The following is a 107095-nucleotide window of genomic DNA, read 5'->3' as shown; positions in this document are numbered from 1 at the left end:
TGTGGGAGTCTTTCGCAGCCCACACCGCGGCTCCTTCCTGTGAGCGGGCTGGGCAGCGGCGCGCCCGACTGGGATTCGGCTGGGCGAGACCGGGACCGGAACCGGAACCGTGACGGGCAGGGCGGCGGGGAGAGCGGTACGGAGAGCAGCGGGGAGAGCGGCGGGGAGAGCGGCGGGGAGGTGCTCGTCTGGTACGTGGCGTACGGCTCGAACCTGCACGCCGCCCGCCTCGCCCGCTACCTGCGCGGCGGCCGCCCCGACGGCGGGGCGCAGACCCACCCCGGAAGCCGCGACCCGCGCCCGCCGCGCCGGGTGGTGGCCACCGTACTGCCGGGCGTGCTCTACTTCGCCGACCACTCGCTCACCTGGGGCGGCGGCTCGGCCTTCTACGACCCGGCCCTTCCCGGCGAAGTCCCCTGCCGGGCCTATCTAGTGACGGTCGGTCAGTTCAGCGACATCGCCGCCCAGGAGATGCGCCGCTCCCCCGGCACCGACCTCGACCTCGCCCCGGTGCTCGCCGCCGGGCGCGCCGAACTGGGCCCGGGCCGCTACGAAACCCTGCTGCACGTCGGCGAGTCGGACGGCCACCCGCTGCTGACCTTCACCGCCGCCCGGGGCGTGGCCGGCGCCGAGCTCAACGCCCCCACCCCGCCCTACCTGCGCACCCTGGCGGCGGGCCTGGCCGAGTCCCACGGCTGGGGCCCCTGGCGCACGGCCGGCTACCTCGCCACCCGCCCGGGCGCGGCCGGGCACTGGACACCGGCGGAGGTGGCGGCGCTGCTGCTGTAGGCGCGGCCGTGGCCCGCGCCCCGGACCCGGCCCGGCCGCTGTCGGCGGGCGCCGCTACCGTGCCGCCATGACCTACCACCCCACCGCGCCCGCGGATGCCGACTGGGACCGCCAACTCGCCGACGCCTTCGCCGCCTTGCTCGGCCGTCCCCTCGCGGAGTACGACCCCGACGCGGTCTACGCCGCCTGCGTCACCGGCAACCTGCTGTACGAGACCGGCTTCCGGCGCGAGCACGCCTGGGTGCGCCCGGCGGCGCTGCGCGGCGAGGAGTCGTTCGCCTCCCGGCTCCACCTGTTCGACGAGGCCGAGGGGACGCCGGTCTTCGACCCGAGCCGCTCGGTCTTCGAGTTCCGGCCGTCCGACGCCGGGGCGCATCTCCCCGAGGGCTTCGCCGCCGCCGTCGAGGCCGCCTGCTTCAGCCCCGGACTGCTGCGGGGCGCCGACCTCGCCCCGCTGCTGGAACGGTACGGCGTCGACCTCACCGACCCGGCCCTGGCCGGTACCTGGGAGGTCTACGCTCCCCTGCTCGTCTCCGACGGCACCCTCCTGGACGCCCTGTGCACGGCCTTCGCCACCGGCCGCACCCCCGGGGAGCTGATGCCCTTCACGGCGGAGCCCGAGGAGGAGTGGGAGGAGGAGCTTTCCGTGATCGGGAACCCCGAACTGCGCACCCACCTCGGCTACTTCTGCACCGACGGGGAGACGGGCCTGATGCCCGTGTCCGCCGACACCACGGCCTTCGGCCTGGACGACGAGGGCTGCGAACCGGTCGCGGGGTGGGAGGACGGGCACGGCCAGGTCGAGATCACCGTCATCCGGCTGAGCGACCACGTCGCCGGGCCGCGCCGCTGACCCCGGCCGCCCCGCACGACGGCCCGAACGCGGCGGGGCCGCCCGGTGAACTGCCGGGCGGCCCAGCCGTGTTCGGGCGTTTGGCTGTGCGGGTGTCAGGCGTGCGGCGCCCAGAATGCGGTGAGCCGGCCGACGCCGTGCTCGACGCCCTTCCAACTGCCCTGGAACTCCAGGACCGCGATGGCCGAGGTCGGGAAGCCGGAGCGGTTCATCCGCGCCAGCAGGTCCCCCTCGGCCTCGCCCGCCAGGGCGTCGGCCAGCGCGTGGACGCCGGGGTTGTGGCCGACCAGGACCAGGTCCCGCACCTCGTCGGACTGCTCGTTGAGGAGCGCGATCAGCTCCCCGAGGCTCGCCTCGTACACGCGCTCCTCGGCGACGGTCTTCGGCACCACCGGGAGCTCGGCGGCCGCGAGCCTCCAGGTCTCACGGGTCCGCACGGCGGTGGAGACCAGCGCGAGGTCGGGGGTGATGCCGGCGCCGGCGATCCAGCGTCCGGCCGCCGGCGCGTCCTCCCGGCCCCGCTCGGCGAGCGGGCGCTCGTGGTCGTCCACGTCGGGGTGCTCGGCCTTGGAGTGGCGCAGCACGACGATCCGGCGCGTCGATTCCTCGGACATGGACGTCTCCCTCGGTTCCCGGAACGGGCGGTTCACCCGGACCAAGATCGTAACAGTCCGTACTGACGGTCCGTCGGGTGGAACGCGACGGGTGCGCCGCCCCGGGCGGGCGGCGCACCGCCCGGGCCCCGGCCTCCCCACCGGCCGTACCCGGCAGGCCGGTTGGGGAAGGAGCGGGGCCCGGAGCCGCGCCGGTCAGTGGTGGTACATGCCGACCTCGTAGCCGCCGCCGGGCTGGCGGATCATCACGTTGGCCCGGTTGAAGGCGTTGATCAGCGCGATCGCGCAGACCAGCGCCGCGAGCTGCTCCTCGTCGTAGTGCTTGGCGGCGTTCGCCCACGCCTCGTCGCTCACCCCGCCGGCCGCGTCGGCGAGCCGGGTGCCCTGCTCGGCGAGTTCCAGCGCGGCGCGCTCGGCCTCGGTGAAGACGGTGGCCTCGCGCCAGGCGGCGACCAGGTTGAGGCGCACCGGGTCCTCGCCGGCGTGCACGGCCTCCTTGAAGTGCATGTCGATGCAGGCGCCGCAACCGTTGATCTGGCTGGCGCGCAGCCGCACCAACTCCTGGACGGTGTACGGCAGGGCCGACTCGGCGATGGGCTTGTTGGCCGCGATGAGGTGCTTGAGGACCTTGCCGATGACGGGGCTGGCGAAGGGGTTGAGGCGGGGTTCCATGGCGTGCTCCTCGGTCGCTGTTCCGTTTGCTGCCCCTTGAGACAGGACGGCCCGCCGTTCTGTGACATCCCCCGGCCGCCCGGGCTCCGTGACCTGCGCCACACCACCCGCCGGTGGGCCCCGGCGGGCCTCGGATAGCCTGCTGGCCACGGTCGCGGGGCAGGCGGGGGGTCCACATGACGGGTACGGCAGGTGCGGAAGGTGCGGCCAGATACCGTCCGCTGCTGTTCTCCATCGCGTACGGGATGACGGGTTCGGTCGGCGACGCCGAGGACCTCGTCCAGGACGCCTTCCTCGGCTTCACCCGCGCCGACCGGGCCGGCACCGCGGTCGCCGACCCCAAGGCGTACCTGACCACGGCCGTCACCCGCCTGGGCATCAACCACCTCACCTCCGCCCGGGTGCGCCGCGAGGCCTACGTCGGCGAGTGGCTGCCCGAGCCCGTCGTCACCACCGCCGAGCGGCCCGGCCCGGCCGAGCACGCCGAGCTGGCGGACACCCTGTCGATGGCGTTCCTGGTGCTGATGGAGGCCCTCTCGCCGGTCGAGCGCGCGGTGTTCACGCTGCGCGAGGCCTTCGGGTACGGCTACCCGGAAGTCGCGGAGATGGTGGGGAAGAGCGAGGCGAACTGCCGCCAGATCCTCGCCCGCGCCAGGAAGCGCCTGGCGCCCGCGGCGCACGAGGACGAGGCCGTTACCCCGGCCCCGGCCCGCCGCGCGGAGGGCGAGGAGCTGGCCCGCCGCTTCTTCGAGGTCGCCGAGGGCGGCGACCTGGACGCCCTGCTCGGCATGCTCGCCCCCGACGTGGTGTTCCAGGGCGACGGCGGCGGCAAGGCCCGCGCGCTGGCCCACTCCCTCACCGACCCGCGCCGCGTCGCCCAGCTGCTCGTCGGCGGCCTGCGCCGGGTCCGCCGCCTGGGCGCGCGCCTCGTCCCGGCCCGGGTCAACGGCCGCCCGGGCGCGGTGGTGTACGACGCGGAGCAGCGCGTGGCCGGCGTCATCGAGCTGGACATCGACGCCGACGGCGCGGTGCGGTCCGTCCACGCCGTGTCCAACCCCGACAAGCTCGCCCACCTCGGGCCGGTCTCGGGCCTGGGGCTGCTGCCGGCGCCGAAGTAGCCGGGCGACGCAACGGCCCGGGCCCTGGCAACCACCGCCCGGGCCCGGGCCGTTCGTCGTACGGGTGCGGCCGGAGGGCCGGCCGGAAGGTCAGAGCGCGGTGCAGACGGCGGTCGCGCGGATGGACTCGGTCCCGGTGCCGGTGTTGGTGCCGCGCACGACCCAGGAGTTGTCGGTCGCGTAGGAGTCGGTGACGAAGATCCGGAAGGCGCTGGTCTGGCCGCCACCGCCGGTGGGCACCTCCCCGGACGGACAGCTGACGATGGCGACCCCGTTGTCCCCGGGGGCCACGTCGATCCAGTCGCCGACGACCTGGTCGTGCGCGGCCATCAGCGCGGGGCTGACGGCGGCCGGGCCGTGCGGGACGACGACGGTCGGCTTGACGTTGGGCTTGCCCACGGGCTTGCCCGCCGGCTCGCCGACGGGCTCTCCGACGGGCTTGTGGCTGGGCTTGCCGTCGGCGACGGCGGCCACGGTGCCCGTGGCCAGGACACCGGTGACGGCGACGGCGAGGGCGGTCAGGACGAGGGGCTTCATACGGGCCACGGAGGCTCCTGAGGGTTGCGGATCGGGGTGCGTCGACGCGGGGCCGTTCCCCGCGTCGAGGCCGATCCGTACCCGAACCCCCGACTCCGGCGCGGAGGCCCGCCGTACCGGCTACCCGGGCGGAGGAACACCGCTGCCCGACCGGGCTAGCCGGGGCCGGAATCCCCCGGTTCGATCAAGGAAGCCGTTCACGGGGGAAACACGGACAACCGTCACCTCGGCACGTTCCGGCACTTCATCGCCGCGGCCCGCGTCATCGGCCGGCGCGACGCCCCGCGCCGCCTCGCGCTCGGCGCCGGGGTCCGCCTGGTCGCCGCCTGCTCCGACTCCCCCGCCGCCCCCGCCGGCTCCCCTGCGCCCGACACCGGGAAGCCCACCGTCGCCGAGCGGGAGAGCACGCTGGAACTCATCCCGAGCGAGCCGTCGGACAAGGAGCCGCTCCGGGCCCGGATGCTCAAGGGCTGCGAGATCTACACCAGCGGCCAGCCGTGCCCGATGTGCATGAGCGCCATCTACTGGTCCCGGTTCGACGCCGTCTTTCAGCCGGAACCTGGCGGAGACCGCGGAGATCGGGTTCAGCGACGAGTACCAGTACGACGACTTCAAGAAGCCCATCGAGGAGCGGAGCATCCGCATGGTGCAGTTCTGCCCCGAACTCGGCAAGCCCGCGTACGACGCGTGGAGGGCCAGGCCCGACAAGCACCCCTACTGACCTGTCACCACCTCCGCGACGGCGCGGCGGGGGCGGGTGAACCAGCAGGCGAGCAGCAGGTTGGGCACCCAGCACAGCCAGGCGATGGCGGTGTAGGAGGTGCGGAAGTCCAGGTGCGCGGCCGTCGCGGCGACCAGCATCAGGCGCAGCATGACGGCGGCGAAGGTGAGCGCGAAGCTGCGGATCATCCAGCTGCGGTGGTCGGCCACCCGGCCGTCGAGGATCGCCCGCAGCCCGGCGTTGCCGGTCACCAGCCAGGCCACGGCCAGGCCGACGAAGCCGAGCCTCGCGACCGCTCCCCCGTACGCGACGGGCGCCAGCAGCAGCGCGCCCACCCCGCCGACCAGGCAGCCGAGCAGGTAGACGACGCCGATCCGGCGGTGCAGGCGGGGCCGGCGCTCGCGCAGACGGGCGGAGAACTGCCAGGGCCCGACCGCGAGTGCGGTGATCGCGCCGAAGATGTGGATGTAGAGCGGGACTTCGTGGCGCAGGTAGGTGGCGCGCTGCTGCTCGAAGAACCCCGCGGGGTCGAAGCTGAAGTACTTGGCGGAGACCACGGCGATGAGGGTGGCGAGCACCGTCATGACGGCCCAACCGGCCCGTGTGATGCGCATGGACCGAGTGTCCGGCCTGGCGGCCCGGGCCGACATCCGGGTTGCCCCCGAGAGGAACCCCCAGAGAACCCCACCTTCCTTGCGGGGGTTGGCACTTGGCGCACGATGTCAAGATCGTTCCCTCGAAAGTGTTATTCCGGAACGGAGTTCCTTGGAATCGATCGCGGCGCGGCTAGCGTGATCGTTGATCACCACGAGAACTCCCTCCGGAACGAAGGAATCCCATGTCCGACGCCTACGTCTTCGTCAAGGGCAACACCGCCGAGATCAGCCTGCCGGCCGGCGCCAAGGTCGCCGTCAAGGCCAAGACCAACTCGTCCAACGCCCAGAAGGTGCAGCTCACCAGCAAGGACGGCAACGTGGCCCTGTCGTTCAGCGGTTCCGGCGACCGCAACGCCGTCATCGGCCAGGAGACCATCACCGGGCAGGCCGGCCTCACCGCCGTCTTCGAGTTCGCCTCGGCCGAGGGAGACTTCAGGCCGAGCAAGCTCAACTCCGGTGGCCCGTACGAGATCGGCGCCTACAACCTGGCGGTGGTCGTCGCCGAGAACGGCGACGACTCCGACTACAACGACACCGTCCTCGAGTTCAGCTGGTACACCCCGAAGTAGCCGCAGGGGCAGCAGGCACGCCTCCAGCCCGGCGCGGACTCCCGCGCCGGGCCGGAGGCGTGTCCGGTTCCGGGAGCGGCTACCGCGCGTCCTCCTCCGTGTAGTGCGCCTCGAGGAAGTCGGCGAAGCTGCCGACGACCACGGACGACACGAGGGCCCTGGCGAGCAACTCCTTGTTCACCTCCTCCGCGTCCTTGCCGCCGTTGATCTCGGGCAGGCCGAAGTGGTGGCGCAGGGCGAGCTGCTCGTCGACGATGACGGCGGCGGGCAGCTTCCAGTCCTCGCCGAGGCCGGCGAGGAAGTCGGGGATGTCCGCGGCTTCGGCGGGGCCGACGAAGGAGGTGACGGCGATCCAGCCCGCGTTCGTGCCGTCGTACTCGAAGTGCAGCTTCTGGCTGCGCTTCTTCTCGGTGCCGTCCTTGAGCTTGAGGGTCTGTTCGAAGGTGGCGGTCGCCGTGTTGGCCTGCTTCCCCGTTCCCTTCTTGACGTTGTCGGAGCCGAGGGCCTCGGTGAGGAGGGAGATGAAGTCGTTCCACGTCGCCATGGGTGCCCGTCCTGTTCTCTGCGTCGCGATGGTGTGACGCGTACTCAACGGGCGTGCCCGACAGCGGGTCACGGGCCAGGCGGTCCGGGGACGGCCGTCGGCGGTCAGGCGGGCTGCCAGAGCTCGATGCGGTTGCCCTCGGGGTCGGTGACCCAGCCGAACCGGCCGACGCCGTCCATCTCCTGGGTCTCCTCGGCGACGTCGGCCCCCTTGGCGCGCAGCTGGGCGAGCATCGCCTCCAGGTCGCGGACGCGGAAGTTGAGCATGGTCTGCTGGTCGCGGGGCCCGAAGTAGTCGGTCCCGGACTCGAACGTCGCGAACACCGTCGGCCCGGCTTCCTGCTGCCACAGGCCGTGCTCATCGGCGTCCAGCCCCAGGCAGTCGCGGTACCAGGCGCCCAGCGCCGCCGGGTCAGCGGCCCGCAGGAAGTATCCGCCGATGCCGAGCACTCGTTCCATGCCGTCGGCCGCCACCCCGATCACCCCCAAGGAGGCGCCCACAACCGGGTGAAGCGGCGGCGAGCGTGAACCGTCCCGGGGTGGGCTCGTCGGCCCACCCCCGGTCGGCCGGCCGCTTCATCCTCGATCGAAGTCCCTCCACACTAGCCGGACCCTGCTCCAGCCCGAGTACGGAAGTTGATCTTCTGACAGGACATCACCGGCTTCCCGCCGGATGCTTGCCCGGTGAGCGTGGCGAGGACGCGCTGGCGGTGGGGAGCGAGCGCGTCCGTGGAAAGCGCGGGACGCCACACCCGGACGATCGAGCCCGATCGCGCGAGCCCTCGGTAGGAAGACTCCTGCGGGACCGTTCGTCGCGGGCATCGGCCCGGAGGAATCACCGGCTTCCGGGCCGGCTTCACCTGCCTGTCCGGGCCGTCTCCGCTTCGGCGAGCTCGGCGAGTACCCGGTCCGCCGCCTCCCGAAGCCCCTCCACGCGCTCGCGCGCGGCCGGCTCCCGCTCCTCCAGGAGACCCGCCAACGGCTTCTTACGCCTGGGACAGTGGAACGCTGGCTCTCCGATGCGGCGCTGGTGCCGCATCAGCGGAACCGTACCGATGTCTGCGCGGCTTTAGGGGTTGATGAACGAGTGATCTGGCCAAACAGCGTCCGGGCGAACGTCAAGACCGGGCACGACCGGGAGGTGTTCGCCGTCTATCCGCACCGGTCGGCCTGCCCTCAGTCGGTCTGGGCGCAGCTGATCGCCGAGGCGCGGTCCGAGGTCTTCCTCGCCGGGTACACCAACTACTTCGTCTGGCTGGAGCAGCCCGCCCTCCTCCAGACCCTGCGGCGCAAGGCCGAGAGCGGCTGCCGCATCCGCTTCCTCCTCGGCGATCCCGAGTCCGGGACGACGCGCCGGCGCGAGCAGATCGAGGACGTGGCCCTCACCGTGTCCACCCGGATCCGGGTCACGCTGGAGCACCTGGCCAAGCTCTCCGGCACCCCGGGCGTCGAGGCCCGCTTCAGCTCCCCGGAGGACGGCCCGAACCACATCGGCCTGTCCGTCTTCCGCTTCGACGAACACGCCCTGGTCACCCCGCACCTGGCCCGCACCGTCGGCCACGACTCCCCGCTGATGCACCTGCGGCGCAGCGAGGAGAACGGCATGTTCGACCGCTTCGCCGAGCACATCGAGGAACTCTGGTCCCGGGGCAACACCATCCCCACCGACCCGGCCCGCGCCTAGGAAGTCGGCCCCGCCGACTTCCTGCTCCATCCGCACCGGCGAATCGGCGCCAGCCGGCAGTGCTCGTTCACGACGAAATCCTCGGTCGGTACGGCGCATCGCCCACCGAACTGCCGGACGGCCGTGCCCGATCGGCTTCCCTCGCGCCGCCGTCCCGGCCTGCGCATAGGAAGTCGGCCCCGCCGACTTCCTGCTCCACCGCTCAACCAGGAGGGCACCATCATGAACAGCGGCGGCCGGAACGGCTGCGGGGACGGCGCCGCCGATCCCTCCCCCGCAGCGCTCCACTCCGTGTCCGTCGCGGGAGTGGTCGTCCGCGAGGACGGGCGCGTGCTGGCGATCCGGCGGGCCGACAACGGCGCCTGGGAGCCGCCGGGCGGCGTCCTCGAACTCGCCGAGACCGTCGAGGACGGCCTGTGCCGCGAGATCCGCGAAGAGACCGGCATCGAGGTCGCCGTCGACCAACTCACGGGCATCTACAAGAACATGGCCCGTGGCGTCGTCGCCCTGGTCTTCCGCTGCCACCCCACCGGCGGCGCCGAACGGCTCTCCTCCGAGTCCACCGCCATCGCCTGGCTGGCCCCCGACGAGGTCGCCGACCGCATGGCCGAGGTCTACGCCGTCCGCGTCCTCGATGCCCTGCACCCCGGCCCCGCCCGCGTCCGCTCCCACGACGGCCGGCGCCTCACCGCCGCCCCCGAACGCCTCGCGTGAGAAGTCGGCCCCGCCGACTTCCCGCTCCGCCGTCCATGGCCAGAGCCCGCGCGCCCTTACGGGCCCCTCTCGGCAGGCCGGTCGCCGACGGCGTCCCCGGCCTCATGTCCGTGCGCGACTCCAAGGACCCCTCCGGCCGGGCCCTCCCCCGCTCCTGTCCGGGGCCGGGCCCCGGTTCGATTCGCGGGAGGCGGGTCTTCTCCCCCACGGGCTCCAACTGCGGGCGGTCCGCCCGCAGTCGCGGCGTGACAGCCGGGGGCAGCGGGCGGCAACGGCCGTCCGCGCCCAGGTGCGGCTCGGCTCCAGAGCCACCTCCGCCAGGCGGGCGAGAAAGCCAGCCGGAAGACGTGGTGGCTGAGGGAGAGGTGGTTGCCGGTGAGCGTCTGTACGAAGGTCTCGGTGAAGTCGACGGCCGAGTCGTCGAATCCGAGCTTGCCGACGACAACGGTGAGCACGCCCCCGTCGGACAGCCGCTGGCTGTCGACGTTGCTCAGGTCCCGAAGCTTCGCCTCGATGGCCTGTCGTCCCTGGACCTGCTGGCCATCGAAGGTGAGCAGCGCGTCCTCCGCGTAGAACCCCCGCCACGCCTGCGCGGGACTCGCCGCCCTCGTCGAAGTGGGCGTAGTAGCCCTCATGGCGGGTGAGCTCACAGGGAGGTCGTCGTCAGAGTGCGGTTTCGGCTGTTCCGGCACTGTTTGCTGGCTCTCGGAGGTCGGACCGCCCCGGGAGCGTCCGAGCCGTTCGTCGGGGTGATGCTGCCGGGGGTCGCGGCGCCCGGCCGGCGCGCCGGGCACCGCGACCGCACACGTCACGCCGGCGAGGTGGCCGTCCGGGCGAGGTGCCGGGTGAGGAAGCGGGCCGCGCTGTCGGCCTCGGACCTGGGGAAGTCGAAGTGCTTGCCCGCGTTGGCGTGCAGTGTCTTCTCCGTCGAGGCGAAGGCGTCGAACAGTGCGAGGGCGGCCTCGCGCGGGATGCGCTCGTCGTCCCACTGCATGGCGAACTCGATCGGGACGGTGATCCGCCGCGCCTGCTCGACCAGGGCGTCGGGCCACATCAGTCCGAAGACCGCGGCCGTGATCCTGGGCTCGGCCGCCACCAGCGGCACGCCGAGCGCGGTGCCCATGGCGATGCCGAAGTAGCCCACCGGCCCGTCGGCGCCGATCTCCGGCAGCTCCTGGAGGGCGTCCAGGGCCGCCTGCCACTCGGGTACGGCGAGCTCGGCCAAGCGGGCGTTGTAGCGGACGACGACCGGGCCCTCCGGCTCGCCTGCCGCCTGCGCCGCGCGCAGTTCGGCGATGTCCGCCTCGTCCTGCGCGCTGCGCGGCCGGTCGCCGTGACCGGGTGCGTCGAGGACGGCGACGTGGAAGCCGCGGCCGGCCGCCAGGAGCCGCGCCCGGCCCGCCATGGAGGGGTGCTTCTTGTGGGCGCCGCCGCCGTGGCCCATCAGGACCAGGGGCGCGTGACCGGTGCCGGAGGCCGGGGAGGCGGGGGACCAGAGCACGCCGGGGACGCCGCCCACGGTGAAGTCGCGTTCGGTCATGCCCTCCGCCGTGGACTCTGCGGTGAAGTGAAGGGGCTGGGAAGAGTGCATCGGTGTGGCCTTTCGGGAGTTGCCTGCTCATCGCGGCGCTCCCGGCGACACCCTGCGTCAGTCGCCGGCCGTGAACCCCAAGGGGAGCACCCATATCGGTACTGCGGTCATGGGTCTCACCTCCTCGGGCGGTGTCACGGTCGACTGCAAGCTACAAGCCCGGGCCTCGTCCCGTCCAACCCTTTTTCCCGGCCACGTGACCACGACTCCACGCGCCCCGGTGCCAAGCGGCCGTACGCATTCCTACAAGACCCCCGCTTCCGCGCCCGGACAGGATGGGCTTCCGAAGGACCCCTACAAGGAGGTTTCATGCTGAAACGCCTGAAAGCGGGAACCATGAAGAAGCGTCTGCTCGCGGTGCCCTTCGCCGTCGCGGCCGCCCTGGCGGTGTGCGTCGCCCCGGCCGCGTCCGCCGCCACCGGCGCGGGTGGCTCGGGCGCCGGCCAGGCCGGCTTCTCGGCGCAGGCCCGGGACCTGGGGCTGAGCGGTGCCCAGGCCAGGAGCCTGCAGGACCGGGTCGACGACTACCTCGCCAAGACCCCCGGGGCGAGCCAGGTGGCCGTCAACAAGATCGCCCTGCCCGGCGGCGAGCTGCTGCTCCCGCTGCCCGGGGAGGAGCGGGCCCGCGACCTCGCCGCCAAGGGTGACTCCCCCGCCCTGTCCTCGGGCTGCCCGTACACCTACGTGTGCGCGTACAGCGGCACGAACTTCACGGGCGAGGAACTGCGCCTGTTCACCTGCAACTACCCGGTCCGCATCTACTGGACCGGGACCGGATCGTGGATCAACAACCAGCGGTCCACGCTGTACGCCAGGTTCTACGGCGCCGACGGCAACGTCGGCTGGACCTCGCCCGGCGGCTACAGCGAGGACCGCGCGGCCCCCTGGGGCTGGGTCTACTGGCTCAGCCCCTGCTAGAACGGCCGCGCCGGAGTGGGAAGTCGGCCACGCCGACTTCCCACTCGCTACCACACAGGCGACCGGAGCACGACAAGAACGGTCCACTGCGGGTGCTCGGCACGATCGCGTTGCTACGTTCCGGCCCATGGACTTCACCAGCATCGCGAACTCGTTCACCCAGCACTACTACACGACCTTCGACGGCGGCAGCGCCACCCGCAACAACCTGGCGAGCCTCTACCGCCCCGAGTCGATGCTCACCTGGGAGGGCAAGCAGGTCCAGGGGCAGTCGGGCATCATCGAGACGATCAACAAGCCCGAACTCGCCATCGTCAAGCACCAGATCGCCTCCTCCGACGCCCAGCCCGCCCCGGGCGGCGGCGTCCTGGTCCTGGTGACCGGCAACCTCGCCGTCGACAACGCCTTCGACAAGCCGATGCAGTTCACCGAGACCTTCAACCTGCAGCCGATCCCCGGCCAGCCGGGCGGCTTCTTCATCTACAACCAGGTCTTCCGCCTCGTCTTCGCCTGATACGGCGGCCCGCTCCGGTGCTGCGGCTGCGTGAACTGGCCGACGGCGACGCCGAGTCGGTTCGCCGCATCCACGCCGACGGGTCCGCCACGGATGTGTGGTTCGGCGCGATGACCGGCGTCCAGGCCCTCGCCTACGTCCGCGAGGCCGCCACGGACCCCGGGCTCCTCGTTCGCGGCATCGAGGTGGGCGGGGACCTGCTCGGCGTCGTCCGGCTCCGGCTCGACCCCGGCCGCGGCACCGGCCGGCTCAGCTACGTCGTGCGCGAGGACGCCCGGGGCAGCGGCCACGCCACCGCCGCCGTACGGCAGTTCCTCACCGGCGACGGCCTGCCCGCCCGGGTGCTCGCCGTCCACCGGGAGGCCAACCCCGCCTCCGGCCGGGTCCTCGCCAAGGCCGGATTCACCCCCACCTGCACGGGCGCCGGCCTCGTCCACCACGAACGCGCGCGCCGCTGAACGGCGCTCTGGAGTAGGACGTCGGCCGGGTCGACTTCCTGCGCCTCCCGTGGCGTGGTGACGGCACGTCACTCCGGGCGGGACGGCAGTAGCGTGCCCCGCTCGTTGTTCCGAGCACGGGGCGGGGTGTTCCGTCGGACACCGGTGGGCAGCAGGCAGCCTCGCCGCGGGCCCGGAGTGGGATGACGGACCCTCGCGCTCATCGACACGAGGGTCCGTTCGGGCCCGGGGCCTACATCAGAAGAGGCCCGCGCGCACGTACTGGGTGAGGTTCTCCAGGATCTCCCGCAGCCACGGGCTGCGGACGGCAGGCAGCCGGGCCAGGGTGTGCCGGAACACGCCCTCGTCGGCCCGGAAGGGGTAACGGGCGCGCGGAGCGGGCGGGTCGTCGCGCAGGACGCCGTCGGGCATGCCGCCCGACGCGGGGACGGGCAGGTGCGGCTCGGGGAAGGCCAGCCACCGCCACACCCCGACCGGCAGCGGCACCGGGTACGCGTGGGAGGCCTGAGCGGGCGGGGCCCAGGCTTCTCCCGTCCGGGGGTGGGTCGGGACGAGGAGGATGTCGGCCCCGCTGTCGGGGGCGGGCATTCCCGGTCCGGCCAGGACGGCGCGGCGCGGCGACGGGCCCGCGGGCAGCAGGGCGTCGAGGGCCCGTTGGAACACGTCCGCGGCCGGGCCGTGCGGGACGGTCACCGGACGGCGTTCCGAGGCCGCCAGCAGGTGGGCGAGGGCCCGGCCGGCCGCGGCCTCCCACTGCGGGCTCCACGACCAGAAGTGGCCCGACCCCAGCCGCGGGCCGCCCCACGTGGCGATCGGCTCGAACGGGGGCGTGCCCTTCCCCTCCGCCACCGCCTCCGTCCAGGACAGCGGCGCGACGGGCTCTCCGTCGACGGGGAGGCGACGCACGGCGTCCGGCGCGAGCCACACCGCCTGCCAGAGCGAGCAGTCGTCGACCCGGCTCGCCACCGGCCGACCGCAGGCCGCACAGGCCGTGTTGGGGCCGTCGGCACCGTCGAGGCCGCAGCAGGAGCCGCCGCGCCCCTCCGGGATCAGCAGGGTGTTGCGCGCGTCCCCCGGGGCGATGACGACCGCGCCGGGCGGGCCGTCGGACAGGGCGGGGACCGGCGCGTGGATGCCGCGGGCGGCCGCCTCGTCGGGACGGACCTCCTCCCACCGCCGCCAAAGCGGCCCCCAGGGCTCCGGGTCCACGGCGAACGTGCCGGGTTCCATCAGCACGGGGAGTTGGAGCCCGTTTCCGTACTTCTGGTGGGCGTGGACGGGCAGGGCGACCTGGAACAGTGCGGTGGTCAGCTCGGCCCCGCACCCCGCGCACACAAAAACGAACAACTGTCCTCCGTCTGGGAAACGGAGGCATCCTCGCAGCTCAGGGGCGGCCGGCCAAGCGGGTTTCCGGAGCGGCCCCGTTCGGCACCGGGAGCGGCCCGGCCGCTCCGGGTGCCGAACGGCCCGGGCTGTCCGGGCCGTTCGGCATCGAGCCACGGGGCACCGTCCTTCGCGCGCCTGCGCCGGGTGGGCGGCGCAGCGGTGCGATCGGCGGTGCCCGGGGGCCGGGTCAGGCCTTCCAGGCGCCCCAGTAGACGTCGGCGTTGTTGCCGGAGCCGCTGTCGCGGGTCGTGCGGAACATGCCCTGGGTGGTGCCGTTGTCGTCGTAGCCGTTGGAGCCGGTGTAGGGGTTGTTCCAGTGCAGCCTGACGGTTGCGCCGTTGCGCCAGCCCTCCTCGCAGTTGGACGCCTGGAACGTCACCGAGCCCTCGGTGCCGGTCATGAAGCCGTTGCTCTCCGACTGGAAGACGGCGTCCCCGGTGTTGCCCAGCCACTGCGGCGGCTCCTGGCCCTGGGTCCAGATGCCGTGGGACAGCGAGTAGTCGGTGCGGTTGAGCGTGCAGCCGGTGCCGTTGTGCAGGTGGACCGTGGTGCTGCGGGCGGCCGAGAGGGCGGCCTGGGCGGGGGCCGGGGCGGCCTGGGCGGTGCCGGTGGCGATGGTGCCGAGCCCGATGGCGGTCACCGCGGCCAGCGCGGCGGTACGTGCGGAGATACGCATGGTCTCCCTCGATTCCGTGGGTCGTGGGTGGGTTGCGCGGGCTGTGTTCCGCGCCGTGGTGAACGATCCGGCCGGCCGGTCAACGAACGGTGGACGGCGCGGTGAACGCCGTGACATGTGCGGTTCATCGTTTGTCGACGCGCATGGTGTTCGCGCACCCGGGAGGCCGCGCGCCCGCTTGGCCGCAGCACGCGGGGCGGCCCGGCCCGGCCCGGCCCGGTAGTTGACGACGGCGCTCGCGTGCGGCCAGGAACTCGCAGCGGTCGTCGGCTCAGGAGGGCACGGCGTCGTCGGGCAGGGCGTCGACGACCGCCGCGACGGCCGCCTCCGCGCCGTCGACGTCCTGCAGCCGCCCGTCGTCGAACCGCACCCGGTAGCGGCCGTCGCCGAGTGGCGCGACCCTCGGCAGGTCGTAGGAGATCGGCGGCGCCGCCCGGCGGCTGAAGGTGAGCCAGTACATGCTCCGGCCCGGCGACAGGGCCCGCAGGCGTGGCTGCGCGTGGGCCGCCTCGACGAGTTCCCGCAGGCCGGTTTCGTGCCGGCGCTCGTGCGTGGCGGACTCGCGCAGTCGGCGCCATCGGACCGGCACGGCGTCGCCCCGTTCGTGGGCCTCGGCCAGTTCCCAGGTCCGTAGGAAGGGCCACCGCGCGAGGAGTTCGGCGAGGCGGGCCCCCGCCTGCCAGGTGGCCACCGCCCCGGCGGCCTCGGCGAGGTCGCCGGTGCTGCCGGTGGCCAGGTGGACTCCGCCCGCCCAGCAGCCGACGTCGAAGCTGCGCTCCCTCGCCGTCATCCCGACCCGTGTCGACCGGTCCCCGGTGGTCACCCGCGCCGCCGTCCGGCGCCGGCCCGGCTCGACGGCCGGCTCGCCCCCGAGCCGGAGCCCCGCCCGATCGGCTTGTGCCCGAAGGGCGTTCAGCAGCGACCCGGCCCGCGCCACGTCGGGGTAGTGGGCCGCGTAGGGGCGCAGGGCGTCGTCCTCGTCCGCTGCCGGGACGGGGGTCTGTTCGGGCATGCGGTCGAGTCTGCCAGGCCTCGGCGCCGCTTTCCGGTGATCACGAACGAGTGAACGGACAGCCGCAGGTGGTCGTGCGGTTCGGCGGCAGCGTGTACATCGCCTGACCGTACCGCCCCAAAGGCCCCACTCACGCGGGGTCTGAAATGCCCTCGCCGCGGTCGCCCGGCAGGCCGAACAGCGGCAGGCAGGGCGCCAGTCCGTCGACGGTGACGGGGACCTCGCGCCGCGCCTGCCAGCGCTCCCGGGTGAGCCTCAGCCGCCGCTCCGTCACGCCGCGCCCGCGGACCAGGTGGCGGTCGACGCCGTCGGGTTCGTAGCCGTGCTTGCGCGACACGGCGTACGAGGAGGGGTTGTCCTCGAAGGCGCCCGACACCGCCTCCGTCGCGCCCAGGCCCGCGAAGGCCAGGTGCAGGACGGCGGCGCGCATCTCGGTGCCGATGCCCTGCCGCTGGTGCCGCGCGCCGAGCCAGGAGCCGGTGGAGGCCTGCCGCAGGACGGCGAAGTCGCGGGCGGCGACGGTCTGCAGGCCGACGACCCGGCCGTTCTCGAAGACGGCCAGATTCAGCGCCCAGTCGTCCGGGGACCAGTTGCCCAGGCGCAGCCAGTGGTACTGGACCACGGAGCGGGCGCGCTGGGCCGGGGGGAGGTCGGTCCACGGGACGATGAAGGGCATCCGGTCCGGTTCGTGGACGCCTTGGGCGGCGAGGTCGGCCAGGGCGGCGAGTTCGTCGTCGGCGGGCAGGCGCAGTTCGAGGCGGGGGGGTGCGCAGGCGCAGGCCCAGCAGCGGCCAGTGGTCGGTCAGCATGCGCCATTGTCGGGGGCGGTGGCGGCCGCGGTCATCCGGATTTCCGCGTTCCGGCCTCCGGGCTTTCCCGGCCCTGCTCCGGCGCGCCGCGCGGAGTGGGAAGTCGGCCGGGCCGACTTCCCACTCCCGACCGCTCCCCGCCCGCTCGTCCGCCCTACTCGACGACCTCGGCCTTCACCAGGACCACGTCCTCCTTGGGGACGTCCTGGTGGCCGGCCCTGGAGCACGTGGCGACGGCCCTGATGGCGTCCACGACCTCCTGGCCCTCGACCACCTCGCCGAAGACGGCGTAGCCCCAGCCCTGGGGGTTCTTGCCGCTGTGGTTGAGGAAGTCGTTGTCGGCGACGTTGATGAAGAACTGGGCGGTGGCCGAGTGCGGGTCCCCCGTGCGGGCCATCGCCACCGAGTACTTGACGTTCTTCAGGCCGTTGTCGGCCTCGTTCTCGATGGGCGCGCGGGTCTCCTTCCGCTTCAGTCCGGGCTCCATCCCGCCGCCCTGGACCATGAAGTTGTCGATGACCCGGTGGAAGACCGTCCCGTCGTAGAAGCCGTCCGTGACGTACCGGAGGAAGTTCTCCACCGTCGCCGGGGCCTTCTCCGCGTCGAGGCGCAGGACGATGTCGCCGTGGTTGGTACTCAGTTTGACCTTCGACATGATGACCTCACTGTCTGCATGGTGGCGGCTACGAGAACGCTCACCGCGCATTGTGGCAGGAGGGGCGGCCGGGGCTGCTGAGGTTCCCGTCGTGGCGCCGGGACGCGGGAAGTCGGCCGGGCCGACTTCCCACTCCGGGGGCTTGCGGGAGAACGGCCCCCGCCCGCACTGTGAGTGGGCGATCGACTACGTCCCGTCAGGAAGTGCGCGATGTCCCCTCTCTCCCTTGTCCGCGGCCGCGTGACGGCCGTGGTGTGCGTGCCGCTCCTCGCCCTCGCGGCCCTGATCGCACTCTGCGCCCCGGCACAGGCAGCCCCGGCACAGGCGACCCCGACGCGGGCGACCCCGACGCAGGCGACCCCCGCGCAGGCGAGCGCGAACCGGGCGGCGCCCGGGCCGGTGGCGGCGGAGGGCCACCGGGCCCTGGTCAACTTCGGCACCGTGAAGTGGTTCAACGCCGAGAAGGGGTTCGGCTTCATCACGCCGGACATCCCCGGCCCGGACCTCTTCGTCCACTACTCGAGCATCATCGGGGGCGGGTTCCGGAGCCTGACGGAGGGCGAGCGGGTGGAGTACCAGGTGGAGCAGGGGCCCAAGGGGCCACAGGCCGTGAACGTCATCCCGCTCTGAGCAGGAAACCCGCCACACCGCCCGCCCGGGGCCTCAGTTGGCGAGGCTGAAGTCGCCGCCCACCGGTGCGGCGATCTTGTCGATGCCGGTGAGCGCGGTGAGGGTGGGCACCGGGGTGCTGCTGTCGGTGGTGGTGCCGTCGCCGAGCTGGCCGGAGCCGTTGCTGCCCCAGGAGTGCACGGTGCTGGTGCCCGACAGCGCCACGGTGTGCTCCCGGCCGGCGGCCACCAGGCGGACGTCCGTCAGGCCGGGGACGGTGACGGGCAGGACGCGGAAGACGGTGGTGCCGTCGCCGAGTTGGCCCGCGGTGTTCTGGCCCCAGGCCTTGAGGCGGCTGTCGTCGTCGACCACGGCCATGCTGTGATTGCAGCCGGCCGCGATCTGCGAGACGCCGCCCGACCAGGTCGGCCGGGTGGCGACCGGGGTGAAGCGGTTGATGGTGGTGTTGTCGCCGAGCTGGCCGGTGGCGTTGTAGCCCCAGGCCTTCACCGAGGCGCCGGCGCCCGGCTTGCCGACCAGGACGAGGTTGTGGCCGGCCCCGGCGGCGATCCGGCTCACGCCGGTCAGGCCGCTGACCGGCGCCGGGAGGCCGCGACTCGACGAAGTCCCGTCGCCCAGCTGGCCGTTGCCGTTGTATCCCCAGGCCCACACGGTGCCGTCCTCGCGCAGCGCCAGGCTGTGGTGGAGGCCGGCGGCGATGGCGACGACCTTGTGCAGGCCCTCGACCCGGACCGGGACGCCGCTGTCGGAGTTCGTCCCGTTGCCGAGCTGGCCGTGGGTGTTCTGTCCCCAGGCCACCACGGTGCCGTCGGCGAGCAGGGCGAGGCTGTGCGCGCCGCCGGCCGCGATGTCGGTGGCGTCGGAGACGTCGACCACCTGGCCGGGGGCGTTGTGGCTGAACACGGTGCCGTCGCCGAGCTGGCCCGAGCCGTTGACGCCCCAGGACTGCACCGTACGGTCCGTCAGCAGGGCCAGCCCGTACCCGAGGCTCGCACCGGCGCCGCCGGCGGCGATCTTCACCACCTCGGTGCTGGTGAGCCCGAGGACGGTGGTGGCCGTGGTGCGGAGGTCGGCCCAGGTGCCGTCCCCGAGCTGGCCGGAGCGGTTGTTGCCCCAGGACTTCAGGCGCTTCTCTGCCATGCGACGATGCCTCTTAACTGATGTGACAATAAGTCAAATCGTCGACACGTCAGGACGGTTGACGAGTCCGCGATCATGGCCCGACGCTACCCACGCGCCCGCCGCCCGCACCGGAAGCCGCCACGCGGCCACCCGAACGGGTGATGGACCCCCGCAGCCCGGCACCGGCCGCGACCCCGCACGCATTCCACACACCCCTGCCGTTGTGTATACGGCCCGTCACCCCTAGTGTCGGCGGTCTCCGCGCGCGGGGCAGCGCGCGGAGACCGTCACGCCTTGAGGAGGGCAAGCCCGTGGCCGACACCTTCGTGCCCATGGAGCCGACCGCGTACGTCACGCGACGGAACCTGGCCGGCGCCAAGGAACTCCCCGACGCCCCGGCCGACTTCGAGAACGCCCAACGCGGCCTGCTCGCCACCCCGCCCTACCGGGCCCTGCCGTCCCTGGACGGCGAGGAGGCGGTCTGGCACTTCCACGCCTTCGACTTCCACACCTCCGACACCCCCGCCGACGCCGACTCCCCGGTGGCGGCGCCGCTGCGCCGCCAGGGCCTACTCGCCCTCCCCTCGGGCCTGTTCCGGGTCGCCGACGGCCTCTACCAGGTGCGCGGCTTCGACCTCGCCAACCTGACCGTCGTCACCGGCCCCCGCGCCCTGCTGGTGATCGACCCGCTCGGCTCGTACGAGACGGCCCGCGCCGCCCTGGCCCTGTACCGCTCCACCACCGGGGACACCCGCCCGGTGCGGGCCGTGGTCCACACCCAGAGCGGGGTGGACCACTTCGGCGGCGTGCGCGGGCTGTTCACCGGATCCCGCACCGGCCCGCCCGCCGGACCGCCCGCCGACCTCGCGGTGTACGCGCCCGACGGGTTCCTCGCCGACGCGGTGCTGCGCCAGGTCACCGAGGGCGCCCGGCAGGCCCGCCTGGTCGACTACGCCTACGGCACCCGGCTCGGCATCGGCCCGCTCGCCCTGGCCGGCTCCGACCTCGGCCGCACCGTCTCCACCGGCCGGCCGGACTTCCTCGCCCCCACCGACACCGTCGGCGGCCCGCTGTCCGCCCCGACGCCCCGGGCCCACTGGCCCGCCTGGACCGGGATCCCCTGGCAGGAGGGCCTGTACGCGGTCGAGGCCGCCGGGGTGCGGATGGTCCTGCGGCCCGCGGGCGGGCACGCCTCCCCCGCCGAACTGAACCTCTACCTGCCCGCGCAGCGCGCCGTGTACCTGGCCGGCGCCGGACTGCTCGGCGCCCCCGGCCCGGCCCGCGCCGAACTGCTGGACGCCACCGCCGCCGCCTTCGGCACCCCGGCCGAGGTCGGACTCGGCGCCTACGGGCACCCGGTGTGGGGCGCCCCGTACGTGTCCGCGTGGCTGGCCGCCCACCGCGCCGCCGCCGGCGCCCTGCCCGACGCCGGCGCCGTCGCCCCGCTGCTCGCCGCCCCCGGCCACCTGGACACCCCCTCCCGCACCGTGCGCGAGGTGTGGGCGCGCCTGACCGGCACCGCCCTGGGCGCCGCCCGGCCGGCCGTCACCGCCCGGGCGCAGCTCGCGGCCGCGGACGGCGCGCACCGGGACGGCACGGAACGGTACGGCTCCGAACAGGACGGCGCGCGGCGGGCGGTGGACGCGGCGCAGCGCGCGTACGACGGCGGGGGCGGTGGTGGCGGGGGCGCGGTGCCGGACTACGCGCGGGCGGTGCTGCTGCTGGACCCGGTGGTCGGCGCCTGCGCGATCCCGTCGGCCGTCCCGGCGCCGGTGGAGCGGCGGGCGCGGGCGCTGCAGTCGGCGGCGCTCACCCAGCTCGGCTACCTCGCCGCGCACGGGCGGCTGCGCAACGCGCTGCTGACGGCGGCCCGTGACGTCCTCGGCCCCGGCGCGGTGGCACCCCGCTTCGCGGCGACGGTCCACGACCTGGCGGTGTGCGCGGACCCGCTCGCGATCTGAGGCACGCGCACGGGGTCGGACGCGTCCGTCTCCGGGTCGTTCAGGAGCCGGACGCCACCTGGGCGTTGACGTCCTTGAGGAACTCGGCGACGGGACGCCCGAGCAGCTCCGCGCTGTCGACGGAGACGCCGTAACGGTTCTCCACGTCGGCGAGGACGCCCAGCACGCCGAGCGAGTCGACGCCGAGGTCGAGGAACATGCGGCCCGGTTCGGCGAGTTCCTCGGCGGTGACCTGGACGCCGGCGCGGGTCCTGACCAGGGTGGCGAGTTCCTCGTAGGTGATCTCGGCGGCCATCGGGCCCTCCTCGGGGTGCGTGGGGCGGCAGGGCCGGAGGGTGGCGGATCGCTCAACGGGAGGCCCTGTGGGCGCAGTTGTACGTGGTCGAAAGGCGTCCGGTCCAGCTCGTTCACTCGTACGCGTGAGGCCTTCACGGGGATGGTCGGAACGGCCCGCCCCGGCCCGCCCCCGCGGCCCCGACCGCGCCGCCGGGCACCTCCTCGCCCCGCTGACCGGGCCGCTGGAGCACCGGCCGGACGCGGACGTGCGGGAGATCGCCGCCGAGGCGGTGGACGTCTTCCCGCACGCCCACGGCACCTGAGCCCCGGGGCCGGGGAATCCGGGGCCGGGGCACCCGGACGGCGGGCGGGCTCCCGTGGGGCGGCGGGTGCGTCCGCCCGTACCGCGCCGCCTGGACGACGGGGCGCCGCGCGGCCGGGCGTGGTTCGCTGGAGGGGCGGGCGCCGAGCGCGCGCCCGCCCCCGCTGCGAAGCACCCCGTTCTCCGAAGGGCCGTGGTCATGATCTCCTCCTCCCTCGCGGGCAGGGTCGCGCTGGTGACCGGCGCGACGAGCGGCATCGGCGCGGCCACCGCGACCGCGCTGGCCGAGCAGGGCGCGCACGTGCTGGTCGCGGGCCGGGACGCGGCACGCGGCGAGGCGGTGGTGGCCGCGATCCGGGCGGGCGGCGGCAGGGCCGACTTCGTCGCCGCCGAGCTGCGCGACGTCGCCGCGGTGCGGCGCCTCGCCCGGACGGCCACCGCGCTGGGCGGCGGCCGGGTGGACATCCTGGTCAACAACGCCGGCGTCTACCCGTTCGGGCCGACCGAGGGGACGACCGAGGAGGAGTTCGACGCCGTCTACGCGCTCAACGTGCGGGCGCCCTACTTCCTGGTGGCCGAGCTGGCCCCGGCGATGGCCGCGCGCGGCGCCGGGGCGATCGTCAACATCAGCACCCAGGCCGCCTCGCACGGCGCGCCGGGCATGTCCCTGTACGGCTCCAGCAAGGCGGCGGTCAACCTGCTGACCCGCACCTGGGCCGCCGAGTACGGGCCGCGCGGCGTGCGGGTCAACGCCGTCGGCGCGGGGCCCACCCGTACCGAGGGCACGGCGGTCATGGGCGAGGGCCTCAGCGACATGGCGGCCGAGGCGCCGGCGGGCCGGCCCGCCGAGGCCGAGGAGATCGCCGCCGCGGTCGTCTTCCTGGCCGGCGACGCGGCGGGCTTCGTCCACGGCGCCCTCCTGCCGGTGGACGGCGGGCGCACCGCGGTCTGAACACCCCCCGGGCCTCAGGCCCCGGGCCCGGGCCCGTCAGGCGATGCGGTGGGCCAGGCCCGGGTACTCGGCGACCAGGCCGTCCGCGTCCAGCAGCAGGTCCGCCCGGTAGTCGCCGGAGGCGTAGCGGACGGTGGCGCGGCCGTCCTCGTGGCGGCGCAGGTGGGTGTAGGTCTGGCGGGAGGGCACGACGACCAGCTCGGGCACGCGGATCCAGGCCATCAGGAAGTGGTGCTCGCCGGGGCCCAGGTGGAGGCCGTGGCGCAGCACGGGCGGGGTGTTGGTGAGCGGGGACAGGCCGAGGTCGCAGTCGAGGGCGCCGTCGAGATCGGGTCGGGGGGTGCCGTCGACGGTCCAGTGGCCGGTGGTCTCGTCGCGGCGCAGGTCGAGGGTGCGGGTGGTGTCGGGGGTGCGGGCGGTGACGTGCATGCGGCGGGTGGTGAAGCCGTCGCCGGTGTCGAGCCGGTAGTCGAGCCAGTACGGGGCGGGCTCGGCGGCGGCGGCGCGGCCGTGGGCGGTCAGGGAGGTGGGGCCGAGGTCGATCCAGGAGGTCTCCAGGCCGGCGGTCTCGGTGACCCGCCAGGTGGGTGCGGCGGTGCGGGTGGCGGCGTGTTCGGCGGGGCGGTTCGGGTCGGGGGCGGTGCTGCTGTTCATTCGTGCACGGTACTGCCGGGTGCCGACAGCGGGCCCGACGGGCCGTCAACACGGGGGGCTCCTTCGTTCGGGTGAGGGCGGGGGCGGGGCGTGCCTCGTGCGGGGCGGGGCGGGGCGTGCGGTGGCGGCGAGCGCCGTCCCGGGCTCTCCATAATCGCGTGGGTGATCACATCCTGTGACGAAGCGGTGGCCCGGCTGCGGGCCCTGCCCGGACTGTCGTGCTGTGCCCGTCCCCTGAACGTGCTGCCGCTGCTGCGCACCGGCTGCCTGTCCGCGGTGGTGAGCGTGGAGGGCCCGGACACGGGCTGGGCGGGCGAGTTCGGGGCCTCCTTCCACGCGCTGGAACCGGAGCGGGGGGTGCGCGACCACACCCCGGCGGGGGCCGGGGTCCACACGGTGCTCCGCGCGCTCGCCAGCACCCTGGACGAGGCCGGGGGCGCGGGCGCGGCGGGTGGCGGCTGGCGGGGCCGGGAACTGGCGCTGCTGCCCTACTCGGCGATGAAACCCGAGTGGCGCACGGCACTCGGCGTGCTCGGCACCCGCCTGCTGGAGCCGCCCTCGCACGTGGCCCTGCCGATGCTGAGCGACAAGCGGGCGCAGCGCGCGTGGCTGCGGTCGGTGGGGGCCGCGACCCCGGCGGACGCGGTGGTCCCGGCGCTCGACCACCGGGAGCTGCGCCGCCGCTTCGGCTCCCCCTACGTGGTGCAGACGCCGGTGGGCTCCAGCGGCAAGGGCACCCACCTGGTCGTCGACGAGGCGGACCTGCAGCCGATCCGCCAAGTCGGCGGCGGGCCCTGGCTGGTGAGCGGCTACGTCGAGGGCGTCGCGCTCAACGTGCACGTGCTGGTGTCGGCGGACAGCACGGTGCGGGTGCTGCGCCCGTCCGTCCAGCTGACCCGTATCGAGGGTGTCGGCGCGCCCTTCGGCGCCTACTCCGGCTGCGACTTCGCGGCCCCCGCCCTGCTGGCGCCGCTCGCCCTGGCCCGGGCCGCCGCCGCGGCGCGGCGCGTCGGCGAGGCGCTGGCCGCGCTCGGCTACCGGGGCCTGTTCGGTGCCGACTTCGTCCTGGACGGCGAGCGTCCGCTGCTGCTGGAGCTCAACTGCCGTATGCAGGGCTCGACCTGGCTGCTGGGCGAGCTGGAGTTGGCCGAGCGCGCGCTGCCGTCCGCACTGCGGCACGTGCTGGAGCTCTACGGCCACGCCACCGGCGGCGAGCCGCGTACGGACGCGGCGGGCGCCGTGCAGCTGGTGGTGCGGCACACCGGCGCCCCGGTGCGGGTGGCGGCGGCGCCCGCCGGCGGCCTGCACCGGCTCAAGGACGGGCGGCTGCGGTACTGCGGTGCCGGGTTCGGCCTGCTGGAGTGCGGGCCCGACGACTGCGTGCTGCTGCAACTCCCCTCCCCCGGCATGGTGTTGCACCCGGGTGTGCCGCTCGCCCGGATCGTCGCCCGGCATCCGCTGACCACCCCCGACGGCACCGCGCTCACCGCGCCAGGACGCAAGCTGCTGGACGCGCTGCGCGCGGGCTTCGTCCTCGAACCCCTCGAACCGTACGGCCTGCCCGGGCCTTCCGGCCCCGCCGCCGTCCCCTCCGCCTCCGCGGGTCCCTCCGCCGCCGCCCCCTGCGCGCCGTGGTGAACCCGCGCCCCGACCCGCGGTCCGACCCGCGGTCCGACCCGCTGTACGTCCGCACCGCGGTGCCCGCCGACCTGCCCCGGCTGGCCGCCCTGCGCGCGGAGGCCGCCGCGTGGATCGCCCTGGAGCACGGCTCGGCCCAGTGGTCGGACCCGTACGACGCCCAGCGCGGCCTGGCGCTGATCGCCCTCGGCCTGACCGTGGTCGCCGCGCTGTCGCCGCACGGCGAGGCCGTCGCCACCCTCACGCTGCGCCCCACCGGCAGCCCCCGGCTGTGGACCGGCGAGGAACTCGCCCTCCCGGCCCGCTACGTGAGCTCCTTCACGGTGGACCGCCGGTACGCCGGGCACGGCATCGGCACCCGCCTGGGCGACTGGGCCTCCTGGCGGGCCGCGCGGGCGGGCGCCGCCCTGCTGCGGGCGAACGTGTGGAGCGACAACGCCGCCCTGCACGCCTACTACCGCGCACGGGGCTGGCGTTGGGTGCGCACCGCGGCCGGCAGCCGCAGCGGCGCCCTGTTCGAGCGCGCCGCGGACGCGGTGGCGCCGCCGCTGGTCCACGAGGCGGGCCGCCTGCGGGCGTGACCCCCCGGCGTCCGGACGGCGCGGGCCGGTCGGTCGGTCAGCACGGTGTCAGCGCGCCCGGACAGCATGGCCGGTGAGCCGGCGAGAGCGCACGGCCGGGACAGGACGACGGGACAGGAAGAGGAGACGAGGCATGAGCATCAGCCGCAGGTCCGTGCTGCGGACCGCCGCGGCCGCCGTTCCCGCCCTCGCGTGGGGCGCGGCGGCGCCCACCGGGGCGGCGGCGGCCACCGCCCGGGAGCGGTCGGCACCGCGGGAACAGGCGACGCCGCAGTGGCAGGTGACGCCGTTCCCGCTGCGGAACGACTTCGGCGTCAGCGGCCTGGCGATGACCGGCGCCGCGGCCGGCTTCGCCGTCGGGTACCAGGTCGCCTTCTGGGGGCCGGTCCCGTACGACGTGCCCGCGGTGTGGAGCTGGGACGGAGCCCGGTGGACGGAGGTCGAGGGCGCGGTCACCGGGGCCAGCGGCCGGCTGTACGCCGCCACCGCGGCCGGCCCGGCCGACGTGTGGGCCGTGGGCGACAGCGGGCTGGCCGTCCACTGGGACGGGCAGGGCTGGAGCCGGAGCACGGTGCCCGGCACCGCCGGCGGCGCGTTCTCCGGCTTCGCCGTGGCCGGGGCCGGGAGCGCCGTCTGGGCGGTGGGCCGGGCCGGCTCGTCCGCTGCCGCCGCGCGGTGGAACGGCTCGTCCTGGGAGGGCGCCGCCCTCCCGCTGCCGCCCGGCACCTCCCAGCTCACCGCGGTGCGGGTCGCCGGGCCCGGCGACGTCTGGGCGGCCGGCGACTACCAGGCGTCCTCCGGCGCGCTGTACCGGCCGTTCGTCGTGCACTGGGACGGCAGCGCCTGGTCCCAGGTGGCCGCGCCGTCGTACCCGAACCTCGACGTGCGGGTGCTCGACCTGCTGGTCGCGGGCCCCTCCGAGGTGTGGCTGGCCGGCGGCACCGGCCGGTACAGCCAGTCCGGCCTCCGGAACGCCTTCGCCACCCGCTGGGACGGCACCGCCTGGAACGGCACCCGCACGCCGCCGGCCACCGACCCGCACTACTTCCTCGGGCTGTCCCTGCGCGGCACGGAGGTCTGGGGCGTGGGCTACGGCGGAGACTCCCCCGTCCAGCGGTGGACCGGGTCCTCCTGGGCGGTGGCCCCCGCCCCGTTCGCCTTCACCCAACCGGGCGTGTTCACCACCGGCCCGGACGGCACCACCTGGCTCTTCGGCTACGGCGCCCCGGACGCCAGGACCGGGGCGGACCCCTTCACCGCGCGGCTGCCCGCGAGCTGACGCCCCGCCCGCCGCCACCGGGCCGCGCCCCCGCCCGCGCCCGCCCGGGTGGCGCAGCGGGGCGGGCCGGGGGCGGGCGGGCGTGCTAGCAATGGCCGAGGGGGTCGGGGGGTGTCCCCGCGCAGCCCGCCCGACCTCGGAGGCCGTCTTGTCGCACCACCTCAGCGGACCGAACCTGCGCTCACCCGAGGGTGACGCGCGCCTGGACCTGACCGACCTGTTCGCCTTCGCCGCGCCGGAGCCGGGCCGGACGGTGCTGATCATGAACGTCAACCCGGTCGCGCCGTCCGGCGGGCAGGCCTTCCACCCGCAGGCGGTGTACCGGATCGACATCGACACCGACGGGGACCGGCGGGCCGACCTCGCGTACAGCTTCACCTTCTCCGAGCCGCGGGACGGGGCGCAGACCATGACGGTGCGGCGGGCCGCCGGCGAGGGGGCGCGCGGGCTGGAGGCGGTCGGCGAGGTGCTGGTGGCGGACGCGCCGGTGAGCTTCACGGGCACGCCCGCGGTGGTGGAGGCGGGGGCGCACCGGGTCAGCGCGGGGCTGCGCAGCGACCCGTTCTTCGCGGACCTGGACGGGATCGTGAAGGACTTCCAGTGGACGGGGGTGGACTGGGGCGCGGACAAGAACGTGTTCGGGATCGTGCTGGAGGCGCCGGACGCGCGGTTCGGGCCGGCGCCGGAGATCGGGGTGTGGGCGCGGGTGAGCGTGCGCAAGGACGGGCACCTGGTGTCGGTGGACCGCGGTGCGCACCCGTCGCTGACGGCGTACTTCAACGAGGAGGACGCCAAGGAGGCGTACAACGCCGGGGATCCGGTGGACGACTGGGAGAACTACCGGGAGCCGTGGACGGCGAAGCTGCAGCACTTCGGCGGGTACACCACGGACGCGGCCGAGGCCCAGCTGCGGATCGTCCTGCCGGACATCCTGCGCTACGACCGCGCCCGCCCGGCCGGCTACCCGAACGGTCGCACGCTGAGCGACGACGTCACCTCGGCGCGGCTGACGATGCTCACCGACGGCAAGGTGCCCGGCGACCACATCGGCCCGCACACCGACCTGCTGCCCGCCTTCCCGTACCTGGGCCACCCGCACTGAGCCCGCCGGGCCCCCGGCGCCCCGGCTGCGGACGCGCCCGCCGCCCCGCCGCGGGCGCCCCGTAGGGTGGCGGCATGTCCCTTCCCGTGGAGCTGGTGGTCTTCGACTGCGACGGTGTGCTGCTCGACAGTGAGCGGCTGGCCGTGCGGGTGGACGAGCGGGTGCTCGCGGAGGTGGGGTGGCCGCTGTCGCAGGAGGAGATCGTCGAGCGGTTCCTGGGCCGTTCGCACGCGTTCATGACCGCCGAGATCGAGGCGCACGCGAGCGTGCCGCTGGAGCCGGGCTGGGACAAGCGCTTCCAGCACCTGTACGACGAGGTGTTCGCCGCCGAACTCGCCCCCGTGGAGGGGGTGGTGGAGGCGCTGGCGGCCCTGGAGCGGGCCGGGGTGGCGGACTGCGTGGCGTCCTCCAGCAGCCATGCGCGGCTGCGCTCCACGCTCGGGCGGACCGGGCTGCTGCCGCGTTTCGCCGGGCGGGTCTTCAGCTCCGAGGACGTGGAGCGCGGCAAGCCCGCCCCGGACCTGTTCCTGCACGCGGCCGCCACGATGGGCGTCGAGCCGGCGGCGTGCCTGGTGGTCGAGGACAGCAAGTACGGGGTGGCCGCGGCGCGGGCGGCGGGGATGCGGTCGCTCGGCTTCCACGGCGGCCTGACGCCCGAGGCGTGGCTGGCGGGGCCCGGCACCCGGACCTTCGCGGACATGCGGGAGCTGCCGGCGCTGGTCGCCGGGGCGGCCTCGCTCCCGCTGCCGTAGCTCCGTGGCGGGCCCCGGTTCCGACTGCGGCTCCGAATCCGACGGCGGGGGCAAGGAGGCGCGCCCCTGTCAGATGTCAGGGACCGCCGCGGGCACCGGATTCCTAGGCTGACGGGCACCGGACGCAACGGTCGTCCGTCCTCGTACCAGCCAAGGGAGAACCACCCATGCGCAGGATCACCCGTACCGTCGCCGCCCTGGCCCTGGCCGCCGCCGCCCTGACCACCGTGGAGGCCGGCGGCGCCGGCGCCGCGGACGGGGCGTGGGCGGGCTGCCCGTCGGGCGCGGTCTGCGTCTACCCGCAGGACCAGGACCCGGCGGTCAGCCCCAGCGACGTCTACTGGAGCTACGGCGCGCACAACCTGAGCGGCCAGTACGGCCACCACTGGGTGCTCAACAACCAGACCGGCGGCGCGCACGCCCGCCTGTGCCGCGGTTCGGGCGGCGCCGACTGCGTCTACGACCTCTCCTCGCCGAAGGGCGTCTACTACGACCTGGGGCCGATCAACTCGATCACCCTCGACCGCCCCTGACGGTCATTCAGTTTCCATCGGGCAGTGCCCGCCGCGCGAGGGGAGCGGCGGGCACTGCCGCTGTCGCGCGTCGTGCCCCCTGAGGCGTGTTCACGAACATAACGAGTAGTGGTGGATTCCCGGCAGTCTGGTTTTACTTATTGACGTCATGTACGCGCCCAGGTTTAACTCCCCCCACCCCGCCGCGAAGCCGCGGCGACCCCCAGGGAGAGGTATCCGATGAACGCCGCACTGCGCCGCGCCCTCGTCTCCGCCGTGGGCCTCGTCCTGACCCTGTCCATGACCGCCGCCTGCGGCAAGGCCGCCGGCGCCAAGAGCGACTCCTCCTCCGCCGCCGGCGACCCGAACGCCATCGGCCTGCTGCTGCCCGAGAACGCCTCCTCCGTGCGCTACGAGTCCTTCGACCGCCCGTACATCGAGGCCAAGGTCAAGGCCCTGTGCGCGCAGTGCAAGGTGCTGTACAACAACGCCGAGGGCAGCGCCGCCAAGCAGAAGCAGCAGTTCGACACCCTGCTCGCCCAGGGCGTCAAGGTGATCGTCCTGGACCCGTACAACGCCAAGTCCACCCAGGACTGGGTCCAGGAGGCCGCCGCCAAGGGCGTCAAGGTCATCGCCTACGACCGCCTGGCCGCCGGCCCGATCGCCGCGTACACCTCCTTCGACAACGAGAAGGTCGGCGAACTCCAGGGCCGGGCCCTGCTGGACGCGCTCGGCGCGCAGGCCGCCGACGCCGACATCGTCATGATCGACGGCGACGAGGCCGACCCGAACGCCGCGGACTTCAAGACCGGCGCGCACAAGGTCCTCGACGGCAAGGTCAAGAAGGTCGTCTACGAGCAGTCCGGGCAGTGGGACCCCGTCGTCGCCGGACAGAAGATCTCCGCCGCCGTCACCGAGTTCGGCAAGAACGGCTTCCAGGCCGTCTACTCCGCCAACGACGGCATGGCCGCCGCCATCATCACCCAGCTCAAGGGCGCCGGCATCAAGGTCCCCGTCGGCGGCCAGGACGCCTCCCTGGACGCCATCCAGCGCATCGTGGCCGGCGACCAGGCGTACACCATCTACAAGGCCTACCGCCCGCAGGCCGAGGCCGCCGCCGAACTGGCCGTCGCCCTGCTGCAGGGCAAGGACGTGAAGACCATCGCCACCGCGAGCGTCGACAGCGCCACCGCCAAGAACATCCCGACCAAACTGCTGGACGCCAAGATCGTCACCAAGGACACCATCGCCTCCACCGTCCTGGCCGACGGCACCTACAAGGCCTCCGACATCTGCACCGCCGACTACGCCGCCGCGTGCGTCGCCGCCGGGCTCAAGTAGCCCAGCCCGCACCAGAACCCTTCGACCAGGTCTTCAAGTAGCCCCTCCCCCAAGGTGGTTCCCGTGACAGGCGCACCCGTCCTGCAGCTGCGCTCGGTCTCCAAGCGCTTCGGTGCCGTCCAGGCCCTCACCGACGTCGACCTCGACGTCCACGCCGGCGAGGTGCTCGCCCTCGTCGGCGACAACGGCGCCGGCAAGTCCACCCTCGTCAAGACCATCGCCGGCGTCCACCCCGTGGACGAGGGCACCCTCACCTGGCAGGGCGAGCCGGTCCGCCTGGCCCGCCCCCAGGACGCCGCCGCCCTCGGCATCGCGACCGTCTACCAGGACCTCGCGCTGTGCGACAACCTCGACGTCATCGCCAACCTCTTCCTCGGCCGCGAGAAGCGCCGCCGCGCCCTGCTCGGCCCCGCCCTGCTCGACGAGGTCGCCATGGAGCAGCACGCCCGCCGCCTCCTGGACACCCTCGCCATCCGCATCCCCGACGTGCGCGCCCCGGTGGCCGCGCTGTCCGGCGGGCAGCGCCAGGTGGTGGCCATCGCCCGCGCCCTGGTCGGCGAGCCGGCCCTGGTGGTGCTGGACGAGCCCACCGCGGCCCTCGGCGTCGAACAGACCGCCCAGGTCCTCGACCTGGTGGAGCGGCTGCGCGAGCGCGGCCTGGCGGTCGTGCTGGTCAGCCACAACATGGCCGACGTACGGGCGGTGGCCGACACCGTCGCCGTGCTGCGCCTGGGCCGCAACAACGGGGTCTTCCCGGTGGCCGGCACCACCCAGGAGCAGATCGTCGCCGCGATCACCGGCGCCACCGACAACGCCCACGCCCGCCGCCGGGCCCGCCGCACCGAGCAGGCCGAGGAGGCCGAGGCCGTATGAGCACCCCCGACGCACCCGCCACCCCCTCGCCCGCCGATCCGCGGCTCCATCCGCCCGCGCAGGGCTGGGCGGGACTCGCTCAGGCCGCCCGGCGCCGCCTGGGCTCCGGCGAGCTCGGCTCGCTGCCGGTCGTCGTCGGCCTGGTCGTCATCGCGATCGTCTTCCAGTCCGTCACCCACCACTTCCTGCAGGCCGACAACCTCACCAACATCACCCGCTTCATCGCCGGCCCCGGCCTGATCGCGGTCGGCGTCGTGTTCGTGCTGATCCTCGGCGAGATCGACCTCTCCCTCGGCTCGGTGGCCGGCGCGAGCGCCGCGATCGCGGCGGTGCTCGCCGTGCGCCAGGGCTGGAACGAGTGGCTCGCCATCGCCGCCGCCCTCGGCGCGGCCTGCGTCATGGGGCTCCTACACGGCCTGTTCTTCGCCCGCGTCGGGGTACCCGCCTTCGTGGTCACCCTCGCCGGGATGCTCGCCTGGAGCGGCCTGCAGGAGTACGTGCTCGGCGACGCCGGCACCGTCAACAACCGCCACGACGGCGTCGTCGCGAGCCTGGACACCACCTTCCTCGGCGACGGCGACATCGCCTACGCCTGGGGCCTGGCACTCCTCGCCCCCGTCCTCTACCTGGCCGCCCGCCTGCACACCGCCCGCCGCCGCCGCGCCGCCGGCCTCACCGCCGCGCCGGCCTCCGACAGCGCGATCCGGGCCGGCGCCCTGGCCGTCCTCACCCTGGCCACCGCCTACGCCCTCAACCAGGACCGCGGCCTGCCGCTGTCCCTTGTCGTGCTGCTCGGCGCCGTCCTCGCCACCGACTTCGTGCTGCGCCGCACCCGCTACGGGCGGCAGGTCTTCGCGGTCGGCGGCGGCGTCGAGGCGGCCCGGCGCGCGGGCGTCAACGTCGCCCGGGTCCGGATCTCCGTGTTCGTCCTCTCCGCGTTCCTGGCCGGCCTCGGCGGCCTCTTCTACGCCTCCCAGCAGGGCTCCGCCGACAAGCAACTCGGCGGCGGCAACGTCCTGATGAGCGCGATCGCGGCGGCCGTCATCGGCGGCACCAGCCTGTTCGGCGGCCGCGGCAAGACCTGGTCGGCGCTGCTGGGCATCCTGGTCATCCAGTCCATCACCACCGGGCTGGACATGGTCCACGCCGCCCAGGCCATCCAGTACATGATCACCGGCGCCGTGCTGCTGGCCGCCGTCGTCCTCGACTCCCTCACCCGCCGCACCCGCAGCAGCGGCCGGGGGTAGCGCGGGGCGTCCGGCGTCCCCTCGGCCCGGCACCCCGCCGCAGCGCGGGGTGCCGGGCCGTCGTGGTGCGCGGAGGGGAGGACATCGGCCAGGCCGGGGTGACCGGATATCCCTCCGGCCCCGGGCGCCTGCGCACCGGCGGGGACGGCCGCCGCCACGGCCGGAGACCCCGCGCTCGGCGACACCTGTACGGCCGCGGACCTCGGCAAGCGCTACCCGTTCATCAAGTCCCTCCAGGTCGTCCCGACGATCACCCACTTCAAGGGCTGGTACGTCACCGACGGCGCGACGGGCTCCCAGACGGTGACGGCCACCACCCAGTCGGTGGTGACGGTCTCGGTCGGCCTCGACGCCTCCATCACGGGCAACTTCGAGATCGCGACCCTCGCCAAGGTCGAGGCGAGCGCGAAGCTGAGCGTCAAACTGGAGTCCTCCACGACCAGCACCGAGTCGAAGTCGATCACCTGGAACTTCCAGAAGCCCGGCTACTACGCCCTGTACGAGGGAACGCGGAAGGTCACCGGCCAGTACGGCAGCCTGAACTGCAACCGCGTCGACACGGGCAACGGCACGTACGCCACCAAGTGGGTCGAGGGCCCGGGCGGGGGCAGCTACACCACCTTCACCACCCTGGAAGAGGGCGCGGTGCGCTGCGAGGACGCCGTACCGGCGAACAGCATCATGCGCCGGGCGCAGGACATCCTGGGCTGCACCGCCCCGCTCCGCACCGACGCGGCCGCTCCGGCCGCTCCGGCCAAGGCTTCGGGAGTCAAGCAGGACTGGCCCGGATTCCCCGGCACCACCGCGCCGCCCGGCTTCACCTGCGACGCGGCCAACTACAAGCTCGCCACACCCGACCGCGCGCTGTTCTGGTCCGCACCCGGCTTCCTGGACTGGGGCAGCAACAACATCCAGCTGCGGCCCGCCGCCCAGGGCTGGCCGCAGGGCCAGGACCAGTGGCAGCTGTGCAGCGGCCCGACGGCGAACGGCATCGCGGAGCAGATCCTGATCAACCGCTCGACCAACAAGTGCCTGGCCGTCCCGGAGGCGACCGCCGCCACCGAGGGCACCATCCTGCAGCAGGCCGACTGCAAGGTCGACGACCTGCAGCGGTTCTACTTCTACCGCGACGTCCCGGGCAGCGACAAGATCGGCGTCCAGAACAAGTACACCGGCCACATGGTCGGCCACGACCGCAACGCCGACGGCCAGCCCCTGCGCCAGTACAGCATGGGCAAGGCCGACGGCACCGGCACCTACGTCCTCGTCAAGGCCTGATCAGGGCCCGCACCACCATCCCCGCGGGTGCCGCCGACCACGGCGGCACCCGCCTTCAGCCTGTCCTCGCGCCCTCGTGTCCTCTGCCGACTCCGCCCGGAGCTACCCTTCGCCCTGCTCGCAGGCCTGCGGCAGCGGACGCGCTCGGCCGATCCGGCTGCTCTGCGCGGGAGTCAGGCGCGGGTGGCTTGGGTGCGGCAGTGCGCGAGGGCGTACTTGACGCGGATCTCGGAGTGGGCGGTGGTGGTGAGGAGTTCGCCGGCGGCGACGAGGGTGGACCAGTAGCGGACGGGATCGCCGGTGCGAGGCATGGGCCGGGCGGCGGCGAGCGAGAGGTACGCGGTGGTCAGGTTGCCGGTGGTGAACCAGCGGGTGAGGCCGTGCTGGTGGCCGGCGCGGATGCCGCCCATGGCGTCGACAGCGGCCAGGAACAGGTCGACGACGGCGAGTTCGGTGTCGGTGAGCGACTTGGGGACGTCGAAGACCCCGAGGGCCTCGAGGAGTTCGCCGGTGTCCTTCTCGGAGTCCGGCCGGGGGTCCGAGAGCAGGGCGTCGTAGCACTCGTCCAGGCGGCGGCCGGTCTCCGCGAGCGGGATGTCGAGGGCGAGGCACACGGCGCGGGCGGAGGAGAGCGGCTTGCCGGTACGGCGGGCGAGGAGCGCGTACGTCTCGGCGGGCGTGCGGCCACGGGAGAGGGCGTGCCGCGCCAGGGTCGTGAGGTTCATCAGCAGTCGGACTCTCAGGCGTTGACGAGGACGGGCGAGGGGATCGGGGCGACGAGAACCCACACGAACTTGCCGATCCCACCCGGCCGGGAGGAGCAACCCCAGCGCTCCGCAAGCTCGTTGACGAGGAACATCCCACGCCCGTGCTCGTCAGACGGCGTAACGACACGGAGGGACGGACGGCCACTACCGGCGTCGTGAACCTCCAGCCGCAGCCGGGAACCGGCGAGGGCGAAGCGAACCTCGATGTGGCAGTCGTCCGGCCCGTCGGAGTGCTGGACGGCATTGGCGAACAGCTCCCCGAGGAGCAGCTCGGCCGTGTCGGCGTAGCGGTCGCCGGAGGGCAGCCCGGAGAGGTAGGCCCGGAGCAAGTACCGCGCCAGAGGCGTGGATTCGATGCGGGAGTCGAGGCACGCGACGAACGCGCGGGGCCGGCGGGCTTTGAGCATGGTGGACCTCGAAGGGAGCGGGGAGGGGACATGCGAGAAGGGGCGCGACATCACGCTGTGTACACCTAATGCAGCGCCACCCAGTAGCCTGGCGTTACAGCTTGATCGCAGGTAGTGAGAGATCGCCGCCCCGATCGGGCGAGGCCATCGCCCGGTTCCGGCAGGAAGAGACCCATCGCACGAGGTCATGGTTCGACCAACCAGCAGCAAATGAGTCCGGACATGCATGACGCCGCACAGACGCACAGGAATCACCACGCAAGGAAATGTCTCCCATGACTGTCGCCGCAGCATCACAAGGTGGCCCGCACGCAGCCGCGTGCGGGCGCCGGATGAGAGAACGGATGATCGGTCAGGCCGGGAACCCCGAACAGGTGCCGTACGACTTGGTCGATCTGATCGTCAAGGAGATCGAGGCGCACTGTGGGCACCGTCGCCTCAAGGCCTTCCGACTGGCAGTGGGCTGGACTGTCACTGAGGCGGTCCAGGAAGCTCACGACCTGGTCGACCGGGAACGCCTACGCAAGATCGGACTCACCGAACGGTCCTGGAAGGACTGGGAGGCCGGCAAGGCGCCGAGTCCTGAGTACCAGGACCTGCTCTGCCGCCTCTTCCAGACCAGTCCCGTCCAGCTGGGCTTGGCCGCCGACTACACACCCGTGGCATTCCGAGCCGACGGCCCGGAAGGTGCGACACTCCCAGAAGGAACCACCTCCACGCATGCGGGGGCGGAACTGGAGGAGGTGGCGGCCACGAAGCGTCGAACCGCGCTCATGCTGACGGGTCTTACGATCGCGGCCCCGACCTCAGCCGCCCAGGTTCTCGACCAGGCTGCTGCCGAAGCCATGGAGTTCACGCGTCAGGCTGAGGCCAGCTCACTGGGCGTCGGGTCACTCGACCACCTGGAGCTAGCGGTCACCGACTTCAACGACGCCTACTCCGTGATGCCGCCGCAACAGGTGTTCGCTGAAACGCTCGACTACCGCCGCAAGGTGGACGCCCTGTTGAAGGCGAAGCACACCCACGAGCAGGGCCGCGAACTCCTCGCCTACGCAGGATGGCTCTCCGAACTCCTTGCCTGGCTGGCCCATGACCTCGGTAGCCCTCGAGCAGGCCTCGCCTTCGCCAACGACGCCTTCGTACACGGCAGGCAGGCCGGCCACGGTGAGCTGTGCGGATGGGCCATGGACGCCGCCGCCTCCATCAACCTCTACGAGCACCGCCCTGATCGGGCACTGGCTGCCGCTCGTCAGGGCCTGACCCAGGCACCCGCCACGCACCCCCTCGCCGTCCGTCTCCACGCCCAGGCCGCCCGCGCCTCGGCCGCAGACGGCGATCCCGAGGGCTTCGTGTCCTCCCTGCGCGCCGCCCAGGACGCCCACCAGTTCCTGCCCGCCCGGATCCCCCGCCGTTTCGGCCTCGACCCACTGCCACTCGCCGACTATGCCCTCACGTCCTACCCGGCCACCGCCTGCATCCTGCTCGGCAAGGCCGAGGATGCCCGTCGCCATGCAGAACACGCGCTCTCCGTGTACGAGTCCGCCCCGGCGGCTTCCCGTTCGCCCAGCCGCGAGGCCATCGCCCGCATTGATCTGGCCCTCGCCCACGCCCAGCTCGGCGACCCCGACAACGCTGTAGCCCTCGGCAACCAGGCGCTGGATTCCGAGCGCGTCGTCGACTCCGTACGCGCCCGCGCCACCGACCTCACCGGCTACCTCGCCCGCCGATACCCCCGTCATGGTGCCGTCGGCGAACTGCATGAGCGCCTCGCCGTCTTTCCCCTCCCTTCCACGGCATAGAAGCGGAACACCATCCCATGCCCGACCAGGAACGCGTCATCCGGATCCGCCGCCCCTACCTCGACCTGATCGCCGCCGGCACCAAGACCATCGAGGTGCGCGTCGGCTACCCCGGCATGCGCAGGATCCGTCCGGGACAGACCCTCGTCTTCGAATCCGGCGACACCCACTGCCGCACCCTCGTCACCGGCGTCACGGAGTACCCGAGCTTCGACGCTATGCTCAACACCGAGGACCCGGAGGCGATCGGCTCCGAGGGGATGAGCCGGACCGAACTCCTCACCGCCTGCCGCGAGATCTACCCACCTGAGAAGGAGCAGCTCGGCGTCCTCGCGATCCACCTCCGACTCACCCCGTAACCAGGGGACGGCCAGCCTCACCCGCGCAGGAAGTCGACCGAGCCGACTTCCTGCGCGGGAGCCAGGAGCGAGTTCGGCGACGTCTGAACCGAGGGCTTCCCCGGACAGCAGTACTTCCGGAGCATGCCGTAGCACCTGGTCGGCCGGCCAGCTGCTCGACTGGGTCCTCCCAGCCGAGCATCCGATGTGACGGCGGATCGGCAGACTGCCCGGCGCTCGGGAGTGCGGCCGTGGGTTTGGTACCGCCCGGCCGCCCTATCCGTCCAGGTGGAAGCGGTCGGACATGTGGCGCAGCTTCTCGCGGGTGGCCGAGCGCTCGGCGTAGACGATCTTGCGCAGGGTGGCACGGGCGATCGGGTGGTTGCGCACGAGTTGCGGGGCGGTCTTCTCCGCCGCCTCCAGGGCCTGGAGCGCCTTGTCGCGGTTGCCGTCCCACAGCCAGGCGCGGGCCAGGTCCATGTGGTGGTGGCCCCGCCGGGAGGCCGGGAGGGCGGCGACCTTCGCCGGGTCGGCACGCTCGTTGAGGATCAGGGCCCTGGCGTGGTCGCCCATCTCCAACTGGACCGACACCGCGTGGACTTGGACGTTGCCACTGGAGAAGGTCAGCGAGTGCCGGTCGAAGGGGGGCTCGGCCCGGCTTCCGTCCATCAACTCGGCTGCCGCGTACGCGTGCCGGATGCGGTCCTCTGCCTCCGTCCGCCGGCCGGCGCGGGCGGCGGACACGGCGGCGCGCAGGTGCATGGCGCCCCAAGCCCTTACGGCCAGGGGGTCGTTGGCGCGGTAGCGGTCCTCGACGAGGCGAAGCGCCTTGTCGGACAGTGCCAGGGCGTCGTCCCAGTCCGCCGTGGCCCACATGTCCCACACCCGCATCCAGTCCGCGACCGCCTCCATCACCGGGTCGCCGGACAGCCGGGCCGACCAGGCGGCCCGCTCGCAGGCCATGGCGATCAGCTCGGGGTGGCCGAGCGTGTGCGCGGCGGTGTGCGCGAACTTGCACTCGATCGCGTGGACCGCGAACGCCTCCTCGCGTTCGCGGCCGGTGGACACCTCGGCCAGCGCACGCGCTTCGCGCAGCATGTCCGGGAGCACCTTCAGGATGGCCACGTTGGCGGCCGCGTCCCGGAGCCGGTGCAGGCGCTCCGTCTCGCGCCAGAGTTCCGCCGACGGTCGGGGCGCGCCGTCGAAGACCGGCGTGAGGTCGTAGCGGCGAAGCTCCCTCAGGATGGCGGCGGCCGACACCTGCCATTGGTTCTCCGACGGCTTGGCCGCGACGAAGGGCCTCTCGATGAGGTCGTTGGGGTGGCAGTGCAGCGCCGCCGCGATCTGGTTGATGGTGCCGGCTCGGTCGAGCTCGATCGTGCCCTTCTCGACCTTCGACACCCAGTCCTGGGTTCTGCCGGTAGCGGCGGCCAGGTCGGCTTGGGTCATGCCCAACCTCAGCCGCGCCCGCCGCACCCGCTTGCCGATCGACTCCCGTTCCTCCAGCACAGCAGCCCTCCCGCGCTCGCGTCCGCCTGCCCGGTCCGTGAGGCCGCGGTACCACCGGGAAGCTACCTCGTTCCGGGGGCCGCGGGCCCCGAAGCCCGGCGGGATCCGCTGGACGGCTACGCCGACGTGCGCGGCCCGCCGCCATCTGGCTGTTGCTCTTCGCGAGATGCTGGCCCTGCCCTCCTAGGGACGCCGGGCGAGCACCTGGAGCAGGCCGGTGACCGCGACGCCTGCGACGATCTCCCGCCGGTCGATCATGCCCTGGATCCGGGAGATCGGGATCCACTCGATCCGGTCGGCCTCGTGGGTGTCCACCGGCGGTGCGACGTAGGTGGCACCGTGGGCGAGGAACACGTGGTGCTCGGCGTTGCTCATACCGCCGATGGGCTGGACGTAGGCAAGTTCCTCGACCTCGTCCACCTGCCAGCCGGTCTCCTCGAACACCTCGCGGACCGCTGCGGCCTCGAGGGATTCCCCGTCCTCGACGATGCCGCTGGGAATCTCCCAGCTCCAGGTGCCCGTCGCGAAGCGGTGCCGCCACATCATCAGCACCTCGTCCCGGTCGTTGACCACGACGACGGCCGCGACCGGTGCGAAGCGCACCAGGTGGTGCTCGTACCGGGCCCTTCCGCGCGGCTCGACGTCGACCAGGTCGAGCCGCACCCACGCGCTGGTGTAGACGGGACGGCTGCCGTGGACGGTCCACTCACTGCTCACTCGCACCTCATGGTCTCGGTGGGGCGGCTCAGCTCGCCGCAGCATTGAACTTGGCTATCAGGTCCGGGAGTTCCGCCAGCGAGTCGATCCGGAACGTCGACTGCCCGGCGGCCGGGTCGTGCTGCTGGATCCAGCCCCACGGGCCGCGCCGGATCAACGCCGTCCGCATCCCGGCCGCCCGGGCGGGGAGCACGTCGTTGTCGAGCCGGTCACCGACGTACAGGATCTCGTGCGACTCGGCGGGCACCGCCTCGGCGACGCGCTCGAAGAAGGCGGGGTCCGGCTTGCTCGCGCCCCAGTCGTCGGAGGTGCCGATCAGGTCGACGTCGTCCGTGAACAGCCGGCGGAGGATCGCCCCGGCCCGCACGGTCTGGTTTCCGGCGATCGCCAACCACAGCCCGTCCGAGCGGAGTTGAGCGAACGCGCCCCGGACGTCCGGGTAGAGGTCCTCCTCACCGAAGGTCTCCGCCCGGCCGACGGCCGCCCGCTTCTCGCGCTCCTCATAAAGGTCGAAGCCGGGGGCGAAGACCTGGAACGTCTCCCGGTAGTCCCGGCCCTGCGCGATCACCGCGCCGAGCTGGGCCACGAACGTGTGCCTCGGCACGCCCAACCAGTCGGCCCAGGTACCGTACTCCCGGGTCTCGTCGACCAGGCACTCCCCGACGTCGAACACCACAGCCTTGATCGTCACAACCGCAGCCTAATGCGACCAGAACACCCCCTGAACGGCCTCGGGATCGGTGACGACGACCTGACGACGGAGCTGTACACGGACGCGGTGGCCGCGGCTCGCACCTGACGGGTCGAGGACTGTGGGAGAAAGGGCATGACATGCGGACGGCCCCGACGGCGGAGGTGGCAGGCCATGCCCAGGCGTGACTACGAGGACGACCCGAACGCCCCCGAGGCGAACTCGCTGGTCCCGGCCGCGTCCGTCGTCGTGGTCGACGACGCCGGACGCGTCCTCCTCCAGCGCCGCACCGACAACGGGATGTGGGCGCTGCCCGGCGGCCGGATGGACATCGGTGAGTCGATCGCCGGGTGCGGCATCCGTGAGACGCGCGAGGAGACCGGCATCGACGTCGAGATCACCGGGATCGTCGGCACCTACACCGACCCGGGCCACGTCCTCGCCTACGACGACGGCGAAGTCCGCCAGGAGTTCTCCGTCTGCCTCCTCGGACGCCCGGTCGGCGGGGAGCTGCGGGTGTCCGACGAGTCCCACGAGGTCGCGTGGTTCACCCCGGCCGAGACGGACGGGCTGGCGATGGTGCCGAGCGTCCGCAAGCGGCTGACGGACTGGCGCTCCGGGGCGATCCCCGTGGTGCGCTGACCGCCCGCCCCCTCCTCCCCCGGCATAGAAGCGGAGTACCTGCCCCCATGTCAGACCAGGAACGCGTCATCCGGATCCGCCGCCCCTACCTCGACCTGATCGCCGCCGGCACCAAGACCATCGAGGTGCGCGTCGGCTACCCCAGCATGCGCAGGATCCGTCCGGGACAGACCCTCGTCTTCGAATCCGGCGACGCCCACTGCCGCACCCTCGTCACCGGCGTCGCGGAGTACCCGAGCTTCGACGCGATGCTCGACACGGAGGACCCGGAGGCGATCGGCTCCGAGGGGATGAGCCGGGCCGAACTCCTCACCGCCTGCCGCGAGATCTACCCACCCGAGAAGGAGCAGCTCGGCGTCCTCGCGATCCACCTGCGACTCACCCCGTAACCAGGGGACGGCCAGCCTCGCCGCGCAGGAAGTCGACCCCGCCGACTTCCTGCGCGGGAGCCAGGGGCGAGCGGTGTGGGGCGGCCCGATCCGACAGCACGACGATCAGCTCCGGACGGAGTCTCTGTCCAAGGTGGCTTCGCTCGACGTGATCCGCGCTGCACCGACGCCAGCTGGCACAAGTCCGGGTACGGCAACAACGGGGCACCTGCGTCGAGGTGGCGCCCGGATTCCCCGACGTGAGGCCCGTTCGCGATTCCAAGGACCCGAACGGACCGGCCCTGATCTTTGCCGCCAAGGCCTGGGAACCGTTCGTCACCACTCTCCGCAGTGACGAGTTCGGCGAGGTCTGAAGCAAGGATCTCCCCGGTCGGCCAGATGCTCGGCTGGGTCCTCCCCGCCGAGCATCTGACGTGGTGGAGAGCACCTACTTCCCGATCAAGGCGACCATGCTCGGCGGCCGGGGCCGGCCACGGAGCGGATCAGCTGCACCGTTCTGCTGCACGCCGCCGCCGGTGGACGCAACGGCGTTGAAGTCCTAGTTGTATTCGAACCAGGTCAGGATGGCCTTCACCCGGCGGTTGTCCTCGCCGGAGGGCATGCCGAGTTTCAGGAAGACGTTCCCCACGTGTTTGGCCACGGCTGCGCCCGAGAGGAACAGTTCTGCCTCGATCTCCGCGTTGGAGCGGCCTTCGGCCATGAGGGCGAGCACCTCCTGCTCGCGGGCCGTGAGCCGGGCGAGCGGGCCCCGCGGCGGGTCGGCGCGGGTGACGTGGCGGACCACCTCGGGGTCGATCACCACTCCGCCGCCGGCGACCGTCTCGACGGCCCGCAGGAAGTCCGCCACTCTGCCCACCTTCTCCTTGAGCAGGTAGCCGACCGCCCCGTCGGCGCCCGGGCCGTTCAGGAGTTCGCGCACGTACGGTCCCGTGACGTAGGCGGAGAGGACCAGGACCGGCAGGTCCTTGTGCCGCGACCGAATGTCGATCGCGGCCCGGAGTCCGTCGTCGGTGTTCCCGGGCGGCATGCGGACATCCGTGATCACCAGGTCGGGGGCGGCTCCGGCGGCGGCGAGGCCGTCGACAGCGGCGACCAGTTCGTCGGCGTCCTCGCATTCGCGGATCACGTCGTGGGCACTGGAAACCAGGATCTCCCGGATTCCGGCGCGTATCAGCAGACTGTCGTCCGCCAGGATGATTCTCACAATCGGTTTCCCATCGCTTTCCCTGTCGAATTCCGTCACCACGGGGGTTGGGCCGGGGCGGATGCCACGACCTCCGTTCCGCCGCCCGGCGGGCTGGTGATCTCGAGGTTCCCACCGACGCTCCGCATCCGCTCACGCAGCCCGGAGAGCCCGGATCCGGTGCTGATCCGCGCGCCGCCGGCGCCGTCGTCGCCCACCCGGACGCGGACGCCGCCCTCGGTGCACCGCATGTCGATCCGGGCGCTCCCGACGCCCGCGTGCTTGGCGATGTTCGTCAGGGCCTCGGAGACCGTGAAGTACACGGCCGCGGCGATCGGCGAGGAGAGCCAGGCGTCCGTACCGGTGCTGGTCAGTTCGACCCGCAACGGTGATCTGGCCACCAGTTCCCGGACGGCGGCGACGAGGCCGAGATCGCTCAGTTCGCTGGGGTGGATGTCGCGCACCGTCTCCCTCAGCCGTTCGAGCGCGCGCTCCGCCTGGGCCTGGGCCTGGCGGGCCAGTTGGACGATCCGTTCCTGCTCGGTGGCCGTCGCCGCGGCTTCCAGGATTCCCAGGCGCATGACGAGGGCGACGAGCTCCTGCTGGGCGCCGTCGTGCAGGTCACGCTCGATGCGCCGGCGCTCGTTCTCGAAGGCCGCCGTCAGCGAGGCCCGGCTGGTGCGGAGTTCCTCCAGTTTCGCGAGCAGGTCGGGGTTCCGGCTCCCCGAGAAGGCCCGCAGGAGCAGGTCGCGGAGCAGGGAGACGCCGGTCAGCGCGCCCACGGTGACCGCGCCGAGGGCGATTCCCGCGGGCACCGCCACGAGGGTTTCCCACAGAGCGGCCGGGGTGAACGGGCCGACTTCCGCGGCGATGCCGAAACCCCAGAGGACGGGGGAGAACACCAGCGCCAGGGCGCCGAGGAATCCGAAGAAGCCCACCAGCAGCGAGAGCGCGGACAGGAGCGCGGCGGTGACGAACACGGGCAGGTCGGTCCTCCACACCGACCGTGTCCGCAGCCGGCCGGCCACCCACCGCGGCCAGCTGCGGTCGGCGGGCCGCAGCGGCATCGTCCGGACTCCGCACCACTGCGCCCTGGAGCGGTCCAGTTCGGCCACCACCGGAACCGATACCGGTGCGGCGAGAACGGAAATCAGGAGAATCGGAAAGGCGGCCGCTGCGACGAATTCGGTCAGCAGCCTCCGGGCAACACGAATCTGCGCCATGATCGACATTTTCGCACGGTTCGGACCGGTCGGGCGGTAGATCCAAGTCTACCTCCGATAGCAGTGCAGGCTCCCGTGCACTCCACTGCCCGGCCCTGTTTTCCTTGATTCATGCCATTTCCCACTGCCGCTCCCGTACCGTGCATTCGTTTGCGCGGCCTTCGGACGGAATTCCCCATTCCCGGCCGCCGGGGCGAGACGACGCGCGTCCTGCACGACATCGACCTGGAGATTCCCGAAGGCCGGCTGACCGCCGTCGTCGGCCCCTCCGGTTCGGGCAAGTCGACGCTCCTGCTCTGCACGGCCGGGCTGGAACGAGCGACCGCGGGGTCCGTCGAGATCCTCGGGACGGACGTCCGCTCGCTCAGCCCCCGCAAGCAGGCCGCGTTCCGCAGCGAGAACATCGGCTTCGTCTTCCAGGAGTACAACCTCGTCAGCTCGCTGACGGTCGAGGACAACATCGCCCTGCCGGCGCGGCTCGCCGGCCGCCGGGTGCCCAGGGCGCGGGTCGAGGACGCCATGGCGCGGCTCGGCATCGCCAAGCACGCGCGGCGACGCCCCGACCGCCTCTCCGGTGGCGAGCGCCAGCGCGTCGCGGTGGCCCGGGTGGTGGCGAACCAGCCGCGGATCGTCTTCGCCGACGAGCCGACGGGTGCGCTCGACCTCAAGTCGGGTCATGTGGTGCTCGACTGGCTGCAGGCGCTTCCCGCGCAGGGGAGCACGGTGCTCATGGTCACCCACGACCCCCACGCCGCCGCGCGGGCCGATCAGGTCGTGGTGATGGGGTCCGGGCGGGTACACGCCGTCATCCCCGGTGGCGACTCCCGCGCGGTGGGCGACGCCGTCCTCGCGGCGCAGTCGGCGGACGAGGCGGGCGGGGAGGAGTCGTGATCCGGCTCGTGCTGTCGGACATCCGCCTGCAGGCGTCGATGTGGTGGTGGACGCTCCTGTGCGCCACGGTCGGCGCGGCGTGCTCGGCGGGCTCGGCCATCGCGATGTTCACCGCCGTCTCGGCGGCGCGGGCGGCGGGTGACGCACGGATGGTCTCCGCGTCGATCGCCCTCGGCGGCAACATCGTCTTCTTCACCGTGCTCGCCGCCGTGGGCGTCGTCGCCTCCGCGGTCGGCCTGACGCTGACGACCCAGCGGCGCGAGCACGCCCTGTGGGTGATCCTCGGGATTCCGCGCCACCGGGTCAGGTTCGTCCTGCGGACGCAGACGGTGGTGCTGGGCGCGGTGGCCGGCGCGCTGGCCGCACCGCTCGCCCTGCTGGTCGCGGGTGTCGCCCTCGCTCAGTGGAAGGGGACGGGTCTCGAACTGCACGGGGCCTCGGCCGGGTTCCGGTTCTGGTACGTCGGCGTGAGCGTGCTGTTCGGACTGGTTCCGTGCCTGCTCGGCGGCTGGGGCGTCACCCGGCGGGCCGCCAGGACGCCGGAGATGCGCGCCTTCCGGGACTTCTCCGACCCCCCGGCACGGCCGGGCGTCGCCCGCGCTGCCCTCGCCCTGTGCCTGCTCGCCGGCGTGGTCGGGATGTGGATCCCCGGCCTGGGCCTCGAACTCGAGGGCGGGCTCGCCCAGCGGACGGCCTTCGCGTTCGCCGGGAACCTCTTCCTCCTCTGCCTGCTGCTGCTGATGGGGCCGTGGGTGCTCACCCCGCTGATGAGGCTCTGGACGGCGCTGGTCCCCTCGCGCGGCGTCGCCTGGCACCTGGCCGTGCAGTCGTGCCGGGCCCGCGCGACGAGGAGCGTCACCACGGTGCTGCCCTTCGCGCTCTCCCTGTCGTTCGTCGGCCTCTTCCTGGTGATGGGGAAGGTCATGCCCGGGGGCAACGCCGGGCTGGACAACATCCTGGTCGTGCTGGGCTGGGTCTTCGTCGTCTCCTGGGTCGGGGGCCTCGCCGTGATCGCCCTCGTCGGGCGGGAACGCGCCCGCGACTGCGCCGTCGTGACGGTGGCCGGTGCGCGGCCGGGCGTGGTCACCCGGTCGATGGTCTACGAGGGGGCGATCTACGCGGGGACGGCGATCGTCTTCGGCGCGCTGTTCGTCGCCGTGTCGAGCCTCACCACCGCCCTCGGAGCCCGGACCGACGCCGTCCGGGTCCTGGCGGGCCTCCCCTGGGCCACGCTCGGGGCGCTCGCCGCCGCGACGCTGGTCACCACCTGCCTCGCGCTGGTCCTGCAGGCGGCCCGGGTGTCGCGCACGGTCGCGGTCCGGGCGCTGCGCTCGTGAACCGGGCGCTGCGCTCGTGAACCGGGATCTGCGCTCGTGAACCGGGGCGCGGGAACCCGCACCACCCTGCCCGTTCATGCTCGTTGACGAAGGAAGAACCCGATGGAACCGACCACCCGCACGCTTCTCGCCCTCGGCGGAGCCGCCCTCCTCGGCCTCGCCGCCACGGCCTGCACCACGGACGGCGCCTCGGCCGACGCGACCGTGGAATCGAAGTCCTTCGACTTCGCCGGCGGCAGCCTGACCGTCGACTCCGGTTCCGCCGACCTCGCGCTGGTGGCCGCCGACATCGAGGACGTTCAGGTGGAACGACGGGTCAGCGGCAGGAAGGTCGGCGGGGAGGTGGGGTCCGGCTGGCAGCTCGAAGGGGGCACGCTCACACTCTCGCTGGACTGCACGGGGATCTCGGTGGGCTGCGGCGCGAAGTACACCGTGAAGGTGCCGCGCGCCGTCGCCGTCACCGCCGAGAGCGGCAAGGGGCGCATCGAGGCCACCGGCTTCACCGCGGACTTCTCGGCCCGGACCGCCGGCGGCGACGTCCGGCTGTCGGACCTCCACGGAGCCAAGCTGGCCCTGCAAGGCGGCGACGGAAGCATCAAGGGCGACGGGATCTCCGCCCGGTCCGTCAGCGTCACCTCGCGCAACGGCACCGTCGACCTGCGCCTGGCCGCCGTGCCCGACCTGGTCGACGTGCAGAGCAAGGACGGCGACGTCGAGCTGGGCCTGCCGGACTCGACGTACGCGGTCCGCACGGCCGCGAAGAAGGGCGACGTCACCGTGAACGTCGCGAAGGACGACGCGAGCGGCCGTTCCGTGGCCGTCCGGACCCGCAACGGCAGCATCGCCATCGGCAAGGGCGGGAAGCCCTGACCGCCGCGCGGCAACCGGGCCGGAAGCCTTCGATCGAGCGCGAAAGCCGAACAGGAAAGTCGAACAGGAAAGAACGAATGCCAAGCAACTCCCCCTCCGGAATCAGGACACCTCGGGCACGGCGGCGTACCGCCCTGGCGCTCGCCGCTTCGATGACGGCCGCCGTGGCGATGACGGCGTGCTCCCACGACTCCACGGACGACTCGGCCTCTCCCGCACCGGGTGCCGCACGGGTGAGCGCCGAGCTGCAGAAGCTCATGAGCACCGCGCCGTGGTCGTCGGGCCGGTGGGGCCTGCAGGTCGCCGATCTGCGGACCGGGAAGGTCGTCCAGTCCAAGGGCGCCGATTCCCAGTTCATGACCGGTTCGACGGCCAAGACCTTCGCGGTCGGTGCCGCGCTCGACGTCCTGGGTGACGACCATCGCTTCCGTACGCCCGTGGTGCACTCGGGTACGGTCTCCGCGGACGGGCGGCTCTCCGGCGACCTCATCCTGGTCGGGAACGGCGACCTGGCACTCGGCGGGCGGACCACCGCGTCAGGCGGCCTGGACGTCCCCGACTTCGACCACTACGACGCCAACGCCGTCCCCGGCATGGCGACCATCACCGCAGAGGACCCGCTGGCGGGCGTCAACGAACTGGCCCGACAGGTCGCGGCCAGCGGAGTCCGCCACGTCGACGGCGACGTGGTGATCGACAACCGACTCTGGGATCCGGTGTCGATCGGCGGGCTGCCGGTCACCCCGACCATCGTCAACGACAACCTCATCGACGTGCTCATCACGCCGGGCGCACCCGGCGAGCCGGCCAAGGTCGACTGGCGCCCGAAGACGGCCGCCTTCGGCGTCGACGCGCAGGTGACGACCACACCCGCCGGAACCAAACCGGCGGTGACGACCGAAAGCGTGAGCCCTGGTCACATCCGGGTCCGAGGCTCCGTGCCCGCGGACGCGAAGGCCCCCTTCGTGACGACCTACCAGGTCCCCGACCCGGCGGCGTTCGCCCGCACCGTCCTCATCGAGGCACTCGCCAGGAACGGCGTCAGCGTATCCGCCCCCTCGCTGGGAGCGAACCCCGACAGCAGGCTCCCCCCGTCGGCGGAAGTGAACTCGCTGCCCGTATCGGCGACCTACACCTCTCCGCCCTTCAAGGAGTACGCGAAGCTGATCAACAAGGTCAGCCACAACCTCGGGGCGAACCTGCTGCCGCCGCTGATGGCGGCACACAACGGGCAACGAACCTATGCGGACGGCATGAAGACCGAGAAGGAGTTCCTCGCCCGCTCAGGCGTGGACCCGAACTCGGTGAGCCTCGTCGACGCCCAGGGCCTCCCCGGCGACAAGGCGACGCCGACCGCCCAGGTGGCGCTGCTGCGGCACCTGGCACGACAGGACGACTTCGACGTCTTCTACGACTCCATGCCGAACATGGGCGTCGACGGCTCGCTCGCCGACGTCATCGACCGCACCGACCCCGCCGCAGGACACATCCGCGCGAAGACCGGCACCCTGGTCAGCCCCTACCAGGGCAAGCTGGCCCTCGGCACGAAGGCGCTCGCAGGCTACATCGATGCGAAGGACGGCCACCGCTACGCCTTCGCGATCTACGTGAACAACATCCCGGTGCCCAGCGACTCCGTGAGCGATGCCATCGACCTCGCACTCAAGGCCAACAAGCAACTGGGAGCGATGGCCGCCACCATCTACAAGTCGCCCAAGGCGTGAAGGCCATCCTGACCTGGTTCGAAGACGACCGGGACTCCAACTCCGTTGCGTCTACCGGCGGCGGCGTGCTGCAGGTCCGTCCTCCATGACCTTGCCATCGGTTGTCGATCTTCGCGAGATGCCGGACCTGTCGATCCAGGGCCACCGGGCGAGCGCCTGGGGCAGGCCGGTGACCGCGACGCCTGCAACGATCTCCCGACGGTCGGTCATGCCCTGGGTCCGGGAGGCCGGGATCCGTACGACGAGGCGACGGCCTGGTCCCGGCGAGCCCACGCGCTCGCTGCGTGACGCTACAGCTCGGGCAACCGGTCAACGGGGGCGGGGGATCGCCGCTCTTCCAGCCAGTAGAGGTAGATCCGCAGGTCAGTTGCCAGGCCACCGGCGATGTAGAGCTCAAAGTCGCGGACGGCAGCGGCTACGCCCTGGCCTGCCCGGACATCGCTCTCCTCCCATGTGCTCCGTTGATCGGAGAGGTACTGCACGACCTGGCCGCGGTCACGCCACCACTCCCGGACCGTTTGCGGTGTCCATCGCGAGTCGCCATCGCAGCCGTACCCGAGGAACGGGTCGTTGTCTGCCGCCTCGACCAGCAGGGCCGTGTCCGCAGGCGTTCTGGGCTGGCGGTAGACGTACTCGCTGAGGTATCTGCCTCCGTAGAGAACGTGAGCGGGTGCCGAAAGCCGTCCCGTCCAGCAGGTATCGGTCTCCCCTCCGTAGAAGGGCCCGGGAACGTTGAGCCACAGTCGGTCTTCCCAACGGCCTCGGAAGGCGTCACGGTCCTTGCCGAGGATGGCCATCGGGTCGAAGTAGAGCGTCATCAGCCGAGACTAGGGCATCCGTTCGAGCTCGACGACGGGAGGGCGACTTCCCGGTCCCCCGGGCTCGCCTCGGCCGCGGTCGGCGCTGTGTCGGGACGAGAGACCGGGCGCACGAAAACCGGCTGCCCTCGAACCGGCGTCTGCTCCATGATCCCGGGGCGGGAGTCCGAGCTGCCGTCTCAGCCCTTCAACGACCAGGAGCCCGTATGTCGGTCGAGCTCGACATCCCGGAATTCCCCCATGAGGAGCCTCCCGGCGAGATCACCTGCCGGCAGAAGCCCTGGAACGGTGTCCTCGTCAGGGTGGACCGGATCCCCTTCAAGGCCGGAGACAAGCTCACCTTCGACGTCACGGTCTGCAGCGACTTCCAAGGGCAGACCCCGGCCGCGGCAGTCCAGGGCGTCGTGAACATCGCCGCTGACACCGCCACGGTCGACTACGCCATCCCATGGGACGGCGTCCTCAACGCCGTCACCGAAGGTTCCATCATGGTCTTCTACACCCTCACTCCCGCCGACGGCAGCAAGCCAACGACCTCTGAGGGCGCCATAGTCCGGTACTCCCGCCGGCAGCCCGGTGGCGCCGTCTGCGGCCCGGACAGCTGAACGACCTCCAGCCGGCACGCCGGTGGGCGTTCCACAGCCAGGGCGTTGGCCTCGGCCGCGCGGGAAGTCGGCGGGGCGACTCTGCTGGCGAAGTATTTGATCTAGGTCAGGCCGCCGTTGGGATGTCGTGTTGGGTGCAGAGTGTGTGGATGCGGGTGGGGCGGCGGTCTGGCTTGGTGGTGGTGTCGAAGTGGGTGCCGAGTCGGCGGATGTTGATCGCCATGCCGGTGAGGACGTTCTGGAGGTGGGTTTTGGCGAGGCCTCGGTAGCGGGATCGTCGCAGGCCGGGGCCTCGGACCGCTTGTGAGATCGTCGCTTCGATGCCGGCGCGGGCCCGGTAGGCCTCGCGCCATCGGGGCGTGTCCTGTTCGGCCTGCATCCGCATCCTGGCGGTGTGGATGGGTTCGGGGTGGATCTCCAGGCTGCGGCCGAGGTGCGGAGCGGCGGTGGTGCACTGGGCGCGGATGGGGCAGGGGCGGCAGTCGGCGCGGGAGAAGGCGACGCGGATCAGGCCGTTCTTCTTGGGCCGCATGGAGATGCTGGTGGCTCCGGCGGGGCAGCGGGTGACGCCGCTGTGCCAGTCGACGTGGAAGTCCTTGGGGGTGAACGTGCCGTCGTGGGCGCCGCGGCCCGTCTGGACCGTGACGGGTGCGATGGGGGTGATACCGCGCTCGAGTGAGGCGCCGATGTTCGGGCCGCTGGGGTAGCCGGAGTCGGTCAGGTGCTCGCCGGGTTTCAGGTCCCGGGCGGTGAGTCTGTCCTGGACGGGGGTGACGGCCGTGACGTCGGGTTCGGTGGCGGGGGTGGTGTGGACGTCGGTGACCAGGCTTGGTAAGTCCTCGTCGCAGGACTCGGTCAGGTGGGACTTGGAACCGGTCCACTCCACACTGTCCGCTCCGGGCCGGCCTTTGGTGCTGTAGCGGGCATCGGGATCGTGGGGCGAGCGCACGCGCTGTGCGGAGGGCGGCAGTTCCTTGGTGTCCCGGTAGCGCAGTCGGCCGGTGGCGGTGGCCTCGAAGTGCTGGCCCCACAGCTCGCGCAGGATTTTGACCTGCGGGAGGCCGTTCATCCACGCGGCGTCGGGGTCGGTGTCGATGGCCGCGATCAGGCTCCGGCCGTCGGCGCCGATCTGCTCGGCGAGCCTGGTCGCGGAGGAGTTCTTGCGGCGCAGGAGCCGGCTGGTCTCGACCTTGCGGCCGTAGCGCTCGTCCCAGCCCTCTTTGAGCAGCGGCACGATGAAGCCGGGGCTGGTGCGGGCTATCTCCTCCAGGGCCATCCGCAGGGCCTCGCCCAGGCACTCGATCCGGTTCAGGGTCCGCACGCAGGCCAGGACGTGGGTGGAATCGGTGCGCTGACGCCCGCCCGAGCGCACCAGGCCGGCGCTCTTGAGGCGCTCCAGCATCACGGTCAGCAGCGCGTCCGCCCGGTCGCCCTCGACCAGGCGGGCCCGGAACTCGCACAGCACACTCGCGTCGAAGCCCGTGTACTCCAGCTCCAGTCCCAGCGCGTACTTCCAGGAGATCCGGTCCGCCACCGCCACCGCGGCGTCCCGGTCGGAGAGGTTGTGCAGGAACTGCAGGACCGTGACCATCGCCAGCAGGGCCGGCGAGATTCCGGGCCGTCCCAGGTCCGCGTACATCTCCTCGAACTCACCCGTGGTGAAGTCCTCGTCCGTGAACAACGGACCCAGCGCGTCCCGAACGCGCATCTCGTCCGTCCCCCGCGGATGAACCCGGCGAGCCAGCGCCACCGTCTCCACCGGAATCCCCGACACCCCACCAGGACGCAACACGACCCACCCCCACAGACAGCCAACCCGCCCCGACCGACAGACACTTACTGTCCCACGCCCAACCCAACCGACTTCGCCAGCAGAGTCGCGGGGCCGACTTCCCGCGCGGGGTGGGTACCGGGGGGCGGGTCATGTCGGGTGGATGAGGCGGGTTTCGTAGGCGAGGACCACGGCTTGGATGCGGTCGCGGAGTTCGAGCTTGTGGAGGATGCGGCCCAGGTGGGACTTCACGGTGGCCTCCGCGAGGTGCAGGGTGGCGGCGATCTCGGTGTTGGACAGGCCGCGGCCGACCTGGACGAGTACCTCGCGTTCGCGGGTGCTGAGCCGGTTCAGCCGCTCGTCGTGGTCGGGGTCGCGGCCGTCGGGGATGTGCGGGCGGAGGTTGTCCAGGAGGCGGCGGGTGATCCGCGGGGAGAGTACGGCGTCGCCCGCGGCGACGTTGCGGATCGCGGTGAGGAGTTCCTCGGGGCGGGCGTTCTTCAGCAGGAAGCCGGAGGCTCCGGCGTTGAGCCCGGCGAAGGCGTACTCGTCCAGGTCGAAGGTGGTGAGGATGAGCACTCTGCTCTGCGGCGAGGCCGCGATGAGCTGCCCGGTCGCCTCGATGCCGTCGGTTCCGGGCATCCGGACGTCCATGAGGACGACGTCGGGGCGCAGTTCGCGGGCGAGGCGTACGGCCTGGGCGCCGTCGGCGGCTTCGCCGACCGGTGCCATGTCGGGCTGGGCTTCCAGGACGGTGCTGAAGGCCATCCGGAGGAGTGCTTCGTCGTCGGCGATCAGGATGCGGATCGTCATGCGGGCGGCGCTCCGGCGCTGTCGAGGTGGAGGCGGGTGTGGACCCGCCAGCCGCCGTCGGGAAGCGGCCCGGCGTGCAGTGTGCCCCCGTAGGCGGCCGAGCGTTCGCGCATGCCGGGGATGCCGTGGCCGGGCGGCACGACGACGGCAGCGGTGGCGGTGGCGGGCTGGGGCGGGTGGGGGCCGGTGTCGGTGACGTCCACGGTGACGGTCGCGGCCGCGCAGTGGATGCGGACCGTCGCGCGGGCGCCGGCGGGTGCGTGCTTGAGGGTGTTGGTCAAGGCTTCCTGTACCAGGCGGTAGACGGTGAGTTGGGCGGTGGCGGGGATGTGGGCGTGGCCGCCGTGGACGTCGAGGCCGGTGGGCAGCCCGGCGGCGCCCATCTGGTCGGCGAGGGCGGCCAGTTGGGCGATGCCGGGCAGCGGGTGGCGCCGCGCGTCCGGTTCGTCGGTGCGCAGGACGCCCAGCGAGCGACGCATGTCGGTCAGGGCCTGCCGGCCGGTCTCGGAGATCTGGAGCATCGCGGTGGTGGCCTTGTCGGGCGACCGGTGCTGCGCGTAGACGGCGGCGTCGGTGAGCGCGACCATGACGGACAGGTTGTGGGTGACGATGTCGTGCATCTCCCGGGTGATGCGCGCCCGTTCCTCGGCGACGGCCAGTCGCGCCTGCTGCTCCTGTTCGTGTTCCAGGCGTGCGGCCCGCTCCTCCAGAGCGGCGAGGTAGGCGCGCGTGGTGCGCACGTTCACGCCGAGGACGGCGGCGGCGACGGCCAGCGCGGTGACCGCGACGAAGGGGGCCAGGAACGCGCCGTCCGTCGACCAGCGCAGGCAGGCCAACAGGGCCCCCGCCTCCACGACGGCACCGGCGACGAGCGTGCCGCGCCGGCCCGAGGCCGCTGCCACCGTGTAGAGGGCCACCAACAGGGCGACGTCGGCGGGCAGTTGGACACCGGCCAGCCACTGGACGAGGGCCGCGGCCGCCACGGCGGCGAACACCGTGCGCGGGGCCCGGCGCCGCCACAGCAGGGGCAGGGTGAGGGCGGCGGTGAGGGCCGCGGCCACCGGCAGCTCGTGCGGTGCGCGGGTGGTCGCGACGTTGAGGAGCAGGAGCGTCGCCAGCAGGGCGTCCCCCGCGGTGGGCGGCAGCCGGGAGCGCCAGCGCGCGGCGGCTCTCAGCGGTCGCGCGGCTCGTGCGGCTCGTGCGCAGGCGAGGTCGGCGTAGCCGGTCAGCCGTGCGGCTGTCCTCGCCCACCGGGCCCGCACGCGGACGCGCACCGGCGCCTGGTTCCGGTGGGCGTGGCCGGGTTCGGCGGCCGCCTCGGTCATCGCACGTCCCTGTCGATTCGGCGTCAAGGCGGCCCCGGGTCCGGCACGTCGGGCACGTCCGGCACGTCCGGCACGTCGGGCACGTCGGGCACGTCGGGCACGTCGGGCACGGGGACCGTACGCCTGCGCGGCCCCGGGTGCGTGCCGCCGCCCCGGCACGTACCGCGGCCCTGTCACGGTAGGCCGCCGGCCCCGCGCGGCGCATGATCCCACCGTCTGATCGCCCCGCGCCGGCATACGACCGCAGGAGGAGTCCCGCCACCTCCCGTGGTCGCAGCGCGCCCGCCGCTCCGGCCTGCCCGGCTGCTACCGCGGTCGTACCCGGACCGCCGCGGACCGCTCCCCCGGTGGCACGCGGCGGCGACCGGTGGCCGATGCGGCGGCGCGCGCCCGGCGCCGAGCATGGCCAGGTGACCGAGATCATCCCGGGACTGCCCATGTCCCCCCTGGAAATCCTCGCCCTGCTGGCCGCCCTCACGCTGGTGACGGCCCGCTGGCTGCCCCCCGCCGCCCGCCCGCGCGCCACGATCGCGGCGGGGGCGGTCCTCGTGCCGTGCGCGATCGTGCTGGGCGCGGCGGGCATCCGCTGGCAGCTGCTGCCGGTCCTGGCGGGCGCCGCCCTCGCCTCGCCGTTCGCCCTCGCTCCCCTGCTGCGACCGCTGCGCCGCCGTACCGGACGGCCGGCGTGGCGGGCCCGCTGGTGGCTGGCGCTGCCGGGGTCGGCGGCCTGCGTCGGCCTGATCGCCACGGGCCCGGTGGCCGCCTGGGCCTTTCCCGTACCGGTGTTCCCCGAGCCGTCGGGCGGCTTCGCGGTCGGCACCCGCGTGGTGCAGTGGACCGACCCGCACCGCCCCGAGACCTTCACCGCCGACCCGAACGACCTGCGCACCGTCGTGGTCCAACTCTGGTACCCCGCGGGGGAGATCCCCGCGGGCGCGCAGCGGGCCCAGTACCTCGGACGCACCGCGCAGGAGGCGCGCACCGTCTCCGGGGCCCTCGCCCGGGGCGTCGGCCTGCCGGGCTTCCTGGTCGACGGTGTCCCGCGCGCCCGCAGCCGTTCGGTCTTCGACGCCCCGGTGGCCGGCGGCGGCGAGCGGTTCCCGGTCGTGCTGTTCTCCCCCGGGTCGGGCGGGGTGCGCACCCAGAACACCGCGTGGGTGGAGGAACTGGCCAGCCACGGCTACGTGGTGGCCGCCCTCGACCACCCGTACGACTCCGCCGCCGTCGTCCTCGCCGACGGCCGGACGATCGGCACCGAGACCGCCTCCAGCGGCGACCGGGACAGGGACGACGAGCTGGCGGCCGGCTGGACGGCCGTCCGGGCCGGCGACCTCGGCTTCGTCCTCACCCAGCTGGACGCCCTGGAGCGCGGCGGGATCGCCGACCCGCTGACCGGACGCCTGGACACCGGCCGGGTCGCGGTGACCGGCCACTCCATGGGCGGCGCCGCCGCCCTGCAGGCGGCCCGGCAGGACCGCCGCTTCGCCGCCGTCGTCGACCTGGACGGCTACCCCCACGGCCCCACCACGCCCGCCCTCGACCGGCCGACGCTCGCGCTCACCCAGGCCATCACCCCGGACAGCGACCCGCGCTACCTGCCCCGCCTCACCGAGGCGCTCGACTCCAGCACCGCGCCGAGCTACCGGCTCACCGTCCCCGGCGCCGCCCACCTCACCTTCATGGACGGCCCCCTGTACCTGCCGCCGGTGCCCTCACTCGTCGGCACCCTGGGCCGCACCGGGGGCCCGCGCACCGTCGCCGCGGCCACCCTCGCCTTCCTGGACGCCGTCCTGCGGGACAAGCCCGGCGACCCCGCCGGCGCCCTGCGGACCTACGGCGACCTCAGCGTCCACCGCCCGGGCACCCCCGGCTGACGCCGGGTGACGGAGCGCCCCCGTCAGGGCAGTTGTCGCGAACGCCCGTTCTGTGCGTGACCGTTGTGGTACGTTCCGTAATCCAACCGAAAACAGGCGACCCCGGCGGTGCTGGTAACACCCCGGGGTCCGGCAACAGGAGCTGACACTCCCGATGCGCGTCCATCGTAGCGCCCCCGTGCGCGACTTCACCGTGCTGCCCAACGCCGTACTCCAGTACCGACGGCTCTCCTACACCGCCCGCGGCCTGCTCGCGGACCTCCTCTCCCGGCCCGACGGCTGGCGCGAGGACGGCCGGCACATGGCCGACACCAGCCCCCAGGGGCGCGGCGCGATCCGCAGGGCCCTGAAGGAGCTGGCCGACGCCGGGTACTACCGGGTCGAGAAGATCCGCCTGCCCGACGGCACGATCATCACCGAGACCCACGTCTACGACGTCCCTCGGGCCGCAGCACCGAGTACCACCCGCCCGGTCCCCGGTGGAGCGAGCACCGGCCGCGCTGACACCCTTTCAAAGGACCGGCACCAAGAACCCACCCTCCCCGCCGAATCGCCCGTCGAACCGCCCGACGGGCGGGCGGACGGGCGGCCGGGCGGGCAGTCCGACGAGCAGCTCCGCGAGGCGGTCGCCACGCTGTTCCGGGTGATCCGCCCCGAACCGCGCCTGCGCCTGGGCGAGGCCGAAGCCCGCGCACTCGCTCCCCTGGTCGCCCGGTGGCTGGAACGCGGCAGCACCGCCGCCGACCTCGCCCAGGCCCTGCTGCCGGGCCTGCCCGCCCCGATGCACTCGGCAGCCGCCGTCCTCCGCCACCGCCTGGAGCACAAGCTGCCGCCCGCCCCAAGCACCGTACGGACCGGGGCACTTCGGTACGCCGAGTGCGCGGCGTGCCACGACCCGGTGCCCGAACCCGGCATCTGCGGCCCCTGCGCGGGCCTCGCCCCCCGCCCCGTCGCGGTCGGCGGCGGCGAGGCGGCCACCCGCCCCGGCGCGGCCCGTGCCAGGGCGGCGCTGCGGGCCGCCCGGGCGGCCGGCCCGCACCCGGGCGGCCTTGTCACCTGCCGCTGAGCCCGGAGGCGTGTGCCGCTCGACTCCGTGCCGGAACCCCTCGGCGAACACCCTGGAGGCCATGTACCGCTCCTCACCGGGGATTTGCGCGGGCGGGGAGCCCGGTGGCGCGGTTCCGGCGGGTGTGCGGCGCATGCGGTCCCATCACGGGACGGACCGCCGAGTCCTCCGCGGAAAGCCGGTTGGTCACCCACTGGGTCCAGCGCCGCCCCGGTTCCGACACCGGGGCGGCGGCGTGCGGATCGAGGGCGGAAGCCCGGGCGGCACGGGGTGCCGCGTGGGTGCTGCCGTCCTGGTACTCGCCCTCTTCCTGATCCGTACGCGCAGCGGCTGGTATTACTGGGGTATGCAGGAAGAGACGGCACGCTCCGCGATCGACACGTTCATCTCCGCGTTCAACGCCTCGGACGACACCTATGTGACGGCCCTGCTCTCCCAGGCCCTGACCTCGGACGTGGTCTTCTGGGGGCCGTTGGGCCGCAGCGAGGGAATCGCGGCGGTCGAGCAGTTCGTGCTGGACATCCGGCGCCACCCGGCGGGAACCGGCACGATGACGCGCTGCTCGGCGGTGGACATGCCTGGCGAGTGGGCCCGCTACCAGTGGGTCTTCACCACGCCGGACGGAGGCCCCCGCCTGGCGGGAACGGACGTCGTCCACCTGCGGCGGAGCCTCATCGACCAGGTCATCGTCTTCGCCGGGGAGATCGAGCCGTCCGCCTCCTGACGGACCGCCCGGGCAGCGCCGTGGGCGGGGCGTCAGCGCGGGGAGCCGTAGCGGAGGTCCACGAGGGCGCCGGTCAGGCCGCCGAGCGTGAGGGCGGGGACGACCGCCGACCAGGGGTCTCCGGTCAGCGCTCCGGAGAGCATCACCAGGGCGATGACGGCCGCTGCGACGGCGCGGGCCGGCAGCGAGCGCGGCAGCAGCGGTACGGGCGCACCGGCGCGGTGCCGTCGGGCCAGTCTGACGGCGAGCAGGACCAGTGCGGCCAGCAGGAGCGGCGGCACCATCGCGTGCGTGGAGATCCCCATGGCCTTCGCCCTTCTGGACGGCTGGGTGCGAACATACACCCCCGACTCCCCTGCCCACCGCCCCCGGTGACAGCGAACGGCCCGGCGCCGGGCCGTTCGGCGAAGGCTCGGCCGGCCGAGTGCGGCGAGGGACCCGGCGCGGCGCCTCGCTACGGGTTGACGGGGCCGAAGATGGTGGTCGGCTTCGGCTGCTTGGGGGTCTCCAGGCCCTGCAGGCAGAGGGTGTACTTGTCGCTGCCGTGCTTGGAGGTGAAGTAGCCGTCGGCGGTGGGGTACTTGCGGCAGGCGTTCTCGCCGTCGGTGGTGTCGTCCTCGCGGCCGACGACGCGGGCCTCGGCCTTCGGGTCGGAGCAGGGGACCACGTCGATGTCGGGGTTGCTGTCGACGACGCCGGGCAGGGCGGCGGCGATCGGGTTGTTGTTGTGGATGCAGTCGCCGGCCTTGGCGAACTCGGGGTCGCGCTTGGCCATGACGACGATCAGCGGGATCAGGACCGCCGGGACGAGCAGGCCGACGATGGCGAGCCGCAGGTACACCGGCTTGCCGGGGTCCGCCGGCGGGCGGGGCGCGAAAAACTTGGATCGGGGGACCTCGGGAGCGCCCGGAACGGCCCCGCACGCGGCCCCGGCGGGGGCGGGGCCGCGCTCCGGCGGGCGTCCGGGACCCCTGCGGCGGGCGCCCGCGGGCAGGCGCTCACGCGCCCGCCTGCGCCCTCGGCAAACAGGCTCTGACCTGGCGTTATACCGAAATTCGCCTAGGCTGTGGAGCTCTGCCGGACACCTTCGGAGGGGACATCGTGAACGAGGAGAAGACCGGGTACGAGGCCGCCCGCATCCAGGTGTGGGAGGGCCTGGAAGCCGTGCGGAAACGGCCGGGGATGTACATCGGCTCGACCGGTGAGCGCGGCCTGCGCCAGCTGGTGTTCGAGGCCGCCGACCGGGCGGTGAGGGAGGTCCTGGCCGGGCGCGCCGGCCGCGTCGAGGTCACCCTCACCTCCGACGGTGGCGTGCGCGTCGCCGACGACGGCCCGGGCGTCCCCGTCCGCGGGGCGGAGGGCACCGGTGAGCCCGACCTCGACACCCTGCTGACCCGTCTGAACGCCGGAGCGGGGCCCGGTGGCGGCCGCCGCGACGTGGCGCTCGGGCACTGGGCCGCGGGCCCGGCCGCCGTCAACGCCCTGTCGAGCCGGATGACGGCCGAGGTGCGGCGCGAGGGGGTGCGCTGGGAACGGGAGTACGCGCGCGGCACGGCCGTCACCCCGCTCACCGACGCGGGCCCGGCGACCGGCAGCGGGACCGTCCTCACCTTCTGGCCGGATGCCGAGGTCTTCGGGACAGCGCTGCTCTCCTTCGACGACCTGGCGGACCGATTCCGTGAACTGGCCTTCCTGAACCGCGAGTTGGACATCTCACTGACCGACCGGCGCGGGCCCGGCGAGCCCAGGTCCGAGCGGTTCCACTCCCCCGGCGGGGCACAGGACTTCGTCGCATTCCTCGACAACCGGGACACGACCCGGGATACAGCCCGGGAGGCGGCGCCCGCCGTCACGGGCACCGTCGCCTTCGAGGGCGAGGACCCGCGGATGGCGGGGACGGTGGAGGTGGCCCTGCGCTGGCGCGCCGACGGCGAGGAGCGGGTCCGGAGCTTCGCCAACAGCCGGCCCACCCCGCGCGGCGGCACCCATGAACTCGGCTTCCGCGACGGGGTGGCGGCCGCGCTCGACGCGTACGCGCGCAAGCGGCTCCGGCCGGCCCCGGCGGAACCCGGCCTGAGCGCCGGGCAGGCCTGGGCGGGCCTGACGGCGGTCGTGTCGGTGAAGCTCGACGAGCCCGAGTTCCACGGCTCCACCCTGGACGTGCTCGGCAACACCGCCGTGCGCGCCTGCGTCGCCGAGGCCGTCCGACGCCACCTGGACGCCTGGCTGGAGGAGCACCCGCAGCAGGCCGCGGCCGTCGTCGAACGCCTCGTCCGGGGCGCCTGAGCAGCACCCGGCCCGCCTGCACGGCCCCGGCCGCCTGAGCGGCACCCGGCCCCGCCGCCTCCCTCAAGGCGGCGGGACCGGGAGGCCAAGGCCCCTGTCAGGCCGGGCGGATGCCCGGGTTGCCGGCCTCGGTGGTGAAGGAGGCGGCGGTGGACAGGGTGCCGCCGGGGCGGGTGATGTGGGAGACGACGCGGTAGTCGGCGCGGGCCCGGTGGCGGTCCAGGGTGAGCACGGTGTAGCCGCGGCGCCCGTCGTAGAACTTCATGTGCGGGTTGGCCGCCATGAGGTTGCCCCAGTTGGACGGCTTCTCCTCGCCGTCGCCGTCGCTGCTGATCGAGGTGCCGACGAACTCCACGCCCACCGTACGGGAGTTGGGGTCGTTGAAGTCGCGCTTGACGTCCAGGGCGTAGGCCACGTGGACGTCGCCGGTGAGCAGCACCAGGTTCTTGACGCCGGACTGGTCGACGGCCTTCAGGAAGCGCTCGCGGGCGGCGGGGTAGCCGTCCCAGGCGTCCATGGAGAGCTTGGAGCGCTCGGCGGTGGTGTTCTTGCGGCGGGAGAAGACGACCTGCTGGGGGATGACGTTCCAGGTGGCCTTGGAGTGGCGCAGGCCGTCGGCGAACCAGCGTTCCTGGGTGGCGCCCATGAGGGTGCGCTTGGGGTCGTCGGACTCGGGGGTGGGGTACTGCCAGCCGTCGCCGTTGGCCTGGTCGTCGCGGTACTGGCGGGTGTCGAGGATGTCGAACTGGGCCAGCTGGCCGTAGTGGACGCGCCGGTAGAGGGTCAGTTCGGTGCCGCGGGGCTGGGGCATGCGCAGCGGCTGGTTCTCCCAGTAGGCGCGGTAGGCGGCGGCGCGGCGGGCGACGAAGGGGGCCGGGTCCTGGTTCTTCTCGGGGATGCCGGCGGCGTAGTTGTTCTCGACCTCGTGGTCGTCCCAGGTGACGTACCAGGGGTGGGCGGCGTGGGCGGCCTGGAGGTCGGGGTCGTTCTTGTAGAGGGAGTAGCGCAGCCGGTAGTCCTCGAGGGTGGTGGTCTCGTGGTTGAAGTGGGCGGCGAGGGTGCGGTCGGTGTACTTGCGGTCGCCGCCGGCGGCGTCGATGCCGTACTCGTAGATGTAGTCGCCGACGTGGAAGACGGCGTCCAGGTCCTCGCCCGCGAGGTGGCGGAAGGCGGTGAAGTAGCCGTCCTCGTAGGCCTGGCAGGAGACGAAGGCGATGCGGGCGCTGTCGAGCTTGCGGCCGCGCGGCGGGGCGGTGCGGGTGCGTCCGACGGGGCTGGCCCAGGTGCCGACGGTGAAGCGGTACCAGTAGGTGCGGGCGGCGTCGAGGCCGTCGACGTCGACGTGGACGGCGTAGTTGAACTCGGCGTGGGCGCGGGCGGTGCCGCGGCGCTCGACGCGGCGGAACTTCTCGTCGCGGGCGATCTCCCAGCCGACCCGGACGGAGCCGGTGGGCGGCAGGCCGGCGCCGGGCTCCAGCGGGCGGGGGGCCAGGCGGGTCCAGAGCACGACGGCGTCGGAGGTGGCGTCGCCGGAGGCCACGCCGAGGGTAAAGGGATCGTCGCCGATGGCGCGCGGGGCGATCTCGTTGTCGGCGGCGTGCGCGGAGGGCAGGTTGACGCTGAAGGCGAGCGCGGCGGCGGCCGAGGTGACGGTCAGGAAGCGGCGCCGGTCCAGGCGGGAGGCGGCCTCGCGCAGCATCCGGTCGGGCGTGGGGTGGTCGTCGGGGCGGGTCATGGGGGTGGTGGCCTTTCGCTGCTCGGGGGGTGTGCGAAGGGAATTGGAGTGGACCGCCCCGTACGGCGGGGGTCGGGATTCCGGCAGCAGAGTGATCATCCGGTGCGAGAGCCGTGAAGGTCCGGCAGTTCCGGCGGATCCCCCCGAACAGGGGTGAAAGGGATCAGACGACTTCCAGGTTGGCCATCATCCCCATGTCCTCGTGCTCGGCGTTGTGGCAGTGGAAGAGGTAGCGGCCGCGGTAGCCGTCGAAGCGGGTGATGATCTCCGCGGACTCCCCCGGGCGCAGCGAGACGGTGTCCTTGAGGCCGGCGTCGTGGGGCAGTGGGGGTCTGCCGCCGCGGGTGAGGATGCGGAAGCCCACGAGGTGGAGGTGGACGGGGTGGTGGACGTCGGCGATCAGGCGCCAGATCTCGGTGTCGCCGAGGGGGACGGTGACGTCGGTGCGGGCGGGGTCGAAGGGGCGGCCGCCGATGAGCCAGCCGTGGCCGCCGTTCATGCGGCCGGCGCGGAAGGCGAAGTCCCGTGTGCGGACGGCGTCTTCGCGCCGCCAGTCGGGCAGGTCGGTGGCGAGGCGGGGCGGGATGCGGCTGTCGTCGGCGGGGGCGGGGCGGGCGATGCGGAAGGCCATGACGTCGCGGGTGCGGCCGGTGCCGAGGCGGTTGACGATCCGGACCAGGGAGCCGACGGGGGCGGGGGCGAAGTCGACGACGAGGTCGTAACGTTCGGCGGGGGCGACGGGCAGGCTCCGGTGGGTGACGGGGGCGGCGAGCAGGCCCTGGTCGGCGCCGATCTGGACGAGGTCGAGGCGGCGGCCGTCCTCGGTGCGGGCTTCGAGTTCGTAGTGGCGGGCGTTGGAGGCGTTGAGCAGGCGCAGGCGGTGGCGGGCGGCGTCGGTCTCGTGGACGGGCCAGGGGGCGCCGTTGACGAGGACGACGTCGCCGAGGACGCCGGCGAGGTGGGGTTCGGTGACGCCGGGGCGGTCGCGCAGGGCGGGGTCGAGGGAGGGGTAGGTCAGGGCGCCGTCGGCGGTGAAGGCGCGGTCGGTGATCATCAGGGGGATCTCGTGGGGGCCGGCGGGCAGGCCGAGGGCGTCCTCGGCGTCGTCGCGCACGATGTGCAGGCCGGCGAGGCCGCGCCAGAGGGCGGGGGCGGTGAAGTCCATGCGGTGGTCGTGGTACCAGAGCAGGGTGGGGCGCTGGTCGTTGGGGAAGGTGTAGTCGCGTCGCAGGCGGCTGGTGACGGCGCGGGGGTCGGCCATGCCCGTACCCGTGCCGCCCGCGTGGCCGTCCATGCCGGGCATGCCGGGCATGCCGGGCATGGTCTGGGGGGTCTGGGGCCAGGCGGCGGGCAGGACGAGGTCGGTGGGGTATCCGTCGGAGTCCGCGGGGGTGCGGCCGCCGTGCAGGTGGACGACGGTGGGCACCGGCAGTTCGTTGCGGTGGGTGACGGTGACGGGCCGGCCGCGGCGGGCCTCGATGGTGGGGCCGGGGAAGGAGCCGCCGTACGTCCACAGCGGGGTGCGCAGGCCGGGCAGGATCTCGGCGCTGGTCTCGCGCTGGACGATCTCGTAGCGGTCGGTGCCGCCGTCGGTGGAGACGGGCCTGGCGACGGCGGGCAGCGGCAGCGGCACCTGGTAGGGGGGCGGCAGGGCGGCGGCGGTGCGCAGTTCGGCGCCGGTGGTGGCGGGGCGGCGGGCGAGGGCGGCGGCGCCGGCCAGCGAGGCGGTGGTGAGCAGGCCGAACGCTCCGCCGATGCCGAGGATTTGACGGCGCGTCAGATTCACGTGGGATTCAGGCACGGTCGTCGTCCTCCCGGCGGAGGGGCCGGCGCGGGGGCAGCGGGGTGCGCCACAGGGCGATGGTGAGCACGGCGAGGCCGGCGATGGTCGCCACGCCCAGCGGCAGGTGCAGCCACAGGGCGCCTTCCGTTCCGGCGACGTACTGCGCGGTCTCGGCCGCGACCGCGGCGAGGGTGGCGGCCGCCGGCCAGGAGCGGCGCAGCCGGATCCACGCCACGAGGGCGGCGACCAGCTGCAGGTAGCCGAGGGCGGTGACGGCGTTGGCGCCGACGGTGTGCCAGCCTAGGGCGTCGTAGTCGCCGCTGAGGTAGACGCCGGCGAAGACGGGCTGGCCGAAGGCGGCGGCGGTGTGGACGGCGGCCACGGCGCGCAGGGTCCGTCCGGCGGGCCCGGCCCGCTCCCCCGCCCCCGGGTCGGTCCCCGCCCGCGGCCCGGTCCGCTCCCCTGTGGCGGACCGGGCCTCGGGCTCCGGTGGGGTCTGGTGGGCGGCGGTGGCCATGGCGCGGGGTCCTTCCTCGTACAGGGCGTCCGGGCCGGCGCACCGCTGCGGGCGGTGTGCGGCCCGTCCCTGACGCTATGTCCGCCCGGCTATCCTGTCTAAGATCAATAGTGCTATGGCGTTATGACCGCTGGGGCATGGGGGCTTTCGTGGACCTGAACACGCTCGCGCAGTTCCTGGCGGTGGCGCGGCTGGAGCACCTGAGCCGGGCGGCGGAGGAACTGCGCGTCGCCCAGCCGTCGTTGAGCCGCTCCATCGCCCGGCTGGAGGCCGAGCTGGGCACCCCGCTGTTCGAGCGCGGCGGGCGGCTGCGGCTGAACGCGGCCGGGCAGCTGTTCCGCGGCTACGTCGAGCGTTCGCTCGGCGAGCTGGAGGCGGGCCGGCGGGCGGTGGCGGAGGCCGCCGGGCAGGGGCTGGGCACGGTGCGGCTGGCCTCGGAGACCTTCCTGGCCTTCAGCGGGCCGCTGGCCGCGTTCAAGCGCGGCCACCCGGGGGTGGAGGTCGAACTGCACCAGCTGCCCGCGCGGGAGACGGCCCGGCGGCTGCGGGCCCAGGACGTCGACCTCGCCGTCGTCTCCCAGCCGATCACCGCCGAGGGCCTGGAGTCGGTGCTGCTGCTGGACGAGGAGGTGGGGCTGGCCGTCGCCCCCGGCCACCCGCTGGCCGGGCGCACCGCGGTCGGCGTCGACGACCTCGCCGGCCAGCCGTTCATCGCCGCCCGCCCCGGGCACTGGCAGCGCCGCCTGCTGGAGCGGCTGTTCGCCGCCCGCGGCCTGGAGCCGCGGATCGTCTGCGAGAGCGACGAGGCCGGCGCCATCGCCGAGCTGATCAGCGCGGGCCTGGGCATCGGCCTGGTGCCCGCGCTCTCCCGGCGCACCGCCACCCGTCTGCCGCTGGTGTGGGTCGGCGTCGACGACCCCGACTGCCGGCGCTCCCTGACCCTGTTCTGGGCCTCGGACACGCGCCTGCCCGCCGGCGCCCTCCGGCTGCGCGAGGCGATCGCGGGCTGGGACTGGGCGCGGAGCGGGCAGGCGCAGCGGGGCTTCTGACGACGGGCCCCCGGGCGGACGTCGCGGGCGGTGGTGCTACAGCTTGGCGGCCGAGAAGGTGTCGCACTGGGCGAAGTCGCCGCCGCGGTAGCCGGTGGTGAACCAGGCCTTGCGCTGCTCGGCGGAGCCGTGCGTCCAGGCCTCCGGGTTGATCCGGCCGGTGGCCTGCTGCTGGATGCGGTCGTCGCCGACCGCGGCGGCCGCGTCCAGGCCCTGGGCGATGTCCTGGTCGGTGAGCGAGGCGATCAGCGGACGGCCGGTGGAGGCCTGCGGGGTGGTGGTGGCGTGGTGCGCCCACACCCCGGCGTAGCAGTCGGCCTGCAGTTCCAGGCGCACCGAGCCGCTGGCGGCGCCCTGGCGGTCGTTGCCGACCTTCTGCATGGCGCCGGTGAGGGTCTGGATGTGGTGGCCGTACTCGTGGGCGACGACGTAGGACTCGGCGAACGGGCCGCCCTTGGCGCCGAAGCGGGCGGACAGCTCGTTGAAGAAGCCCAGGTCGAAGTAGGCCTTCTTGTCGCCGGGGCAGTAGAACGGGCCCACCGCCGAGGTCGCCGGCCCGCAGGCGGTGGAGACCTGGCCGGTGAACAGCACCGTCTCGGCGTTCTTGTACGGGATCTTGGCGGCGCGCGGCAGCTCGGTGCGCCAGAACTCCTGGAGGCTGTTGGTGACGGCCACGATCCGGCAGTCCTGGCGCTTGTTGGCGTCGGCGCCGGTCTTGCAGGCCTGCTGCACCTCGCCGGCGGTGCGGGTGCCGGTGGAGGAGCCGGAGGAGCCGGAGCCGGAGGACAGGCCCAGCAGCTGCGGGTCGACGCCGAGGACGACCGCGAACAGCACCGCGAGCAGGCCCACGGCCCCGCCGCCGATGGCGACCTTCCCGCCCGGGATGCCGCGCCGGTCGTCCACCTGCGAGGTGTCGAGGTCGCCCTGGTCGTCGAACTGCATGTGCCCCTGCCTGCCCGCTTCTGTCGGTCTCTGGCGATCGGTCGATCTGTCGGTCGGTCGATCTGTCGGTCGGTCGGTCGGTCGCTTTGTGCGCTCTGGTGACGGTCTGTGCCGTCACGGCCCGGCCCAGCCTACGGGCCCCGGCCCGCCTCGTCGCGCAGCGGGGCCTTCCGATGCCGGTGCGGGCGTCAGGCGGGGGCGGGGGCGCCGACGACGCGCAGCAGTTCCAGGCGGGAGGCGGAGTCGCTGCCGGGCGCGGCGGTGTGCACCAGCAGCAGCTGGTCCTCGCCGCCGGCGGCCAGCACCTCGCACTCCAGGTCCAGCGGCCCGACCACCGGGTGCAGGAGCCGTTTGCGGCCGCTGCGCCGCCGGGCGACCTCATGGCGTTCCCAGTAGGCGGTGAACTCGCCGCTGTCGGCGAGGAGTTCGTCGAGGATTTCGGCGGCGCGGCGGTCGCCGGGGCGGGCGGTGCGGGCGGCGCGCAGGGCGGCGACGTGGGCGCGGGCGAGGTCCTCGTGGTCCTCGGCGGGGAACAGCGTGCGGGTGCCGGGGTCGGTGAACCAGCGCAGCAGGAGGTTGCGGCGCTCGGGCGCCAGGGCGGTGTGGTCCCCGAACAGGGCGGCCGACATGGCGTTCTGCGCGAGGACGTCGCCGAGGTCGGAGACCACCTGGGCGGGCGTGTCGTGCAGCCGGTCGAGGATGAGCAGCAGTCCGGGGCGCACGTGGCCGAGCGGGCCGTGCCGGCGCGGGGGCTCGTGCCCGGCGAGGCGGAACAGGTGGTCGCGTTCGTCCTCGCTCAGCCGCAGGGCCCGGGCCAGGGCGGCGAGCAGCTGCGGTGAGGGCTGGGGGCCGCGGCGCTGTTCCAGGCGCGCGTAGTAGTCGACGGACAGCCCGGCGACCTGTGCCACCTCCTCCCTGCGCAGTCCGGGTGTGCGCCGCCGTGCCCCGGGTGGCAGCCCGAGGTCGGCGGGGGTGAGCCGGGCCCGGGCCCGGGTGAGGAAGTCGGCCAGCGCCGTTCGGTCGATCATGCCCCCAGCATGGCCCGCCGGGGCGTGGCGCAGCCAGGGATCGCCGGTCCCCGGCTGCCGGGATGGCGCCCGCTCCCGTGCCGCGCCTTCCGGGCCCGCGCGCGTCCCGCCGGTAGCGTGGACCGGCAGAACTTCCCCTGCGAGAACGGATGGTGACGGAATGTCGGACGAGGCGAAGCGCCGCATCTTCGCGATGCTGGACACCGACGGCGACGGCGTGATCTCCCACGACGAGTACCTCGCCCGGGTCGACCGGGCGGCCTCGGCGTTCGGGCGCGGCCCGCACGACCCGCTGGTGGCCGCGGCCCGCGCGACCCACGAGGAGGTCTTCCGGCAGATGGACGGCGACGGGGACGGCGGCGTCACCTTCGAGGAGTACCGCGCCTGGGCCGGTCACGAGGCCTTCGAGGAGACCTGTCGGCCTGCGCTCGGCTCGCTGTTCGACCTCGCCGACGGCGACGGCGACGGGCGTGTGACCCGAGGGGAGTTCGCCCGGCTGCGCGCGGCGAGCGGCAACCCGCCGGAGGGGGCCGCGGCCGCGTTCGACGCCCTCGACACGGGTGGCGAGGGCACCGTGGAGCGCGCCGTCTACCTGGTGGCGATCCACGACTTCCTCACCACCGGCTCCTCCCCCATGGCCGGCGCCTACGGTGACGGCCGCCCCGGCCCGCGGGAGCCCGCCGTCCGCTGACCTGGCACCCGGCGGCCGGTGCGGGCGTCGGCGGGTGTCGGCGGCCGGGAGCCCGCCCGGGCACCCCGTGGCCCCAGCCGGGGATCGGCGGTCCCTGGATCGGGAGGTCTCTGCCGCGCCCCTCGCGCCGCGGGCAGGGTGGTGGGCGTCGGAGGAAGCGACTCCCTGGAGGAGACGGGCGATGGCGAAGATCCTGGTGACGGGCGCGACGGGTTCGGTGGGCAGTCGGCTGGTGCCGCGGCTGGTGCGGTGGGCGGGGGCGGAGGGCTCCTCGGTGCGGGTGCTGGTGCGCGACGCGGCGAGGGCGCGGGGCCTGGACGGGGTGGAGGTGGTGGTCGGCGACCTGTGCGAACAGGGCGACCGGGCGCGGGCGTTGGACGGGGCCGACGTGGTGCTGAACGTGGCGGCGGCGCTGCGCGGGGTGCCGGACGGGACGGCGTGGGCGGTCAACCGGGACGCGGCGGTGGCGCTGGGGAGGGAGGCGGCGAAGGCCGGGGTCGCGCGGTTCGTCCACACCAGTACCAACCTGGTGTACGGGCGGGGGCTGGGCCGCCCCGCCGTGGAGGGCGACCGGACGGCGCCGGATCCGGCGTGGGGGGTGTACGCGGCGTCCAAGGCGCGGGCGGAGGAGGGGCTGCGCGCGCTCGGGGACGAACTGCCGCTGGTGGTGGCCCGGTTGGCGTTCGTGTACGGGGACGGCGATCCGCACCTGGCGCAGTCGCTGAACTGGGCGGCGTACTGGCCCGCGCACCAGCGCCTGGCGGTGGTGCACCACGCGGACGTGGCGCGGGCGCTGTGGCGCGCGGTGACGGTGCCCGGCGTCGAGGGGCGCACGTACAACGTCGGCGACGACGCGCCGCTGACGGCCTGGGACCTGTACACGCTCAACGGGCGGGTCCACCCCGGCGGTTCGCCGGACGCCCCGTTCGACCCGTGGGAGGGCCAGGTGTCGACGGCGGCGGCGCGCCGGGAGCTGGGCTGGCGTCCGCTGTACCCGTCGGCGTGGGCGGCGGCCGACGCCGGGGCGCTGTAACGGGGCCGGCCCCGCCGCGGGAAGGCGGGCCCGGCCCCGCCGCGGGGACGGCGGGGCCGGGCGGCGGGCTCAGCCGGCCGGCGTGGGCGCGGGGGCGTAGCCGGCCGGGCGGGTGGTGAAGGTGCCGCGGCCCTGGGTGCGGCCGCGCAGGCGGCCCGCGTAGCCGAACAGTTCGGCGAGCGGGACCAGCGCGCCCACCCGGGCGGTGGCGCCGGGGCCGGGGTCGGTGGAGCGGACGTGGCCGCGGCGGGCGGCGAGGTCGCCGAGGACGGTGCCCAGCGCGTCCTCGGGCACGGTGACCGTCACCTCCGCGACCGGTTCCAGCAGGTGCATCCGCGAGGCGCGCAGGGCCTCGCGCAGGCCGAGGCGGGCGGCGGTGCGGAAGGCGAGCTCGGAGGAGTCCTTGGGGTGGGTGGCCCCGTCGGTGAGGGTGACGGCGACGCCGGTGACCGGGTGTCCGCCGAGCGGTCCTTCGGCCAGGGCGTCGCGGCAGCCCGCCTCGACGGCCTGCACGTACTCGCGCGGCACCCGGCCGCCGGTGACGGTGGAGGCGAACGCGAACTCCGCTTCGGCGCCGTCGGGCAGGGGGTGGACGTCGAGGACGAGGTGGGCGAACTGGCCGGCGCCGCCGTCCTGTTTGGCGTGCCGGTGGACGAAGCCGGTGACGCCCTCGACGAGGGCCTCGCGCAGGGCGACGCGCGGGTGACCGACGACCGCCTCGATGCCGCTGTCGCGCCGGACCTTCTCCACCGCGACCTCCAGGTGCAGTTCGCCCAGGCCGGACAGGGTGCGCTGGCCGGTCTCGGGGTCGGTGGCCACGCGCAGCGAGGGGTCCTCCTCGGCGAGGCGGGCGAGGGCGGCGGCCAGCTTGTCGGTGTCGGTGGCGCGGCGGGCCTCGACGGCGACGGTGACGACCGGTTCGGCGCTCACGGGGGCCTCCAGGAGGATCGGGTGGTCGGGGTCGCACAGGGTGGCGCCGACGCGGGTGTGCTTGGGGCCGACGACGGCGACGATGTCGCCGGCGCGGGCGTGGTCGGTCTCGGTGTGGCGGTCGGCCAGGACGGTGAGGATGCGGGCGACGCGTTCGCGGCGGCCGGTGGCGGTGTCGAGCACGGTGGCTCCCTTGTGGAGGGTGCCGGCGTACAGGCGCAGGTGGGTGAGGCGCCCGGTGGGGGCGGCCGTGACCTTGAACGCCAGGGCGGTCAGGGGCTGTTCGGGGTCGGCCTCGCGCTGCTGGGTACGGTCGGCGGAGCGGGTGGGCGGGACGTCGAGCGGGGAGGGCAGGTAGGCGACGGCGGCGTCCAGGAGCGGTTCGATGCCGCGGTTGCGGTAGGCGGAGCCGCACAGCACCACGACGGCCTCGCCGGTGCGGGTGAGGTCGCGCAGGGCTGCGGTGAGGGTGGCGGCGCCGACGGTTCCGTGGGCGCAGAACTCCTCCAGCGCCCCGGGGTGCAGTTCGGCGACGGCCTCCTCCAGGGCGCGGCGGCGTTCGGCGGCCGGGCCTTCGAGGTGGGCGGGCACCGGGCCGTGCGCCATGGCGCCGTCCTCGTGCCAGGTGAGGGCGCGCAGGTGGACGAGGTCGACGACGCCGGTGAACGACTCCTCGGCGCCGATGGGCAGTTGGACGGCCAGCGGGCGCGGGTGGAGGCGTTCGCGGATGGAGTCGACGGCGGCGTCCAGGTCGGCGCCGGCCCGGTCGAGCTTGTTGACGAAGGCGATGCGCGGCACGCCGTGGCGTTCGGCCTGGCGCCACACCGACTCGCTCTGCGGCTCGACGCCGGCGACCGCGTCGAACACCGCCACCGCGCCGTCCAGGACGCGCAGGGAGCGCTCGACCTCGTCGGCGAAGTCGACGTGGCCGGGAGTGTCGATGAGGTTGATCCAGTGCCCGGCCCAGGCGCAGCTGACGGCGGCGGCGAAGATGGTGATGCCGCGGTCGCGTTCCTGGGGGTCGAAGTCGGTGACGGTGGTGCCGTCGTGGACCTCGCCGCGCTTGTGGGTGGTGCCGGTGAGGTAGAGGATCCGCTCGGTGACGGTGGTCTTGCCGGCGTCGACGTGGGCGAGGATGCCGAGGTTGCGGACGGCGGCGATGCCGGTGGCCGCGGCGGCGGTGCTGCTCGTGGTGGCGGTGCTCGCGGTGGTGGTGTGGGTGCGCATGGCCCGGGTGCCTTTCGAGGCGGTCCTGCTGGTGGGTGGGCGCGCGATTCGGCAGTGCCGACGGACCGTCGGGTTCGTTGCCACACAGTGGGCTTACGGCCTCACGGGCCGGTGTCAGACGGTGGCGGCACTGCTCCGGTGCCGGCCGCGCAGCGGGCACCGGGAGAGGCGGGACACCAGGATCACCTCGTACCGCGACGCGGGAGAGGGGGCGGCGGCACTCTGCTTCGGCATGGCCGCCCGCCCCCTCTCCCCATCTCGTACGTCACGGTCGTCGCGTTCGGGCCGCGCGTCGGGGCGCGGCCGCGTGGCGAGTGTAGGGAAGGCGGGCCGGACGGTGCGACGGGTTTTACGGTGCGCGGGTTCTATGGCGCCCGGGTTTTACGGTGCCGGGTCCCGCGGCGCGCGGAAGCGCAGGACCGGTTCGGACCAGCCGTTGTCGCGCACCCCGGCGTCCAGGGCGGCGCCGATGGCCCGTTCCTCGTAGCCGAAGTGGGAGTCCATGATGGCGGCGAGCCCGTCGAGTTCGCGTCCGATCGCCTCCAGGTCGGCGTCGGGCCGTCCGGCGGCCTGGTCGGCGAGGTGCCGTACCCGGGTGAGGATGCCGGTGATGAAGCCGTGGTCCTCGACGAGGTTGGCGATGGTCGGCGCCAGGTCGGGGCGTTCGCGCAGGAGTTGGGCGAACAGGCCGTCGTCCTCGCCCTGGTGGTGGTTGGTCAGGGAGGTGCAGAAGGCCAGGCAGTGGGTGAGGAGCCGGTCGTCGTCGCCGTCCGGGCGGGGCCGGCCGAGGTTCGCGCGCAGGTCGGCGAGGCGGCGGCGCAAGTCCTGGTGCGCGCGGGAGAGTTGCAGGCTGAGGGCGGCCGTACGGCCGGTGGAGGGGGAGGCCACGGGTGGCGGTCCCTTCGGTCGCGCACCTCCATGCCTGACGCGGTCCGTCACCGGCACGCGATGCTCGCGCCAGCAGATCACGTGATCCGCCCGGCGGGCAAGCGGCGGGGCCCCGGCCCAAGTGACGCCCCGGCCGGTGTCCCGGGGCCGCCGTCACGCTCCGCCGGCGAGGTCGCGCAGGGTCGCCCCGGCCTTCGGGGTCAGGACGAGCGGGCCCCTGCCGCTCGTCCACACGGCCCGCACGTCCAGGCTCCGCAGGCGCCAGCCGTCGGGGGTGCGCACCGCCTCGCCGGTGAACGTGCCGCCGACGTCGAAGCGGCCGCCGGGCTCCTCGCCGCGCGCCCGCTGGGTGGAGGCGAGGTGGACGTGCGCCATGACGGCGTTCCAGCGCACCGCGGCCCGGTCCCCGTCCAGGTCGATCATGTGGTTGGCGCCCACGTGCTGGGTCCGCTCGAACTTCCCGAGGGTCGCCTGCTCGGACTCGGCCAGCCCGTCGATGCCCTCGTGGTCCCCCACCGGCGTGGTGATCCGCACGTCGGGGGTGAAGTAGCGCCGCGCCCACGCCTCGTCGAACCGCCCGCCGTCGCGGGGCACCGTGTCGAGGCTGAGCAGGTAGCCGTCGATGAGGCCGGTGATCTCGGCGCGGTCGGTGAGGACCCGGACCCGCTGTTCGAGCGCGGCGAGGTTCGCGGCGATGGTGTCGGTGTCGGTGTCGGTGGCGGTGGTGTCGGTGGTCATGGCCCTGGCTCCTCGGGGTCGCCGTGCGCGGCGCGACCCGGTCCGGTCGCGCACCACGGAGGCTAGGACCTCAAGTCGACTTGAGATCAAGGTCCCGGTCCGCCGATGGGCGGGCCCGCCCGGCAGCGGACTCGGCGGCGGGACGGACAGCGGGCTCTGCGCGCGGCCGTCCGAGCAGGATGCCCACCACGACCAGCGCCAGCCCCGCGCCCTGGCGCGGCCCGAAGGCGTCGCCGTCCAGCGCCGTGCCCAGCAGCACGCCGGTGAGCGGGTTGAGCAGTCCGAGCAGGCCCACGGTGCCGGCCGGCAGGTGGCGCAGCCCGGCGAACCAGCAGGCGAAGGCGAGCGCGGTGGCGATCACGGTGGTGTAGCCGAAGGCGAGCAGGGTGGGCGCGTCCACCGGCGGGGGCGGGCCCTCGACGGCGGCGGCGAGCGGCAGCAGCACCAGGCCGCCCGCGGTCAGCTGCCAGGCGGTGGCGGCGAGCGGGTCGGCGCCCTCGCGCCAGCGGGCGGCCAGCACGTAGCCGACGGAGGAGACCAGCATCGCGGCCGCCGAGGCGGCCAGCCCGGCCCAGCCGATGCCCTCCCCCGGTCCGGCCAGGGCCAGCGCGACGCCGGCCAGGCCCACCACCGCCCCCGCCAGGTGCGCGCGGCGCGGGCGCGGGCCGGCCAGGGCCCAGGCGGTGAGCAGCATGGTCAGCGGGGAGGCGGCCATGACGGTGGCGGCGGCGCTGGTGGGCAGCAGTTGGGAGGCGAGGTAGAGCAGGACGAAGAAGACGGCGGTGTTGAGCAGGCCGAGCAGCGCGCTGCGCCACCACCAGGCGCCGTGCGGGCGGCGGCGGGCGAGGGCGAGGAGCAGCAGGCCGGCGGGCAGGGCGCGCAGGGCGGCGCCCCACAGGGGGTGGTCGGCGGGCAGGTGGGCGTGGGTGACCCAGTAGTTGGCGCCCCAGGCGACGGGGGCGAGGGCGGTGAGCAGGACCCACCGCGTATTGGCTTCCATGGAAGACAATATAGCTTCCTGGGAAGCTATCGGAGGTAGGATGGCGCCCATGGAGCACGGACAGGGACAGGGACACGGACAGCACGCCGACCACGCGGACCCCACCGACGCCGCGGACCACGTCGCCCGGGTCCAGGCCGAGTGGCGGCGCGAACGCCCCGACCTGGACGTCTCCCCGCAGGCCGTCATCGGGCGCCTGCACCGCCTCGCCGCCCGCCTGACCGCCGAGCTGACCCTCGTCTACCAGCGCTACGGCCTGGGCGAGGGCGAGTTCGACGTGCTCGCCGCGCTGCGCCGGGCCGGCGCCCCGTACGAGCGGGCCCCGGGCGAGCTGGCCGCGCACACGATGGTGACCACCGGGGCGATGACCAAGCGGATCGACCGCCTGGAGCGCGCCGGGCTGGTCACCCGGCGCCCGGCCGCCGACGACCGGCGCGGGCGCGTGGTCGCGCTCACCGAGGCCGGCCGGCGCCTGATCGACGAGGCGTTCACGGCGCACATGCGCAACGAGCACCGGCTGCTGGCCCACCTGAGCCCCGAGGAGGCGGGCGCCCTGCAGGGGTTGCTCACCGTCTGGCAGCAGCGCCTGGACGGCACCGGGGGCGCGGACCCCGGTGCGACGCGCGGGGCCTGACGCCGGGCCGTGGGAAGCTGACGCATGACCAGTGCACCTCCCCCGGACTCCCCCTCGCCCGGCCACCGGTCCGACTCCGCTCCCCCGCCCGGCTGGGGGAACCCGGCCGTGCGCGCCGACCGGCGCCTGGTGGCGATGCTGCAGGAGCTGCGAGTGCTCCAGACCGGCGTGCAGATCGTCTTCGCGTTCCTGCTCGGCGTCGCCTTCACCCCGCGCTTCGCCCAGCTCACCGACGCCCAGCAGGACGTCTACGTCACCACCCTGCTGCTGTCGGTCGTCGCCGCGGCCGTCCTGGCCACCCCCGTCGCCCTGCACCGCGGGCTGTACCGCCACCCGGGCAAGGAGCGGATCGTCGCCGTCTCCATCCGCGTCGCCCAGGTGGGCCTGCTGCTGCTCGCCTCCGCGCTGACCGGCGCCGTGCTGCTGGTCCTGGACGTCGTCCTCGGCACGGCGCTCGCGGTGCCGATCACCTGCGGCATCGCGCTGATCTTCGCCGTGCTGTGGTTCGGCCTGCCCTGGGCGGTGCGCCGCTCCGCCCGCCGCGACAGCGCCTGACCGGACCCGGGCGCCGCCGCACGGGCCCGCCCGCTGCCGGCCGTTCGCTGCCGCCGCCCGCACCGGGGGTGCGGGCGGCGGACCACGGACCGGGCCGGGGCCGGCTTCCGGGCGCCGGGGGCCGGGCCGGGAGGCGCGCCCTCGGCCGCCTCCCCCACCCCCCGGAGCCCACCCGCACCCCGAACCGCTTACCGTGCCGGTATGCATACCGACGAAATCCCGTGGGACGTCCTGCTGATCGGCGGGGCCTCCGGCCTCGGCAAGAGCCGCGCCGCCGACCTCCTGCGCGTTCGACACGGCGCGTTCGTCGTCGAGTTCGACGACGTCGTGGCCGCCCTCCAGGCCGCCACCAACGCGGACAGCCACCCCGGCCTGCACCACTTCTCCGCCGTGCCCGACCCCGACGCGCTGGGCGCCGACCGCGTCCTGGAACTCCAGATCGCCACCGCCCGCGCCCTGGACGACGCGCTGCTCGGCGTCGTGCGCAACCGGCTCACCGTGGACGTGCCCGCGATCGTGGAGGGCGACTACCTCACCCCGGCCGCCGCCGCCCGCGCCACCGCCGAGGCCGCCGAGCAGGGCCGGCGGGTGCGCGCGGTCTTCCTGCACGAGGACGACCCGCGGAGCATCAGCGCCAACTACGCCGACCGCGAGCCCGACAACGGCCCGCAGCCCGAACGCGCCGCCGTCAGCGCCCGCTACAGCACCTGGCTCGCCGACCAGGCCCGCGCCCACGCGCTGCCCGTGGTCGAGTGCCGCCCGTACGCCACCCTGCCCGAGCGCCTGGCCGCAGCCCTGGCGTGACGGCGGGTCAGCCCTCCTCGATGTCCGAGATCAGCTTGGTGCCCAGGTCGCTCTGCACCGCCAGCCGGGTGTGCCCGGCGTCGGGGCCGGTGCCCCAGGTCAGCGTGACGGTGGTGAACAGGTGCCCGGCGCCGGAGTCGTGGTAGCGCACCTCCCAGCGGGTGGGCACGTCCTGGGCACGCAGCACGCCGTCGGCATGGTTGGCCTCCTCCCAGGCCGCCAGCCGCTGTCGGAAGTCCTCGGTGAGGTAGTGGGCGCGCAGTTCGGTGCCCAGGTCGTCGGTGCCGTCGGAGACGGCGTCGACGTAGGCGCCGTAGAAGTCGGCGACCCGGTCGACCGCGGAGTCCGGGCTGCCGCTGCGGACCGCGGAGTCCGCGGCGGTGTCGGTGTCGGTCATGAACGTCCCCATCCGTCAGGGCCGGGGCGTACTCCCGCCCCCGGCCGGTCGGTTCGACCCGTACGCCCAACGAGCCGCCCCGCCGGAGGTTGCGCCCTACCGTCCCCGGTCTCCCCGGGTCAGTCCGGTGTCCGGTGGTCCTCGTCGTACGCGGCGCGGGCCGCCAGCACCTGGGGCATGTGGCTCTCCGCCCAGTCCTTGATCTGCCGGACGAGCGGCAGCAGGTCGCGCCCGAGCCCGGTGAGCTCGTAGTCGACGCGGGCGGGCACCCCGGCGGTGACGGTGCGGCTGACCAGACCGTCGCGTTCCAGGGCACGCAGGGTCTGGGTGAGCATCTTCTCGCTCACCCCGGCCAGGCGCCGGCGCAGGTCGCTGTAGCGCAGCGGCCCTTCGGCGAGGGCGGAGACGAGCAGGCTGACCCACTTGTCGCCGATCCGGTCCAGGAGTTGGCGGGCCGGGCACCAGGCGAGGTAGGCGTCGTAGGCGGCGGCCTCGGCGGCGCGGCGCCGGGCGGCGGTCGTGGTGGGCATCGGCCCACTCTCCTTTCCGTGCGGTACGCACCTTCGGGTGCGTCCTTCCCCATGGAGAGTAACTCTCCTTAGGTTGGGTGGAGTTGCCGATTCGTGAGGGGTGGGTGTCGTGATGCGTGCCGTGGTGGTGCGGGAGTTCGGCGGTCCCGAGGTGCTGGAGCTGGTGGAGGTGGCGCCGCCGCGCCCTGGCCGCGGGCAGGTGCGGGTGCGGGTGGCGGCGGCCGGGGTCAACCCGGTGGACGCGGTCACCCGCTCCGGGGTGCTCGCCGGGGCCGGGCTGATGGCCCCGCGCGCGGTGACCGGCATCGGCTGGGACGTGGCCGGGACGGTGGACGCCGTCGGACCTGAGGTGACCCAATTCTCGCTCGGCCAGCCGGTGGTGGGCCTGCGCGACCGCCTGGACACCGACCTCGGCACCTACGCCGAGCACGTCGTCCTGGACGCGGACGCCCTCGCCCCCGCCCCGGCCGGCGCCACCCTCGCCCAGGCCGCGACGCTGCCGCTCAACGGCCTCACCGCGCTACAGGCCCTGGACCTGCTCGACCTGCCGACCGGCTCCACCGTCCTGGTCACCGGCGCGGCGGGCGGCGTCGGCGGCTTCGCCGTCGAACTGGCCGCCCTGCGCGGCCTACGGGTGGTCGCACTCGCCGGACAGGACGACGAGCCGCTGGTGCGCGACCTGGGCGCCGAGTGGTTCGTGCCGCGTACGGCACCCGATGTGGCCGCCGCCGTACGGGAGTCGGTGCCCGGCGGCGTCGACGGCGCCGTCGACGCCGCCCTGCTGGGCGTACGGGCCCTGGGCGCGGTGCGCGGCCGCGGCGCCTTCGTCGCGGTCGCGGCCGGCAGCGCCCCGGTGCCCCTGCGCGGCATCCGGGTCGCCAACGTGTGGATCACCGCCGACGGCCCGGCGCTGGCCCGCCTGTCCGGCCTCGCCGCCGACGGCCGCCTCACCCTGCGGGTCGCCGACACCCTCCCCCTGACCGACGCCGCCGACGCCCACCGCCGCCTGGAGGCCGGAGGCCTGCGCGGGCGGCTGCTCCTGACACCCTGACCGGCCGGAGGGAACGAGGAGAAGACCTGCTCCCGGGACGGGGGCAGGCCTTCTCCGATGTGATCCGCGTCACGGCGGGGCTGCGGCAACAGCGCTCCGCCCGGGGAGACCGTCCGGGTTGAGGGGAAGGGCTCTCGGATCGCAACTCTTGCATTCGGCGGCGCCGCGACCAAGCCGACCGGACGGCTTCGGACACTCCCGGACGCTGGACCACCCTGAGCAGGCGTGATCCCGGCGACCCGCCCGAAGGCGCCCGGACGATCTCGGACAGTCCCGGACGGCTTTGGACACGCGGGCGCCGGCGGCGTGGCGATGGTGTCCGAATCCGTCCCGACAGTCAGTCACATCAAGTCTTGCAATGCCTGGTTGCCGCCGGAGGAGCCGCAGGCGAGAACTTGCGCGGCGCCTGGCGACCCGCGCATGATCTGGCCCAACCACCCGCCGGGTGGCCCAGGGGACGGCAATCCCCACGTCCGGGTTGAGGGTTCAGAAGGGACCACTGTGCTGCTCGAACTCCGATGCGCGGTACGGCGCACGCCGCCGCCCGCCGCCCCGCCCGCCGAGGGCTCCGGCCTGCGGCGGGCCGCGCTGTCCGCCGCGTTCCTCGCGGTCGCCCTGGCCGGCGTCGTCGCCCTGATCGTCCTCGGGTACGCCGTCGAGGCACTGGTGACCGTCATCGTCACCGCCGCTGTCGAGGCCTCCGGAACGGCCGCGCGGGGGCGGCGATGAGCGCACGCGAGGAGCTTGCGCACGAGCTGCAGAAGCACCGTCGATCCGTTTCCGGGCAATCCTTGAAAGAGCTCGCACGCAGGACCGAAACGTCCCCCTCCTTCGTATTCGAGGTCGTCCGGGGGCTCCTTCTGCCTCCGGAGGAGCAGCTGCGAGCGCTGCTGGACGCGATGGACGTGGGCGAGCGCGCCCAGCAGCGCGCGCTACTCCTTCACCAGGAAGCGATGGCGGAACTCCCCATCCGTGCGCGGACGGCCGCCAGGCCGCTACCCGCCCCCGACTGGCGCGTGCCGGTCCCGGCCGCAGGCGAGCCCGATCCCGTGCTGTTCTCCACCGTGAAGGAGTTCGTCGCGGGCCTGGAGGACGTCAGGGTCTGGGCCGGCGAGCCGTCGCTGCGCCGGCTGGAGGAGCGCAGCGCGCGGCTGCACCAGCAGCGGCAGACGGCCTACGGCAAGGTCCTGCGGCGCAGCACGATCTCCGACATGCTCAACGCGACGTCCCTTCCGCAGATGGAGAAGGTGCGGCACTTCCTGCAGATCTGCGGGGTGCGGGACATCGACGCGTGGGTGTACACGTGGCGGCGGGTGCGGACGATCGAGAAGGCCGCGCTGCGCCGGGCGGCCTGACCCTTCCCCGCACCGGAGCGGGAAGTCGGCGGGGCCGACGTCCTACTCCGAGGCCTCGCCCTTGATAACAGTCGCGGGTTTGGTGTGGAGGACTTCGCGGGCCTGTTCGGCGGCGCGGACGATGCTTTCGCTGATGAAGTCGAGGAAGCGGGCGATGTTCTCCAGGCGGACGGCGGCGGGGGTGCCGGGGCCGAGGACGGCGACGCCCTGGCGGGCGGTCTCGATGACCCTGTCGTTGGCGCGGGCACTGGCGATGACGGCCTGGTAGTAGAGCTCGTCGTCGACGATGTAGCGGTCGCGGCGGCGTTCGTCGCGTTCGCGGCGTACCAGGCTCTGGCTCTCCAGGAAGGCGATCGCCTTGGAGATGGAGGCGGGGCTGACCTGGAGGCGTTGGGCGAGTTCGGCGGCGGTGAGGCTGCCGGCGTCGGTGGTGGACAGGCAGGTGACCACGCGGGCGCCCATCCGGTTGAGGCCGGAGCCCATGAGGACGGTGGTGAGCTGTTCCTCGTAGGCGGCCACGGCCTCGTCGTCGCGGCCGTGGGGGTGGGTGCCGGGCCGTGGGCCGGCCGTGGGGGCGGGGCGGCGGCGCTGGGCGCGGTGTTCGGTGGCGCGGTGGGCGAGGTCGGCGCGGTAGGCGACGGGGCCGCCGTTGCGCATGACCTCGCGGGTGACGGTCGAGGTGGGGCGTTCCAGGCGTCGGGCGATCTCGGCGTAGGGGAGGCTGTCGGCCAGCCCCAGGGCGATCTGCCGGCGTTCCTGCTGGGTGAGCCTGCCTCCCGGCATCGCGTTCTCCTCGGTGGTGGTGGCCGTGTGGTTCCCGGTCGGCCCCCACCTTAGCGTTCACCTTCAGACCATTGCAATGATCGGGGTGGCGTCCGTTGCGTTACCCGTGCGTCCGTTGCAACAGTTTCCCGCTATCCACCTGCTATTACGCCGCTTTGACGCAACGAACTAGTTGCCGGGATCTTGAAAGCAACGTAGCGTTTCCAATGTCGGAAACACCGATGGAACGAAACCTCACAGGAGCGCAGCATGCAGAAGTTCGCCACCCCCGCCCCGGTCACCGTCGTCCTGGACATCCCCGGCGGGCGCGTGCGGTTCATCGCCGCCGAGCGCGTCGACACCACCGTCGAGGTCCGGGCCGCCGAGCCCGGCAAGGGCCGCGACGTCCGGGCCGCCGAGCAGACCGCCGTCACCTACGAGGACGGCGTCCTGCGGATCGTCACCTCCGCGTCCGGCGGCCAGCTGCTCGGCCCCACCGGCTCCCTGGAGGTCACCGTCCAGCTGCCGGCCGGCTCCGCCGTACGGGGCAAGGCCGCGGCCGCCGAACTGCGCGTCGTCGGCCGCCTGGGCGACGTCGCCTTCGACGGCGCGTACCGCCACACCAAGGTCGACGAGGCGGCGAGCCTGCACCTGAGCGCCGTCGACGGCGACGTCGAGGTCGGCCGCCTCGGCGGGCCCGCCCGGATCAGCACCACCCGGGGCGACATCCGCGTCACCGAGGCCCACCGGGGCACCGTCGAGCTGAGCACCCAGTCCGGGAGCATCACCGTCGGCGCCGCCGCCGGGGTCTGCGCCGCACTGGACGCCGGCACCGGCCACGGCCGCGTCGCCAACTCCCTGCGCAACGACGGCGCCACCGTGCTCGACATCCGCGCCACCACCTCCCACGGCGACATCACCGCCCGCAGCCTCTGACCCCGTCCCGGGGCCCGACACCCGTCCAAGGGGGACACCATGACGAACAGCACCGCACCCGCGACCGGCCCTGCCCCGTGGACCGGCCTGGTGCCGGTCGACGACACCGCCCTGGCCGCCACCGACACCGGCGGCCCCGGCCTGCCCGTGCTCTACCTCAACGGCCAGTTCGCCACCCAGGGCTACTGGCGGCGCGTCCTCGCCGACCTCGGCCCGGGCCTGCGGCACATCACCTACGACGAGCGGGCCCGCGGCCGGACGTCGAAGCGCTCCGCGGACTACTCCTTCGAGGCCGCCGTCCGGGACGTCGACGCCATCCTCGCGGCCCGCGGCGTGCGGCGGGCCCTGCTGGTGGGCTGGTCCTACGGGGCGTTCGTCGCCGCGCACTGGGCCTCGCGCAACCCGGGCCGCTCCGTCGGCGCGGTCCTGGTGGACGGCGCGCTGCCCTACGACTGGCTGACCGAGGAGCTGGAGCGGCGCATCCGCACGCAGTTCCGGCGGTGGGCGCCGCTCATGGCACTGGCCCGCCCCACCGGCCTGACCCCGCGGATGACCCACCGGCAGATGTCGGAGTCCAACATCGAACTCGGCAGGATCGGCAGCGCCGCCGCACTGGGCCCGGTGCTGGACGCCATCACCGTCCCGACCCGGTACGTGATCGCCTCGGGGACCTCGCTGGGCAGCAAGGGCGACGAGCAGGAGCTGATCCGCGCGGCCCTGCCGGCGGTCACCGCGCGCAACCCGCACATCCTGATCAGCGCGAAGGTGCCCAGCAACCACGGCGCGATCCTGAAGAAGGACTTCCGCGCCATCGCCGACGCGGTGCGCGAGGTCGCCGCCCTCGACGCCCCCGACCGCCCCGCCACCGGCCGCTGACGGCCCGTCCGCCGGAGCCTGCGGAACATCTCCACCGAGGAGCACGCCTGGGGCGGCACGAAGCGGCCTCCCCACCTCTACGGCGGCGCCCTGAACCACCTGCCGTTCGCCGAGTTCGCCCGGATCGCCGCGCAGCTCCCCTGGTCGGACCCCGAGCAGTTCCAACTGCTCGTCATGGGGGACGGTGAAGGCCGCTTCCGGACGCTCACCCTGGCCGACCTGCGGGCCTGGCCCACGGACTGAACGGCGCGCCTCTCGCCCGCACCGCCGCCCCTCAGCCGGCTCCCGCCGCCCGGCCGGCGAGGCGCCGTACCGCGGGGCGCTCGACCAGGGCGTGACTGAGGGCCCCGGCGGCCAGGGTCGCGCCGAAGGCGGCGACGGTCAGCAGGGCGGCGAGCGGCGCGGGGTAGGTGCGGTCGCCGAACAGCAGGGGGCGGCCGTGGAAGAGGACGACGCCCTGGCAGAGGTAGAAGCCGAAGGAGACGGCGCCCAGCCACTGGGCCGGGCGGCGCGGCGGCGGGTCCCCGGCGCCGCGCCGCAGGTCGTGCTGGGCGGCGGCGCAGATGACCAGCGCGAGCGGCAGGACCATCGGCAGGACGAAGTCGTAGGGCGAGGGGACGGCGAGCGCGAGCGCGTAGGCGGGCGCCACCAGGAGGGCGGCGGCGGCCAGGGGGACGCGCGGGGCGCGGTCGGCGGCGACGGCGCGGGCCAGCAGCATGCCGAGGACGAACTCCGGCAGCCGGGCCGGCGGGAAGAGGTAGCCGAACCACAGCTGGTCGAGGGAGACGGGCAGTTGGGGGATCCGGGGCCGGTCGGACAGCAGGACCGCGTCGGCTCCCGCGACGGCCGCGGCGGCCAGCAGGGCGGCGGCCAGGGCCGGGAGCAGGGCGCGTGCGGGCAGGCACCGTACGGCGCGGTGCAGGAGCGGGAAGAGCAGGTAGAACAGGGCCTCGCAGCACAGCGACCAACTGGGCATGTTCATCCCCGAGTTGATGTCCGGGTCGGGCGAGTAGGCGTGGACGAGCAGGAGGTTGGGCAGCCAGGTGCGCACCGGGGCGGCCCAGGCGAACAGGAGGGCGGCGGCCGCCCACATCGCCAGGTGGCTGGGGTAGATCCGGGCCAGGCGCCGGCGCCAGAACGCGGCGGGGCGTTCGCGCTCGCGCGCGGACCAGGTCAGGACGAAGCCGCTGAGGACGAAGAAGAACGAGACCCCGGCGTAGCCGGCCTTGGAGGTGGCGTGGGCGAGGGCGGCGGCGAGGCGGGGGTCGGCGAAGAAGCCGAGCGGGGCACCGGGGTGCAGCGGGTCGGCGACGAGGAAGGCGTGGAAGAGGAAGACGGCGAGGGCGGCGGCGAAGCGCAGGGAGGTGAGGGTGGGCAGGCGGTGCGGGGGTGGCGGTCCTCCGACCAGCCGAGTATCACTTCGTGCGCTCATCGCACGACTGTAGGTGACGGTGCGTCAAGTCGGGTCGCCGCCGCTGTCCCCCGGGAGGTGGATTCGGGGCGGAGGCGGACGTGAAGGCGAGGTGGAAATGGCGGTGCGCGGCGCGGGCGGGCTGGGCACACTGGCTCGATGATCATCGACCACTGGCCCCTGCGGGGGCTGCGCGTGTCCTCGCCCCGCCTGGAGCTTCGCCTGCCCACCGAGGACGAACTCGCCGAGGTGGCCGACGTCGCCGCCCGCGGCGTCCACCCGCCCGAGGAGCGCCCGTTCCTGACGCCGTGGGGCGAGCTGCCGCCGGCCGAACGGGCCCGGCACGTGGTGCAGTTGCACTGGCGGCGGCTGGGGCGCTGGAGCGCGCAGGACTGGGCGCTGAACCTGGTGGCCTTCCACGAGGGGCGCCCGGTGGGCATCCAGGACATGCGCGCCAAGGAGTTCGGCGTGCGGCGCGAGATCGTCTCGGGCTCCTGGCTCGGCCTGGAGCACCAGGGCAAGGGCCTGGGCACCGAGATGCGCGCCGCGATGCTCCACCTGGCCTTCGCGGAGCTGGGGACGCGGTCGGCGAGGTCGCTGTCCTTCGCCGACAACCACTCCTCGCTGGCCGTCTCGCGCCGGCTCGGCTACCGCGGCGACGGCATCGACCGCGACGTCCTGGACGGGCGGGTGGTGGTCTCCCAGCGCCTGCGCCTGACCCCCGAGGCCTGGGCCGGGCACGCCCGCACCCCGGTCACCGTCACCGGCCTGGACGAGGGCTGCCGCGCCCTGTTCGGCCTCGACGACTGAGCACCCGACCGGGACGCCCGCGCGGGGCGAGCGGCGCAGCGCGCCCGCTCCCCCGCGACGCGGGAAGTCGGCCGGGCCGACTTCCCGCGCGACCGGGCGGCCCCGGCTCAGGTCCGCAGGGCGGCGGGCAGTTCGGCCAGGGTGTGCAGGACGTGGATGCCGTCGTCGACCGGGGTGCGGGAGGCGGCGCGGTCGAGCCAGAAGGGGCGCAGGCCGGCGCCCCGGGCGCCGAGGGCGTCCAGGTCGTACCTGTCGCCGACGTAGGCGACCTCGTGCGGGGGCAGGCCCAGGCGGGCGCAGCCGGTCAGGAAGATGGCGGGGGCGGGTTTGGCCTCGCCGGGCCGGTCGGAGCCGACGAGGGCGGTGTCGGCGAAGTGGTGCAGCAGGCCGGTGGCGTGGAGTTTGGGGCGCTGCTGGTCCATCGGGGCGTTGGAGACGATGCCGAGCCGGTGGGTGGGGGCGAGGGCGGCGAGGACGGGGGCGGCGTCGGGGAAGGCGGTCCAGGCGGCGTCGCGGTGGGCGGTGTAGCCGGCGAACCAGGCGGTGGCGGCCTCGTCGGGCATGGCGGCGGTGTCCTCGCCGAGGCGGGCGAGGAAGCGGCGGACGCGTTCGCGCTGCTGGCCGGTGAAGGTGAGCTCCCCGGCCAGGAAGCGGGCGTACTGCTCGTCCAGGACCTCGCGCCACAGCGCCACCGCCGTCTGCGGGTCGGGGACGCGGCGCAGCAGGTCGAGGTGGCGCAGGTGGGCGAGGATGCCCGCCCGTTCCGAGCCCGAGTAGTCGAACAGGGTGTCGTCGACGTCGAAGAGCACGCCTCTGATCGGCACGGTCCGTCCTTTCGCCAGGTCCACGTATACGTACGGACCCTACGCGGTCGCCGGCTCCCCGCCCCCGTTTCCGTCCCCGTCCCCGTCCCCGTCCCCGTCGTCGACGGCCAGGCGGTGGCGGGCGGCGGCCAGGAACTCCCCGGACAGGTCGGGGTCCTGGCTCGCCCGGGCGAGCAGCAGTGCTCCGACCATGGTGGACAGGTCGGCGAGCGCCTCCTGCCGTTCGGCGGGTTCGGGCAGGGCCGCCAGGGCGTCGACGAGGTCGCGCAGTCCGGCGGTGTAGGCGGTGCGCAGCGGGGTGCCGGGTTCGGTGCGGGCGGCGTCGGCGGCGAGGGCGGCGGCGGCGCAGCCGTGGCCGGGGTGGTCGCGGTGGAGTTCGGACAGGTAGCGGTGGAGGAACTCGGCGCGGGGGGTGCGCCGGGCGGGCGGCTGGTCGGCGAGTTGTTCCATGGCGTCGCGCCGTTCGGTGAAGGCGGCGGTGAGGGCCTCGGCGAGGAGGTCGTCCTTGGAGGCGAAGTGCCGGTAGAAGCCGCCGTGGGTGAGTCCGGCGGCGGCCATCGCCTCGGGGACGCTGACCTGGTCGGCGCCCTTCTCGCGGATCAGGCGGGCGGTGTGGTCGACGACCCGGCTGCGGGTGCGTTCGGCCTCGGCGCGGGACACGCGGGGCATGCCGCGGCTCCTTCCCTCTCGTACGACGCGTGGTGCGTCCGGTCGGTGCTTCCACTTGGTGCGTCCACTTTCCCATCCCCTTTAGATGATGGTAATAATCTAAATGCTGCGGCACCCGCCGGCGACGGCCCGTGCCGCCCCGAGAGCGAGGAGATGCACCATGACCGTGATCGAAGGCTCCACCGCCCTGGTCACCGGAGGCCGCCGGGGCCTGGGCCGGGCGTTCACCGCGGAACTGCTGGCCCGCGGCGCGAAGAAGGTCTACGCCACCGCCCGCACCCCCGACACCAGCGAGGACCCGCGCGTGGAGGTCCTCGCGCTGGACGTCACCGACGACGCCTCGGTGGCCGCCCTCGCGGCCCGCGCAGACGACGTCGACATCGTCTTCAACAACGCCGGCGTCCTGTACCCGGCGCCGCTGCTCAGCGCCGACCTCGCGCTGGTCCGGGACACCTTCGAGACCAACGTGCTCGGCCCGCTGCGCATCGCCCAGGCCTTCGCCCCGGTGCTGGCCGCCCGCGGCGGCGGCGCGCTGGTCGACATCCACTCGCTGCTGTCCTGGGGCGCCGGGGCCGGGGCCTACGGGGCCTCCAAGGCCGCGCTGTGGTCCCTGACCAACTCGCTGCGCCTGGAGCTCGCCGCCCAGCGCACGCAGGTCGTCGGCGTGCACCTGGGCTTCGCGGACACCGAGATGGTCGCGGCCGTCCCGGTCGACAAGATCCCGCCCGCCGAGGTGGCCCGCGCCGTCCTGGACGGCGTCGAGCGCGGCGAGCACGAGGTGCTCGTCGACGACGCCACCCGGGCCCTGAAGGCCGCCCTGTCGGGCCCCGTGGACGACCTGGCCGTCCTCGGCCGCCGCTGACACCCCGGCGGGACCACCGGCAGGACCGCCGCCGCAAGCCCCGACCCGACCCGACCCGACCGACGACCAGGAGAAACCGCCATGCCCCTGTGGCACGTCTACCACCCGCCCGGCACCTACGACCCCGGGCAGAAGAAGCAGCTCTCCACCGACATCACGGGCTTCTACACCCGCTTCGGACTGCCGAGGTTCTACGTGGTGGTCCTCTTCCACGAGGTCGCCGCCGACTCCTTCCACGTCGGCGGCGAACCGCACGGCGCGGCCGTACGGGTCGTGGTCGAGCACATCGCCCGCCACACCGAGGACCCGGACCTGCGCAGGCGCACCCGCGAGGCGCTCGCCGCCCTCCTCGCACCCCACACCACCGACCGCGGCCTGTACTGCGAGTTCCACGTCGACGAGACGCCGCGGAACCTGTGGATGATCGACGGCCTCACCCCGCCCCCGGAGCAGAGCGAGACCGAGAAGCTGTGGGCCCGGGAGAACCGCCCGCTCCCGTACTGACGCGCCCGCGCCGACACCGCCACCGTCGGGGTCGACGGTGGCGGTGTCGGCGCGAGACGCCACGGTCCCGGACCTCGGGGCGGCGCACAGCGGGCCGAACGGGCTTGCGGGCGGCGGGGGTTCACGCGTCGAAGCGGATCTCGGGCCACTGCGGCACGGGGGCGTCCAGCAGCGGGGCGGGGATGCCGCGCAGGTGGAGGCCGAAGTAGGCGGTGAGGTAGGCGCGTTGGGCGGCGACGGCGCGCTGGGGGTCGCCGGTGCCGAGGAAGTGTTCCAGCCGGTCGGCGGGCCAGGCGAAGACGGACTGCCCCTGGGGGACGAGCAGTTGCAGGTCGCAGTAGGACAGGTGGCCGGAGCGGGTGAGGGTCAGGCGCCGGCGCCAGCCGGTCAGGTGCGGCCACAGGGTGTCCCACATGGTGTCGCGGGCGGGGCTGTCCCAGGCGGAGGCCATCAGCAGCAGGGGGCGGGTCTGGTCGGCGGTGGCGGCGGGGCCGAACAGGGGGCCGTCCAGGACCGCGCCGGCGCGGATGCGCGGGTCCTCGTACAGGGCGTGGGCGGTGGTGGCGCCGCCCATGGAGTGGCCGAACATGCCGACGGCGCCGAGGTCGAGGGCGCCGTCCAGGCCGGCGGGCAGCGGGCCGGCCGCCAGGCGGTCGAGCAGGCAGCGCACGTCGGCGGCGCGGTAGGCGACGATCGCGGCGTCGGTCATCGCCTGGACGCGGGCCTTGTCGCGCACCTCCAGGCGGTGGCCGGGGAACTCGACCTCCCCGGCGTCGTAGGTGTGGTCGACGGCGGCGACGACGTGGCCGTGGGAGGCGAGCTCCTCGGCCAGCGCGGTGTTGAAGGCGCTGTCGGCGCCGGAGCCGTGGGAGTTGAGGACCACGGGGTGGCGGCGGGTGCGGTCGGCGGGGGCGTCCGGGCGGGCGTGGGTGGCGGGCCAGGCGAGGCGGGCGCCGGGGACGGCGAAGTAGTCGGCCTGCAGGTGGGCGGTCTCGGCGGGGCTCATCCACGGCGCGTACGGGCCCCGGGCACCCGGGGCGGCGGGGTACCAGAGGCGGGCGCGCAGTTCGCGCGGGCGCGGCGCGGGGGCCCAGGCGTCGGTGCGGGCCGGGTCGTCCAGGTACAGCAGGGCGGTGCCCACGGGGCGGGGGCCGGTGGGCGCGGGCAGGCTCAGACAGGGCCGCCCCGCGGCGTCGGCGCGCACGGGCCCGCCGCCGGCGACGGCGCCGGCGGCGCCCAGGGCGAGCGCCCCGAGCACGCCCCGACGGCTGAGCGGACGGCCGGACGGAGAACCGGCCGGGAGGCCGGGCTGGGATCTGGTCACGGGCGTGCTCCTGCGGCGATCGGGTCGGCGGGCGGCGTGCCCGTCCACCGTGCCGCCGGGCCCCGCCCGGGCGCGTCCGCCGGGGGCAGGAGCGCCCGCCGCGCCGTACGACCGCGGGCATAGGCCCGCGGCGGCAGCCGACTCCCCCAGAGCCGGACCCTTACCGCGCGGGGGCCGCCTGGGCCGCCAGGAGCGCGTCGAGCAGTCCGGGGAAGCGGCTGTCGAGGTCGGCGCGGCGCAGGCTGACGAAGCGGTTGCGCCCGGCGACGCGGGTGGTGGTGACGCCGGCCTCGCGCAGCACCCGCATGTGGTGGGAGACGGTCGACTTGTGGAGGTGGTCCAGGCCCAGGTCGCGCGGGCCGCAGGAGTGCTCGGCGTCGTCGGCGTAGCTGAGCAGCAGGGTCATGCGCACGGGGTCGCCCAGGGCGTGCAGGACGGTGACGAGGTCGATGTCGGCGGTGGCGGGCTGGGGAAGCCGCTCGTCGTCGGTCATGGCGCACGCTCCTCGGGCCGCCGGGGGGACACAGATGGTTTGACAATCATCCACCAATCCCCGAGTGTTTGACGAGCGTCCAACTGTTGCATGCTTATCCAACAATCCGTTCCTGTGTCCCGGGGGGCCCTCCCGTGCCCGTTCGTCTGCTCCTGCTCGCCCTCGGCACCTTCGCCATGGGCACCGACTCGATGGTCTTCGCCGGCATCCTCGGCCCGATCTCCGCCGACCTGGGGGTGTCGGTGCCGGCCGCCGGCCAGCTGGTCACCGTCTTCGCCCTCGGCTACGCGCTGCTGGCCCCGGTGCTGGCCACGCTCACCGCCCGCTGGCCGCGCCGGCGCCTGCTGCTGACCGCGCTCGTCGTGTTCAGCGCGGCCAACGCGCTCAGCGCGCTCGCCCCCACCTACGAACTGCTGCTGGCCACCCGGGTGCTGGCGGCGGCCGGCGCCGCCCTCTACACGCCGACCGCCAACGCGGTGGCCACCACGCTGGTCGCCCCCGAGCGGCGCGGCCGGGCGCTGGCCACCGTGCTCGGCGGCATGACGGTGGCCACCGCCCTCGGGGTGCCGCTGGGCACCTGGATCGGGCGCGCCGACTGGCGGATGACGATGTGGCTGGTCACCGCCCTGGGCCTGGCCGCCTTCGCCGGCCTGGCGGCGCTGCTGCGCGACCTGCCCGCCCCCGCCGCCGCCCCCACCCTCGCGGCGCGCCTGGCGCCGCTGGGCCGGCGCCGGGTGCTGGGCGCCGCCGCCACCACGCTGGTGTTCTTCCTCGCCTTCCAGAGCGTCTACATCTACCTGTCCACCGCGGTGTCCGGCGCCACCGGCGGCGACGCCGACCGGCTGAGCCTGGTCCTGCTGACCAGCGGCGTGATGTCGGTGGCCGGCAGCTGGCTGGGCGGGCGCCTGGTGGACCGCCTCGGGGTGCGGCGGGTGCTGCTGACCGGCTCGGCGGTGGCCGCGGCCGCGTTCACCGCGCTGCCCTGGCTGGGGCTCACCATGCCGGGGGCGCTGGCCTACGCGGTGGTGGTGCCGCTGGCCGGGTGGGCGGTGTCGGTGGCGCTGCCGCACCGGCTGGCGTCGATCGACCCGGCCAACGCGCCGCTGCTGATCTCGCTGAACAGCAGCGCCCTGTACCTGGGGACGGCGGTCGGCGGTGTGGCCGGCTCGGCGGCGATCGCGGTGCTGGGCGGGCGCTGGTTCCCGTTCGCGGCGGCGGCGCTGGCGCTGGCCGCGTGCGCGGTCGCGGCGGCGACCACCCGCGACGAGCGGGCCGCCCGCGCGTCGGCCCCGGCCCCGCGGCAGGAGCCGTCCCGCGCCTGAGGGGCGACCTGCGCCCGGGCAGAGGCCCGTGCCCCGGTCCGGCAGGCCGCCGGACCGGGGCACGGGCGTACCGGGTTCAGCCCCGCAGGACCTCGCCGACCAGGGCGCGGGCCTCGTCCTGCACCCGGGCGAGGTGCTCGTCGCCGTGGAAGGACTCGGCGTAGATCTTGTACACGTCCTCGGTGCCCGAGGGCCGGGCCGCGAACCAGGCGTTCTCCGTACAGACCTTGATGCCGCCGATCAGGGCGCCGTTGCCGGGGGCCTTGGCGAGGACGGCGGTGATCTTCTCCCCGGCGATCTCGCCGGCGCCGACCCGCTCCGGGGAGAGCCGGGCCAGGCGGGCCTTCTGCTCGCGGTCGGCGGGGGCGTCCACCCGGGCGTAGGAGGGGGCGCCGTGGCGCTCGGTCAGGTCGCGGTAGCGGGCGCTGGGGGTCTCGCCGGTGACGGCGGTGATCTCGGCGGCCAGCAGGGCGAGCAGGATGCCGTCCTTGTCGGTGGTCCACACCCCGCCGTCGCGGCGCAGGAAGGAGGCGCCGGCGCTCTCCTCGCCGCCGAAGCCGATCGAGCCCTCCAGCAGGCCGTCGACGAACCACTTGAAGCCGACCGGGACCTCCACCAGGGCGCGGCCGAGGTCGGCGGCGACGCGGTCGAGCATCGAGGAGGAGACCAGGGTCTTGCCGACGCCCGCGTCGCCGGGCCAGTCGGCGCGGTGGCGGTAGAGGTAGTCGACGGCCACCGCCAGGTAGTGGTTGGGGTTCATCAGGCCGCCGTCGGGGGTGACGATGCCGTGCCGGTCGGCGTCGGCGTCGTTGCCGGTGGCGATGGCGTACTCGTCCTTGCGGCCGATGAGGGAGGCCATCGCGGCCGGGGAGGAGCAGTCCATGCGGATCTTCCCGTCCCAGTCCAGCGTCATGAACCGCCAGGTCGGGTCGGTCCGCGGGTTGACGACGGTCAGGTCCAGGCGGTGGGTCTCGGCGATGCGCGCCCAGTAGGCCACCGACGCGCCGCCCAGCGGGTCGGCGCCGATGCGCAGGCCCGCCTCCCGCACCGCGTCCAGGTCCAGGACGGAGGGCAGGTCCTCGACGTAGGCGGTGAGGTAGTCGTGGCGCCCGGTGGTGGCGGCGGCCAGCGCCCGCGCGTAGGGGACCTTCCTGACGCCGCGCATGCCCTCGCGGATCAGCTCGTTGGCGCGGTCCTGGATCCGGTTGGTGGCCTGCGAGCCGGCCGGCCCGCCGCTGGGCGGGTTGTACTTGAAGCCGCCGTCGCGCGGCGGGTTGTGCGAGGGGGTGACCACGATGCCGTCGGCGAGCGCGCGCGGGCTGCGCCGGTTGTGGGCGAGGATCGCGTGCGAGACCGCCGGGGTGGGGGTGTAGCCGTCGGCGGCGTCGATCAGCACGTGCACGCCGTTGGCGGCCAGCACCTCCAGGGCGGTGGCCTTGGCCGGCTCGGAGAGGGCGTGGGTGTCCGCGCCCAGGAACACCGGTCCCGCGACGCCCTGTTCGGCCCGGTACTCGCAGATCGCCTGCGTGGTCGCGGCGATGTGGTCCTCGTTGAAGGCCCCGTCCAGCGACGAGCCCCGGTGCCCCGAGGTCCCGAACGCCACCCGCTGCCCGGGCTCCTGCGGATCCGGGTTCAGCGCGTAGTACGCCGTCACCAGCCGCGCCACGTCCACCAGGTCACCGGGCTGCGCCGGCTGCCCGGCCCGTGCGTGTGCCATCCGTCTTCTCCCGCCGAAAGTCGGTACTCGCGATACGTCCTCGCCCCGTGTTCACCGATCGTAGCCAGAACGCGACCGTGCCCCGAACCGCGCGAACGGCCCGGGGCACCACGGACGGACGGGGACCAACGGGGGCGCAGGGCCTCAGCCGGACAGCTGCTGGCGGTGGGCCGCCAGCTCCGGGGCGGTGGTGGTGGCGAGGAACTCCGTCACCCGGTACTGCGTCAACCCGGCCCGCACGAACGGGTCGGTGGCCACCAGCGCCTCGATCCGGGCCCGGTCCCCGCCCACCGCGAGGATCACCCCGCCGTCGCGCGGCACCTTGCGCCCCGAGGCGAGGAAGGTGCCCGACGCGTAGTGCTCCTCGAGCCACGCGATGTGCCGCGGCAGCGCCTCCTCGATCGACTCCAGGGCGGCGGTGTACGTCAACTCCAGTACGAACATGGCGCCCAGGCTAGCGTCCGCCACCGCGCCCGGAGGGTGCCGACCCCCATCCTGCCAGCTCAGGGCAACGCTCCGGTAGGACGCAGCACACCCTTCTTCCGCCTTGCCGCGCCCCGCCCCGCACCCGCAGACTCGTGCGCATCCCACCGCGAACCCCGCGCCTCCCGCCCTGCCCAGGGCGGGAGGCGCGCACGGCGTGCTGCCCGCACGCGGCGGGAGGCAGCTCACGAACGGCGAAGGGGGACATGCGACATGAACGAGGACCTGGTGCTGAGGGCACGGGTGCGGCTGCTGCTGAACGACGACTGGATCCTGTCCGGCGAGGACGCGCTGTGGGTCTACCGCGCGCTGTTCGCGGTCAACCCGCGGGTCCACGCCCACCGGCTCGTCCACGCCCTGCTGGACGCGGTCCGCTCCCCGCTGGTGGCCGACCTGCCCCGGGCCCGGCTGGCCCTGCTGGAGGAGGCCGCGACGGCCACCGCCTGGATGGACAACGACCGGGACCCGTACCGGCCGATGCTCATCAACGCCGTGCTCCACCGCCTCACCGCCCTGCGCGAACAGCTGGACGGTGCGGGGCAGTAGGTGATCACCCGATGGTTGCGGTACAACAATCCCTATTTGACGACTGATCGGAGAAATTCTGATATGAGCAGGTCAGGACTGTCACGCCGCGCCCTCCTCGCCTCGGCCGGCGCCGGCGCCGTCAGCGCCGTCATCGGCTGGAACACCGCCACCGCCGCCTGGGCCACCGAAACCGACACCGGCGCCGGGACCGCCACGGGCGCCGACATCGCCCGACTGCCCGCCCTGGACGGCACGGTGACCCTCCAGGGCGCCGGCCTGGAACGCTTCGCCACCGACTTCGGCCACCTCGTCACCGCCACCCCCCGGGCCGTCCTGCGCCCCGGCTCGGTACGCGACGTGCAGCAGCTGGTCGCCTTCGCCCGCCGCCACCGCATCCCGGTGGCCGTCAACGGCCAGAGCGGCGACCTCGCCCAGCTCGGCGAGGCCGGCCTGGAGTCGCACTCCAGCTACGGCCAGGCCAACCCCCGCGGCGGCGTCGCCATCGACGCCCGCGGCCTGTCCAAGGTCCTGTCCGTACGCCCCGGGCGCGCCGTCGTCGAGGCCGGGGCCACCTGGGCGCAGGTCACCGAGGCCGGCCTGGCCGCGGGCTGGGTGCCGCCGGTGCTCACCGACTACCTGCACCTGACCGTGGGCGGCACGCTGAGCGTCGGCGGCATCGGCGGCGGCGTCCAGCGCCACGGCATGCAGGTCGACAACGTGCTGGAACTGGACGTCGTCACCGGCACCGGCGAACTGGTCACCGCCTCCCCCACCCGCAACCGGGAACTGTTCGAGGCCGTGCTGGCCGGCGGCGGCCAGGTCGCCGTCATCGTGCGCGCCACCCTCGCCCTGGTGAAGGTCCGCGAACGCGCCCACGTCTTCTCGCTGTACTACGACGACCTGGACGCCTACCTCGCCGACCAGCAGAAGGTCATGGCCGAGCGCCGCTTCGACCTCCAGGTCGGCGACGTGGTGCGCAGCGAGGACGGTGCGCGCTGGCGGTACAAGGCGGAGCTGGTGGCGTTCGCGGACGCCGGGGGCGCGGTGGACCGGGCGGCGCTGCTGGCGGGGCTGCGCCCGGTGTCGAGCGAGGTGGTGGAGCAGAGCTGGCGGGAGTACGCGTTCCGGGTGGACGGCTTCGCCGGGTACCTGCGCGCGTCGGGGCTGTGGGCGCTGCCCAAGCCGTGGCTGAGCGTGTTCCTGCCGGCGTCCGCGGCGCGGGCGTTCATGGCGCGGGCCGCCGAGGTGCTGACCGCCGCCGACCTGGGGGCGGGGCTGCTGCTGTTCTACCCGTACCAGCGCTCGAAGGTGCGGGCGCCGCTGGCGGTGCTGCCCGGGCAGGAGGTGGGCTGGCACTTCGACCTGCTGGCGTTCCCGGGGCCGGGCTCGGACACGGCGGCGATGCTGGAGCGCAACCGGCGGCTGTACGACCTGGCGGTGGAGCTGGGCGGCAAGCGGTACCTGATCGGGGCGGTGCCGGGGATGACGGGGGCGGACTGGCGGCGCCACTACGGGGGGCTGTGGGAGACGGTGGCGCGGGCCAAGCGCCGCTGGGACCCGGCGGGGATCCTGACGCCGGGGCAGGGCATCCACGCGTCCTGACCGCTCCCCCGGTCCCGGGGCCGCCCGTGTCCGGCGCGGTGTCGGCGGGCGGCCCCGGGAGCGGGGTGTCAGGCGATCTCCATCTGGGCCATCATGCCCATCGCGGAGTGGTCCAGCAGGTGGCAGTGGTAGGGGTAGCGGCCGCGGTAGGTGTCGAAGGTGGCCTGCAGGCGCACGCTCTCGCCGGGCATCAGGCGCACGGTGTCCTTGAGGCCGCCCTCCTCGGGGCCGGGGGGTGCGCCGTTGCGCTGCAGGACGCGGAACTGCACCAGGTGCAGGTGGAAGTTGTGCGGGATGTCGGTGTTGGCGTTGTGGACCGTCCAGATCTCCGAGGTGCCGAAGGCGACGGCGGCGTCGACGCGGGCGGGGTCGTACTGCCGGCCGTCGATCAGGCCGAGCGGGGCCACGCCCGCGCCGCCCTCCTCGACCTTCAGCACGATGGTGCGCTCGCGGGCCACCGGGCCCAGCGGGGGCAGGGTGCGCAGCCGGTCGGGGACGCTGGAGGGGTCGGGGGCGGGGCGGCCGACGTCGAAGCGCAGGACCTGGCCGATGTGTTCGGCGGGGCCGGGCGGCATGGAGTTGGTGAGCACGACGCTGGTGCCGGGGCGGTAGCGGGAGAAGTCGATGACGACGTCGGCGCGCTCGCCGGGTGACAGGTCGACGGTGTCGGTGGTGTGGGGGCGTTCCAGCAGGCCGCCGTCGGAGCCGATCTGGGTGATGGGGCCGCCGTCGGCCAGGCGCAGGGAGAAGAAGCGCAGGTTGGAGGAGTTGAGCAGGCGGATGCGGTAGCGGCGGGCGGCGACGTCGACCTTGGGCCAGGGGCGGCCGTTGGCGAGGACGGTGGCGCGGCCCTCGGCGTCGTCCATCCGGTAGACGAGGTTGCCGGCGGTGTCGAAGCGGGCGTCGCGCAGGGCGATGGGCAGGTCGTAGCGGCCGGCGGGCAGCGGCAGGGAGGCCTCGGTGGCGTCGGTGAGCAGGTAGGTGCCGGCCAGGCCGCGGTAGACGTGCTCGGACTCCAGGTGGTGGGCGTGGTCGTGGAACCACAGGCTCGCGTGGGGCTGGTCGTTGGGGTAGGTGTAGGTGCGGGTGGCGCCGGCGCCCAGCAGGTTCATCGGGCCGCCGTCGCTGTCGACGGGGACGGCGGAGCCGTGCAGGTGGACGGAGACCGGGTCGTCGAGCAGGTTGGTCTGGCGGACGACCACCGGGCGCCCGGAGCGGGCGCGGATGACGGGGCCGGGGAAGGCGCCGTTGTAGGTGAGGACCTCGGTGCGGCGGCCGGGCAGGACGCGGGCGTAGGAGCGCAGCATGGTCACCGCGTAGGTGTCGGCGCCGCCGTCGGTGGAGACGGGGCTGAGCACCGGGGGCAGCGGCAGGGCGGTGGTGAACTTCTCCGCGAGCGCGGGGCCGGCGTCGGGGCCGGGGTCGGGGGCGGCGGCGCCGGCCGGGTGGGCGTGGCCGGCGTCCTTGGCGGCGGCGGCCGCGGTGGTGGCGGCGGAGGGGGCCGGGCGCAGCGTGGTGCGCACGAGCAGGACTCCTCCCCCGGTCGCCAGGGCGGCGCCGATCATCCTGCGTCTGGTCACCATCGCGTCGTTCCTCCCGCGTGAGCTCCCCCGGCCTCGCCCGGGTGGGGTGGGGCGGCCTTGTCCGGGGGTGATTGCAGCAGCGGCGGCTCGGGTCCCGGTGGGGTCCGGCTGGGGCCGTACGGGGCGGTGGCGGGGGCGGTGCGGGGGTGCCCGCGGCGGGGGCCGGGGCGGGGCGGGTGGGGCCGGCGGGCGGTGCGGTGGGTGAGCTGCGGGTGTTGCGGGCGCCTTGCGGGCGGTGGCCACGGTGGCTGCGGACGCGGTCGAGGAACGCTCAAGGACTCGGACGCGGTGAACGCTCGTACTCGCCAGGGGCCCGGCGTGCTGCTCACCCGCGCGTCGGCCCCCCGTTGTCGAAGGACTTGAGGGGAAGGGCCTGCGCGTGGACCTGCGGTACTGGCTGCCGAAGGCGGCCGAGGTGGCCGAGCGGTGGGGCGAGCGGTTCGGGCCGCTGGAGCCGCACCCCTCGCACCTGGTGGACGAGGCGGCGTTCGCGGCCGCCTTCGAGCGCTTCGCCGAGCGCCTGGAGCACAACTACCCGTTCTTCCATCCGCGCTACGCCGGGCAGATGGTCAAGCCGCCGCACCCGGCGGCGGTGGTGGGCTACCTGACGGCGATGCGCTTCAACCCCAACAACCACGCCTACGAGGGCGGGCCGGCCACCAACGACATGGAACGCGAGTGCGTGGCGCAGCTCGCCGCCATGTTCGGGCTGCCCGCGCACGTGGGCCACCTGACCAGCAGCGGCACCATCGCCAACCTGGAGGCGCTGTACGTGGCGCGCCAGAGCCACCCGGGCCTGGGGGTGGCGTACAGCCGCGAGGCCCACTACACCCACAGCCGGATGTGCCACGTGCTGGACGTCCAGGGGCACGCGGTGGCGGCGGACGCCGAGGGCCGGATGGACACCGGCGCGCTGGAGGAGCTGCTGCGCACCGGGCGGGTCGGCACGGTGGTGGTCACCTGCGGCACCACCGGGGCGGGCGCCGTCGACCCGGTGCACGAGATCCTGCCGCTGGCCCGCCGCTACGGGGCGCGGGTGCACGTGGACGCCGCCTACGGCGGGTTCTTCGCGCTGCTGGCCGCCGACGACGCGCTCGCCGCCTCCCTCGACGTGGACACGGCGCCGTGGCGGGCGATCGCCGGCTGCGACTCGGTGACCGTCGACCCGCACAAGCACGGCCTGCAGCCGTACGGCTGCGGGGCGGTGCTGTTCGCCGACCCGGACATCGGGCGGCACTTCGCCCACGACTCCCCGTACACCTACTTCACCGACGCCGAGCTGCACCTGGGCGAGATCAGCCTGGAGTGCTCGCGCGCCGGGGCCTCGGCCGCCGCCCTGTGGCTGACCCTGCAGCTGCTGCCGCTCACCGCGCGGGGGCTGGGCGCGGGGCTGGCCGCGAGCCGGCGCGCCGCCCTCGCCTGGGCGCGGCGGATCGAGGACAGCCCGGAGCTGACGCTCTACCAGCGGCCGCAGCTGGACATCGTCACCTACTTCCCCACCGTCGCCGGTGCGCCCGCGCTGTCGGCGGTCGACGCCGCGAGCGAGCGGGTCCTGCGCCAGGGCATGGCCGACGAGCACGACCCCGTCTACCTGAGCGTGCTGCGCGTGGACGCCGCCGACTTCACCCGCCGCCACCCGGACGTGCGCGCGGACGCGGACGGGGCGCGGGTGCTGCGCAGCGTGCTGATCAAGCCGGAGGCGGAGGGGTGGGTGGCGCCGCTGCACGCGCGGGTGGCGGCGCTGGCCGCCTCGGCGACCGCTTCCCCTGTTTCCACCGTTCCGTCCGCTCCCTCTGCTCCCTCTGCTCCGTCCGCTCCCTGTGTTCCGTCCAGTCCTTCGGCTCCTTCCCCTTCGTCCGCCCCCTCGTTCGAGGAGAGTGCCCGTTGACCACCGCCACCGCCCTGCCCGCCGCCGCGGGCACCGCCTTACCGCCCCCCGGGCCGGCCGACAGCGCCGTACGGCCGGTCGTGCGCCCCGCCCGCCCGGGCGAGGAGGACGCCCTGGCCCGCGCGCTCGCCGACGCCTTCGCCGACGACGCGCTGATGCTCTGGGCCTTCCCCGACCCCGACCACCGCGCCCGCGTCCTGCCCGCCTTCTTCCGCGTCCACGTCGAGCAGTGCCTGGCCCACGGGGGCGCGCTGGCCGTCCACCGGGCCGCCGGCGACGGCGCCGCGGACGACGGCGCCACGGACGACGGCGCCACGGACGGCGAACCGCTGGGGGCGCTGCTGTTCCTGCCGCCCGGCCGCTGGGAGGCCCCGGGCCCGCGGGACGGCGCCGCCACCGCCCTGGACGAGGCGATCGACGCCGCCGGCCACGGCGAGCCGGCCCGCCGCCTGGCCGCCATCACCCGCCTACAGACCCTGCGCCACCCGCGCCACCGCTCCCACCACTACCTCGCCTTCGTCGGGGTGCGCCCCGGCGCCCGCGGCACCCGCGCCGGGCGGGCCCTGCTGCACGCCTTCCTCACCGAGGTCGACACCGCCGGCCAGGCCGCCTACGCCGAGACCAGCTCCCCGTCCGGCGCCCGCCTGCTCGCCTGCGGCGGCTTCGCCCGCTTCGGCGAGGCCCTCGCCCTGCCCGGCGGCGGACCCCGCCTGGCCCCGGTCTGGCGGGGGCCCCGATGACCGCCCCCGCCGCCGTCGCCCCCACCGCCGTCGCCGCCGTCACCGGGGCGCTGCGCGTGTACAGCGCCGAGCACATCGACGCCGGCCGCGCCGCCGCGAGCCCCGAGGCCGCCGAGACCCTCGCCTGGGCCCGCGCCTTCCTCACCACCGCCCACCCCGACCTCGGCCGCAGCGGCCCGGTCTGCCCCTACACCCAGCCCTCGCTGCGCCGCGGCCTGTTCCACATCGCCGTCGCCGACACCTCCCCCGGCGCCTCCCCCGGCGGGGACCTGCCCGCGCTGGTGGCCGAACTGCGCGCCCACTACGACGCGTTGCTCGCCGACCTGGCGGAGGAGTCCGACCGGGAGCTGCTGACCGTCCTGCTGGTGCTGCCCCAGCTGGACCGCGAGGACTCCACCGTGCTGGACGAGCTCCAGCGCAAGGCCAAGGACGAGTTCGTCGAACAGGGCCTGATGATCGGCCAGTTCCACCCGGTCTGCGAGGAACCCGGCCTGTGGAACCACTCCTTCCGGCCGCTGCGCGCCCCCGTCCCGCTGCTCGCGGTGCGCAAACTGCTGGTCTTCGACCTGCCGTTCCTCACCGGCGACGAGACCCACCTGAACCACTACCTGGCCCGCTTCGCCCCCGAGGTCCCCGCCCGCATCCGCGCCCAGCTGGTCACCAGCGTCCGCGCCCGCCGCCAGGGCACCGCCGCCTGACCCCCTCCCCCCTGCGCGCGCGGAGCCCGGCCGGCGCCCGGCTCCGCGCGCGCCCCCACGGGAGGAAGCAACGTCCCCGTGGAACACGGCACCACGGCGCCGAGCGTGGCGGCCCTCCCGCACGAACTCCCCTAGGACGAACGGAAGTTCGGCCGCGACGGGACGACGGGCGTGGGCCACCCGACCACCGCGAACAGCCGCGTCCCCGGCCGGCCGGGGACGCGCGCAACCCGGCGCGCCGCCAAGCCCGTTCACCGACCAGGCCCCCGCTGCCCGCCTGCGGCACACGCTGCCGAGCCGCCCCCGCGCCCTCCGGGCGGAAGGGCCCCGGCTCCCGGCCCGCCGGGGCGGCGCACCAGGATGGGCTCATGGACGACCTCCTGCGCTTCCTGCGCTTCCTGCGCTTCCTGCGCGCACGCAACGAGGAAGACAACCACGCCTACGCCTACGTGGCGCACGTCTTCGGCCCCGAGGCGCTCCTCGACAGCCACCTGCCCATGCTCGACCTGGTCGACCAGCTGGCCCAGGAGGGCATCGCGATGAACCCTTCGGACCCCCGCGCCGCCGGCCTCGCGTACGCGCTGCGCGTCCTCGCGCAGTCCTACCACGACCACCCCGGCTATCGGGAGCAGTGGCGCCCCTGACCGGCCGGAGGCGGCCGGGAGCGGCCGGAGGCGGGGCCGACGGCGGCCGCCCGCCCGGGTTCGGTAGCCTCCGGGGATGGCCGCCTCCCCGCACCCCGTCCGGCTCACCACCCGGCTCGTCGACGGACTCGTCTGCGCCTACGCCCCGGCCGCCGGCGCCGTGGGCGTGCTGTCGCCCGCGGTGGCCTGCCGGCCGGTTCCCGGGGACGGGGTGGTCGCCCACGCCGTCGCCGCCGACCTGCGTCACGCCTACTACACGACGCCCCACGCGGCCGTCTGCGTGACGGCCGACGGCGCGGAGGTCTGGCGCACGCCCTTCGAGCCGGCGGCGGACAACGCCCACGGCCACCTGCCCGACTGCGAACTATCCCCGGACGGACGGGTGTTGTGGGTCTACCGGCCCGACGCCATGGCGGGCCGCGACCGGCCGGACCAGTGGGTCGCCGTGGACGCCGCGAGCGGGGCGGTCCTCGCCCGGGCCGACCTGGAGACAGTCGGGCACGGCGGCGTGCAGCTGGCCCACCCGGCGAGCGGCGGGATGCTCCTCAACGTGGGCGAGGGGCAGGACGGCACCGCCGTCTACCGCGCGTCACTGGCCGGCGGCCGGCTGGAACTCCTCCGCTACCCGTGGGACGACCGCTGCCTCATCGACCTGTCCCCCGACGGACACCGCTTCCTGACCGTCGACCACGCCCAGAGGGACCTCGCCGTCCACGCCTTCCCCGGCGGCGAGACGGTGTTCACCCTCACCGTCGACGACTTCGGCCACGACCCGGACACGGTCTTCCTGGAGTGGAGCGGCGGCCACCTCACCCCGGACACCCTCCTCGCCACCCTCGTCGGCGAGACCGAGGACGAGGAGGACTGGTTCCGCCACTACCGCGTCGACGCCCGCACCGGCCGCGTCCACGGCGAGTTCGACGCCCACGCGGCGGACCCGTACGACCTGCGGCCGCTCGGCGACGGCTCCTGGCTCACCACCGGCCCCGGCGGCCACCCGGTGCGCCGCACCGCCTCCTGACGCCCCGACCCGGTGCCGCCGGCCCGGTCAGGCCGTCGGCGACGACCCCAGGTCGGCGGGGACGAGGGAGTACAGGACGAGGTCGGTGCGGCCGTGGTGGGTGAAGCCGGCGTTGCGCAGCACGCCCTCCTCGCGCAGGCCGGCGTTCAGGGCGGTGCGGCGGGAGGCGGTGTTGGCGGTGGCGGCCTTGAGCTCCAGGCGTTCGAAGGCCTGCGCGGTGAGCAGCCAGTGCGCCAGGGCGCGGGTGGCTTCGGCGGCGATGCCCCGGCCTCGTGCCCAGGGGGCGACCCAGTAGCCGGCTTCGGAGCTGCGGGAGCGCCAGTCGGTCTTCTTCAGGCCGACGGTGGCGGCCAGGCGCCCGTTCGTGCGCTCGGTGACGGCGAAGTGGATGCCGTCGCCGGTGGTGCGCAGGTCGTGGGCGGTGCGGGTGCACCAGGTGTGGGCGTCCTCGCGGGTGTAGGGGCGGGGCAGCGGCAGCCAGTGCTGGGTGAGGTCGTCGGCGCAGGCGGCGCGGGTGTCGTCGGTGTCGTCGGCGGTGAAGGGGCGCAGGGTCAGGCGCGGGGTGTGGAGCACCGTCTGGGGGAAGGCGTGGGTCATGGGGTCGTGTCGTTCCTTCCCGGTCAGGCGGCGGACAGGTGCAGGGTGAGGGGCGGGCCGGGGGCGGCGGGTGTCCAGCCGTTCGCCCGGGCGGCGCGGATGCCCGCGGCGACTTCGCGTGGCAGGACGTCTGGGGCAGTCTCCCGGGGCGGCGCCCCGCGTGTCACCGCGTTTTCCGGTGCGCGGTGACGGTGGTGACGGCGTCGGCTAGCGCGCCAGGCGCCTGAGCAGGGCGGAGGCGGCGGCGATGCCGGCCACGGTGGCGAGGGCGAGGACGGCGAAGTCCAGGGGCAGGTGGGAGGGGGTGCCGATGAGCAGGCCGCGCAGGGCGTCGACCTGGTAGCTGAGCGGGTTGGCCTTGCTGACGGCCTGGAGCCAGCCGGGCATCAGGTCGACGGGGTAGAGGGCGTTGGAGCCGAAGAACAGCGGCATGGTGATGGCCTGGCCGATGCCCATCAGGCGGTCGCGGGTGAGGACGATGCCGGCGATGGCCATCGACAGGCAGGAGAAGAACGCCGAGCCGAGCAGGACGACGGCCACGACGCCGAGCAGTCGCAGCGGGTTCCAGGTCATGGCGACGCCGAGGGCGGCGGCGATCAGTACGACCACGACGGCTTGCAGGAGTGCCTTCACCCCGGCGGCGAAGGCCTTGCCGGTGACGAGGGCGGCGCGCGGGGTGGGGGTGACGAGCAGTTTGGTGAGGACGCCGGAGTCCCGCTCCCAGATGATCATGATGCCGTAGAAGATCGCGATGAACATCGCGGACTGGGCGATGATGCCGGGCGCGAGGTAGTCCAGGTACGGGATGCCGCCGGTGGGGATGGCCTTGAGGCGGGTGAAGGTCTCGCCGAAGATCAGCAGCCACAGGGCGGGCTGGACGGCCCGGGTGTAGAGCTCGGTGCGGTCGTGGCGCAGCTTCTGCAGTTCGACGGCGCACATCGCGCCGATGCGGGCGGGCACCAGGCGCCAGCCGGTGCGGGCGCGCGGGGGCACCAGCAGCAGGGAGAGGTCGGGGCCGGCGGCGGGGCGGTGGGCGGGGGGTTCAGCCGACGCGGCCTGCGGTGCGGCGGGTACGGCGGACATCGCTGAAGTCTCCTTCGGTGGCGTCGGCCAGCTGCCGGCCGGCGAAGTGGCGGAAGACGTCGTCGAGGCTGGGCGCGGCCTGGGCCGGGTCGGTGCGCCGTACCTGGTCCTTGAGTTCGGCGGGTGTGCCGAGCGCGCGGACGCGGCCGCGGTCCATGAGGGCGATGCGGTCGCAGTGGCGGTCGGCCTCGTCCATGTAGTGGGTGGTGACCAGGACGGTCATGCCGGTGGCGGCGCGTACGGCGTCGACGCGTTCCCACACGCCGGTGCGGGCGATCGGGTCCAGGCCGATGGTGGGTTCGTCCAGGACGAGCAGGCGCGGGGCGCTGACCAGGGCCTGGGCGAGTTCGAGGCGGCGCACCATGCCGCCGGAGTAGGTGGCGGCCATGCGTTCGGCGGCCTCGGTGAGGTCGACGGCGGCCAGCGCCTGGTCGACGCGGGCGGCGCGTTCGCGGCGCGGGACGTCGAAGACGCGGGCGAACAGGGCGACGTTCTCGCGTCCGGTCAGCCCGGCGTCGGCGGACAGCTGCTGGGGGACGTAGCCGAGCAGGCGGCGCACCTGCATGGGGTGGCGGGTGGCGTCGTGGCCGAAGACGCGGACCATGCCGGCGCCGACGGGCAGCAGGGTGGTGATCGCGCGGATGGTGGTGGTCTTGCCGGCGCCGTTGGGGCCGAGCAGGCCGAACACCTCGCCGGTGCGGACGGTGAGGTCGATCCGGTCGACGGCCCGGGTGGCCTTCCCGCGGCCGTGGCGGAAGGTGTACTCCAGGCCCCGGCAGGCCACCGCGTCCGCGGCCTCCCTGGTGTCCCCGGCGTTCCCGGTGCCCCGGGTGTCCTCGGTGTCCTCGGCGTTCCCGGTGTCCCGGGTGTCCTCGGTGGTCATCGTTCCTCCTCCCCCGGCGGGGTGCGCAGGCCCTCGGCGACCTGTCGCAGGGCGGGCAGGGCGGCGGCCAGGGCCTCGCGCTCGCGCGGCGGCAGGCCGGCGACGATGTCGCCCATCAGCGCGCGGCGGCGCCGGCGCCAGGCCTCGATGCGTTCGACGGCCTCCGGGGTGGCGTGCAGGAGGGCGGCGCGCCGGTCGGCGGGGTCGCTCTCGCGGCGCAGCAGGTTCCGGGCGACGAGCTGGTTGACGAGGGTGGACACGGAGTTGCCGGCCAGGCACAGCTCCTCGGCGGCCTCGGAGACGCGCAGTCCGGGGCTGTCCATCACCAGGCGCAGCAGTTCGACCTGGGCGCCGCGCAGGCGGGGTTCGTCCGTCGCCTGCCGCAGGCGGCGGCGGACCAGGCGCTGGATGCCGACGAGGAGGGTGGAGAACTCGTCCGCCAGCGCGACGTCGAGCGTTTCGGGCCCTGTCGCGGTCATACCCTCATTTTAGCTCTCAGTAAGAGCTATCCGTCGAGAGCGCGGATCCCCCTCCGCCCGCGCGCCCCCTCCCCGGGCTACGCGCCCCCTGGCCCGCCCCTTTCGGCGGGCCGCCCGCGCGCGGGAAGTCGGCCCCGCGACTCTGCTGGCGAAGTCGTTCGGGGCAGATGTGGGACAGTGAGTGTCGACAATGTGCCTGTCTGTAGGGGTGGTTGTGCTTCGTCCTGGTGGTGTGTCGGGGATTCCGGCGGAGACGGTGGCGCTGGCTCGCCGGGTCCATCCGCGGGGGACGGACGAGATGCGGGTTCGGGACGCGCTGGGTCCGTTGTTCAGCGACGTGGACTTCACCACGGGTGAGTTCGAGGAGATGTACGCGGACCTGGGACGGCCCGGGATCTCGCCGGCCCTGCTGGCGATGGTCACGGTCCTGCAGTTCCTGCACAACCTCTCCGACCGGGACGCCGCGGTGGCGGTGGCCGACCGGATCTCCTGGAAGTACGCGCTGGGACTGGAGCTGGAGTACACCGGTTTCGATGCCAGCGTGCTGTGCGAGTTCCGGGCCCGCCTGGCAGCCGGAGGCCGGGCCGATGCCCTGCTGACGGTGATGCTGGAGCGGTTGAAGGCGGCCGGCCTGGTGAGGGCCGGCGGGCGTCAGCGCACCGACTCCACCCACGTCCTGGCCTGCGTGCGCACACTGAACCGCGTCGAGTGCCTGGGCGAGACTCTGCGTGCGGCCCTGGAGGAGATCGCCCGCACCAGCCCCGCGTTCGTCGTGCCGCTCCTGAGGGAGGGCTGGGACGAACGCTACGGCCGCAAGGTCGAGACGGGCAGGCTCCTGCGCCGCAGAGGCGCCTCCGCCCTCAAGCTCGCCGAGCAGATCGGCGCCGACGGCCGGAGCCTGACCGACGCCATCGACACGGACCCCGACGCCGTGTGGATGAACGGCCTGGCGCAGGTCAGGATCCTGCGCGAGCTGTGGGACCAGCACTTCGAGGCCACCGCCACCGGCCGACTGCGCTACCGGGACACCAAGGAACTGCCGCCCTCCGCGCAGCGCGTGCGCTCGCCTCACGATACGCAGGCCCGCTACAGCACCAAAGGCCGTCCCGGAGCGGGCAGCGTGGAGTGGACCGGCTCCAAGGCCCACCTGACCGAGTCCTGCGACGAGGACCTGCCGCACCTGGTCACCGACGTCCACACCACTGCCGCCACCGAACCCGACGTCACGGCCGTCACCCCCGTCCAGGACAGGCTCATCGGCCGGGGCCTGAAGCCTGGCGAGCACCTGACGGACTCCGGCTACCCCAGCGGGGCGAACATCGGCGCCTGTCTGGAACGCGATATCACCCTCGTCGCCCCCGTCACGGTCCAGACCGGCCGCGGCGCCCACGACGGCACCTTCACCCCGAAGGACTTCCCCGTCGACTGGCAGGCCGGGACCACGCGCTGCCCCGCCGGAGCCACCAGCATCTCCATGCGGCCCCGCAAGGACGGCCTGATCGCCGTCGCGTTCTCCCTCACCGACTGCCGGCCCTGCCCCATCCGCGTCCGGTGCACTCCGTCCGTCACCCGTGGCCGAAGCCTGCAGATCCACCCCGAACCCGTCCACACGGCGCGCACGCGGATGCAGACCGAACAGGACACCCCTCAATGGCGCGAGACCTACCGGGCCCGCGCCGGCATCGAAGCAACGGTCTCACAAGCGGTCCGAGGCCCCGGCCTGCGACGATCCCGTTACCGGGGCCCCGCCAAGACCCACCTGCAGAACGTCCTCATCGGCATCGCGATCAACATCCGCCGACTCGGCACCCACTTCGACACCACCACGACCAGGCCAGACCGCCGCCCCACCCGCGTCCACACACTCTGCACCCAACACGGCGCCGCAACGGCAGCCTGACCCAGACCACATACTTCGCCAGCAGAGTCGCCCCGCCGACTTCCCGCTCCACCGGCCGGCGGGAGGTGATCGTCCGTCACCGGGGAGATCCGATGGAGGTGTTGCGACCCCGCCGGGAGGGTGTCGTACGGCGCTGGCATGCTGATCGGATCACAACGGTTGTCGCCGGGATGGGGGGCAGATGTCGGACAGGGTCATGCCGATGCGCACGGCACCGCGCTTGGGCACGGTCAACGGGTTCGGGCGGACGATGCTGGGCAAGACGCGGCCGGACGCCCAGGGGGCCTGCTTCGCCACCCACTGGTTCACCATCCTGATGCTGCCGATCCGGCCGCTGGGACGCTACTACGTCAAGGAGGGCGAGACGGTCGACGTCTCCGGGCGGCACGGCTCCTCGACGAGCACCACGCAGTACGTCTTCCTGGGCCGGGCCGAACTGCGCATGAGCGAGGTGATCCGCACCTACCTGTTCTGCTGGCTGGTGGCGCCCCTCGTCATCGCCGGTCCCGTGACGCTCTTCGGGATCAACAGCGACGCGTTCAGCCACGCGCACCCGATCCTCTTCATCGTGCTGCTGCTCGCGATCCCGATCGTCTGCATGATCGCGCTGGCGTGGATGCTGGTGCTCAACGAGAAGTTCCTGGCACCGGAGCGGATACCGCAGTGGGTCGAGGCTGGACCTTCGAACCGGCGGGCCTGAGCCGACGGGGCCACCCCGCTCAAGGCAGCCCGGGTGGCCCTGGACAGGCCCGGAGGACCGGGGACAGGATCCGGGCATGCCGTCCGACGAGCCGTTGTCCGAGGAAGAACTGTCCGCGATCGAGCTGCGCGCCGGCGCCGCGACACCGGGGCCGTGGGTCGCCCGGCTGGAGACCCGCCAGGGGATCGGCGGCGCGAGCTTCGTCCAACTGCGCCCCGACGCGCCGCAGGACGACGAGTTCCACCTGACCCGGACCACCGACGGCCGCCCCCGGACGGGACCGGACCCCGCGACGGACGCGGACCTCGACTTCATCGCCGCCGCCCGCCAGGACGTGCCACGACTGGTCGCCGAGGTCAGGCGGCTGCGGGAAGCCCTGGAGCGGGCGCAGCCGGCCGGCTGACGGCCACACGGAGCAGCCGCCCCGGGGAACCGGGGAGCCGCCGGGAGTGGAAAGTCGGCCCCGCCGACTTCCTACTCCCCCACGACGGCGGCCCCCGACAGGCCGGGCCTGCGCGTACGGGCTCCGGGGCGGCTGTCGGTGCCGGGTGGCAGGCTGCGCCCATGAGTTACGACCTTGCGGTCTGGGAGGGCGAGCGCCCCGCGGACGACGCCGCGGCGGGCCGGTGCTTCGACGACCTGTACGAGCGGTACCTCGGCACGGACGAGGAGAACCTTCCGCCGACCGAGCGGATCGCGGCCTTCGTGGCCGCGCTGCTGGAGCGGTGGCCCGACCTCGCCGAGGACGAGGACGACACCTCGCCGTGGTCGACCGGCCCGCTGATCGGGGAGGCGAGCGGCCCGCTGATCTACTTCCCGGTTCGCTGGAGCATGGTGGAGGAGGCCTGCGTCCACATCGCGAAGGTGGCGTCCTCGATGGGCCTCACCTGCTTCGACCCGCAGTCGCAGTGCCTCTGGCCCTGACCGCCGCACGGCAGGCGGCTGACGGCTGCCACCGCGGAGCCCCGGGGAGTGGGGGGGGGGGCCCCCCCCCGCGGGCCCCCCCCCCCCCCCCCCCCGGCGGGGGCCCCCCCCCCCCCCCCCCCGGAGAGCACCCCAAAAAGGGGGGTGGGTGGGGGGGGGGCATGGGG

116 protein-coding genes are annotated in these 107095 nt (G+C 74.1%); 63 read left to right on the top strand and 53 right to left on the bottom strand.

Annotated features, from left to right (window positions below; all coding sequences use genetic code 11):
• Window positions 1-180 precede the first annotated feature (180 nt).
• Window positions 181-789: a histone deacetylase gene (locus tag ACFCY1_RS11485; RefSeq protein WP_375874312.1), complete on the top strand. Its 609-nt coding sequence runs from the start codon at window positions 181-183 to the stop codon at window positions 787-789.
• A gap of 67 nt (window positions 790-856) precedes the next feature.
• Complete coding sequence (locus tag ACFCY1_RS11480; RefSeq protein WP_375874311.1) at window positions 857-1642, top strand: hypothetical protein; 786 nt, start codon at window positions 857-859, stop codon at window positions 1640-1642.
• Window positions 1643-1737: 95 nt separating this feature from the next.
• On the opposite strand, the gene ACFCY1_RS11475 is transcribed toward ACFCY1_RS11480, so the two are convergent.
• A complete protein-coding gene (locus tag ACFCY1_RS11475) occupies window positions 1738-2256 on the bottom strand; it encodes a histidine phosphatase family protein (RefSeq protein ID WP_375874310.1) in 519 nt (172 codons plus the stop codon).
• A gap of 195 nt (window positions 2257-2451) precedes the next feature.
• On the bottom strand, window positions 2452-2928 hold the full coding sequence (locus ACFCY1_RS11470) for a carboxymuconolactone decarboxylase family protein (RefSeq protein ID WP_117485235.1): 477 nt from the start codon (window positions 2926-2928) through the stop codon (window positions 2452-2454).
• A gap of 176 nt (window positions 2929-3104) precedes the next feature.
• Here ACFCY1_RS11470 and sigJ point away from each other — a divergent pair, with 176 nt between their 5' ends.
• Complete coding sequence (gene sigJ / locus ACFCY1_RS11465; RefSeq protein WP_375874309.1) at window positions 3105-4046, top strand: RNA polymerase sigma factor SigJ; 942 nt, start codon at window positions 3105-3107, stop codon at window positions 4044-4046.
• Window positions 4047-4136: 90 nt separating this feature from the next.
• On the opposite strand, the gene ACFCY1_RS11460 is transcribed toward sigJ, so the two are convergent.
• Together ACFCY1_RS11460 and ACFCY1_RS11455 are read right to left on the bottom strand one after the other, a co-directional pair.
• Window positions 4137-4592: a hypothetical protein gene (locus ACFCY1_RS11460; RefSeq protein ID WP_143204473.1), complete on the bottom strand. Its 456-nt coding sequence runs from the start codon at window positions 4590-4592 to the stop codon at window positions 4137-4139.
• A gap of 705 nt (window positions 4593-5297) precedes the next feature.
• Window positions 5298-5918 (bottom strand): DUF2306 domain-containing protein, encoded by a 621-nt coding sequence (locus ACFCY1_RS11455; RefSeq protein WP_375874308.1) that lies wholly within the window; start codon window positions 5916-5918, stop codon window positions 5298-5300.
• 224 nt (window positions 5919-6142) lie between these two features.
• On the opposite strand from ACFCY1_RS11455, the gene ACFCY1_RS11450 reads away from it, so the two are divergent.
• Entirely contained in the window at window positions 6143-6529 is a 387-nt protein-coding gene (locus ACFCY1_RS11450; protein ID WP_375874307.1) for a fucose-binding lectin II, read from the top strand.
• A gap of 79 nt (window positions 6530-6608) precedes the next feature.
• Here the strand turns inward: ACFCY1_RS11450 and ACFCY1_RS11445 are convergent, their stop codons facing one another.
• Entirely contained in the window at window positions 6609-7073 is a 465-nt protein-coding gene (locus ACFCY1_RS11445; RefSeq protein WP_375874306.1) for a hypothetical protein, read from the bottom strand.
• A 104-nt stretch (window positions 7074-7177) separates the two neighbouring features.
• Entirely contained in the window at window positions 7178-7531 is a 354-nt protein-coding gene (locus ACFCY1_RS11440; protein WP_375874305.1) for a VOC family protein, read from the bottom strand.
• Between the two features lie 628 nt (window positions 7532-8159).
• Between ACFCY1_RS11440 and ACFCY1_RS11435 the strand changes: the two genes are divergently transcribed.
• Window positions 8160-8756 carry a DUF5919 domain-containing protein gene (locus ACFCY1_RS11435; RefSeq protein ID WP_375874304.1) on the top strand — a complete coding sequence of 199 codons (597 nt, stop codon included), beginning with the start codon at window positions 8160-8162 and terminating at the stop codon, window positions 8754-8756.
• Between the two features lie 222 nt (window positions 8757-8978).
• On the top strand, window positions 8979-9470 hold the full coding sequence (locus ACFCY1_RS11430; protein WP_375874303.1) for an NUDIX hydrolase: 492 nt from the start codon (window positions 8979-8981) through the stop codon (window positions 9468-9470).
• Between the two features lie 56 nt (window positions 9471-9526).
• Here ACFCY1_RS11430 and ACFCY1_RS11425 read toward each other — a convergent pair whose 3' ends face one another.
• The gene (locus ACFCY1_RS11425) at window positions 9527-10105 is read right to left on the bottom strand and encodes a ketosteroid isomerase family protein (RefSeq protein ID WP_375874302.1); all 579 of its coding nucleotides are present in this window, start codon (window positions 10103-10105) and stop codon (window positions 9527-9529) included.
• 173 nt (window positions 10106-10278) lie between these two features.
• Window positions 10279-11061 carry an alpha/beta hydrolase gene (locus ACFCY1_RS11420; protein WP_375874301.1) on the bottom strand — a complete coding sequence of 261 codons (783 nt, stop codon included), beginning with the start codon at window positions 11059-11061 and terminating at the stop codon, window positions 10279-10281.
• 309 nt (window positions 11062-11370) lie between these two features.
• Here ACFCY1_RS11420 and ACFCY1_RS11415 point away from each other — a divergent pair, with 309 nt between their 5' ends.
• The 3 genes from ACFCY1_RS11415 to ACFCY1_RS11405 all read left to right on the top strand — a co-directional run bounded on the left by ACFCY1_RS11415 (window position 11371) and on the right by ACFCY1_RS11405 (window position 12951).
• Window positions 11371-11979 (top strand): peptidase inhibitor family I36 protein, encoded by a 609-nt coding sequence (locus ACFCY1_RS11415; protein ID WP_375874300.1) that lies wholly within the window; start codon window positions 11371-11373, stop codon window positions 11977-11979.
• A 127-nt stretch (window positions 11980-12106) separates the two neighbouring features.
• On the top strand, window positions 12107-12493 hold the full coding sequence (locus tag ACFCY1_RS11410) for a nuclear transport factor 2 family protein (RefSeq protein WP_375874299.1): 387 nt from the start codon (window positions 12107-12109) through the stop codon (window positions 12491-12493).
• Between the two features lie 17 nt (window positions 12494-12510).
• Window positions 12511-12951, top strand: coding sequence for a GNAT family N-acetyltransferase (locus ACFCY1_RS11405; protein ID WP_375874298.1), 441 nt, complete (start codon window positions 12511-12513; stop codon window positions 12949-12951).
• A gap of 237 nt (window positions 12952-13188) precedes the next feature.
• On the opposite strand, the gene ACFCY1_RS11400 is transcribed toward ACFCY1_RS11405, so the two are convergent.
• The 5 genes from ACFCY1_RS11400 to ACFCY1_RS11380 form a co-directional block, all read right to left on the bottom strand.
• Window positions 13189-14298, bottom strand: coding sequence for a hypothetical protein (locus tag ACFCY1_RS11400; RefSeq protein WP_375874297.1), 1110 nt, complete (start codon window positions 14296-14298; stop codon window positions 13189-13191).
• Window positions 14299-14524: 226 nt separating this feature from the next.
• Window positions 14525-15013 (bottom strand): hypothetical protein, encoded by a 489-nt coding sequence (locus tag ACFCY1_RS11395; protein ID WP_079271797.1) that lies wholly within the window; start codon window positions 15011-15013, stop codon window positions 14525-14527.
• Window positions 15014-15284: 271 nt separating this feature from the next.
• Window positions 15285-16025, bottom strand: a complete 741-nt coding sequence (locus tag ACFCY1_RS11390) for a DUF6193 family natural product biosynthesis protein (RefSeq protein WP_375874296.1) — start codon at window positions 16023-16025, stop codon at window positions 15285-15287.
• 130 nt (window positions 16026-16155) lie between these two features.
• Window positions 16156-16743 carry a GNAT family N-acetyltransferase gene (locus ACFCY1_RS11385; RefSeq protein ID WP_375874361.1) on the bottom strand — a complete coding sequence of 196 codons (588 nt, stop codon included), beginning with the start codon at window positions 16741-16743 and terminating at the stop codon, window positions 16156-16158.
• A gap of 245 nt (window positions 16744-16988) precedes the next feature.
• Window positions 16989-17489 carry a peptidylprolyl isomerase gene (locus tag ACFCY1_RS11380; protein WP_375874295.1) on the bottom strand — a complete coding sequence of 167 codons (501 nt, stop codon included), beginning with the start codon at window positions 17487-17489 and terminating at the stop codon, window positions 16989-16991.
• 423 nt (window positions 17490-17912) lie between these two features.
• Here ACFCY1_RS11380 and ACFCY1_RS11375 point away from each other — a divergent pair, with 423 nt between their 5' ends.
• Window positions 17913-18119: a cold-shock protein gene (locus ACFCY1_RS11375; protein ID WP_375874360.1), complete on the top strand. Its 207-nt coding sequence runs from the start codon at window positions 17913-17915 to the stop codon at window positions 18117-18119.
• A 33-nt stretch (window positions 18120-18152) separates the two neighbouring features.
• On the opposite strand, the gene ACFCY1_RS11370 is transcribed toward ACFCY1_RS11375, so the two are convergent.
• Window positions 18153-19259, bottom strand: a complete 1107-nt coding sequence (locus ACFCY1_RS11370; RefSeq protein WP_375874294.1) for an RCC1 domain-containing protein — start codon at window positions 19257-19259, stop codon at window positions 18153-18155.
• A gap of 293 nt (window positions 19260-19552) precedes the next feature.
• Here ACFCY1_RS11370 and ACFCY1_RS11365 point away from each other — a divergent pair, with 293 nt between their 5' ends.
• Window positions 19553-21202, top strand: coding sequence for a hypothetical protein (locus ACFCY1_RS11365; RefSeq protein ID WP_375874293.1), 1650 nt, complete (start codon window positions 19553-19555; stop codon window positions 21200-21202).
• A gap of 40 nt (window positions 21203-21242) precedes the next feature.
• Here ACFCY1_RS11365 and ACFCY1_RS11360 read toward each other — a convergent pair whose 3' ends face one another.
• Complete coding sequence (locus ACFCY1_RS11360) at window positions 21243-21497, bottom strand: acyl carrier protein (RefSeq protein WP_049661285.1); 255 nt, start codon at window positions 21495-21497, stop codon at window positions 21243-21245.
• 124 nt (window positions 21498-21621) lie between these two features.
• Between ACFCY1_RS11360 and ACFCY1_RS11355 the strand changes: the two genes are divergently transcribed.
• Together ACFCY1_RS11355 and ACFCY1_RS11350 are read left to right on the top strand one after the other, a co-directional pair.
• Window positions 21622-21801, top strand: coding sequence for a hypothetical protein (locus ACFCY1_RS11355; RefSeq protein WP_375874292.1), 180 nt, complete (start codon window positions 21622-21624; stop codon window positions 21799-21801).
• Between the two features lie 198 nt (window positions 21802-21999).
• A complete protein-coding gene (locus ACFCY1_RS11350; protein ID WP_375874291.1) occupies window positions 22000-22752 on the top strand; it encodes an SDR family NAD(P)-dependent oxidoreductase in 753 nt (250 codons plus the stop codon).
• A gap of 36 nt (window positions 22753-22788) precedes the next feature.
• Here ACFCY1_RS11350 and ACFCY1_RS11345 read toward each other — a convergent pair whose 3' ends face one another.
• The gene (locus ACFCY1_RS11345; protein WP_375874290.1) at window positions 22789-23406 is read right to left on the bottom strand and encodes a putative glycolipid-binding domain-containing protein; all 618 of its coding nucleotides are present in this window, start codon (window positions 23404-23406) and stop codon (window positions 22789-22791) included.
• Between the two features lie 162 nt (window positions 23407-23568).
• Between ACFCY1_RS11345 and ACFCY1_RS11340 the strand changes: the two genes are divergently transcribed.
• The 10 genes from ACFCY1_RS11340 to ACFCY1_RS11295 all read left to right on the top strand — a co-directional run bounded on the left by ACFCY1_RS11340 (window position 23569) and on the right by ACFCY1_RS11295 (window position 34009).
• Window positions 23569-25044, top strand: a complete 1476-nt coding sequence (locus tag ACFCY1_RS11340; protein WP_375874289.1) for an ATP-grasp domain-containing protein — start codon at window positions 23569-23571, stop codon at window positions 25042-25044.
• On the top strand, window positions 25038-25625 hold the full coding sequence (locus ACFCY1_RS11335; protein WP_117485289.1) for a GNAT family N-acetyltransferase: 588 nt from the start codon (window positions 25038-25040) through the stop codon (window positions 25623-25625). Before ACFCY1_RS11340 ends, ACFCY1_RS11335 begins: the two co-directional genes overlap by 7 nt.
• 133 nt (window positions 25626-25758) lie before the next feature.
• Window positions 25759-26904 carry a hypothetical protein gene (locus ACFCY1_RS11330; protein WP_375874288.1) on the top strand — a complete coding sequence of 382 codons (1146 nt, stop codon included), beginning with the start codon at window positions 25759-25761 and terminating at the stop codon, window positions 26902-26904.
• A 148-nt stretch (window positions 26905-27052) separates the two neighbouring features.
• Window positions 27053-28006: a DUF4331 family protein gene (locus ACFCY1_RS11325; protein WP_375874287.1), complete on the top strand. Its 954-nt coding sequence runs from the start codon at window positions 27053-27055 to the stop codon at window positions 28004-28006.
• Between the two features lie 74 nt (window positions 28007-28080).
• Window positions 28081-28758 carry an HAD family hydrolase gene (locus ACFCY1_RS11320; RefSeq protein WP_375874286.1) on the top strand — a complete coding sequence of 226 codons (678 nt, stop codon included), beginning with the start codon at window positions 28081-28083 and terminating at the stop codon, window positions 28756-28758.
• A 167-nt stretch (window positions 28759-28925) separates the two neighbouring features.
• A complete protein-coding gene (locus tag ACFCY1_RS11315) occupies window positions 28926-29291 on the top strand; it encodes a hypothetical protein (RefSeq protein ID WP_074001125.1) in 366 nt (121 codons plus the stop codon).
• 219 nt (window positions 29292-29510) lie between these two features.
• Window positions 29511-30611 carry a substrate-binding domain-containing protein gene (locus tag ACFCY1_RS11310; protein WP_375874285.1) on the top strand — a complete coding sequence of 367 codons (1101 nt, stop codon included), beginning with the start codon at window positions 29511-29513 and terminating at the stop codon, window positions 30609-30611.
• 63 nt (window positions 30612-30674) lie between these two features.
• Window positions 30675-31484, top strand: a complete 810-nt coding sequence (locus ACFCY1_RS11305; protein WP_049653670.1) for an ATP-binding cassette domain-containing protein — start codon at window positions 30675-30677, stop codon at window positions 31482-31484.
• Complete coding sequence (locus ACFCY1_RS11300; protein ID WP_375874284.1) at window positions 31481-32731, top strand: sugar ABC transporter permease; 1251 nt, start codon at window positions 31481-31483, stop codon at window positions 32729-32731. Before ACFCY1_RS11305 ends, ACFCY1_RS11300 begins: the two co-directional genes overlap by 4 nt.
• Window positions 32732-33034: 303 nt before the next feature.
• Window positions 33035-34009, top strand: coding sequence for an RICIN domain-containing protein (locus ACFCY1_RS11295; protein WP_375874283.1), 975 nt, complete (start codon window positions 33035-33037; stop codon window positions 34007-34009).
• A gap of 173 nt (window positions 34010-34182) precedes the next feature.
• Here the strand turns inward: ACFCY1_RS11295 and ACFCY1_RS11290 are convergent, their stop codons facing one another.
• Both ACFCY1_RS11290 and ACFCY1_RS11285 read right to left on the bottom strand, forming a co-directional pair.
• Window positions 34183-34734: a hypothetical protein gene (locus tag ACFCY1_RS11290; protein WP_375874282.1), complete on the bottom strand. Its 552-nt coding sequence runs from the start codon at window positions 34732-34734 to the stop codon at window positions 34183-34185.
• A 14-nt stretch (window positions 34735-34748) separates the two neighbouring features.
• Window positions 34749-35183 (bottom strand): ATP-binding protein, encoded by a 435-nt coding sequence (locus tag ACFCY1_RS11285; protein WP_375874281.1) that lies wholly within the window; start codon window positions 35181-35183, stop codon window positions 34749-34751.
• Window positions 35184-35527: 344 nt separating this feature from the next.
• Between ACFCY1_RS11285 and ACFCY1_RS11280 the strand changes: the two genes are divergently transcribed.
• Together ACFCY1_RS11280 and ACFCY1_RS11275 are read left to right on the top strand one after the other, a co-directional pair.
• A complete protein-coding gene (locus ACFCY1_RS11280; protein WP_375874280.1) occupies window positions 35528-36982 on the top strand; it encodes a helix-turn-helix transcriptional regulator in 1455 nt (484 codons plus the stop codon).
• 17 nt (window positions 36983-36999) lie between these two features.
• Window positions 37000-37341, top strand: coding sequence for an ASCH domain-containing protein (locus tag ACFCY1_RS11275; RefSeq protein WP_375874279.1), 342 nt, complete (start codon window positions 37000-37002; stop codon window positions 37339-37341).
• Between the two features lie 255 nt (window positions 37342-37596).
• Here the strand turns inward: ACFCY1_RS11275 and ACFCY1_RS11270 are convergent, their stop codons facing one another.
• The 3 genes from ACFCY1_RS11270 to ACFCY1_RS11260 form a co-directional block, all read right to left on the bottom strand.
• Window positions 37597-38829, bottom strand: coding sequence for a helix-turn-helix domain-containing protein (locus ACFCY1_RS11270; protein WP_375874278.1), 1233 nt, complete (start codon window positions 38827-38829; stop codon window positions 37597-37599).
• 183 nt (window positions 38830-39012) lie between these two features.
• A complete protein-coding gene (locus tag ACFCY1_RS11265) occupies window positions 39013-39546 on the bottom strand; it encodes an NUDIX hydrolase (protein ID WP_375874277.1) in 534 nt (177 codons plus the stop codon).
• A 28-nt stretch (window positions 39547-39574) separates the two neighbouring features.
• The gene (locus ACFCY1_RS11260; RefSeq protein ID WP_375874276.1) at window positions 39575-40237 is read right to left on the bottom strand and encodes an HAD family hydrolase; all 663 of its coding nucleotides are present in this window, start codon (window positions 40235-40237) and stop codon (window positions 39575-39577) included.
• A 174-nt stretch (window positions 40238-40411) separates the two neighbouring features.
• On the opposite strand from ACFCY1_RS11260, the gene ACFCY1_RS11255 reads away from it, so the two are divergent.
• The 3 genes from ACFCY1_RS11255 to ACFCY1_RS11245 all read left to right on the top strand — a co-directional run bounded on the left by ACFCY1_RS11255 (window position 40412) and on the right by ACFCY1_RS11245 (window position 41621).
• Window positions 40412-40879 carry an NUDIX hydrolase gene (locus tag ACFCY1_RS11255; protein WP_074001133.1) on the top strand — a complete coding sequence of 156 codons (468 nt, stop codon included), beginning with the start codon at window positions 40412-40414 and terminating at the stop codon, window positions 40877-40879.
• A 47-nt stretch (window positions 40880-40926) separates the two neighbouring features.
• The gene (locus tag ACFCY1_RS11250) at window positions 40927-41268 is read left to right on the top strand and encodes an ASCH domain-containing protein (protein WP_375874275.1); all 342 of its coding nucleotides are present in this window, start codon (window positions 40927-40929) and stop codon (window positions 41266-41268) included.
• A 218-nt stretch (window positions 41269-41486) separates the two neighbouring features.
• Window positions 41487-41621 carry a DUF397 domain-containing protein gene (locus ACFCY1_RS11245; protein ID WP_375874274.1) on the top strand — a complete coding sequence of 45 codons (135 nt, stop codon included), beginning with the start codon at window positions 41487-41489 and terminating at the stop codon, window positions 41619-41621.
• 185 nt (window positions 41622-41806) lie between these two features.
• Here ACFCY1_RS11245 and ACFCY1_RS11240 read toward each other — a convergent pair whose 3' ends face one another.
• Together ACFCY1_RS11240 and ACFCY1_RS11235 are read right to left on the bottom strand one after the other, a co-directional pair.
• Entirely contained in the window at window positions 41807-42511 is a 705-nt protein-coding gene (locus tag ACFCY1_RS11240; protein WP_375874273.1) for a response regulator, read from the bottom strand.
• Complete coding sequence (locus tag ACFCY1_RS11235; RefSeq protein ID WP_375874272.1) at window positions 42508-43518, bottom strand: histidine kinase; 1011 nt, start codon at window positions 43516-43518, stop codon at window positions 42508-42510. Before ACFCY1_RS11235 ends, ACFCY1_RS11240 begins: the two co-directional genes overlap by 4 nt.
• Before the next feature lie 306 nt (window positions 43519-43824).
• Here ACFCY1_RS11235 and ACFCY1_RS11230 point away from each other — a divergent pair, with 306 nt between their 5' ends.
• The 4 genes from ACFCY1_RS11230 to dacB all read left to right on the top strand — a co-directional run bounded on the left by ACFCY1_RS11230 (window position 43825) and on the right by dacB (window position 48496).
• The gene (locus tag ACFCY1_RS11230) at window positions 43825-44565 is read left to right on the top strand and encodes an ABC transporter ATP-binding protein (RefSeq protein ID WP_079136449.1); all 741 of its coding nucleotides are present in this window, start codon (window positions 43825-43827) and stop codon (window positions 44563-44565) included.
• Complete coding sequence (locus ACFCY1_RS11225; RefSeq protein ID WP_375874271.1) at window positions 44562-45902, top strand: FtsX-like permease family protein; 1341 nt, start codon at window positions 44562-44564, stop codon at window positions 45900-45902. Before ACFCY1_RS11230 ends, ACFCY1_RS11225 begins: the two co-directional genes overlap by 4 nt.
• 102 nt (window positions 45903-46004) lie before the next feature.
• Window positions 46005-46772 (top strand): DUF4097 family beta strand repeat-containing protein, encoded by a 768-nt coding sequence (locus ACFCY1_RS11220; protein WP_375874270.1) that lies wholly within the window; start codon window positions 46005-46007, stop codon window positions 46770-46772.
• A gap of 77 nt (window positions 46773-46849) precedes the next feature.
• Window positions 46850-48496: a D-alanyl-D-alanine carboxypeptidase/D-alanyl-D-alanine-endopeptidase gene (gene dacB, locus ACFCY1_RS11215; RefSeq protein ID WP_375874269.1), complete on the top strand. Its 1647-nt coding sequence runs from the start codon at window positions 46850-46852 to the stop codon at window positions 48494-48496.
• A gap of 290 nt (window positions 48497-48786) precedes the next feature.
• Here the strand turns inward: dacB and ACFCY1_RS11210 are convergent, their stop codons facing one another.
• Entirely contained in the window at window positions 48787-49314 is a 528-nt protein-coding gene (locus ACFCY1_RS11210; protein ID WP_074006322.1) for a ferredoxin, read from the bottom strand.
• 206 nt (window positions 49315-49520) lie between these two features.
• Between ACFCY1_RS11210 and ACFCY1_RS11205 the strand changes: the two genes are divergently transcribed.
• Window positions 49521-49919: a hypothetical protein gene (locus ACFCY1_RS11205; protein ID WP_375874268.1), complete on the top strand. Its 399-nt coding sequence runs from the start codon at window positions 49521-49523 to the stop codon at window positions 49917-49919.
• 106 nt (window positions 49920-50025) lie between these two features.
• Here ACFCY1_RS11205 and ACFCY1_RS11200 read toward each other — a convergent pair whose 3' ends face one another.
• The 3 genes from ACFCY1_RS11200 to ACFCY1_RS11190 all read right to left on the bottom strand — a co-directional run bounded on the left by ACFCY1_RS11200 (window position 50026) and on the right by ACFCY1_RS11190 (window position 53828).
• A complete protein-coding gene (locus ACFCY1_RS11200) occupies window positions 50026-51627 on the bottom strand; it encodes an IS1182 family transposase (protein WP_375874267.1) in 1602 nt (533 codons plus the stop codon).
• A 213-nt stretch (window positions 51628-51840) separates the two neighbouring features.
• Window positions 51841-52503: a response regulator gene (locus tag ACFCY1_RS11195; protein WP_375874266.1), complete on the bottom strand. Its 663-nt coding sequence runs from the start codon at window positions 52501-52503 to the stop codon at window positions 51841-51843.
• Complete coding sequence (locus ACFCY1_RS11190) at window positions 52500-53828, bottom strand: sensor histidine kinase (RefSeq protein WP_375874265.1); 1329 nt, start codon at window positions 53826-53828, stop codon at window positions 52500-52502. The genes ACFCY1_RS11195 and ACFCY1_RS11190 overlap by 4 nt, the downstream gene beginning before the upstream one ends.
• 374 nt (window positions 53829-54202) lie before the next feature.
• Between ACFCY1_RS11190 and ACFCY1_RS11185 the strand changes: the two genes are divergently transcribed.
• The 3 genes from ACFCY1_RS11185 (at window position 54203) to ACFCY1_RS11175 (ending at window position 57492) form a co-directional block, all read left to right on the top strand.
• On the top strand, window positions 54203-55702 hold the full coding sequence (locus ACFCY1_RS11185) for a hypothetical protein (protein ID WP_375874264.1): 1500 nt from the start codon (window positions 54203-54205) through the stop codon (window positions 55700-55702).
• 154 nt (window positions 55703-55856) lie between these two features.
• Window positions 55857-56768, top strand: coding sequence for a hypothetical protein (locus ACFCY1_RS11180; protein WP_375874263.1), 912 nt, complete (start codon window positions 55857-55859; stop codon window positions 56766-56768).
• Window positions 56769-57114: 346 nt separating this feature from the next.
• Entirely contained in the window at window positions 57115-57492 is a 378-nt protein-coding gene (locus ACFCY1_RS11175; RefSeq protein WP_049660939.1) for a nuclear transport factor 2 family protein, read from the top strand.
• A 32-nt stretch (window positions 57493-57524) separates the two neighbouring features.
• Here the strand turns inward: ACFCY1_RS11175 and ACFCY1_RS11170 are convergent, their stop codons facing one another.
• The gene (locus ACFCY1_RS11170; RefSeq protein ID WP_117485332.1) at window positions 57525-57797 is read right to left on the bottom strand and encodes a hypothetical protein; all 273 of its coding nucleotides are present in this window, start codon (window positions 57795-57797) and stop codon (window positions 57525-57527) included.
• 149 nt (window positions 57798-57946) lie between these two features.
• Complete coding sequence (locus tag ACFCY1_RS11165; RefSeq protein ID WP_375874262.1) at window positions 57947-58333, bottom strand: hypothetical protein; 387 nt, start codon at window positions 58331-58333, stop codon at window positions 57947-57949.
• Window positions 58334-58593: 260 nt separating this feature from the next.
• Between ACFCY1_RS11165 and ACFCY1_RS11160 the strand changes: the two genes are divergently transcribed.
• Window positions 58594-59778, top strand: coding sequence for an ATP-binding protein (locus ACFCY1_RS11160; RefSeq protein ID WP_375874261.1), 1185 nt, complete (start codon window positions 58594-58596; stop codon window positions 59776-59778).
• A gap of 97 nt (window positions 59779-59875) precedes the next feature.
• On the opposite strand, the gene ACFCY1_RS11155 is transcribed toward ACFCY1_RS11160, so the two are convergent.
• From ACFCY1_RS11155 to ACFCY1_RS11145, 3 genes are all read right to left on the bottom strand, one after another.
• The gene (locus ACFCY1_RS11155; RefSeq protein WP_375874260.1) at window positions 59876-61513 is read right to left on the bottom strand and encodes an alkaline phosphatase D family protein; all 1638 of its coding nucleotides are present in this window, start codon (window positions 61511-61513) and stop codon (window positions 59876-59878) included.
• A 163-nt stretch (window positions 61514-61676) separates the two neighbouring features.
• A complete protein-coding gene (locus ACFCY1_RS11150; RefSeq protein WP_375874259.1) occupies window positions 61677-63314 on the bottom strand; it encodes a multicopper oxidase family protein in 1638 nt (545 codons plus the stop codon).
• Window positions 63307-63813 carry a hypothetical protein gene (locus ACFCY1_RS11145; protein ID WP_375874258.1) on the bottom strand — a complete coding sequence of 169 codons (507 nt, stop codon included), beginning with the start codon at window positions 63811-63813 and terminating at the stop codon, window positions 63307-63309. The genes ACFCY1_RS11150 and ACFCY1_RS11145 overlap by 8 nt, the downstream gene beginning before the upstream one ends.
• A gap of 149 nt (window positions 63814-63962) precedes the next feature.
• Here ACFCY1_RS11145 and ACFCY1_RS11140 point away from each other — a divergent pair, with 149 nt between their 5' ends.
• The gene (locus ACFCY1_RS11140; RefSeq protein WP_375874257.1) at window positions 63963-64862 is read left to right on the top strand and encodes a LysR family transcriptional regulator; all 900 of its coding nucleotides are present in this window, start codon (window positions 63963-63965) and stop codon (window positions 64860-64862) included.
• Between the two features lie 36 nt (window positions 64863-64898).
• Here ACFCY1_RS11140 and ACFCY1_RS11135 read toward each other — a convergent pair whose 3' ends face one another.
• Window positions 64899-65804: a neutral zinc metallopeptidase gene (locus ACFCY1_RS11135; protein ID WP_074006315.1), complete on the bottom strand. Its 906-nt coding sequence runs from the start codon at window positions 65802-65804 to the stop codon at window positions 64899-64901.
• Window positions 65805-65992: 188 nt separating this feature from the next.
• Entirely contained in the window at window positions 65993-66829 is an 837-nt protein-coding gene (locus ACFCY1_RS11130) for a helix-turn-helix transcriptional regulator (RefSeq protein ID WP_375874359.1), read from the bottom strand.
• A 163-nt stretch (window positions 66830-66992) separates the two neighbouring features.
• Here ACFCY1_RS11130 and ACFCY1_RS11125 point away from each other — a divergent pair, with 163 nt between their 5' ends.
• Together ACFCY1_RS11125 and ACFCY1_RS11120 are read left to right on the top strand one after the other, a co-directional pair.
• A complete protein-coding gene (locus tag ACFCY1_RS11125) occupies window positions 66993-67523 on the top strand; it encodes an EF-hand domain-containing protein (RefSeq protein WP_375874256.1) in 531 nt (176 codons plus the stop codon).
• 181 nt (window positions 67524-67704) lie between these two features.
• Window positions 67705-68556 (top strand): NAD-dependent epimerase/dehydratase family protein, encoded by an 852-nt coding sequence (locus tag ACFCY1_RS11120; RefSeq protein WP_375874255.1) that lies wholly within the window; start codon window positions 67705-67707, stop codon window positions 68554-68556.
• Between the two features lie 69 nt (window positions 68557-68625).
• Here ACFCY1_RS11120 and fusA read toward each other — a convergent pair whose 3' ends face one another.
• The 4 genes from fusA to ACFCY1_RS11100 all read right to left on the bottom strand — a co-directional run bounded on the left by fusA (window position 68626) and on the right by ACFCY1_RS11100 (window position 73339).
• Window positions 68626-70713: an elongation factor G gene (gene fusA, locus ACFCY1_RS11115; RefSeq protein ID WP_375874254.1), complete on the bottom strand. Its 2088-nt coding sequence runs from the start codon at window positions 70711-70713 to the stop codon at window positions 68626-68628.
• 381 nt (window positions 70714-71094) lie between these two features.
• Window positions 71095-71601: a hemerythrin domain-containing protein gene (locus tag ACFCY1_RS11110; RefSeq protein WP_375874253.1), complete on the bottom strand. Its 507-nt coding sequence runs from the start codon at window positions 71599-71601 to the stop codon at window positions 71095-71097.
• 153 nt (window positions 71602-71754) lie between these two features.
• Window positions 71755-72339: a nuclear transport factor 2 family protein gene (locus ACFCY1_RS11105; protein WP_375874252.1), complete on the bottom strand. Its 585-nt coding sequence runs from the start codon at window positions 72337-72339 to the stop codon at window positions 71755-71757.
• A 70-nt stretch (window positions 72340-72409) separates the two neighbouring features.
• A complete protein-coding gene (locus tag ACFCY1_RS11100; RefSeq protein ID WP_375874251.1) occupies window positions 72410-73339 on the bottom strand; it encodes a DMT family transporter in 930 nt (309 codons plus the stop codon).
• Window positions 73340-73388: 49 nt separating this feature from the next.
• Here ACFCY1_RS11100 and ACFCY1_RS11095 point away from each other — a divergent pair, with 49 nt between their 5' ends.
• From ACFCY1_RS11095 to ACFCY1_RS11085, 3 genes are all read left to right on the top strand, one after another.
• On the top strand, window positions 73389-73973 hold the full coding sequence (locus ACFCY1_RS11095) for a MarR family winged helix-turn-helix transcriptional regulator (protein ID WP_079272912.1): 585 nt from the start codon (window positions 73389-73391) through the stop codon (window positions 73971-73973).
• A 24-nt stretch (window positions 73974-73997) separates the two neighbouring features.
• Window positions 73998-74528 (top strand): DUF6328 family protein, encoded by a 531-nt coding sequence (locus ACFCY1_RS11090; protein ID WP_375874250.1) that lies wholly within the window; start codon window positions 73998-74000, stop codon window positions 74526-74528.
• A gap of 201 nt (window positions 74529-74729) precedes the next feature.
• A complete protein-coding gene (locus ACFCY1_RS11085) occupies window positions 74730-75332 on the top strand; it encodes an AAA family ATPase (protein ID WP_375874249.1) in 603 nt (200 codons plus the stop codon).
• A gap of 7 nt (window positions 75333-75339) precedes the next feature.
• Here ACFCY1_RS11085 and ACFCY1_RS11080 read toward each other — a convergent pair whose 3' ends face one another.
• Together ACFCY1_RS11080 and ACFCY1_RS11075 are read right to left on the bottom strand one after the other, a co-directional pair.
• Entirely contained in the window at window positions 75340-75729 is a 390-nt protein-coding gene (locus ACFCY1_RS11080) for a hypothetical protein (protein ID WP_074006307.1), read from the bottom strand.
• Window positions 75730-75848: 119 nt separating this feature from the next.
• On the bottom strand, window positions 75849-76259 hold the full coding sequence (locus ACFCY1_RS11075; RefSeq protein ID WP_375874248.1) for a winged helix-turn-helix transcriptional regulator: 411 nt from the start codon (window positions 76257-76259) through the stop codon (window positions 75849-75851).
• Between the two features lie 112 nt (window positions 76260-76371).
• Between ACFCY1_RS11075 and ACFCY1_RS11070 the strand changes: the two genes are divergently transcribed.
• The 3 genes from ACFCY1_RS11070 to ACFCY1_RS11060 all read left to right on the top strand — a co-directional run bounded on the left by ACFCY1_RS11070 (window position 76372) and on the right by ACFCY1_RS11060 (window position 78665).
• Window positions 76372-77310, top strand: a complete 939-nt coding sequence (locus ACFCY1_RS11070) for an NADP-dependent oxidoreductase (protein WP_375874358.1) — start codon at window positions 76372-76374, stop codon at window positions 77308-77310.
• Window positions 77311-77811: 501 nt separating this feature from the next.
• Complete coding sequence (locus ACFCY1_RS11065) at window positions 77812-78039, top strand: hypothetical protein (RefSeq protein WP_375874247.1); 228 nt, start codon at window positions 77812-77814, stop codon at window positions 78037-78039.
• Window positions 78036-78665: a hypothetical protein gene (locus ACFCY1_RS11060; protein WP_375874246.1), complete on the top strand. Its 630-nt coding sequence runs from the start codon at window positions 78036-78038 to the stop codon at window positions 78663-78665. Before ACFCY1_RS11065 ends, ACFCY1_RS11060 begins: the two co-directional genes overlap by 4 nt.
• Before the next feature lie 42 nt (window positions 78666-78707).
• On the opposite strand, the gene ACFCY1_RS11055 is transcribed toward ACFCY1_RS11060, so the two are convergent.
• Entirely contained in the window at window positions 78708-79448 is a 741-nt protein-coding gene (locus ACFCY1_RS11055; RefSeq protein WP_375874245.1) for a helix-turn-helix domain-containing protein, read from the bottom strand.
• 249 nt (window positions 79449-79697) lie between these two features.
• Between ACFCY1_RS11055 and ACFCY1_RS11050 the strand changes: the two genes are divergently transcribed.
• Both ACFCY1_RS11050 and ACFCY1_RS11045 read left to right on the top strand, forming a co-directional pair.
• Window positions 79698-80363, top strand: coding sequence for a DUF4097 family beta strand repeat-containing protein (locus tag ACFCY1_RS11050; RefSeq protein ID WP_117485363.1), 666 nt, complete (start codon window positions 79698-79700; stop codon window positions 80361-80363).
• Between the two features lie 39 nt (window positions 80364-80402).
• Window positions 80403-81239 (top strand): alpha/beta fold hydrolase, encoded by an 837-nt coding sequence (locus tag ACFCY1_RS11045; protein ID WP_375874244.1) that lies wholly within the window; start codon window positions 80403-80405, stop codon window positions 81237-81239.
• Between the two features lie 274 nt (window positions 81240-81513).
• On the opposite strand, the gene ACFCY1_RS11040 is transcribed toward ACFCY1_RS11045, so the two are convergent.
• A complete protein-coding gene (locus ACFCY1_RS11040; protein ID WP_375874243.1) occupies window positions 81514-82671 on the bottom strand; it encodes an acyltransferase family protein in 1158 nt (385 codons plus the stop codon).
• Between the two features lie 138 nt (window positions 82672-82809).
• On the opposite strand from ACFCY1_RS11040, the gene ACFCY1_RS11035 reads away from it, so the two are divergent.
• Window positions 82810-83460, top strand: a complete 651-nt coding sequence (locus tag ACFCY1_RS11035; RefSeq protein ID WP_375874242.1) for a GNAT family N-acetyltransferase — start codon at window positions 82810-82812, stop codon at window positions 83458-83460.
• Window positions 83461-83567: 107 nt separating this feature from the next.
• Here the strand turns inward: ACFCY1_RS11035 and ACFCY1_RS11030 are convergent, their stop codons facing one another.
• Both ACFCY1_RS11030 and ACFCY1_RS11025 read right to left on the bottom strand, forming a co-directional pair.
• On the bottom strand, window positions 83568-84284 hold the full coding sequence (locus ACFCY1_RS11030) for an HAD family hydrolase (RefSeq protein ID WP_117485371.1): 717 nt from the start codon (window positions 84282-84284) through the stop codon (window positions 83568-83570).
• Between the two features lie 39 nt (window positions 84285-84323).
• Complete coding sequence (locus ACFCY1_RS11025; protein ID WP_375874241.1) at window positions 84324-84953, bottom strand: TetR/AcrR family transcriptional regulator; 630 nt, start codon at window positions 84951-84953, stop codon at window positions 84324-84326.
• 160 nt (window positions 84954-85113) lie between these two features.
• On the opposite strand from ACFCY1_RS11025, the gene ACFCY1_RS11020 reads away from it, so the two are divergent.
• Window positions 85114-85815 carry an SDR family oxidoreductase gene (locus ACFCY1_RS11020; RefSeq protein WP_049655318.1) on the top strand — a complete coding sequence of 234 codons (702 nt, stop codon included), beginning with the start codon at window positions 85114-85116 and terminating at the stop codon, window positions 85813-85815.
• 81 nt (window positions 85816-85896) lie between these two features.
• Window positions 85897-86319 carry a tautomerase family protein gene (locus ACFCY1_RS11015; protein WP_375874240.1) on the top strand — a complete coding sequence of 141 codons (423 nt, stop codon included), beginning with the start codon at window positions 85897-85899 and terminating at the stop codon, window positions 86317-86319.
• Window positions 86320-86440: 121 nt separating this feature from the next.
• Here the strand turns inward: ACFCY1_RS11015 and ACFCY1_RS11010 are convergent, their stop codons facing one another.
• Complete coding sequence (locus tag ACFCY1_RS11010; RefSeq protein ID WP_375874239.1) at window positions 86441-87643, bottom strand: alpha/beta hydrolase family protein; 1203 nt, start codon at window positions 87641-87643, stop codon at window positions 86441-86443.
• 160 nt (window positions 87644-87803) lie between these two features.
• Window positions 87804-88136 carry a helix-turn-helix transcriptional regulator gene (locus tag ACFCY1_RS11005; RefSeq protein WP_049661305.1) on the bottom strand — a complete coding sequence of 111 codons (333 nt, stop codon included), beginning with the start codon at window positions 88134-88136 and terminating at the stop codon, window positions 87804-87806.
• Window positions 88137-88270: 134 nt separating this feature from the next.
• On the opposite strand from ACFCY1_RS11005, the gene ACFCY1_RS11000 reads away from it, so the two are divergent.
• Complete coding sequence (locus tag ACFCY1_RS11000; protein ID WP_375874238.1) at window positions 88271-89458, top strand: MFS transporter; 1188 nt, start codon at window positions 88271-88273, stop codon at window positions 89456-89458.
• A 76-nt stretch (window positions 89459-89534) separates the two neighbouring features.
• Here the strand turns inward: ACFCY1_RS11000 and pgm are convergent, their stop codons facing one another.
• Both pgm and ACFCY1_RS10990 read right to left on the bottom strand, forming a co-directional pair.
• Window positions 89535-91175, bottom strand: a complete 1641-nt coding sequence (gene pgm, locus ACFCY1_RS10995; protein WP_049656775.1) for a phosphoglucomutase (alpha-D-glucose-1,6-bisphosphate-dependent) — start codon at window positions 91173-91175, stop codon at window positions 89535-89537.
• 144 nt (window positions 91176-91319) lie between these two features.
• Window positions 91320-91619, bottom strand: coding sequence for a YciI family protein (locus ACFCY1_RS10990; RefSeq protein ID WP_375874237.1), 300 nt, complete (start codon window positions 91617-91619; stop codon window positions 91320-91322).
• 252 nt (window positions 91620-91871) lie between these two features.
• On the opposite strand from ACFCY1_RS10990, the gene ACFCY1_RS10985 reads away from it, so the two are divergent.
• The gene (locus ACFCY1_RS10985; RefSeq protein WP_375874236.1) at window positions 91872-92204 is read left to right on the top strand and encodes a hypothetical protein; all 333 of its coding nucleotides are present in this window, start codon (window positions 91872-91874) and stop codon (window positions 92202-92204) included.
• A gap of 63 nt (window positions 92205-92267) precedes the next feature.
• A complete protein-coding gene (locus ACFCY1_RS10980) occupies window positions 92268-93788 on the top strand; it encodes an FAD-binding protein (protein ID WP_375874235.1) in 1521 nt (506 codons plus the stop codon).
• Between the two features lie 68 nt (window positions 93789-93856).
• Here the strand turns inward: ACFCY1_RS10980 and ACFCY1_RS10975 are convergent, their stop codons facing one another.
• Window positions 93857-95371, bottom strand: a complete 1515-nt coding sequence (locus ACFCY1_RS10975) for a multicopper oxidase family protein (RefSeq protein WP_375874234.1) — start codon at window positions 95369-95371, stop codon at window positions 93857-93859.
• Between the two features lie 379 nt (window positions 95372-95750).
• Between ACFCY1_RS10975 and ACFCY1_RS10970 the strand changes: the two genes are divergently transcribed.
• The 5 genes from ACFCY1_RS10970 to ACFCY1_RS10950 all read left to right on the top strand — a co-directional run bounded on the left by ACFCY1_RS10970 (window position 95751) and on the right by ACFCY1_RS10950 (window position 100362).
• Window positions 95751-97259, top strand: a complete 1509-nt coding sequence (locus ACFCY1_RS10970) for a pyridoxal phosphate-dependent decarboxylase family protein (RefSeq protein ID WP_375874233.1) — start codon at window positions 95751-95753, stop codon at window positions 97257-97259.
• Window positions 97256-97999 (top strand): hypothetical protein, encoded by a 744-nt coding sequence (locus ACFCY1_RS10965; protein WP_375874232.1) that lies wholly within the window; start codon window positions 97256-97258, stop codon window positions 97997-97999. Before ACFCY1_RS10970 ends, ACFCY1_RS10965 begins: the two co-directional genes overlap by 4 nt.
• Window positions 97996-98697, top strand: a complete 702-nt coding sequence (locus ACFCY1_RS10960; protein ID WP_375874231.1) for a DUF6875 domain-containing protein — start codon at window positions 97996-97998, stop codon at window positions 98695-98697. The genes ACFCY1_RS10965 and ACFCY1_RS10960 overlap by 4 nt, the downstream gene beginning before the upstream one ends.
• 368 nt (window positions 98698-99065) lie before the next feature.
• A complete protein-coding gene (locus tag ACFCY1_RS10955) occupies window positions 99066-99341 on the top strand; it encodes a DUF6221 family protein (RefSeq protein WP_375874230.1) in 276 nt (91 codons plus the stop codon).
• A gap of 76 nt (window positions 99342-99417) precedes the next feature.
• Window positions 99418-100362 (top strand): hypothetical protein, encoded by a 945-nt coding sequence (locus tag ACFCY1_RS10950; RefSeq protein WP_375874229.1) that lies wholly within the window; start codon window positions 99418-99420, stop codon window positions 100360-100362.
• Window positions 100363-100389: 27 nt separating this feature from the next.
• Here the strand turns inward: ACFCY1_RS10950 and ACFCY1_RS10945 are convergent, their stop codons facing one another.
• From ACFCY1_RS10945 to ACFCY1_RS10930, 4 genes are all read right to left on the bottom strand, one after another.
• Window positions 100390-100959: a GNAT family N-acetyltransferase gene (locus ACFCY1_RS10945; protein WP_074006286.1), complete on the bottom strand. Its 570-nt coding sequence runs from the start codon at window positions 100957-100959 to the stop codon at window positions 100390-100392.
• A 207-nt stretch (window positions 100960-101166) separates the two neighbouring features.
• Window positions 101167-102042 carry an ABC transporter permease gene (locus tag ACFCY1_RS10940; protein WP_117485393.1) on the bottom strand — a complete coding sequence of 292 codons (876 nt, stop codon included), beginning with the start codon at window positions 102040-102042 and terminating at the stop codon, window positions 101167-101169.
• Entirely contained in the window at window positions 102002-102925 is a 924-nt protein-coding gene (locus ACFCY1_RS10935; RefSeq protein ID WP_375874228.1) for an ABC transporter ATP-binding protein, read from the bottom strand. Before ACFCY1_RS10935 ends, ACFCY1_RS10940 begins: the two co-directional genes overlap by 41 nt.
• Window positions 102922-103404 (bottom strand): MarR family winged helix-turn-helix transcriptional regulator, encoded by a 483-nt coding sequence (locus tag ACFCY1_RS10930; protein WP_049656635.1) that lies wholly within the window; start codon window positions 103402-103404, stop codon window positions 102922-102924. Before ACFCY1_RS10930 ends, ACFCY1_RS10935 begins: the two co-directional genes overlap by 4 nt.
• A 298-nt stretch (window positions 103405-103702) precedes the next feature.
• On the opposite strand from ACFCY1_RS10930, the gene ACFCY1_RS10925 reads away from it, so the two are divergent.
• The 4 genes from ACFCY1_RS10925 to ACFCY1_RS10910 all read left to right on the top strand — a co-directional run bounded on the left by ACFCY1_RS10925 (window position 103703) and on the right by ACFCY1_RS10910 (window position 106928).
• Complete coding sequence (locus ACFCY1_RS10925) at window positions 103703-105304, top strand: IS1182 family transposase (protein ID WP_375874227.1); 1602 nt, start codon at window positions 103703-103705, stop codon at window positions 105302-105304.
• 202 nt (window positions 105305-105506) lie between these two features.
• Window positions 105507-106004: a hypothetical protein gene (locus tag ACFCY1_RS10920; RefSeq protein WP_375874226.1), complete on the top strand. Its 498-nt coding sequence runs from the start codon at window positions 105507-105509 to the stop codon at window positions 106002-106004.
• Window positions 106005-106080: 76 nt separating this feature from the next.
• Window positions 106081-106407: a hypothetical protein gene (locus tag ACFCY1_RS10915; protein WP_375874225.1), complete on the top strand. Its 327-nt coding sequence runs from the start codon at window positions 106081-106083 to the stop codon at window positions 106405-106407.
• Between the two features lie 161 nt (window positions 106408-106568).
• A complete protein-coding gene (locus ACFCY1_RS10910) occupies window positions 106569-106928 on the top strand; it encodes a hypothetical protein (RefSeq protein WP_375874224.1) in 360 nt (119 codons plus the stop codon).
• The last annotated feature ends 167 nt before the right edge of the window (window positions 106929-107095 follow it).

Source organism: Kitasatospora sp. NPDC056273, from assembly GCF_042268845.1.
Taxonomy (GTDB): domain Bacteria; phylum Actinomycetota; class Actinomycetes; order Streptomycetales; family Streptomycetaceae; genus Kitasatospora.
Note: the sequence above shows the minus strand (reverse complement) of the source record. Positions and strands in the feature narration are given on the sequence as shown.

Excerpts from the sequence above, each read along its gene's own strand:
- ACFCY1_RS11090 (WP_375874250.1), top strand. The coding sequence starts at position 73,998 with ATGACCAGTGCACCTCCCCCGGACTCCCCCTCGCCCGGCCACCGGTCC.
- ACFCY1_RS11100 (WP_375874251.1), bottom strand. The coding sequence starts at position 73,339 with ATGGAAGCCAATACGCGGTGGGTCCTGCTCACCGCCCTCGCCCCCGTC.
- ACFCY1_RS11020 (WP_049655318.1), top strand. The coding sequence starts at position 85,114 with ATGACCGTGATCGAAGGCTCCACCGCCCTGGTCACCGGAGGCCGCCGG.
- ACFCY1_RS11105 (WP_375874252.1), bottom strand. The coding sequence starts at position 72,339 with ATGACCACCGACACCACCGCCACCGACACCGACACCGACACCATCGCC.
- ACFCY1_RS11250 (WP_375874275.1), top strand. The coding sequence starts at position 40,927 with ATGTCAGACCAGGAACGCGTCATCCGGATCCGCCGCCCCTACCTCGAC.
- ACFCY1_RS11015 (WP_375874240.1), top strand. The coding sequence starts at position 85,897 with ATGCCCCTGTGGCACGTCTACCACCCGCCCGGCACCTACGACCCCGGG.
- ACFCY1_RS11470 (WP_117485235.1), bottom strand. The coding sequence starts at position 2,928 with ATGGAACCCCGCCTCAACCCCTTCGCCAGCCCCGTCATCGGCAAGGTC.
- ACFCY1_RS11420 (WP_375874301.1), bottom strand. The coding sequence starts at position 11,061 with ATGCACTCTTCCCAGCCCCTTCACTTCACCGCAGAGTCCACGGCGGAG.
- ACFCY1_RS11025 (WP_375874241.1), bottom strand. The coding sequence starts at position 84,953 with ATGCCCCGCGTGTCCCGCGCCGAGGCCGAACGCACCCGCAGCCGGGTC.
- ACFCY1_RS10950 (WP_375874229.1), top strand. The coding sequence starts at position 99,418 with ATGGCCGCCTCCCCGCACCCCGTCCGGCTCACCACCCGGCTCGTCGAC.
- ACFCY1_RS10955 (WP_375874230.1), top strand. The coding sequence starts at position 99,066 with ATGGACGACCTCCTGCGCTTCCTGCGCTTCCTGCGCTTCCTGCGCGCA.
- ACFCY1_RS11455 (WP_375874308.1), bottom strand. The coding sequence starts at position 5,918 with ATGCGCATCACACGGGCCGGTTGGGCCGTCATGACGGTGCTCGCCACC.
- ACFCY1_RS11450 (WP_375874307.1), top strand. The coding sequence starts at position 6,143 with ATGTCCGACGCCTACGTCTTCGTCAAGGGCAACACCGCCGAGATCAGC.
- ACFCY1_RS11395 (WP_079271797.1), bottom strand. The coding sequence starts at position 15,013 with ATGCGTATCTCCGCACGTACCGCCGCGCTGGCCGCGGTGACCGCCATC.
- ACFCY1_RS11280 (WP_375874280.1), top strand. The coding sequence starts at position 35,528 with ATGATCGGTCAGGCCGGGAACCCCGAACAGGTGCCGTACGACTTGGTC.
- ACFCY1_RS11315 (WP_074001125.1), top strand. The coding sequence starts at position 28,926 with ATGCGCAGGATCACCCGTACCGTCGCCGCCCTGGCCCTGGCCGCCGCC.
- ACFCY1_RS11370 (WP_375874294.1), bottom strand. The coding sequence starts at position 19,259 with ATGGCAGAGAAGCGCCTGAAGTCCTGGGGCAACAACCGCTCCGGCCAG.
- ACFCY1_RS11310 (WP_375874285.1), top strand. The coding sequence starts at position 29,511 with ATGAACGCCGCACTGCGCCGCGCCCTCGTCTCCGCCGTGGGCCTCGTC.
- ACFCY1_RS11205 (WP_375874268.1), top strand. The coding sequence starts at position 49,521 with ATGTCGGTCGAGCTCGACATCCCGGAATTCCCCCATGAGGAGCCTCCC.
- ACFCY1_RS11045 (WP_375874244.1), top strand. The coding sequence starts at position 80,403 with ATGACGAACAGCACCGCACCCGCGACCGGCCCTGCCCCGTGGACCGGC.
- ACFCY1_RS10915 (WP_375874225.1), top strand. The coding sequence starts at position 106,081 with ATGCCGTCCGACGAGCCGTTGTCCGAGGAAGAACTGTCCGCGATCGAG.
- ACFCY1_RS11440 (WP_375874305.1), bottom strand. The coding sequence starts at position 7,531 with ATGGAACGAGTGCTCGGCATCGGCGGATACTTCCTGCGGGCCGCTGAC.
- ACFCY1_RS11175 (WP_049660939.1), top strand. The coding sequence starts at position 57,115 with ATGCAGGAAGAGACGGCACGCTCCGCGATCGACACGTTCATCTCCGCG.
- ACFCY1_RS11275 (WP_375874279.1), top strand. The coding sequence starts at position 37,000 with ATGCCCGACCAGGAACGCGTCATCCGGATCCGCCGCCCCTACCTCGAC.
- ACFCY1_RS11430 (WP_375874303.1), top strand. The coding sequence starts at position 8,979 with ATGAACAGCGGCGGCCGGAACGGCTGCGGGGACGGCGCCGCCGATCCC.
- ACFCY1_RS11170 (WP_117485332.1), bottom strand. The coding sequence starts at position 57,797 with ATGGGGATCTCCACGCACGCGATGGTGCCGCCGCTCCTGCTGGCCGCA.
- ACFCY1_RS11425 (WP_375874302.1), bottom strand. The coding sequence starts at position 10,105 with ATGAGGGCTACTACGCCCACTTCGACGAGGGCGGCGAGTCCCGCGCAG.
- ACFCY1_RS10940 (WP_117485393.1), bottom strand. The coding sequence starts at position 102,042 with ATGTCCGCCGTACCCGCCGCACCGCAGGCCGCGTCGGCTGAACCCCCC.
- ACFCY1_RS11445 (WP_375874306.1), bottom strand. The coding sequence starts at position 7,073 with ATGGCGACGTGGAACGACTTCATCTCCCTCCTCACCGAGGCCCTCGGC.
- ACFCY1_RS11120 (WP_375874255.1), top strand. The coding sequence starts at position 67,705 with ATGGCGAAGATCCTGGTGACGGGCGCGACGGGTTCGGTGGGCAGTCGG.
- ACFCY1_RS11085 (WP_375874249.1), top strand. The coding sequence starts at position 74,730 with ATGCATACCGACGAAATCCCGTGGGACGTCCTGCTGATCGGCGGGGCC.
- ACFCY1_RS11070 (WP_375874358.1), top strand. The coding sequence starts at position 76,372 with ATGCGTGCCGTGGTGGTGCGGGAGTTCGGCGGTCCCGAGGTGCTGGAG.
- dacB (WP_375874269.1), top strand. The coding sequence starts at position 46,850 with ATGCCAAGCAACTCCCCCTCCGGAATCAGGACACCTCGGGCACGGCGG.
- ACFCY1_RS11135 (WP_074006315.1), bottom strand. The coding sequence starts at position 65,804 with ATGCAGTTCGACGACCAGGGCGACCTCGACACCTCGCAGGTGGACGAC.
- ACFCY1_RS11080 (WP_074006307.1), bottom strand. The coding sequence starts at position 75,729 with ATGACCGACACCGACACCGCCGCGGACTCCGCGGTCCGCAGCGGCAGC.
- ACFCY1_RS10960 (WP_375874231.1), top strand. The coding sequence starts at position 97,996 with ATGACCGCCCCCGCCGCCGTCGCCCCCACCGCCGTCGCCGCCGTCACC.
- ACFCY1_RS11200 (WP_375874267.1), bottom strand. The coding sequence starts at position 51,627 with ATGCGCGTTCGGGACGCGCTGGGTCCGTTGTTCACGGACGAGGACTTC.
- ACFCY1_RS10975 (WP_375874234.1), bottom strand. The coding sequence starts at position 95,371 with ATGGTGACCAGACGCAGGATGATCGGCGCCGCCCTGGCGACCGGGGGA.
- ACFCY1_RS11415 (WP_375874300.1), top strand. The coding sequence starts at position 11,371 with ATGCTGAAACGCCTGAAAGCGGGAACCATGAAGAAGCGTCTGCTCGCG.
- ACFCY1_RS11125 (WP_375874256.1), top strand. The coding sequence starts at position 66,993 with ATGTCGGACGAGGCGAAGCGCCGCATCTTCGCGATGCTGGACACCGAC.
- ACFCY1_RS11180 (WP_375874263.1), top strand. The coding sequence starts at position 55,857 with ATGCGCGTCCATCGTAGCGCCCCCGTGCGCGACTTCACCGTGCTGCCC.
- ACFCY1_RS11390 (WP_375874296.1), bottom strand. The coding sequence starts at position 16,025 with ATGCCCGAACAGACCCCCGTCCCGGCAGCGGACGAGGACGACGCCCTG.
- ACFCY1_RS11155 (WP_375874260.1), bottom strand. The coding sequence starts at position 61,513 with ATGACCCGCCCCGACGACCACCCCACGCCCGACCGGATGCTGCGCGAG.
- ACFCY1_RS11060 (WP_375874246.1), top strand. The coding sequence starts at position 78,036 with ATGAGCGCACGCGAGGAGCTTGCGCACGAGCTGCAGAAGCACCGTCGA.
- ACFCY1_RS11210 (WP_074006322.1), bottom strand. The coding sequence starts at position 49,314 with ATGACGCTCTACTTCGACCCGATGGCCATCCTCGGCAAGGACCGTGAC.
- ACFCY1_RS10985 (WP_375874236.1), top strand. The coding sequence starts at position 91,872 with ATGAACGAGGACCTGGTGCTGAGGGCACGGGTGCGGCTGCTGCTGAAC.
- ACFCY1_RS11005 (WP_049661305.1), bottom strand. The coding sequence starts at position 88,136 with ATGACCGACGACGAGCGGCTTCCCCAGCCCGCCACCGCCGACATCGAC.
- ACFCY1_RS11220 (WP_375874270.1), top strand. The coding sequence starts at position 46,005 with ATGGAACCGACCACCCGCACGCTTCTCGCCCTCGGCGGAGCCGCCCTC.
- ACFCY1_RS11320 (WP_375874286.1), top strand. The coding sequence starts at position 28,081 with ATGTCCCTTCCCGTGGAGCTGGTGGTCTTCGACTGCGACGGTGTGCTG.
- ACFCY1_RS11345 (WP_375874290.1), bottom strand. The coding sequence starts at position 23,406 with ATGAACAGCAGCACCGCCCCCGACCCGAACCGCCCCGCCGAACACGCC.
- ACFCY1_RS11300 (WP_375874284.1), top strand. The coding sequence starts at position 31,481 with ATGAGCACCCCCGACGCACCCGCCACCCCCTCGCCCGCCGATCCGCGG.
- ACFCY1_RS11290 (WP_375874282.1), bottom strand. The coding sequence starts at position 34,734 with ATGAACCTCACGACCCTGGCGCGGCACGCCCTCTCCCGTGGCCGCACG.
- ACFCY1_RS11235 (WP_375874272.1), bottom strand. The coding sequence starts at position 43,518 with ATGCCGCTGCGGCCCGCCGACCGCAGCTGGCCGCGGTGGGTGGCCGGC.
- ACFCY1_RS11055 (WP_375874245.1), bottom strand. The coding sequence starts at position 79,448 with ATGCCGGGAGGCAGGCTCACCCAGCAGGAACGCCGGCAGATCGCCCTG.
- ACFCY1_RS11350 (WP_375874291.1), top strand. The coding sequence starts at position 22,000 with ATGATCTCCTCCTCCCTCGCGGGCAGGGTCGCGCTGGTGACCGGCGCG.
- ACFCY1_RS10990 (WP_375874237.1), bottom strand. The coding sequence starts at position 91,619 with ATGTTCGTACTGGAGTTGACGTACACCGCCGCCCTGGAGTCGATCGAG.
- ACFCY1_RS11075 (WP_375874248.1), bottom strand. The coding sequence starts at position 76,259 with ATGCCCACCACGACCGCCGCCCGGCGCCGCGCCGCCGAGGCCGCCGCC.
- ACFCY1_RS10930 (WP_049656635.1), bottom strand. The coding sequence starts at position 103,404 with ATGACCGCGACAGGGCCCGAAACGCTCGACGTCGCGCTGGCGGACGAG.
- ACFCY1_RS11195 (WP_375874266.1), bottom strand. The coding sequence starts at position 52,503 with ATGACGATCCGCATCCTGATCGCCGACGACGAAGCACTCCTCCGGATG.
- ACFCY1_RS10935 (WP_375874228.1), bottom strand. The coding sequence starts at position 102,925 with ATGACCACCGAGGACACCCGGGACACCGGGAACGCCGAGGACACCGAG.
- ACFCY1_RS11285 (WP_375874281.1), bottom strand. The coding sequence starts at position 35,183 with ATGCTCAAAGCCCGCCGGCCCCGCGCGTTCGTCGCGTGCCTCGACTCC.
- ACFCY1_RS11095 (WP_079272912.1), top strand. The coding sequence starts at position 73,389 with ATGGAGCACGGACAGGGACAGGGACACGGACAGCACGCCGACCACGCG.
- ACFCY1_RS10945 (WP_074006286.1), bottom strand. The coding sequence starts at position 100,959 with ATGACCCACGCCTTCCCCCAGACGGTGCTCCACACCCCGCGCCTGACC.
- ACFCY1_RS11410 (WP_375874299.1), top strand. The coding sequence starts at position 12,107 with ATGGACTTCACCAGCATCGCGAACTCGTTCACCCAGCACTACTACACG.
- pgm (WP_049656775.1), bottom strand. The coding sequence starts at position 91,175 with ATGGCACACGCACGGGCCGGGCAGCCGGCGCAGCCCGGTGACCTGGTG.
- ACFCY1_RS11330 (WP_375874288.1), top strand. The coding sequence starts at position 25,759 with ATGAGCATCAGCCGCAGGTCCGTGCTGCGGACCGCCGCGGCCGCCGTT.
- ACFCY1_RS11190 (WP_375874265.1), bottom strand. The coding sequence starts at position 53,828 with ATGACCGAGGCGGCCGCCGAACCCGGCCACGCCCACCGGAACCAGGCG.
- ACFCY1_RS10980 (WP_375874235.1), top strand. The coding sequence starts at position 92,268 with ATGAGCAGGTCAGGACTGTCACGCCGCGCCCTCCTCGCCTCGGCCGGC.
- ACFCY1_RS10920 (WP_375874226.1), top strand. The coding sequence starts at position 105,507 with ATGCGCACGGCACCGCGCTTGGGCACGGTCAACGGGTTCGGGCGGACG.
- ACFCY1_RS11035 (WP_375874242.1), top strand. The coding sequence starts at position 82,810 with ATGATCATCGACCACTGGCCCCTGCGGGGGCTGCGCGTGTCCTCGCCC.
- ACFCY1_RS11040 (WP_375874243.1), bottom strand. The coding sequence starts at position 82,671 with ATGAGCGCACGAAGTGATACTCGGCTGGTCGGAGGACCGCCACCCCCG.
- ACFCY1_RS11480 (WP_375874311.1), top strand. The coding sequence starts at position 857 with ATGACCTACCACCCCACCGCGCCCGCGGATGCCGACTGGGACCGCCAA.
- ACFCY1_RS10925 (WP_375874227.1), top strand. The coding sequence starts at position 103,703 with ATGCGGGTTCGGGACGCGCTGGGTCCGTTGTTCAGCGACGTGGACTTC.
- ACFCY1_RS11050 (WP_117485363.1), top strand. The coding sequence starts at position 79,698 with ATGCAGAAGTTCGCCACCCCCGCCCCGGTCACCGTCGTCCTGGACATC.
- ACFCY1_RS10910 (WP_375874224.1), top strand. The coding sequence starts at position 106,569 with ATGAGTTACGACCTTGCGGTCTGGGAGGGCGAGCGCCCCGCGGACGAC.
- ACFCY1_RS11380 (WP_375874295.1), bottom strand. The coding sequence starts at position 17,489 with ATGTCGAAGGTCAAACTGAGTACCAACCACGGCGACATCGTCCTGCGC.
- fusA (WP_375874254.1), bottom strand. The coding sequence starts at position 70,713 with ATGCGCACCCACACCACCACCGCGAGCACCGCCACCACGAGCAGCACC.
- ACFCY1_RS11185 (WP_375874264.1), top strand. The coding sequence starts at position 54,203 with ATGCGGCGGCGCGCGCCCGGCGCCGAGCATGGCCAGGTGACCGAGATC.
- ACFCY1_RS11475 (WP_375874310.1), bottom strand. The coding sequence starts at position 2,256 with ATGTCCGAGGAATCGACGCGCCGGATCGTCGTGCTGCGCCACTCCAAG.
- ACFCY1_RS11145 (WP_375874258.1), bottom strand. The coding sequence starts at position 63,813 with ATGGCCACCGCCGCCCACCAGACCCCACCGGAGCCCGAGGCCCGGTCC.
- ACFCY1_RS11255 (WP_074001133.1), top strand. The coding sequence starts at position 40,412 with ATGCCCAGGCGTGACTACGAGGACGACCCGAACGCCCCCGAGGCGAAC.
- sigJ (WP_375874309.1), top strand. The coding sequence starts at position 3,105 with ATGACGGGTACGGCAGGTGCGGAAGGTGCGGCCAGATACCGTCCGCTG.
- ACFCY1_RS11360 (WP_049661285.1), bottom strand. The coding sequence starts at position 21,497 with ATGGCCGCCGAGATCACCTACGAGGAACTCGCCACCCTGGTCAGGACC.